Origin of the sequence: Aliiglaciecola sp. NS0011-25, from assembly GCF_040370605.1 — a bacterium.
GTDB classification, from domain to species: Bacteria; Pseudomonadota; Gammaproteobacteria; order Enterobacterales; family Alteromonadaceae; genus Aliiglaciecola; species Aliiglaciecola lipolytica_A.
In genome coordinates, this window is sequence record NZ_BAABWR010000009.1 from 1 (window position 1) to 115,343 (window position 115,343).

At 40.4% G+C, this 115,343-nt stretch carries 101 protein-coding genes and 6 tRNA genes (1 of these 107 running past the window's edge); 30 read left to right on the forward strand and 77 right to left on the reverse strand.

Translation table 11 applies throughout. The annotated features are described in order from the left end of the window. The first annotated feature begins 438 nt into the window (after window positions 1–438). On the forward strand, window positions 439–3,579 hold the full coding sequence (locus ABWV72_RS09175) for a S8 family serine peptidase (RefSeq protein ID WP_353370163.1): 3,141 nt from the start codon (window positions 439–441) through the stop codon (window positions 3,577–3,579). A 369-nt stretch (window positions 3,580–3,948) separates the two neighbouring features. Here ABWV72_RS09175 and ABWV72_RS09180 read toward each other — a convergent pair whose 3' ends face one another. From ABWV72_RS09180 to gltX, 12 genes are all read right to left on the reverse strand, one after another. Then, window positions 3,949–4,188, reverse strand: coding sequence for a hypothetical protein (locus ABWV72_RS09180; protein WP_353370165.1), 240 nt, complete (start codon window positions 4,186–4,188; stop codon window positions 3,949–3,951). A 231-nt stretch (window positions 4,189–4,419) separates the two neighbouring features. Continuing rightward, window positions 4,420–5,718 carry an amidohydrolase family protein gene (locus ABWV72_RS09185; RefSeq protein WP_342807778.1) on the reverse strand — a complete coding sequence of 433 codons (1,299 nt, stop codon included), beginning with the start codon at window positions 5,716–5,718 and terminating at the stop codon, window positions 4,420–4,422. After that, window positions 5,715–7,124, reverse strand: coding sequence for an amidohydrolase (locus ABWV72_RS09190; protein WP_216048752.1), 1,410 nt, complete (start codon window positions 7,122–7,124; stop codon window positions 5,715–5,717). The genes ABWV72_RS09185 and ABWV72_RS09190 overlap by 4 nt, the downstream gene beginning before the upstream one ends. A gap of 161 nt (window positions 7,125–7,285) precedes the next feature. Then, complete coding sequence (locus tag ABWV72_RS09195) at window positions 7,286–7,822, reverse strand: YaeQ family protein (protein WP_216048751.1); 537 nt, start codon at window positions 7,820–7,822, stop codon at window positions 7,286–7,288. 39 nt (window positions 7,823–7,861) lie between these two features. Continuing rightward, window positions 7,862–8,812 (reverse strand): tRNA dihydrouridine(16) synthase DusC, encoded by a 951-nt coding sequence (dusC, locus tag ABWV72_RS09200; protein WP_216048750.1) that lies wholly within the window; start codon window positions 8,810–8,812, stop codon window positions 7,862–7,864. 59 nt (window positions 8,813–8,871) lie between these two features. Continuing rightward, window positions 8,872–9,075 carry a DUF1289 domain-containing protein gene (locus ABWV72_RS09205; protein WP_216048749.1) on the reverse strand — a complete coding sequence of 68 codons (204 nt, stop codon included), beginning with the start codon at window positions 9,073–9,075 and terminating at the stop codon, window positions 8,872–8,874. A gap of 5 nt (window positions 9,076–9,080) precedes the next feature. Then, window positions 9,081–9,374, reverse strand: coding sequence for a DUF1272 domain-containing protein (locus tag ABWV72_RS09210; RefSeq protein WP_216048748.1), 294 nt, complete (start codon window positions 9,372–9,374; stop codon window positions 9,081–9,083). Between the two features lie 12 nt (window positions 9,375–9,386). After that, window positions 9,387–10,187, reverse strand: coding sequence for a YiiX/YebB-like N1pC/P60 family cysteine hydrolase (locus tag ABWV72_RS09215; protein WP_216048747.1), 801 nt, complete (start codon window positions 10,185–10,187; stop codon window positions 9,387–9,389). Between the two features lie 215 nt (window positions 10,188–10,402). Further along, window positions 10,403–10,478, reverse strand: a tRNA-Glu gene (locus tag ABWV72_RS09220). Between the two features lie 223 nt (window positions 10,479–10,701). Continuing rightward, window positions 10,702–10,777, reverse strand: a tRNA-Glu gene (locus ABWV72_RS09225). 176 nt (window positions 10,778–10,953) lie between these two features. Then, window positions 10,954–11,029: transfer RNA gene (locus ABWV72_RS09230), tRNA-Ala, on the reverse strand. Between the two features lie 111 nt (window positions 11,030–11,140). Next, complete coding sequence (gltX, locus tag ABWV72_RS09235) at window positions 11,141–12,550, reverse strand: glutamate--tRNA ligase (RefSeq protein WP_353370169.1); 1,410 nt, start codon at window positions 12,548–12,550, stop codon at window positions 11,141–11,143. A 250-nt stretch (window positions 12,551–12,800) separates the two neighbouring features. Here gltX and ABWV72_RS09240 point away from each other — a divergent pair. From ABWV72_RS09240 to ABWV72_RS09265, 6 genes are all read left to right on the forward strand, one after another. Next, window positions 12,801–12,876: transfer RNA gene (locus tag ABWV72_RS09240), tRNA-Val, on the forward strand. 123 nt (window positions 12,877–12,999) lie between these two features. Then, window positions 13,000–13,075, forward strand: a tRNA-Val gene (locus tag ABWV72_RS09245). A gap of 340 nt (window positions 13,076–13,415) precedes the next feature. Next, window positions 13,416–15,038 (forward strand): response regulator, encoded by a 1,623-nt coding sequence (locus tag ABWV72_RS09250; protein ID WP_342807774.1) that lies wholly within the window; start codon window positions 13,416–13,418, stop codon window positions 15,036–15,038. Window positions 15,039–15,157: 119 nt separating this feature from the next. Further along, complete coding sequence (locus ABWV72_RS09255; protein ID WP_216047421.1) at window positions 15,158–16,945, forward strand: ABCB family ABC transporter ATP-binding protein/permease; 1,788 nt, start codon at window positions 15,158–15,160, stop codon at window positions 16,943–16,945. A gap of 14 nt (window positions 16,946–16,959) precedes the next feature. Continuing rightward, window positions 16,960–17,181 (forward strand): DUF3820 family protein, encoded by a 222-nt coding sequence (locus ABWV72_RS09260; protein WP_216047420.1) that lies wholly within the window; start codon window positions 16,960–16,962, stop codon window positions 17,179–17,181. 29 nt (window positions 17,182–17,210) lie between these two features. Next, a complete protein-coding gene (locus tag ABWV72_RS09265) occupies window positions 17,211–17,555 on the forward strand; it encodes a hypothetical protein (protein WP_353370172.1) in 345 nt (114 codons plus the stop codon). A 63-nt stretch (window positions 17,556–17,618) separates the two neighbouring features. Here ABWV72_RS09265 and rpsO read toward each other — a convergent pair whose 3' ends face one another. Further along, window positions 17,619–17,888, reverse strand: coding sequence for a 30S ribosomal protein S15 (gene rpsO, locus ABWV72_RS09270; RefSeq protein WP_216047418.1), 270 nt, complete (start codon window positions 17,886–17,888; stop codon window positions 17,619–17,621). A 246-nt stretch (window positions 17,889–18,134) separates the two neighbouring features. Between rpsO and ABWV72_RS09275 the strand changes: the two genes are divergently transcribed. After that, window positions 18,135–20,471, forward strand: coding sequence for a M20/M25/M40 family metallo-hydrolase (locus ABWV72_RS09275; protein ID WP_353370174.1), 2,337 nt, complete (start codon window positions 18,135–18,137; stop codon window positions 20,469–20,471). Between the two features lie 100 nt (window positions 20,472–20,571). On the opposite strand, the gene truB is transcribed toward ABWV72_RS09275, so the two are convergent. The 6 genes from truB to ABWV72_RS09305 all read right to left on the reverse strand — a co-directional run bounded on the left by truB (window position 20,572) and on the right by ABWV72_RS09305 (window position 28,615). Further along, the gene (gene truB / locus ABWV72_RS09280) at window positions 20,572–21,522 is read right to left on the reverse strand and encodes a tRNA pseudouridine(55) synthase TruB (protein ID WP_353370176.1); all 951 of its coding nucleotides are present in this window, start codon (window positions 21,520–21,522) and stop codon (window positions 20,572–20,574) included. Beyond that, a complete protein-coding gene (gene rbfA / locus ABWV72_RS09285; protein WP_216047415.1) occupies window positions 21,522–21,950 on the reverse strand; it encodes a 30S ribosome-binding factor RbfA in 429 nt (142 codons plus the stop codon). The genes truB and rbfA overlap by 1 nt, the downstream gene beginning before the upstream one ends. Before the next feature lie 72 nt (window positions 21,951–22,022). After that, window positions 22,023–24,632, reverse strand: coding sequence for a translation initiation factor IF-2 (gene infB, locus ABWV72_RS09290; protein WP_216047414.1), 2,610 nt, complete (start codon window positions 24,630–24,632; stop codon window positions 22,023–22,025). A 28-nt stretch (window positions 24,633–24,660) separates the two neighbouring features. Beyond that, window positions 24,661–26,154 (reverse strand): transcription termination factor NusA, encoded by a 1,494-nt coding sequence (gene nusA, locus ABWV72_RS09295; RefSeq protein ID WP_216047413.1) that lies wholly within the window; start codon window positions 26,152–26,154, stop codon window positions 24,661–24,663. A gap of 49 nt (window positions 26,155–26,203) precedes the next feature. After that, the gene (gene rimP, locus ABWV72_RS09300; RefSeq protein ID WP_216047412.1) at window positions 26,204–26,659 is read right to left on the reverse strand and encodes a ribosome maturation factor RimP; all 456 of its coding nucleotides are present in this window, start codon (window positions 26,657–26,659) and stop codon (window positions 26,204–26,206) included. A gap of 489 nt (window positions 26,660–27,148) precedes the next feature. Continuing rightward, complete coding sequence (locus ABWV72_RS09305) at window positions 27,149–28,615, reverse strand: mannitol dehydrogenase family protein (RefSeq protein ID WP_353370180.1); 1,467 nt, start codon at window positions 28,613–28,615, stop codon at window positions 27,149–27,151. A gap of 551 nt (window positions 28,616–29,166) precedes the next feature. Here ABWV72_RS09305 and ABWV72_RS09310 point away from each other — a divergent pair. The 4 genes from ABWV72_RS09310 to ABWV72_RS09325 all read left to right on the forward strand — a co-directional run bounded on the left by ABWV72_RS09310 (window position 29,167) and on the right by ABWV72_RS09325 (window position 33,149). Then, window positions 29,167–29,457, forward strand: a complete 291-nt coding sequence (locus tag ABWV72_RS09310; protein ID WP_353370182.1) for a hypothetical protein — start codon at window positions 29,167–29,169, stop codon at window positions 29,455–29,457. Window positions 29,458–29,477: 20 nt separating this feature from the next. Beyond that, complete coding sequence (locus ABWV72_RS09315; protein ID WP_353370335.1) at window positions 29,478–31,514, forward strand: TonB-dependent receptor; 2,037 nt, start codon at window positions 29,478–29,480, stop codon at window positions 31,512–31,514. A gap of 17 nt (window positions 31,515–31,531) precedes the next feature. Then, window positions 31,532–32,212: a Fe2+-dependent dioxygenase gene (locus ABWV72_RS09320; RefSeq protein WP_216047409.1), complete on the forward strand. Its 681-nt coding sequence runs from the start codon at window positions 31,532–31,534 to the stop codon at window positions 32,210–32,212. 256 nt (window positions 32,213–32,468) lie between these two features. After that, entirely contained in the window at window positions 32,469–33,149 is a 681-nt protein-coding gene (locus ABWV72_RS09325; RefSeq protein ID WP_353370184.1) for a helix-turn-helix transcriptional regulator, read from the forward strand. Between the two features lie 59 nt (window positions 33,150–33,208). Here ABWV72_RS09325 and ABWV72_RS09330 read toward each other — a convergent pair whose 3' ends face one another. The 5 genes from ABWV72_RS09330 to ABWV72_RS09350 all read right to left on the reverse strand — a co-directional run bounded on the left by ABWV72_RS09330 (window position 33,209) and on the right by ABWV72_RS09350 (window position 36,936). Then, window positions 33,209–33,985: a CsgG/HfaB family protein gene (locus tag ABWV72_RS09330; RefSeq protein WP_216047407.1), complete on the reverse strand. Its 777-nt coding sequence runs from the start codon at window positions 33,983–33,985 to the stop codon at window positions 33,209–33,211. 1 nt (window position 33,986) lies between these two features. After that, entirely contained in the window at window positions 33,987–34,433 is a 447-nt protein-coding gene (locus ABWV72_RS09335) for a curli assembly protein CsgF (RefSeq protein WP_342807762.1), read from the reverse strand. A 4-nt stretch (window positions 34,434–34,437) separates the two neighbouring features. After that, window positions 34,438–34,767, reverse strand: coding sequence for a CsgE family curli-type amyloid fiber assembly protein (locus tag ABWV72_RS09340; protein ID WP_216047406.1), 330 nt, complete (start codon window positions 34,765–34,767; stop codon window positions 34,438–34,440). 183 nt (window positions 34,768–34,950) lie between these two features. Next, complete coding sequence (locus ABWV72_RS09345) at window positions 34,951–36,414, reverse strand: autotransporter outer membrane beta-barrel domain-containing protein (protein ID WP_216047405.1); 1,464 nt, start codon at window positions 36,412–36,414, stop codon at window positions 34,951–34,953. A 30-nt stretch (window positions 36,415–36,444) separates the two neighbouring features. Next, window positions 36,445–36,936 (reverse strand): curlin subunit CsgB, encoded by a 492-nt coding sequence (locus ABWV72_RS09350; RefSeq protein ID WP_342807758.1) that lies wholly within the window; start codon window positions 36,934–36,936, stop codon window positions 36,445–36,447. Between the two features lie 435 nt (window positions 36,937–37,371). Here ABWV72_RS09350 and ABWV72_RS09355 point away from each other — a divergent pair, with 435 nt between their 5' ends. Next, on the forward strand, window positions 37,372–39,873 hold the full coding sequence (locus ABWV72_RS09355) for a S8 family serine peptidase (protein ID WP_216047403.1): 2,502 nt from the start codon (window positions 37,372–37,374) through the stop codon (window positions 39,871–39,873). Window positions 39,874–39,964: 91 nt separating this feature from the next. Here ABWV72_RS09355 and ABWV72_RS09360 read toward each other — a convergent pair whose 3' ends face one another. From ABWV72_RS09360 to ABWV72_RS09410, 11 genes are all read right to left on the reverse strand, one after another. Beyond that, the gene (locus ABWV72_RS09360) at window positions 39,965–40,729 is read right to left on the reverse strand and encodes a sulfite exporter TauE/SafE family protein (protein WP_303499652.1); all 765 of its coding nucleotides are present in this window, start codon (window positions 40,727–40,729) and stop codon (window positions 39,965–39,967) included. A gap of 73 nt (window positions 40,730–40,802) precedes the next feature. Next, window positions 40,803–41,789 carry an aldo/keto reductase gene (locus ABWV72_RS09365; protein ID WP_216047401.1) on the reverse strand — a complete coding sequence of 329 codons (987 nt, stop codon included), beginning with the start codon at window positions 41,787–41,789 and terminating at the stop codon, window positions 40,803–40,805. A 209-nt stretch (window positions 41,790–41,998) separates the two neighbouring features. Then, window positions 41,999–42,634, reverse strand: coding sequence for a glutathione S-transferase family protein (locus ABWV72_RS09370; protein ID WP_303499653.1), 636 nt, complete (start codon window positions 42,632–42,634; stop codon window positions 41,999–42,001). Between the two features lie 199 nt (window positions 42,635–42,833). Further along, window positions 42,834–43,664 (reverse strand): prephenate dehydratase, encoded by an 831-nt coding sequence (locus ABWV72_RS09375; protein ID WP_216047399.1) that lies wholly within the window; start codon window positions 43,662–43,664, stop codon window positions 42,834–42,836. 141 nt (window positions 43,665–43,805) lie between these two features. Further along, window positions 43,806–45,821, reverse strand: a complete 2,016-nt coding sequence (locus tag ABWV72_RS09380) for an extracellular solute-binding protein (RefSeq protein WP_353370190.1) — start codon at window positions 45,819–45,821, stop codon at window positions 43,806–43,808. 109 nt (window positions 45,822–45,930) lie between these two features. Beyond that, the gene (locus ABWV72_RS09385; RefSeq protein WP_353370192.1) at window positions 45,931–47,103 is read right to left on the reverse strand and encodes a mechanosensitive ion channel family protein; all 1,173 of its coding nucleotides are present in this window, start codon (window positions 47,101–47,103) and stop codon (window positions 45,931–45,933) included. Window positions 47,104–47,316: 213 nt separating this feature from the next. Next, complete coding sequence (locus ABWV72_RS09390; protein WP_353370194.1) at window positions 47,317–49,275, reverse strand: response regulator; 1,959 nt, start codon at window positions 49,273–49,275, stop codon at window positions 47,317–47,319. A 22-nt stretch (window positions 49,276–49,297) separates the two neighbouring features. Beyond that, complete coding sequence (locus ABWV72_RS09395; RefSeq protein WP_353370196.1) at window positions 49,298–49,756, reverse strand: response regulator; 459 nt, start codon at window positions 49,754–49,756, stop codon at window positions 49,298–49,300. Between the two features lie 28 nt (window positions 49,757–49,784). Beyond that, window positions 49,785–51,257 carry a sensor histidine kinase gene (locus ABWV72_RS09400; protein ID WP_353370198.1) on the reverse strand — a complete coding sequence of 491 codons (1,473 nt, stop codon included), beginning with the start codon at window positions 51,255–51,257 and terminating at the stop codon, window positions 49,785–49,787. 41 nt (window positions 51,258–51,298) lie between these two features. Then, entirely contained in the window at window positions 51,299–51,526 is a 228-nt protein-coding gene (locus tag ABWV72_RS09405; RefSeq protein ID WP_216047394.1) for a histidine kinase, read from the reverse strand. Between the two features lie 17 nt (window positions 51,527–51,543). Then, window positions 51,544–52,869 (reverse strand): sigma-54-dependent transcriptional regulator, encoded by a 1,326-nt coding sequence (locus ABWV72_RS09410; protein ID WP_353370201.1) that lies wholly within the window; start codon window positions 52,867–52,869, stop codon window positions 51,544–51,546. A gap of 656 nt (window positions 52,870–53,525) precedes the next feature. Here ABWV72_RS09410 and ABWV72_RS09415 point away from each other — a divergent pair. Next, window positions 53,526–54,545 (forward strand): response regulator, encoded by a 1,020-nt coding sequence (locus ABWV72_RS09415; RefSeq protein ID WP_342807750.1) that lies wholly within the window; start codon window positions 53,526–53,528, stop codon window positions 54,543–54,545. Further along, window positions 54,535–55,509: a diguanylate cyclase gene (locus ABWV72_RS09420; protein ID WP_216047391.1), complete on the forward strand. Its 975-nt coding sequence runs from the start codon at window positions 54,535–54,537 to the stop codon at window positions 55,507–55,509. The genes ABWV72_RS09415 and ABWV72_RS09420 overlap by 11 nt, the downstream gene beginning before the upstream one ends. A 47-nt stretch (window positions 55,510–55,556) precedes the next feature. On the opposite strand, the gene ABWV72_RS09425 is transcribed toward ABWV72_RS09420, so the two are convergent. The 10 genes from ABWV72_RS09425 to ABWV72_RS09470 form a co-directional block, all read right to left on the reverse strand. Continuing rightward, window positions 55,557–56,231, reverse strand: a complete 675-nt coding sequence (locus tag ABWV72_RS09425; protein WP_353370204.1) for an RluA family pseudouridine synthase — start codon at window positions 56,229–56,231, stop codon at window positions 55,557–55,559. A 25-nt stretch (window positions 56,232–56,256) separates the two neighbouring features. Then, complete coding sequence (locus tag ABWV72_RS09430; protein WP_252728884.1) at window positions 56,257–56,661, reverse strand: YacL family protein; 405 nt, start codon at window positions 56,659–56,661, stop codon at window positions 56,257–56,259. Then, the gene (locus tag ABWV72_RS09435; RefSeq protein WP_216047389.1) at window positions 56,633–57,160 is read right to left on the reverse strand and encodes a YgjP-like metallopeptidase domain-containing protein; all 528 of its coding nucleotides are present in this window, start codon (window positions 57,158–57,160) and stop codon (window positions 56,633–56,635) included. The genes ABWV72_RS09430 and ABWV72_RS09435 overlap by 29 nt, the downstream gene beginning before the upstream one ends. A gap of 90 nt (window positions 57,161–57,250) precedes the next feature. Further along, entirely contained in the window at window positions 57,251–58,615 is a 1,365-nt protein-coding gene (locus tag ABWV72_RS09440) for a TrkH family potassium uptake protein (protein ID WP_216047388.1), read from the reverse strand. A 5-nt stretch (window positions 58,616–58,620) separates the two neighbouring features. Continuing rightward, entirely contained in the window at window positions 58,621–59,274 is a 654-nt protein-coding gene (locus ABWV72_RS09445; protein ID WP_216047387.1) for a potassium channel family protein, read from the reverse strand. A gap of 62 nt (window positions 59,275–59,336) precedes the next feature. After that, window positions 59,337–60,020: a response regulator gene (locus ABWV72_RS09450; RefSeq protein ID WP_216047386.1), complete on the reverse strand. Its 684-nt coding sequence runs from the start codon at window positions 60,018–60,020 to the stop codon at window positions 59,337–59,339. Next, window positions 60,013–61,044, reverse strand: a complete 1,032-nt coding sequence (locus tag ABWV72_RS09455; RefSeq protein ID WP_216047385.1) for a sensor histidine kinase — start codon at window positions 61,042–61,044, stop codon at window positions 60,013–60,015. The genes ABWV72_RS09450 and ABWV72_RS09455 overlap by 8 nt, the downstream gene beginning before the upstream one ends. A 524-nt stretch (window positions 61,045–61,568) precedes the next feature. Next, entirely contained in the window at window positions 61,569–62,783 is a 1,215-nt protein-coding gene (locus ABWV72_RS09460; protein ID WP_353370208.1) for a saccharopine dehydrogenase family protein, read from the reverse strand. Window positions 62,784–63,656: 873 nt separating this feature from the next. Further along, a complete protein-coding gene (locus ABWV72_RS09465) occupies window positions 63,657–64,253 on the reverse strand; it encodes a Fic/DOC family protein (protein ID WP_353370210.1) in 597 nt (198 codons plus the stop codon). Continuing rightward, a complete protein-coding gene (locus tag ABWV72_RS09470) occupies window positions 64,243–64,401 on the reverse strand; it encodes a hypothetical protein (RefSeq protein WP_353370212.1) in 159 nt (52 codons plus the stop codon). The genes ABWV72_RS09465 and ABWV72_RS09470 overlap by 11 nt, the downstream gene beginning before the upstream one ends. A gap of 401 nt (window positions 64,402–64,802) precedes the next feature. Between ABWV72_RS09470 and ABWV72_RS09475 the strand changes: the two genes are divergently transcribed. Both ABWV72_RS09475 and ABWV72_RS09480 read left to right on the forward strand, forming a co-directional pair. Next, window positions 64,803–64,955, forward strand: coding sequence for a hypothetical protein (locus tag ABWV72_RS09475; RefSeq protein ID WP_353370214.1), 153 nt, complete (start codon window positions 64,803–64,805; stop codon window positions 64,953–64,955). Then, a complete protein-coding gene (locus tag ABWV72_RS09480) occupies window positions 64,945–65,172 on the forward strand; it encodes a hypothetical protein (RefSeq protein WP_353370216.1) in 228 nt (75 codons plus the stop codon). Before ABWV72_RS09475 ends, ABWV72_RS09480 begins: the two co-directional genes overlap by 11 nt. A gap of 163 nt (window positions 65,173–65,335) precedes the next feature. On the opposite strand, the gene ABWV72_RS09485 is transcribed toward ABWV72_RS09480, so the two are convergent. Both ABWV72_RS09485 and ABWV72_RS09490 read right to left on the reverse strand, forming a co-directional pair. Further along, window positions 65,336–65,854 carry a hypothetical protein gene (locus ABWV72_RS09485; RefSeq protein ID WP_353370218.1) on the reverse strand — a complete coding sequence of 173 codons (519 nt, stop codon included), beginning with the start codon at window positions 65,852–65,854 and terminating at the stop codon, window positions 65,336–65,338. Window positions 65,855–65,859: 5 nt separating this feature from the next. Further along, a complete protein-coding gene (locus tag ABWV72_RS09490; protein WP_353370220.1) occupies window positions 65,860–67,098 on the reverse strand; it encodes an RHS repeat domain-containing protein in 1,239 nt (412 codons plus the stop codon). A gap of 64 nt (window positions 67,099–67,162) precedes the next feature. Between ABWV72_RS09490 and ABWV72_RS09495 the strand changes: the two genes are divergently transcribed. Then, window positions 67,163–68,116: a transposase gene (locus ABWV72_RS09495; RefSeq protein WP_342808261.1), complete on the forward strand. Its 954-nt coding sequence runs from the start codon at window positions 67,163–67,165 to the stop codon at window positions 68,114–68,116. A gap of 507 nt (window positions 68,117–68,623) precedes the next feature. On the opposite strand, the gene ABWV72_RS09500 is transcribed toward ABWV72_RS09495, so the two are convergent. The 6 genes from ABWV72_RS09500 to ABWV72_RS09525 form a co-directional block, all read right to left on the reverse strand. Further along, window positions 68,624–69,241: a hypothetical protein gene (locus ABWV72_RS09500; protein WP_353370222.1), complete on the reverse strand. Its 618-nt coding sequence runs from the start codon at window positions 69,239–69,241 to the stop codon at window positions 68,624–68,626. Beyond that, window positions 69,238–70,347 (reverse strand): RHS repeat domain-containing protein, encoded by a 1,110-nt coding sequence (locus ABWV72_RS21225; protein WP_502902136.1) that lies wholly within the window; start codon window positions 70,345–70,347, stop codon window positions 69,238–69,240. Before ABWV72_RS21225 ends, ABWV72_RS09500 begins: the two co-directional genes overlap by 4 nt. Window positions 70,348–70,588: 241 nt before the next feature. Further along, a tRNA-Met gene (locus tag ABWV72_RS09510) sits at window positions 70,589–70,665 on the reverse strand. A 195-nt stretch (window positions 70,666–70,860) separates the two neighbouring features. After that, on the reverse strand, window positions 70,861–71,163 hold the full coding sequence (locus ABWV72_RS09515) for a 4a-hydroxytetrahydrobiopterin dehydratase (protein ID WP_216049536.1): 303 nt from the start codon (window positions 71,161–71,163) through the stop codon (window positions 70,861–70,863). A gap of 155 nt (window positions 71,164–71,318) precedes the next feature. Continuing rightward, the gene (locus ABWV72_RS09520; RefSeq protein ID WP_342807712.1) at window positions 71,319–74,015 is read right to left on the reverse strand and encodes a TonB-dependent receptor plug domain-containing protein; all 2,697 of its coding nucleotides are present in this window, start codon (window positions 74,013–74,015) and stop codon (window positions 71,319–71,321) included. A gap of 234 nt (window positions 74,016–74,249) precedes the next feature. Further along, window positions 74,250–74,696 (reverse strand): MaoC family dehydratase, encoded by a 447-nt coding sequence (locus ABWV72_RS09525; RefSeq protein ID WP_353370225.1) that lies wholly within the window; start codon window positions 74,694–74,696, stop codon window positions 74,250–74,252. A gap of 153 nt (window positions 74,697–74,849) precedes the next feature. Between ABWV72_RS09525 and ABWV72_RS09530 the strand changes: the two genes are divergently transcribed. The 3 genes from ABWV72_RS09530 (at window position 74,850) to ABWV72_RS09540 (ending at window position 77,162) form a co-directional block, all read left to right on the forward strand. Further along, complete coding sequence (locus ABWV72_RS09530) at window positions 74,850–75,752, forward strand: LysR family transcriptional regulator (protein WP_216049533.1); 903 nt, start codon at window positions 74,850–74,852, stop codon at window positions 75,750–75,752. A 222-nt stretch (window positions 75,753–75,974) separates the two neighbouring features. Further along, window positions 75,975–76,370: a DUF3718 domain-containing protein gene (locus ABWV72_RS09535; protein WP_216049532.1), complete on the forward strand. Its 396-nt coding sequence runs from the start codon at window positions 75,975–75,977 to the stop codon at window positions 76,368–76,370. A gap of 396 nt (window positions 76,371–76,766) precedes the next feature. Continuing rightward, entirely contained in the window at window positions 76,767–77,162 is a 396-nt protein-coding gene (locus ABWV72_RS09540) for a DUF3718 domain-containing protein (protein WP_353370228.1), read from the forward strand. A gap of 167 nt (window positions 77,163–77,329) precedes the next feature. Here ABWV72_RS09540 and ABWV72_RS09545 read toward each other — a convergent pair whose 3' ends face one another. The 4 genes from ABWV72_RS09545 to ABWV72_RS09560 all read right to left on the reverse strand — a co-directional run bounded on the left by ABWV72_RS09545 (window position 77,330) and on the right by ABWV72_RS09560 (window position 83,497). Then, window positions 77,330–78,229, reverse strand: a complete 900-nt coding sequence (locus ABWV72_RS09545; protein WP_303499676.1) for an alpha/beta fold hydrolase — start codon at window positions 78,227–78,229, stop codon at window positions 77,330–77,332. 104 nt (window positions 78,230–78,333) lie between these two features. Then, on the reverse strand, window positions 78,334–80,133 hold the full coding sequence (locus ABWV72_RS09550) for an acyl-CoA dehydrogenase C-terminal domain-containing protein (protein WP_216049529.1): 1,800 nt from the start codon (window positions 80,131–80,133) through the stop codon (window positions 78,334–78,336). A gap of 24 nt (window positions 80,134–80,157) precedes the next feature. Continuing rightward, the gene (locus ABWV72_RS09555) at window positions 80,158–81,339 is read right to left on the reverse strand and encodes an acetyl-CoA C-acyltransferase (RefSeq protein WP_353370230.1); all 1,182 of its coding nucleotides are present in this window, start codon (window positions 81,337–81,339) and stop codon (window positions 80,158–80,160) included. A gap of 37 nt (window positions 81,340–81,376) precedes the next feature. Next, complete coding sequence (locus ABWV72_RS09560) at window positions 81,377–83,497, reverse strand: 3-hydroxyacyl-CoA dehydrogenase NAD-binding domain-containing protein (protein ID WP_216049527.1); 2,121 nt, start codon at window positions 83,495–83,497, stop codon at window positions 81,377–81,379. A gap of 372 nt (window positions 83,498–83,869) precedes the next feature. Between ABWV72_RS09560 and ABWV72_RS09565 the strand changes: the two genes are divergently transcribed. The 4 genes from ABWV72_RS09565 (at window position 83,870) to ABWV72_RS09580 (ending at window position 87,699) form a co-directional block, all read left to right on the forward strand. After that, a complete protein-coding gene (locus ABWV72_RS09565; protein ID WP_353370233.1) occupies window positions 83,870–84,637 on the forward strand; it encodes an SDR family NAD(P)-dependent oxidoreductase in 768 nt (255 codons plus the stop codon). Between the two features lie 274 nt (window positions 84,638–84,911). Continuing rightward, window positions 84,912–86,555 carry a long-chain-fatty-acid--CoA ligase gene (locus tag ABWV72_RS09570; protein ID WP_353370235.1) on the forward strand — a complete coding sequence of 548 codons (1,644 nt, stop codon included), beginning with the start codon at window positions 84,912–84,914 and terminating at the stop codon, window positions 86,553–86,555. Between the two features lie 165 nt (window positions 86,556–86,720). Beyond that, window positions 86,721–87,266 carry a hypothetical protein gene (locus tag ABWV72_RS09575; protein WP_216049524.1) on the forward strand — a complete coding sequence of 182 codons (546 nt, stop codon included), beginning with the start codon at window positions 86,721–86,723 and terminating at the stop codon, window positions 87,264–87,266. Window positions 87,267–87,303: 37 nt separating this feature from the next. Further along, complete coding sequence (locus ABWV72_RS09580) at window positions 87,304–87,699, forward strand: DUF3718 domain-containing protein (RefSeq protein ID WP_252729330.1); 396 nt, start codon at window positions 87,304–87,306, stop codon at window positions 87,697–87,699. On the opposite strand, the gene ABWV72_RS09585 is transcribed toward ABWV72_RS09580, so the two are convergent. The 13 genes from ABWV72_RS09585 to ABWV72_RS09645 form a co-directional block, all read right to left on the reverse strand. Then, entirely contained in the window at window positions 87,696–88,655 is a 960-nt protein-coding gene (locus ABWV72_RS09585) for a hypothetical protein (protein WP_353370238.1), read from the reverse strand. The two genes, ABWV72_RS09580 and ABWV72_RS09585, sit on opposite strands and share 4 nt — an antisense overlap. Before the next feature lie 105 nt (window positions 88,656–88,760). Next, entirely contained in the window at window positions 88,761–89,735 is a 975-nt protein-coding gene (locus ABWV72_RS09590; protein WP_216049522.1) for an NADPH:quinone oxidoreductase family protein, read from the reverse strand. Beyond that, window positions 89,732–90,775: a phosphotransferase gene (locus ABWV72_RS09595; protein ID WP_502902137.1), complete on the reverse strand. Its 1,044-nt coding sequence runs from the start codon at window positions 90,773–90,775 to the stop codon at window positions 89,732–89,734. The genes ABWV72_RS09590 and ABWV72_RS09595 overlap by 4 nt, the downstream gene beginning before the upstream one ends. Window positions 90,776–90,835: 60 nt before the next feature. Further along, window positions 90,836–92,062 carry an acyl-CoA dehydrogenase family protein gene (locus tag ABWV72_RS09600; RefSeq protein ID WP_216049521.1) on the reverse strand — a complete coding sequence of 409 codons (1,227 nt, stop codon included), beginning with the start codon at window positions 92,060–92,062 and terminating at the stop codon, window positions 90,836–90,838. Between the two features lie 430 nt (window positions 92,063–92,492). Continuing rightward, window positions 92,493–92,912 (reverse strand): arsenate reductase (glutaredoxin), encoded by a 420-nt coding sequence (gene arsC, locus ABWV72_RS09605; RefSeq protein WP_353370241.1) that lies wholly within the window; start codon window positions 92,910–92,912, stop codon window positions 92,493–92,495. Window positions 92,913–92,986: 74 nt separating this feature from the next. Then, window positions 92,987–93,223, reverse strand: coding sequence for a thioredoxin family protein (locus ABWV72_RS09610; RefSeq protein ID WP_216049519.1), 237 nt, complete (start codon window positions 93,221–93,223; stop codon window positions 92,987–92,989). Between the two features lie 8 nt (window positions 93,224–93,231). Next, on the reverse strand, window positions 93,232–94,233 hold the full coding sequence (locus ABWV72_RS09615; RefSeq protein ID WP_342807702.1) for a permease: 1,002 nt from the start codon (window positions 94,231–94,233) through the stop codon (window positions 93,232–93,234). 18 nt (window positions 94,234–94,251) lie between these two features. Further along, window positions 94,252–95,271, reverse strand: a complete 1,020-nt coding sequence (gene arsB / locus ABWV72_RS09620) for an ACR3 family arsenite efflux transporter (protein WP_353370244.1) — start codon at window positions 95,269–95,271, stop codon at window positions 94,252–94,254. 13 nt (window positions 95,272–95,284) lie between these two features. Then, complete coding sequence (gene arsH / locus ABWV72_RS09625; RefSeq protein ID WP_216049516.1) at window positions 95,285–96,001, reverse strand: arsenical resistance protein ArsH; 717 nt, start codon at window positions 95,999–96,001, stop codon at window positions 95,285–95,287. A 2-nt stretch (window positions 96,002–96,003) separates the two neighbouring features. Then, window positions 96,004–96,474: an arsenate reductase ArsC gene (locus ABWV72_RS09630; protein WP_342807695.1), complete on the reverse strand. Its 471-nt coding sequence runs from the start codon at window positions 96,472–96,474 to the stop codon at window positions 96,004–96,006. A gap of 13 nt (window positions 96,475–96,487) precedes the next feature. Next, on the reverse strand, window positions 96,488–96,823 hold the full coding sequence (locus ABWV72_RS09635) for a metalloregulator ArsR/SmtB family transcription factor (RefSeq protein WP_342807694.1): 336 nt from the start codon (window positions 96,821–96,823) through the stop codon (window positions 96,488–96,490). 163 nt (window positions 96,824–96,986) lie between these two features. Then, a complete protein-coding gene (locus tag ABWV72_RS09640) occupies window positions 96,987–97,607 on the reverse strand; it encodes a hypothetical protein (RefSeq protein ID WP_216049513.1) in 621 nt (206 codons plus the stop codon). Window positions 97,608–97,844: 237 nt separating this feature from the next. Then, a complete protein-coding gene (locus ABWV72_RS09645) occupies window positions 97,845–100,205 on the reverse strand; it encodes a zinc-dependent metalloprotease (protein ID WP_353370338.1) in 2,361 nt (786 codons plus the stop codon). A 209-nt stretch (window positions 100,206–100,414) separates the two neighbouring features. Here ABWV72_RS09645 and ABWV72_RS09650 point away from each other — a divergent pair, with 209 nt between their 5' ends. Together ABWV72_RS09650 and ABWV72_RS09655 are read left to right on the forward strand one after the other, a co-directional pair. Further along, window positions 100,415–101,068, forward strand: a complete 654-nt coding sequence (locus ABWV72_RS09650; protein WP_216049512.1) for a dUTP diphosphatase — start codon at window positions 100,415–100,417, stop codon at window positions 101,066–101,068. A 61-nt stretch (window positions 101,069–101,129) separates the two neighbouring features. Continuing rightward, window positions 101,130–101,552 carry a diacylglycerol kinase gene (locus ABWV72_RS09655; protein ID WP_216049511.1) on the forward strand — a complete coding sequence of 141 codons (423 nt, stop codon included), beginning with the start codon at window positions 101,130–101,132 and terminating at the stop codon, window positions 101,550–101,552. Here ABWV72_RS09655 and ABWV72_RS09660 read toward each other — a convergent pair. Together ABWV72_RS09660 and ABWV72_RS09665 are read right to left on the reverse strand one after the other, a co-directional pair. Further along, entirely contained in the window at window positions 101,549–102,973 is a 1,425-nt protein-coding gene (locus ABWV72_RS09660) for a tetratricopeptide repeat-containing sulfotransferase family protein (RefSeq protein WP_342807692.1), read from the reverse strand. The genes ABWV72_RS09655 and ABWV72_RS09660 overlap by 4 nt on opposite strands. Before the next feature lie 78 nt (window positions 102,974–103,051). Then, the gene (locus ABWV72_RS09665) at window positions 103,052–105,697 is read right to left on the reverse strand and encodes a TonB-dependent receptor plug domain-containing protein (RefSeq protein WP_342807690.1); all 2,646 of its coding nucleotides are present in this window, start codon (window positions 105,695–105,697) and stop codon (window positions 103,052–103,054) included. 743 nt (window positions 105,698–106,440) lie between these two features. On the opposite strand from ABWV72_RS09665, the gene ABWV72_RS09670 reads away from it, so the two are divergent. Continuing rightward, window positions 106,441–107,457, forward strand: a complete 1,017-nt coding sequence (locus ABWV72_RS09670) for a GDSL-type esterase/lipase family protein (protein ID WP_342807688.1) — start codon at window positions 106,441–106,443, stop codon at window positions 107,455–107,457. A 54-nt stretch (window positions 107,458–107,511) separates the two neighbouring features. Here the strand turns inward: ABWV72_RS09670 and gnd are convergent, their stop codons facing one another. Then, a complete protein-coding gene (gene gnd / locus ABWV72_RS09675) occupies window positions 107,512–108,978 on the reverse strand; it encodes a decarboxylating NADP(+)-dependent phosphogluconate dehydrogenase (RefSeq protein WP_353370249.1) in 1,467 nt (488 codons plus the stop codon). A 225-nt stretch (window positions 108,979–109,203) separates the two neighbouring features. On the opposite strand from gnd, the gene ABWV72_RS09680 reads away from it, so the two are divergent. Then, a complete protein-coding gene (locus ABWV72_RS09680) occupies window positions 109,204–110,514 on the forward strand; it encodes a M20/M25/M40 family metallo-hydrolase (protein ID WP_353370251.1) in 1,311 nt (436 codons plus the stop codon). 64 nt (window positions 110,515–110,578) lie between these two features. Here the strand turns inward: ABWV72_RS09680 and pncB are convergent, their stop codons facing one another. Further along, window positions 110,579–111,808: a nicotinate phosphoribosyltransferase gene (pncB, locus tag ABWV72_RS09685; protein ID WP_353370253.1), complete on the reverse strand. Its 1,230-nt coding sequence runs from the start codon at window positions 111,806–111,808 to the stop codon at window positions 110,579–110,581. Then, window positions 111,808–112,461: an isochorismatase family protein gene (locus tag ABWV72_RS09690; RefSeq protein ID WP_216049504.1), complete on the reverse strand. Its 654-nt coding sequence runs from the start codon at window positions 112,459–112,461 to the stop codon at window positions 111,808–111,810. The genes pncB and ABWV72_RS09690 overlap by 1 nt, the downstream gene beginning before the upstream one ends. Window positions 112,462–112,646: 185 nt before the next feature. On the opposite strand from ABWV72_RS09690, the gene ABWV72_RS09695 reads away from it, so the two are divergent. After that, a complete protein-coding gene (locus ABWV72_RS09695) occupies window positions 112,647–113,186 on the forward strand; it encodes a nicotinate-nicotinamide nucleotide adenylyltransferase (RefSeq protein WP_303499698.1) in 540 nt (179 codons plus the stop codon). 11 nt (window positions 113,187–113,197) lie between these two features. Here the strand turns inward: ABWV72_RS09695 and ABWV72_RS09700 are convergent, their stop codons facing one another. Together ABWV72_RS09700 and ABWV72_RS09705 are read right to left on the reverse strand one after the other, a co-directional pair. After that, window positions 113,198–114,727 (reverse strand): carboxylesterase/lipase family protein, encoded by a 1,530-nt coding sequence (locus ABWV72_RS09700; RefSeq protein WP_353370256.1) that lies wholly within the window; start codon window positions 114,725–114,727, stop codon window positions 113,198–113,200. A gap of 22 nt (window positions 114,728–114,749) precedes the next feature. Then, on the reverse strand, window positions 114,750–115,343 hold the 3' portion of the coding sequence (locus ABWV72_RS09705) for a DUF885 domain-containing protein (RefSeq protein WP_353370258.1). Its footprint extends 1,158 nt past the window's final position; the window shows 594 of its 1,752 coding nt (coding positions 1,159–1,752); its start codon lies off the right edge, out of view; its stop codon occupies window positions 114,750–114,752.

The window sequence follows — 115,343 nt, forward strand, 5'->3', positions numbered from 1 at the left end:
TACTTTTTTAATGTTTTCGTAATTTAACCTATATTTATAGTTATCACTAATTAAATAGCCTGAATATAGAGCGATAACTATAACGCAATAGCTTTTAGTGTAATTTTTGAGAGCTGTTTAAATTTATTTATAAAAATCAACCATCAATCGTACATGGAACAATCAATCCTCTGTCAGCATTTTTAACAACTTTTGATTCGTCTTTTATCTAGCGATTAAAATTATTATATATATCAGTACGCTATATAGGGGGAATGTTTCTTGCTTGAATACAAAGTCTAATTTACGACCACATCAAAAATAAAAGACGTTTTGATGGTGTAAAGATTAGATTTGGCCATCTTGGTCAAGTTACCAAACCAAAGAAGTTTGGAAAACGTTTCTAAACGTAGGCAGTAAAACGCTGCTCATAATTATAAAACAATAAAGGAAGATTCTATGTTACGCAAACAGCTAACAGTGCTCGGAACCGGGTGCTTTTTGGCGATGTCTGTGCATAGTGCTTTGGCATTATCTAATTCAGACCGCAGTTTACTCACTTTAGATGGTTCAACCTCTCATAATTTAAAAGCAACCTCTAGGTACATTATTCAGTTAAAAGACCAACCCGCAATTAGTGGAGTCAAATCAACTGGCATCCCGTTAAAAGCAGATGGTGTCTTGAACACAGCAAAATATGATGCCAACTCTGTCGCTTCAATTACGTATCGCAATAAACTAGTTAACAAACAAAGACAGGTAATGAGTAGTGTTGGTGTAACTGAAGCAATTTACACCTATGAGCATGCGTTCAATGGTTTTGCGGCAGTTTTAACAGAAACACAAATTGCTAAACTAAAAAGTAATCCAGAAGTTTTGAACATATGGCCAGATGAAGTAAGACATATGGATACATCAAACACTCCTAGTTTTTTAGGATTGACAGCGCCTGGTGGACTTCATACTTTAGGCAATAAAGGCGAAAACATGATTATTGGGGTAGTAGATTCTGGTGTATGGCCAGAAAACCCCAGTTTAGATGACGCCGGTTTTGACCCTATCCAGGAGACACGACCTGAATGGCCAGCTCCTGAGGATGCTTGTGATGTAGGTACTGATCCACTGTTTAGTTGTAATAACAAATTAATCGGTGCACGTTATTTTAATTCAGGCTTCGCACCTGAATCTATCTTACCTGGTGAATTTGATTCCCCTAGAGATGCCGACGGTCACGGTACACATACCATAACTACAGCGGGCGGGAATGAAAATGTCTCAGCAACAATTTTAGGATTAGATGTCGGTACAGTAACAGGTATGGCGCCAAGAGCTCGTGTCGCTGCCTATAAAGTTTGTTGGAATGGCAGTGCGGAAGGTAATAGCGGATGTTTCCCAACTGATTCTGTAGCGGCTATTGATGCTGCAGTTGCGGATGGTGTAGATGTTATTAACTATTCTATCAGTGGAAGTACAACGACCTTAGTCGATCCGGTTCATGTTGCGTTTTTCAATGCATCTCAAGGCGGAGTATTTAGTTCACTTTCTGCTGGTAACTCTGGCCCTGGCGCACAAACTGTTGCCCATAATGTTCCATGGGTAACGACAGTTGGCGCATCAACATACGATGGAGATGCAGAGGTTGTAGGGAAATCTCTTAATGTGAGTTATGGCGATACGAATGACGCATATTATTCATTAGGTGGTTCAATTACTTCTCCAATTCCTGACGAAGGTCTTAGTGGTCAATTGGTAGCGACATCTCCAGTATTCATGTGTGACGAAGATCCAGATATTTTTACTGGTAACAATCCAATTACAAATGCTGAAGAAATTGACGGAAATATCGCTTTAATTTCCAGAGGTTCATGTGCATTTTCAGAAAAAATTCTATATGCACAAGAAGCTGGCGCAATCGGGGTGGTTGTTTATTCAACTGCTGAAGCGATCGTCATGGGCGGTGAAAGCACTGGAATCAATATTCCTGGTGTGATGATCTCTAATTCTGATGGATTGGAATTAGTAGATTTAGTAGATGAAATGGTGGTAAGTGTTACCTTAACCAATGATGGTATTTCTGGTGGCATAATTCCACAAATTGGCAATCAGATGGCCGGCTTCTCTTCACGTGGTGAAAGTCTAGCAACAGCAGATATCATTAAACCTGATATCACAGCCCCGGGACAGCAGATTCTAGCGGGGACTTCCGGTTCTCAAATCGACAGCGGACAGATGGGTGAAAGCTATGCTTATCTAAGTGGTACTTCAATGTCATCACCGCACATTGCTGGTTTAGCTACCTTAGTTAGAGAAGCTCATCCGACATGGAGTCCTGCTGCGGTCAAATCAGCTATAATGACGACTGCAAGACAAAACCTAACTAAAGAAGATGGTTTAACTGCTGCTGATCCATTTGATTATGGAGCAGGTCATGTTGATCCTAATTCAGCGGTTGATCCTGGTCTTGTTTACGATGCTGATTTTAATGACTACTATGCGTTTTTATGTGGTCAAGGTGAACAAGCATTCGTAGAATCAGATTACTTCCCAGGTGCTTGTGCAGCATTAGAGGGTGCTGGTTTCCCAACTGATGCCAGTGATCTCAATCTTGCTTCCATTGCAATTGAACAACTAGCAGACACGCAAACCATTACACGTTATGTGACTAATGTAAGTGACTCTGATAGCTACGTTGCTACAGTTAACGCTCCAGAAGGTGTTGATGTCACTGTAAGTGTTTACGATTTTGCCACAGGAACAATTGTTGATTCAGATACTATGAGCTTCAACGATAGTGGTCTGGGTATTTATCAGTTGACCTTTACTAAAAATGACAGTGCAGTAGAGGATGAATGGGTATTTGGTGATATAACATGGAGTGATGGAAGTCACGATGTTCGCAGTCCAATCGCTATAAAACCAACAGCTCCACTTAGAGTTATCGCTCCTGAGACTGTAAACATGACTACTACAAGTTCTGTTGCACGGGTCACATTATCAGCGGAAATGGGTTATAACGGCAGATTGTATGCTGAAGGAATTGGCCTAGATACTGCTGATGTATTTGTAGATACCGTTTATCAGGATGCTGACCAAGAATTCGCTTTCAATGAAGGTAGTTTAGGTTTTTACTTTGTAGACGTGCCAGAAGGTACTCGCATAGCTAAATTCGCCCTTTATGACGAAGATCAAGCCACTGCTGATGTTGATTTGGACTTATATGTTTATGCTTGTCCAGGTTTTAGCTGTTCAGAAGTTGGCTCTAGTTTAACCGCTACATCGAATGAATCTGTTGTCTTAATTGATCCTGAGCCTTTAGCTAATCTAGGAAATAGTGACATTTATGTCGTGTTTGTGCACGGTTATTCATTGGGTGGCGAAGACAGTGTTCTCGCTCCATTACACGTCTGGACTGTCGATGAGTCTGGTACTACGAAAATGACTGTTAGAGCATCTTCACGAGCTGTTAATGGTCGTACAAGTAACGTTTATGTCGGTATGTATGGACTGCAAAGTGGTGAAAACTATGTTGGTGGTGTCATATATAAAGATGAAAACGGAGATGAAAATGCACTAACTGTTCTTGATGTTGAAGCTCAATAATTAGTTAGTTATTTCAAAAATTGAAAAAGCCCGCAATCGCGGGCTTTTTTTATGACCCTAACCCGCCCTAAATAGCGTTGACACTTTTCAAATTTAATTTGCAGAATGTAATGCAATTGATGACTAAACATTCTCAAAAAAGTCTGTTTAAGCGATTATGAATCAGCTATCCAATAACAAATAGAAAAAGGTCAGCTTACTTATAAATAGACATAGGATAAATACCGAATATAAGTACACTGCCAGATTAATTGAGTTTCGTTAGCATGCACGGTTAAACTGGTCTAAAGAAACCACTGTATTTCAATTGGCGGTTTAGTCATGTCCCAATCAAAATCACATCAAATACTGGAACAATGAATTAAGGATTTAAGACTGAAGTAACAAATAACCAGCTTCAAGCTTTGTTATCCAACCCAATAAAAAACAATTGATAACCCATAATCGTATTTTTGCTGCCAGCGACAAAGAGTGCGTATCATAAAACACCAAGTATTGAAGTTCATCAACCAAATTGAGGTGTGAAATATTGCTCAAATCAATATCAGCACTTAATTTAAAGAGTACCTTATAAAAAGTTTGGTGACCGTCTGATATGATTATTTCCAATAAATCTGCTGCAGAGCAGTTTAACGGTATCCAAAAAATGAATATTTGCTGTTAAAGATTAAAGATGTAGGAAAGGCGCAAAAAAAACTTGAAGAATAAGTGCGGGTTAGCCATAAAAAAGACCCCCAGTCTTCGGATTTTTCAACTATTGGGGGTCACATCTAAAGTTCTATTTTGTGTTTAAATTACTATATTACCAACCCATACTACGCACGAGTCAGAGATAACAATTTATGGTCTGGTGTAATGCACACTTTTTCCATTAGAAGGTTGCAAATACCTATCACGCAGTTTTGTCTGACGAGATGTCATTTCAACTAACTCACCATTAATGATAACAACTTCAGCACCCTCAGCAACTTCCATCGGATCGCCAGACCAAACCACCACATCAGCTTGTTTGCCTTTGCTCAGACTACCAACTTTGTCGTCTATACCAAATATCTTGGCTGGGTTAATTGTTAACGCGGCAAGGCCTGCATCCCAAGGTAAGCCGTGAGAAACAGCATTTCCAGCATGTTGCTTGGCTAAACGAATATTGTGGGTGTTCATACCAATAGCAATAATTACACCGGCCTTTTGCAAGCGACCAGCGTTTTCCATTGTTGCAGCTAATTGGTCGAATTCGTACGGTAAATTCGATTCAGGATTCAAAATAACAGCAATATCTGCTTGCGCTAATTGTTCAGCCACTTTCCAACCTTCAGTTGCATATAGAACTACAACATCTAGTTTAGGATGACGTTTTTTCAACGCAATCACTTGCAACAAATCCGCTTCACGATGAGCCGCGATCATTAGTGGAATATCGCCTTTTATAACAGGTATTAAGGCGATTGCATCATCAAGACTGCTTATACCGTACCACGGGGATTGAGGATTGAACGTTTTACCATCGACATAGCTTGCCTCATCTAAAGCTCGTTCCAAAGCTACCCATAACGCAGCTCGACTGCCGCCGCTGTTATTTGCAGCGCCATTGTCGACACCAGTAGAGACAAAAGCGGACTTTTTCATTAGTGCTGAACTGCCCTGACCAAGGGTAATAATTGCACCTTGTCCAGTAAACAATTGTCCAGTTCTGTTCATGCTTGTCGCTGCTGAGGTAATTCCTTCAATTCGAGATATAGCCATTAACGAAGAATTAGGGTTAAGTGCATAAGATACGTCATACGCAGCACCGGTTTTGCTAATCGCATTGTCAGAAGAACTGCTGTCTACTGTTCCTGCAGAGGAACTTACTTCTACCAATCCCAAAGACGTATAGGCACCAATCAGACCAGGTGTGACTACTTTGCCTTTACCATCAATAATCTCATAGCCGGTCAACGCAGGAGTTTCGGTTAAAATCGTCTGAATTTTACCTTCACTAATTAATACAGTAGCGTTGGTTAATGTGCCCTGCTCTGTCATGGTGTGAACTGTGGCATCAACAATCGCAATATTTTTTGCTATCGCATTATTATTAAAAATGCTAGCAACGGAAACCGCCAACACAGCTAAAGAAAGTAATTTACTTAAGTTAATCATTTGCTGTCTCCTTCACCTGGTTGTCCTAATTCAAAATCACTTACCGGCCAACTACTTGGATCGTTACGATCAAAAGCAAGGGCTCCATCAATGTATACGTTGACGGTTTTAGCATAAGTAGAAAACGGATCTGTACTCCATAGTACTAAATCGGCGTTTTTACCTACTTCCAATGAACCTGTTTGATCAAATATTCCCAATGATTTAGCAGGATTTGCAGATAACCACTGCCACGCATCAGCTTGTGAGATCTCAATTCCAACTCGCTTACCATTTCCCCAGGCCTTAGCTGCTTCTTGGTTTAAACGTTGAATGCCTTTGTCGTCATCAGAATGCACTATGGCGCAGGCCCCAGCAGCATGGACCATAGGGATATTCTCTTGAATACCATCATAAGCTTCCATCTTAAAGCCCCACCAGTCAGCCCACATTGAAGAACAAACATTGTTTTCTTTTAAACGATCCGCAATTTTGTAAGATTCAACGGCATGATGAAAAGAACCAATTTGATAGTTAAACTCTTTCATTACATCCAGCATTGTGCCCATGTCATCAGCACGATAACAATGCATATGAACGATGATTTCACCATCCAACACACCTGCTAAGGTTTCTAACTTTAAATCCCTTTTCGGAACTTTAGGATCCTTACCTTGATCGTACTCTGCATAATATCGATCCCATTTATTTTTATAGTCTTGTGCATCTGCCCAAGCTTGTCGATACCCAGCTACGTTACCCATTCGTGTGCCGGGTCCACCTTTTTTGCCATATACACGTTTTGGATTTTCTCCACAGGCCATCTTGATGCCGTAGGGAGCTCCTGGAAACTTCATATCTTGAATCACTCGATTGGGCACATTTTTAACGGTTACCGATCTGCCCCCCACTAAATTGGCAGAGCCTGGCAATATTTGTAAACTGGTGACACCTCCCATAAGCGCTCGATGAAAACCAGGATCCTGTGGCCATATTGAATGTTCCGCCCAAGCTTGGGCTGTTACTGGATTAGTCATTTCGTTGCCATCAGAATGAGAAGCTGTATCGGGTGTGGCATAAACGCCTAAATGGCTATGTACATCAATAATCCCAGGGGTAACCCATTGCCCTTTACCATCAATGGTTTTAGTTCCATCTGGCGCACTAACTGATTTTCCTATCGCCTTAATTTTACCATCGCTAATAAATACGGAACCGGATTCAATGTAACCACCAACACCGTCGAGAATATGCACATTTGTAATTAAAGTCGGTTCACTGTCCATCGCTTGATAAGTACTAGGGAATGGATTTTTATTCAGGGTAACTGGCGGTTCTTTTTCTGGTTGTTCTGCATCACAACCAGCTAATAACACGCTAGCCAAAACGCTTAGGGAGACCCCTGCGTAGGTAGATAGTATTTTCATGATTTCCTGCCAAAAAGTAAGTTCGTTTATTGTTGTTTTTATCGATAACGGATGGTCAAACCCTGCCCAGCTTTTATTGTTAATCCAAATAAAATCTAGAACATAGAAAGCAGAGCGAGTTTTCTTAGAATTAAATATACCAGTTGTTGAAGATACTGCAATTAACCTGCCTGAAGTTCATCCCAAGGAACTTCACATTCACCTAGATTTGTGGCGATGAATGCAGATTGATCTGCAATGGTAACTGTCATATCCATGGTTCTTTCAATTAATTCAGTAAGTTGACATATGTGTTGCCAATCAAATCTATAGAATTTTGCATTTAGCTGTTTAAATTTTGTGGCTGATTGCTGCCACCACACATCAGACTTAGTATTAAAACTATAAACAATCACATTAGAGGCCAAACGAGTAGCTTTTTTAATTCTTTCTGCGTCAGGCTCACCAATTTCTATCCATAAACTTATGTCATCATTTGGCTGTTTCACCCAAATGTCCGGCTCTGCGGTTTCGCTTAATCCTTTGGTTAATTCCAGTCCATCTTGAGCATGAATACAAAAAGCAACAATTCTAGCCATCATCCGCTGCGTTGTTTCAGATGGGTGTTGTGCCACTATTAAACTCAAATTATCATAATGATGCCTGTCCATGTCAGCCAACGAAATACGAAACTTATAAATTGTCGGCTTCAATGCCATTTCAAATCACCTATAATAATTGTTGTTAAAAAATATCTTTTAGCTAAAAACATCACTGTCTTGATAGTGCTGCAGAACAGACACAATATCGGCTGATTTAGTCATTGACCGAATGCGCATAAACAAGCTTTCAGCTTCTGGATATTGCACTTTTAAATAGCCTAACCATTGTTTTATACGGTTCGGATAATAACGACCTTTATCACCAAATATTTCATATCCTGAATAGCTTAACAGTAGTGCTTTAACCTGTTCCCACGTCATCTTACTAGCATCCTGTCGTATAACTTGAGCTAAATTAGGCAAAGCTAACGCACCTCGTCCCAACATAATGTCCTGGCACTCAGAACGCTGCTGACAAAGGATTGCATCTGCCTTCGACCAAATTTCACCGTTAGCAATAATAGGGATCTGCGTTTGTTGGCGTATTTTGGCAATCCACTCCCAATAAGCAGGCGGTTTATATCCTTCAGTTTTGGTTCGCGCATGAATCGCTAAACTGCTGGCCCCTGCGGCTTCAATAGCCTGAGCATTTTCAATCGCTAAAGATTTATCTTCAAAACCTAAGCGCATTTTGGCTGTCACTTGGTGTTGTTGAGGAACCGCCTCACGCACTGCCAAAACGATTTTATAAAGAGCTTCAGGCTCTTTTAAAAGTACTGCTCCGCCTTTACTTTTATTGACTGTCTTGGCGGGACAGCCAAAATTCAAATCCACACCATGAGAACCTAATTCAATCGCTCTAACCGCATTTTCCGCCAGCCAATCAGGTTCTTGCCCTAACAGTTGCACCTTTACTGGCACACCTGAAGGTGTTAATCCATGGTGATGTAATTCAGGGCATAGACGATAGAATACTTTAGTCGGTAAAAGTTGATCTACCACACGCACGAATTCAGTTACACACGAGTCAAATCCGCCGACTTGAGTCAACATATCGCGCATTAGATGATCAACCACGCCTTCCATAGGCGCTAACACAATTTTCATTTCAATTAATTAAATTTTAGGGAAACAGAAAGTGGCGGATTGTAGCAAAAATGGCGCTTTTATGATCTGTTATTTGGTACTTTATTACGTTGATTTTCACGCTTTTGAGTATTTAATAATATATTTATTTTTTGCTCATCATCAGCACTCCCCCAGATTAAAATTTCTTCTAGGCTACGGTTACATCCCAAGCAAACATCATGTTGGTCTAAACAACAATTTCGAATACAAGGAGAACTGATGTTTTTGGATTGTAATTTCATTACTCTTATTTGGTCACTACAGTTTTCCGAAATGCCTCAATTTCCTCTTTTGAATAAGGACTGTTAACGCGCTTTGTAGAGGCTGGATGACTTTGTAGGCTAACCCCTAGCCTAAAAGGCCTCGCTGGCCTTATTGGTCTTGTGCTAAAACCACCTCCACAATTTGGACAAACATTCAGCAATACAGAATCGACGCAGCTCTGACAAAAAGTACATTCGTAAGTACAGATACAGGCTTCGGTGCTCTCAGGGGGTAAATCTTTATCACACCACTCACAATTTGGCCTAAGTTCAAGCATGGTTGTCTCCTGTTAATCTTTTACAACAGTTGGCTGTTGATTTTCTTGTTTTAATTCGGATTCAGAAACCCAGTTAAACGAATAAGGATCAAAATGTAATTCGATAGTCGGCTTTATAATGGCAAAGTATGGTGATATATCAAAGTCCTTAGGTACAAAAAGTGTGTGGTGCCTAGATTGGAAAAAATGATTTATTTTAGATCTGACAAGCGTACTTTGAGGCCGTGTAATTTTTTGTGGCAAAATGGGGTAACCAATTGATTGAAATGCTTGTGCCAATAATGAAGAACAAATTGCTCTAGTCGGATCTCCGCTCCCCAGAGACAACATATTCCGCCTCCACCCCACAGGTACCGGCGGAGTTTGGATTAAATAACGAGCTAAATCGAGAATATTTTTGGTATCGTATTGATGCCCAATTCTTTGTCTCGCATAGTCTACAATTTTGTCAATATCCTGTTGATTGAGACTGACTGGCCGACAAATTCTTGTCCCTTGATCCACATATTCCTGTAAATTTACCACCCTGACACCCTCCACAACATCAGCTTCGAGTAAATGGACTTTAGCAATATCTGGATTTTCAATACCGTATTGGTCGCTTATGCATAGCGTCGCGTGTGACCAAGTAGACTGAGTTAAATATTTAATTGCGGTGCTCACCCTACTTACACCATCAATCAACAGCACATCGCCTTTTTTGAGGGTTTTTAATAAAGCATCAGGCTCGCAAGTGGTCTCACTACGATAGGTTGGGCTAGGCTTTTGTAGAAAGTGCGCTATTTTATTGCCTATCCAATTCAATGGATTCAATGCTATTTTCCAATAAATTCGAATTGCACCTAATATGCTACAGCATAGATATTTGTGCAAATTAGCAATTGGATACACATCAGATGTCCCATTGACCTTTTAGATCCTGTCATCCTGGATGCTGATAGCGTGGACAGGCATGAAAAATGTCAGCCACTTTACCTATTATTTTTCAGACATAAAAAAACCGCACTAAAAAGTGCGGTTTTTCTAATTGGCGTCCCCAAGGGGATTCGAACCCCTGTTACCGCCGTGAAAGGGCGGTGTCCTAGGCCTCTAGACGATGGGGACAAAAAATCTTGCTTCGGAAACATGTTTCCGAGATTTTTTGTAAGGTGAGTCGAGCCTGCGAGAGGAACGACATTATAGAATAGTGAACTACCCTATAACTATAACGAGCCTTACAAAAACAATTTTCTATCACTACTATTTACTTAATTCGCCCAGGAGTGTGAATTAAGCGTTCCTTGTTGCCGTTACCGACCACCGAGTACATCCTATACTCTGTTCAAAATGGCGTCCCCAAGGGGATTCGAACCCCTGTTACCGCCGTGAAAGGGCGGTGTCCTAGGCCTCTAGACGATGGGGACAGAAATTTTGCCTATCGAAGCAAGCTTCGATAAATTTCTGTAAGGCGAGTCGAGCCTACGAGAGGAGCGACATTATTGGATGGTGAACCACCCTACAACTTAAAACGCCTTACAAAACAAATTCTTGTCATATCTAATGCTTACTGGCCTAGGTGGTAGTAAACAATCCATGATATTGGTGGAGCTAGGCGGGATCGAACCGCCGACCTCTTGCATGCCATGCAAGCGCTCTCCCAGCTGAGCTATAGCCCCGTGCTTTATGTCACTAGTGGCTAAGCTGTTTTAGCTAGCTACCATTCCTTGACAGCGGGGCGCATTCTAGGCATCAGACCTTTTCATGTCAACGATTTTTTTATGATTTTTTTATGATTTCTCTCTGTTTGCTATATAAATGAGCGCTTTGTCGATTCGTTGAGCAATTTGTTCAGGTTTTAACAGATTTAGAGTGACGTCTAGTGACGGCGAATTCCCTGCCCCTGTAACGGCCACACGCAACGGCATGCCGACTTTACCCATTCCAATCTCTAATTCTTGCGCAGTGTCATTAATTGCGTTCTGAATTGATACAGGCGTCCAGTCATCAATATTAGATAATTTTTCTTTTACTAATAACAACGCTTCTTTAGCAACTGGCCGTAAATGTTTTTTCGCGGCATTGGCGTCGAACTCTTCATACTCTTCATAAAAATATCGACTAATCTGTGCCAACTCTACCAAGTTTTTTACACGATCGGCTTGCGCTTCAATAACAGCTTCAAGTTTAGGTCCATTAGACAAGTCTATGTTCTGTTGTTCAAAATGCCATCTAGCGTGTTCAGCTACTTCATTCGCAGGAAGCGTTTTAATGTAATGTTGGTTCAACCAAATAAGCTTTTCAGTATTAAATGCAGAAGCTGATTGGCCGATTGAATCTAAATCAAATAATTCAACCATTTCCTGTTTAGAGAATATTTCTTGGTCACCATGAGACCAACCTAAACGAACAAGGTAATTCAACAGGGCTTGAGGTAGATAACCATCATCTCTGTATTGCATAACACCCACGGCACCATGTCGTTTTGATAATTTTTTTCCATCATCTCCTAAAATCATCGATACGTGAGCATATTCGGGCACAGGTGCGTCCAATGCTTTTAAGATGTTAATTTGACGAGGCGTATTATTAATATGATCTTCGCCACGTACCACATGAGAAATTCCCATATCCCAATCATCTACTACTACGCAAAAATTGTAAGTGGGGGTTCCATCACTGCGCTGAATAATCAAATCATCTAATTCAGCATTGGCAATTTCGATCTTTCCTCGTATATGGTCGTTGATGACCACTTTACCTTCGAGTGGATTTTTAAAGCGAATAGCAAAAGGTTGTCCTTCAGGATGATCCGTTCTATCTCGCCATGTTCCAGGATAACGAGGCTTTTCTCCCGCGGCCATTTGCTTTTCGCGAATATCGTCTAATTCCGCTGAGCTCATAAAACACTTATAAGCTTTCCCCTCGCTGAGCAACTGTTCGATCAATTCTTTATAGCGATCAAATCGTTTAGTTTGATAATAAGGTCCGTCATCGTAATCCAAACCTAACCAATCCATTCCTTCCAAAATGGCATCGATAGCCGACTGGGTTGAACGCTCAATGTCAGTATCTTCAATCCGTAAGACAAACTTACCTCCTTTACTCTTGGCATATAACCATGAGTAAAGTGCAGTTCTGGCACCTCCTACATGTAAATAACCGGTGGGACTAGGGGCAAATCGGGTGATCACGGACATTATTGTTTCCTTTTTAATTAAGTGCGCGAAGTTTACCAGTCTACGTAGACTAAAAAAAACCAATTTTAGAAACTAATAAGTGATAAATGAGATTTTTAAGCCATTTTGTACATTAAACGCACGGCAAAACTACGTAATGGATAGAAAATCGCCATTTAAACAATATTTTTATAGTTTAGGGTTGACAGTCTAAGTCGCATATCTATAATAGCGCTCCACTTGCCAAGCACAGCAAGTAAAAAAGAAAATTGGACGCTTAGCTCAGTTGGGAGAGCATCGCCCTTACAAGGCGAGGGTCACTGGTTCAAGCCCAGTAGCGTCCACCAATTTTCTACAATGTTTCAAAGTTTAAATGGACGCTTAGCTCAGTTGAAAAAAGAGCAAGCATCACCGCCTTTTACAAAAGAATGGCGAGGATCACTGGTTCAGCACAGTAAGAAAGAAAATATGGACGCTTAGCTCAGTTGGGAGAGCATCGCCCTTACAAGGCGAGGGTCACTGGTTCAAGCCCAGTAGCGTCCACCACCCTTTCTCTATTTCTCTATTTCTCTATTTCTCTATTTCTCTATTTCTCTATTTCTCTATTTCTCTATTTCTCTATTTCTCTATTTCTCTATTTCTCTATTTACAAATTTAAATCAACAGTACCTTAGTTCAAGCTTTACATAGCCGTTCAGCTGCTGAATTACTCCTTTGGGGAATCTATTGGCATTGCCTCCCCTGCTCTGTGATTAAATCCTTTTGCAACAAATCATGTTATTTCCTTGATTCACCTCCAAAGATTTCGCTTAAGAAAACAAAAAGCCCTTATTAAATTGCCGTAAAGTACGATAACCTAAGCATCTGTTTGCAAATTTACTCGCTTATGAATCCCCAAATATCGAAAGAGACAAAAGTACTAGTCGTTGATGATCAAGTTTTAGCAAAAGGATATATGAAATATTCCTTAGAAGAACTCGGCTTTAATAACATTACTTATGTGGATAGAGCTCAACATGCATTGAATAAAATCAGGCATGAGCACTACGATCTTATAATTTGCTCATACAACTTAAAGAAAGATCACGATGGTTATCACCTTTACGATCAGCTAAAACATAATGGCGAGCTAGAACCAAGCACCGCATTTATTTTTATCAGTGCTGACACCACCTCTGATTTAGTTCACAGCATTGTCGAGTTGCAACCCGATGACTTTCTGGCCAAGCCCTTTACAGTAAATGATTTGGATAGACGCTTAACAAAAGTGTTAGTGAGAAAACGAGCGTTAAAAAAAGTCTATCGTTTTATGGGTAAAGGTCAGCTTTCCAAAGCACTGGCTGAAGTTGAATTATTTTTATCCGAGCCCAAAAACGCTGAGTTTTTTCCTCTGGCCCTTAAAACCAAAGGAGAGTTACTATTAGCCTGCGGTCACTTTGAGCAAGCAAAAGAGTTTTATCAAGCAATAATCAATGTGCAATCGTTCACGTGGGCGCAGTTAGGCTTAGTAAACGCCCATATTCGACTCAATGAAGATGATGATGCGGAAAAGTTAGTCCTGGAATTAGCCTTTAAATCCGATTCGCAATTAGCCGCATACGATTTATTATCAGCTCTGCATATCAAACAAAAAGATTTTGATGTCGCTCTCGAGTGCGTTGTGATGGCAACTGAAATCTCACCTCGAAACATCAGACGCCACAAAACCGCCTTGGATTTATCGCGCATTACCCATGACTACGAAACCCAATTTGATGCCGCCAAAAAGATTGTACGTTTTGCTAAAGATTCCATTCACGATAAGCCAGAAAACTATCTAAACGTTGCGCGAGCCGGTATTGACTTTGCCATGACAGCAGATGAAAGTGAAACCTACAACTTACTTAAACAAGCTAATGAATATGTAAAACAATTCAAGTCTGCATTCCCCAAAGCGGAACTACATGACCAAATTAAAGTGATTGATGCCCGATTACTTTATTTACAAGATGAAAAAGAAAATGCCAAAGCCCTGCTTGATCAGCTTGCAGAAGAAAACTGGGAATTAGAAAGTATGGATGCCCTGTTAGACAAAGCCAAAGCGTTTCATGAGTTAGGACTTTACGAAAAATCAAGCAACATCATGGATGTGATCGAACAACGTTGTAAGAAGGACGAAAAGCAAGGCAGTTTATTTTTACACTATGTTAGACAAGAGAAACTGGAACGATCCACTATTAAACAAACTCCCAAAGAGCTTAACAATTCAGCAGTCGCTTTTTACAGACGGGGGGATCTTGAAGATGCCTTACGAGTTTTCAGACAAGCCTTTACGGTTATGCCAAAAAATATCGCTATTGCATTAAATTTACTACAAGCCATTACCATGAATGAAAATACCAATAGAGCTGACCTTTCAATTCAAAAACTTATCGATAATTGTATTAGGGTGATAGAAAACGGCGAACTAAATGATGAACAGTTTGAGCGTTATCAAAAGGTAAGAGAGATGCTGCACGAGAGTGCCTAATCCAGCATTCTATTTACCACCAACAAGCTATAAATTCATGCCGTTTGCTAGAAAACCAGGATTAAGTTAACCAGCTTTTCTGATAAACTACCTGCACATTTTATCTGTGCAGCAGCAATATGCGTTCACGAAGAATACCAATTGATCCCGATACCCCAGTCAACTGGCTGGTCCTCAAGCAACTTTGGCCTTATTTATTAGAGTTTAAACAACGAGTTTTACTCGCGTTTCTTTGTTTAGTTGCAGCTAAAGTAGCCAGTGTTGGGCTTCCCTTCGTACTGAAACACACTGTGGATAGTCTAAACTCAAAAACCGAGCAATTAATTCTAGCGCCTATTGCACTGATCATCGCCTATGGCACATTGCGCCTTGCCAACGTTTTGTTTGGTGAAATAAGAGATACCCTTTTTGGCAGAGTTACAGAAAGAGCGATGCGCAGAGTCGGTTTACGTGTGTTTGAGCATCTGCATAGCCTCGACTTAGATTTTCACCTCAATAGGCAAACAGGCGGACTCACCAGAGACATAGAAAGAGGCACTAGCGGAATAAGTTTCCTAATGCGCTTTATGGTATTCAATATTGGGCCAACGCTGATAGAAATAGCCATGGTGGTAGGTTTGTTGTTCTATAATTACGGCTTTAACTTCGCCATAGTCATTCTATTGTCAGTAGTGTTCTACGTGATATTTTCCATGAAAGCCACTGACTGGCGCACCAAATATGTTCGTGAAGTGAACCTTGCTGATTCCAGCACCAATACACGAGCCATTGATAGCCTGCTGAATTATGAAACGGTAAAATATTTCAATAACGAAGCGTATGAAGCTGAGCGATATGATAAGGACTTAGCTGGTTGGGAAAGTGCCAGACGTAAAAATAGATTATCACTGTTTGCACTAAATGGTGGACAGGCATTGATCATTGCCATCGCAATGACAGCCATGATGGCAATGGCTGCATATGGTGTTGCAGATGGCGTTATGACAATTGGTGACTTTGTTCTAATAAACGCATTCACTATGCAGATATTTATGCCGTTAAATTTTTTGGGATTTGTGTACCGTGAAATTAGAGGCTCACTGGCAAATATCGAAAATTTATTTGCTCTGCTTGGAAAGTCCCCCGAAGTTAAAAATAATCATAAAGACAATGATTTAAAGGTATCTGGAGCACAAATAACCTTTTCCAACGTTGGGTTTTGTTATAACAATGATCGTCCTATTCTGAATAATTTATCATTCAGTATAGATGCAGGAAAAAAAATCGCCGTTGTGGGTGAAAGCGGTGCAGGAAAATCAACGATAGTTAAGCTATTGTTTCGTTTCTACGATGTAACAACGGGAAAAATACTGATTGATAATCAAGATATCAGTCAAGTGTCACAACAGTCCTTGAGAAAAGCCATTGGTATAGTGCCGCAGGATACCGTTTTATTTAACGACAGCATATTTGAAAACGTGCGATACGGTCGACCGACAGCCTCAGATGACGAAGTTCAACAAGCCATTGATTTAGCCCATTTAAGAAAATTTGTAGACAGCTTACCCAAAGGTGCTGAGACCCAAGTAGGTGAGCGTGGACTTAAACTATCTGGTGGCGAAAAACAGCGGGTAGCAATCGCTAGAACTATACTTAAAAAACCACCTATTCTAGTCTTTGACGAAGCCACTTCATCATTAGACAGTCAGTCAGAAAAAGCAATCTTAGACGCCATCAAAGAAGTCTCGCAGGGACACACAAGTGTCGTGATTGCCCATCGTCTTTCAACCATTATTGACGCAGATAAAATTGTAGTGGTTGATAATGGAGCTGTAGTAGAACAAGGTACACATTCCGAGCTTTTAAACCAAAATGGCTTATATAAGAAGCTTTGGGATACTCAGCAAAACTCAGAACACCACGATTAGAATGAAGCGCCCTAATGTTTGATCCAACAGTTATAAAACAAGCAGTAAACCAAACAATGCCATTTGGTAAATACGCAGGACGAAAACTGCTGCACTTACCTGAGCCTTATTTGGTGTGGTTTCACCAAAAAGGATTTCCAGAAGGAAAACTGGGGGAGCAATTGGCTTTGATGTATGAAATAAAACTCAACGGATTAGAGTCTATGCTTGCACCTTTATTAGATGAAAACCAGTAGTTGAAATCAATTCGATTCGAGAGTTTCCCATGAGAACAGGCAGAAGTGGTAGCAAACAACCTAGCGCCATTGATGATAATTTATTGGCTATTCACCAGCGTATTGGCGAAAAACTATTGCAGTTTCCCGAGTTGATTCAATTGGTTGAAGAAAAGCTAGAATCACGATTTAAAGCAGGATTAATTTATCGCGGAGTATATTTAGATTGGTGGTCAATACTGGAACTTAAAAGTAACATGCCCAGTTTGGTTTCGCAGCTTTGTACTGTAAATGAACAAATGAATAAATTACGACGCCACTCCCCTTTTGTTGGTATTTTGTCGGAAAGCGAGCGAGAGGAATTTTTCAGTCAATTGGAAAGCAAAAAACAATAGCTAATTTTTCAAGCTGGATCAAAAAAGGCGCTTTTAAGCGCCTTTCTGTAGTATCTAATCGAATTAACGACGTAGACCTAAACGTTTGATAAGATCTTGATAACGCTCTACGTTTTTACCTTTAAGGTAATCAAGTAACTTACGACGTTGACTAACCATACGTAACAAACCACGACGAGAGTGGTGGTCTTTCTTATGATCAGCAAAGTGACCTTGCAATTTATTGATGTTGTTTGTCAATAAAGCAACTTGTACTTCAGGTGAACCTGTATCGCCTTCTTTAACACCAAAGTCAGCAATGATTTGTGCAGTTTCTTGAGTAGTTAGTGACATATTTTTCTCCAAATTAAATAAAGACTCGCCGATCACTAATTCAGCGGAGTCGAAAGAGCGCGTATTATAGCGATGCCGGCATTTTTATCAAGGTAAATTACGTATAAATACGGATTGCAGGAATATCTTCCGGTATTTTTAATTGTTGCATGGAAGTTTGTATCTTTTTTGTTTTACATTAAGCTAAGGATTATGAGTTCTGCATAAGTCGTACAAGTTGTGCGGCAAACACTACAAAGGAATGTCATGCCAAATTACGAAAAGAACGCTTCAAGACTGATAAGTTTCCTAGTGATTATGGCAATTGTATTCACTGTAGTTCTTACATGGAATGCTCAGAAGCCTTCCGATGATGCCCAATACAAAATGGGCAGTGTGGATATATCCGCATCCAATATACGGACCCACCTATCAAAAATAGCGGAATATCCCCATTTCACAGGTTCAATTGAGCACACCAACGTACGAGAATATATTGTTAATGAGTTAGAAGAGCTTGATTTAGAGGTCGAAGTGCAAACTACGTTAGCACTGTCGTCAAAATATTTCGTTGCATCAAACGTGGCAAACATTATCGCGAAGATTCCGGCCACAACCCAGCCTGGGGGAAATAAAGGTTTAGCATTAATGTCCCATTACGATTCCGCTAATGGATATTCTCCTGGTGCAAGTGATGCTGGTAGCGGTGTGTCGACTATTCTTGAGTCAATCCGAGCTTTTTTAGAAAGTGGATTACCCCACAGTAATGATATTTATATTATTTTTACCGATGCAGAAGAACAAGGTTTACTTGGCGCACTAGGTTTTGTAACTGAACACCCAATAGCAGATAAAATTGGCTTAATCCTAAACTTTGAAGCGCGAGGCTCCGGTGGCGCAAGCTTTACGTTACTAGAAACCAATCAGGGAAATAAAAAATTAGTTAAAGAATTAGCTGCTGCAAAGCTTTTTTATCCAACGGCCAACTCTTTAATGTATAGCATCTATAAAATGCTGCCAAATGACACAGATCTCACTGTATTTAGACAACGAGCAGACATAAACGGCGTAAATTTTGCGTTTATTGATGATCACTTCGATTACCATTCAGCCCAAGATACCCCCAACCGATTAGATGCGTCTAGTTTAAATCACCAAATTAGTTATCTATCTGCTCTACTGCCTTACTTTTCCAACGCGGATTTAGAAAAACTCAAGTCAGAAAAAGATGTGGTGTACTTTAATTTTGCCAACATTGCACTTTATGATTATCCATTTTCGTGGGTACTCCCCATGAGTATTCTAGTAGCTTTGGTGTTTTTGATGATGACCATAACTGCAATTAAGAAAAAACAACTTAAAGCTAAATCTATATTGATTGCTACTATTCCACTCATTTTAAGTCTTCTAATTGCCGTTTGCATTGGAGTAGCCGGTTGGCATGGTTTGTTATGGATTTATCCGCAATTCAATGACATCCCACAGGGTTTTCCTTACGGCGGCCACTACATTTTAGCTACCGCAATCTTGCTTACAATGGCTTTAAATATTTGGACATACCAAATATTGACCAAGAAGTTTCCTAGCATAAAGGTAGTTGAGTGGTATATACCGATTATTGCAATGTGGATTGGCATCAATATTTTGATAGCCATTTTTCTAACCGGTGCAGGTTTTTTTATAATTTTAGCGGTTACTCCTCTTGCAATCTTTGGCAACATTCTGCGCTACAGAACCACTGCAAATAGAAAAGCAATAACCTACACACTTTTCAGTTTACCTGGATTAGTCATAATATCGCCTTTGATACCCGTTTTTGTAGTGGGTTTAGGGCTTTCGAATTTAGCTATTGCGACAGTTATGAGTACTCTATTACTGATGACGTTATTGCCAATATTATTTGTCGTAAAAGGTATTCGAAGCGTTCAGTTGTTTTGCTTGGCTGGGGCATTCATTAGTTTTGTAGGTATATATTTGAACGCAGACTATTCAGTTGAACGAAAAAAACCAAGTAGTGTCAATTACGTTTATGATACCGAATCAAAACACGCCATGTTATATTCCTATAACCTGCATTTAGACAGTTTTGTGCAACAATTCTTCGCCGAAAACGACACCAACACAAGCCTTTTAAAAGATTTAATCTCCTTTAGAGCGAGTCGTTCTGCTCATTATGTAACTGCCACAACAGCACTTGATATTCCTCCCTCGAATGTAACCGTAAGTAGCTCAGTAGATGAAAATGATGTAATCCACTTAGTATTGACAGTCGAACCGAATCGTCCGATTGACTCAATTGAAATAATAAGCGATGAACCTATAGATATTTTTGGTTTAGCAATTAACCATAAAGCATTCGAAATAAAGAACAGCAGAAAACGAGACAATTTTGTGATGTATTACGTTGTGACGGATCAGCAACCGATTGAAATAACGATCGATTATCGCCCACAAACGCTTCCAGCAACATTACGATTAGTGGAAACCAGTCGAGATTTACCAAAACAATTGGCGCAATTTACACCGAGAGCCGAAAATATAATGCCTTCGCCTTTTAGAATTACCGATGCGGTTATGATTAGCCAGCCCATCAAGCAAAAATAATTGTCCACTGAAAACAAAAAGCTCAGGTTAAACTGCGGTAAATTTGCAGTCTCTCCTGAGTCTTAATTTATATAAACGTTTAATTCTAACGAAGAGGAAACTATCTTACGACTAAGCGTTTAGGTGCAATCTGTTGATTATCATCAATGAAACCAACCCCTAGAAACAAATCATTTGAATAAACTCTAACTTGAGAGTCAAGTGGAAAAGATACAGCTTGTTTAGCGTTAACTGGATTGCCATTACAAAAGTAACTTGCTCGTTCGGCTTCTAATTCAACTTCTGGCAACGCCTTAACCGGCGAATCCATTGCCAATAACAATGCATCTAACGCTACAAAACTGCTGTCATCCATTATATCTAATTCATTATCATCAATGCTCTGACGCATCGCTAACAGCTCATCTAAAGTAATAACTTTATCTGCCGGGTAATCGGCCACATTAGAGCGGTGTAAACGGCTTACAAATGCGCCACAACCTAATAGTTGCCCAATATCGTCCACCAAAGATCGAATATAAGTGCCTTTACTACAGTGCACTATCATATCGACTTTATTGTCTTCAATCTTTTCGATTTGCAAAGAATAGATAGTGATTTTGCGTGCTTCTCTGGGTACTTCAATACCCTGTCTTGCATAAGAGTAAAGGGGTTTACCTTGATACTTTAAAGCAGAAAACATCGAAGGTACTTGATCAGATGTACCAACAAAGCTCAAACAGGCCTCTTCAATTTGCCCATTAGTGACCTCTACAGGTTTACTTTCAACAACCTCACCATCTGCATCAGAAGTTGTAGTACGTACTCCTAATGTTGCCGTTACTGAATAGGTTTTATCGGCATCAAGTAGAAACTGAGAAAACTTAGTAGCCTCCCCCAAACAAATAGGCAACATGCCTGTTGCCAAGGGATCTAACGCGCCGGTATGCCCAGCTTTTGCAGCATTGAAACACCGTTTAACCTTCTGAAGAGCATCATTGGAAGATAATCCCAAGGGTTTATCGAGCAATAACATGCCGTCAATCCCACGACCTTTACGCTTTCTAGCCATTAATTATTTTCGTCCGTTTCCTGATCTTCTTTATCTAAGTCACGACCTGCTTTCAACGCGCGCTCTTTATCGTCATTTAATGTTTGTGACACTAAAGTCGAAATACGAATACCTTCGGTAATTGAAGTATCTTGATAAAACTTCAATGCAGGTACCGCACGCATACGCATACGCTTGGCTAACAAAGTGCGAATAAAGCCTTTGTTATCTTCCATTATTTGATTGAATAACTTCAGTTTTTCTTCATCAGTCTCAAAAAATGTCACATAGACTTTTGCATGGGCTAAATCTCGAGAGACATCAACGCCAGACACAGTCACCATGCCTAAACGTGGGTCACGATTTTTAAATTCGTTTTGGAAAATGCTGGCCACTTCTTTGTGGATTTGCTGTCCAACTCGTTCAGTGCGGGAAAATTCTCTAGCCATACTGACACTCCTAAATTCCAGTCAAAAACGGAGGCTTAAGCCCCCGTTTTAAATTAAATTGAAACGCGAGGGTTAAATTTCGCGTTTTACTTCTACGGTTTCGAATACTTCGATTTGGTCACCGACCTTAACATCGTTGTAGTTCTTCACGCCGATACCACATTCCATACCGTTACGCACTTCTTGTACGTCGTCTTTGAAGCGGCGAAGTGATTCAAGTTCACCTTCATAAATAACCACATTTTCACGAAGAACACGGATAGGTGCACTACGTTTAATGTTACCTTCGGTTACCATACAACCGGCGATTGCACCAATTTTCGGTGATTTAAATACATCACGTACTTCAGCCAAACCAATAATTTGTTGTTTGAACTCAGGCGCAAGCATACCGCTCATTGCTTGTTTAACTTCATCTATCAGGTCATAAATAACACTGTAGTAGCGTAAGTCGATTTCTTCAGCTTCAATAATACGTCTTGCAGTAGCATCGGCACGAACGTTAAAGCCAACCACAATGGCGCTTGAGGCTGCAGCTAAACTAGCATCAGTTTCAGTAATACCACCAACACCGCTACCTACAATAATGACTTTTACTTCATCAGTAGATAGTTTAGTTAACGATTCTGAAATTGCTTCTACAGAACCCTGAACGTCAGCTTTTAATACAACATTAAGTTCGCTAACATCACCAGCTTCCATATTAGCAAACATGTTTTCAAGTTTAGCTTTTTGTTGTTTAGCTAATTTCAAATCACGTTGCTTAGTGTGACGCTTACTTGCAACTTCACGAGCTTTACGCTCATCTTGCACAACTAAGGCATCTTCACCTGCAATAGGAACACCAGACAAACCTAGCACTTCTACTGGAGTTGAAGGACCGGCAACCGTTACTTCATGACCATTTTCGTCGCGCATCGCACGAACTCGACCGTATTCAATACCACAAAGCAAGATATCACCCGCTTTTAACTCACCTTCTTGTACAAGCACAGAAGCAACTGGTCCACGACCTTTATCAAGGCGAGATTCAATCACGATACCCTTTGCTGGGCCTGTTGGTACGGCTTGTAAATCTAGTAGTTCAGCTTGCAACGAAATCGCTTCTAGAAGCTCATCGATGCCCATACCTGTTTTCGCAGATACGTTTACGAATTGGTGTTCACCACCCCATTCTTCTGAAATAACTTCAAGTTGCGATAATTCAGTCTTAACACGATCTGGGTCGGCTGCTTCTTTATCCATTTTGTTAACCGCAACAATCAAAGGTACGCCAGCAGCTTTTGCATGCTGAACCGCTTCTTTTGTTTGTGGCATTACGCCATCGTCTGCGGCAACAACCAAGATAACGATATCTGTTGCGACTGCTCCACGAGCACGCATTGCAGTAAACGCGGCGTGTCCAGGGGTATCTAAAAATGCAATACGACCATTATCTGTTTCAACACTGTAGGCACCAATGTGCTGGGTAATTCCACCCGCTTCACCATCGGCTACTTTCGCTCTGCGGATATAATCCAACAAAGACGTTTTACCGTGATCAACGTGGCCCATAATAGTCACCACTGGCGCTCTGTTTTCTTTATCGCCAGAAGCCTTACCAGCTAACAATTCATCTTCTAATGCGTTGTCATTCACCAACTCGTATTTATGACCCATTTCTTCAACTACTAGTACAGCAGTGTCTTGGTCTAATACTTGGTTGATGGTAACCATCTCACCCATTTTCATCATCGCTTTGATAACTTCTGTGGCTTTAACGGCCATCTTGCTGGCAAGTTCGCCAACATTGATAGTTTCACCAATACGAACAATACGTTCTACAGGTTGCGCTGGTTTATTAAAGCCGTGCTTAAGATCGGCGCCAGCATTCTTTTTCGATTTTTTACGACGACGAGAACCGCGCTCGACTTGCGCATCTTCTTCATCTTCAGCTTCTTGAGCGTAACGGTTAGAGTGCAAATGCACTTCTTCAGCTTCCTGCTTTTTACGACGCTCTTCTTCTTCTTTCCAACGACGCTCATTTTCTTCTGCTAAGCGTTTTGCTTCTTCAGCCGCTTTTTTCGCATCTTCTTCAAGTTTGCGCTGAGCTTCGTCTTCCTGAAGTTTACGAATGCGTTCAGCTTCAAGTCTTGCTTCTTCTTGCGCTGCTTTTTCTTCCGGTGATAACTGCACTTCTTCTTTTTGACGAGCAGCAGCATCCTTTTTCGCTTGTTCTATTCTTGCCGCTTTCTCAGCTTCCGCTTTAGCTTTAGCTTCTGCGGCTTTGATTGCTTTTTCTTCAGCGGCTTTTTTCGCTTCTTCTGCTGCTTTACGCTCTGCTTCAAGTTTTTCCTGCGCTTCTTGCGCTTTACGCTTAGCTTCTTCTTCGGCTAAACGCGCTTCTTCGACATCAGTACGTTTAACGTATGTGCGCTTTTTACGCACTTCAACTTTAACAGCTTTCGACTTACCCACACTTAACGTACTGGTAGTCTTGCGTTGCAAGGTCATGCGCTTTGGTCCTTCAGAACCATTGCCACCGTGAGATTTGCTCAAATGATCAAGCAATTGACGCTTTTCATCTTCAGTGATCATATCACCTACTTTTTTAGTCAAACCTGCGTCTGCAAACTGCTGAACTAAGCGATCAACTTGAGTTCCTATGTCGGTGGCTAGTTTTTCGATGGAGACTTCTGCCATATAGCTGTATTCCTCTTGTTGATCTTACTTATTCTTCACTAAACCAAACGATGTTACGTGCAGCCATTATTAGCTGTCCGGCTTTTTCTTCGTCTAGTTCTTCTATATCACTTATTTCATCAGTACCTTGTTCGGCTAGGCCTTCAAGGTCTGTAATTCCTCGACTTGCTAGTACGTAGGCCACATGGCGCTCCATACCTTCGAGGTTTAGCAATTCTTCTTTTGGCTCAGAAGCTTCTAATGACTCTTCATTTGCCAATGCTTGGGTAGTCAGTGCAGCTCTCGCTCTACCACGAAGTTCCTCAACCATATCTTCATCGAAACCTTCGATGGCTAGTAATTCATTAGCAGGAACATACGCAATTTCTTCTACAGTTGTGAAGCCTTCATCCACTAAAACAGCGGCGAAATCTTCATCAATATCAAGGCTATTAATAAATACCCCTAATACTTTTGAGTTCTCTTCTTCGTGCTTAGAGTTCAGGTCTTCAACGGTCATGACATTTAATGTCCATCCCGTTAACTGACTGGCTAAACGTACGTTTTGACCGCTACGACCAATTGCCTGCGCTAGGTTGTCGGCTTCAACAGCCACATCCATCGAGCCCGCATCTTCGTCAACAACGATTGAAGCCACTTCAGCAGGTGCCATTGCGTTGATTACGAATTGAGCTGGATTTTCATCCCATAATACGATGTCAACACGTTCACCACCAAGTTCACCAGAAACCGCTTGAACCCGAGATCCACGCATTCCTACGCAAGCACCAACAGGGTCTAAACGTTTGTCGTTAGTTTTCACCGCAATTTTAGCCCGTGAACCTGGATCACGAGCAGCAGCTTTAATTTCTAAAGTCTCTTCTGCAATCTCAGGTACTTCTATACGGAACAACTCAACCAACATATCTGGGTGAGTTCGGCTAATAAACAACTGTGCTCCACGAGCTTCAGGACGAATTACGTATAACAATCCACGTACTCGGTCACCCGGACGGAAAGTTTCACGAGGTAGCATATCGTCACGATAAATAACGCCTTCAGCGTTATTACCTAAATCGACAATTACATTGTCGCGATTGACTTTTTTCACTGTACCAGTAACCAAATCACCCACACGGTCTTCGTATTCAGCGATCATTTGTGCACGTTCGGCTTCCCGTACTTTTTGCACGATTACCTGTTTGGCGGTTTGAGTAGTGATACGGTCAAATTTAATAGACTCAATTTGGTCTTCTATAAACTCACCCAATTGAATTTCAGGTTCATCTACTTGGGCTGCAGAGAACGTAATTTCTGCATACGGGTTTTCTTGTACCTGATCATCAGGAATAACTAACCAGCGACGAAAAGTATCAAAATCACCAGTTTCACGGTCGATGTTAACTCGTACTTCAATTTCGCCTTCATTTTTCTTTTTAGTAGCGCTGGCAATAGCATATTCTAATGCCTCAAAGATCTTCTCTTTGGGAACCTGCTTTTCATTTGAAACGGCTTCCGCCACTAACAAAATTTCTTTATTCATCGTTGCCTCACTGATTGCTTCCCTAAGAAAGCGCTAATATGAATCTTTCTTAAAATGTTGGAACCAAATTACCTTTTTCGATATTTGCCACGGCTAAAACGTATTCTTGACCATCAACTTCTACCGTTAAATTTCCATTGTCGACACTCAACAATGTACCTTTAAAGTTTCTTCTATCGTTCATTGGCATACGTAAGCGTACTGTCACAACCTCTCCAATACACTGCTGATAATGTGCTTCTTTAAAAAGCGGTCTATCCATGCCAGGAGACGACACTTCCAAATTGTATTCAGTAGTGATGGGATCTTCCACATCTAACACTGCGCTAACTTGTAAACTTACGTCAGCACAATTATCTACTGTAATACCATCTGGATGGTCGATATAAACACGCAATGTTGAGTGTTTTCCTGCACGAACAAATTCAATTCCCACGAGCTCAAAGCCAATGGCTTCCACTGGTGCAACTAACATGTCCGTCAGTTTTTGTTCAAGTTGTGACAAAAATAAAGCTCCAAATACGAAAAAAGGGCGAAAAGCCCAGATAAAGTAAACCAATAATAACAACAAAAAGCCCCGTACAAGCGGGGCTTTTTGTTTCTGGACCCTAACCCACTATCCAACTTTAATGGACTGCTTAACAAACTGAGCGCGAGACGCTAAACAGAAGTTGTGCGGACCGTCGAATAAGTGGTCGCAAGAATCGACTCACCAATAAGGTAATCTTAGAAAAATCAGTGTCTTTTCTTGCAGTTTCTTAGCTAGTTAAACCAACTAATCGAGACGTTACTATCCAATTCAGAGGGAGCCCGTCTCAAAAGATGGGCATAGTATACGGACGTACGCCTTGACATGCAAGGTAAAGAATATAATGGGTTACTTAAACATCATTCTAATCGGCGATAAAAATTAGATATCTGCAACCCTAGGCTATTTAAATTTTGCACGGTTATTATTCAATAACCATTATCTCACTACATAAACCTAATCTCATCATGCCAAGTCACTTAAACAAACATTTAAGTTATGTTGATTAATTGAGGACAGCGACAAAACGTGACGTTTGACTATGCTTCTAAACTCCTCATTAGTTGTAAGATCATCAAATACCGAGGTCAAATCCATAATTGCATCGGCTAGTTGTAGCGGAAAGTCAGCGTGCTTCTGTGCTAATGCAAGTAAAGTCTCAGCGATTGGATCAACTAACTCTTGTTGCTCTTTGTAACGTTTTCCAACAAATAAACACCAAGCTGCGATAGGAACACATAGTAATGATATGCTTCTTTCTTCTTTGATGTTGTCTCGAATTGCATTGAGAATTCGAAAAGGTAGTTTTTGCGAACCATCCCACGCTATCTGTGCCAGCAGATGACGAATATGTTTATTATGATAACGATTGATAATATCGTCTGCATACTGATCTAAATCCATAGCATCAGAGTTACCTATTGAAGGTAATATCTCTTGGGAAAGTAATTTTCTAATAAACTGTTCTATTGGCGCTATACAAATCGCCGAATAAACGGTTTCCAGTCCGCACAGAGTTCCAAGGTAAGCTAGAGTCGAATGCGTACCGTTTAATACCCGTAGCTTTGCTCTTTCGTACTTGTGAACATCGTCAGTAAATGTCACACCCACCTTGTCCCAAGCTGGTCGAGGTCCACTGAACTTATCTTCAACTACCCATTGGCTAAAGGACTCACGCTGTATTGGCCATGCGTCCTCAACGCCGATTTTACCTTTGGTTGTTGCTCTTAGTTCGTCATTTGTGGCAGGTGTAATACTGTCTACCATAGTGTTGGGAAAACAAATATTTTGCGCTATCCAGTTAGCTAATGGTGTTGAAACCTCTGCAGCAAAAGTCATCACCGCTTTGGCCAGCTTATCACCATTATCAGATACATTGTCGCAACTTATAATGGTCAGTTGTGCATTTTGTTGGGCAAAACGTACCTTTAATGCTGCGACTAACAAACCGATCGCTGAAATAGGCGCTTCGGGGTTAGCCAAATCATGTTTGATATCGGTATTCTGCCAATCAAGTTCGCCCTTATTGCTCAGGCAATAGCCTTTTTCTGTAACGGTTAACGAAATAATATGCGTATTGGGATCGGTCATAGCATCCATCACTTGCTTACGCTGCTCACCCAAAACAAAAATTTGATTAAAGGCCCCTATAATCTGGACATAAGGTGAGTCGTCCAACACCATCAGTGAATATAGGTTATCTTGATCTTTCAACTTATCTCGTAGATCTTTACTACGTAACGATACCCCATCAATTTTCCAGTTTCCGCCTTGCGCAGACATAGCTAAATCAGTGTAAACAGCTTGATGAGCTCGATGAAATGCTCCTGGGCCTAAATGCACAATACCGCGCGCAGTTGTTTCCAGGTCATATTCTGGTTGACGAATCTCTTTGGGTAAAGAACGTAATACTTGTCGATCTAATTCTGACATCAAATTAGCCTTATAATGTGTAAGCTTTGTAGCTAGGTTGTATGTTAAATCTACTGCCAATTACGCAGCATCATCTTTACTTAAATGGTGTTATGAAACCAAGGTTGTTAGATAACGGCAATCGATTCTTCGCGGGACATCATGTCTCGCAGTTTCCGATGGAAAGGCCCGTGCATCGTCATTAAACTCCAGGGGATTGAAGAAAAAAGCAGATTTAATCACTTGGTATGTGAATCCTAACATAACTTCTACGATATGTTGAAACCATCAAGCAGGACCAACCACTTGGAAATACAGGTATTCCAACCGTAAAATAAACCAGCGAATTGTTGCCTAAATTAATTATAAACTATTGGCCGTTGACATCTCTGTTCGATTGATAAAAGCCCTACTTTATTGTGATTACTACAACACTAATTTCAGCTGATGGATTATCATTCCTCCCCAACCCATACAAATCTAAACGATAATAGATATCATTTGCATTAGCGTGTTTATTTGTTTTAGAATAAAAAAACACATCATTTTCTCAAAACAACTAAGGAATATTAATGCGCGACACATCCCAACTTAAACCGAAGATAAAACCATTAGCTGCAATAGACAAAAGACGCTTGGGATCAAGTGCTCTAATGGCCGCGTTAACATTCGGTTCAACTCTCGTTTATGCTGAAGACACTGACACTTGTAAAATTGAAGGGAAAAGTGAAGTTGAATGTGCAAAAGAAGCTGAATCTTTAGAAAAAATTAAAGTACACGGTGTTCGTCACTCTATTTATAATGTGAAAAAGTCAGGTGACGTACGAAGAGTCATTGATCTCGCCGATACCCCCAAACCATAACGGTATTAACAAAAGACCAAATTTTAGAGTCCGGTCGCACTGATCTAGAGCAAATACTGTCAACCCAATCAGGAGTTACCTTAGGTACAGGCGAAAATGGTAATGCCTTTGGGGATAGGTATGTAATTCGTGGACATGAAGCTCGCAGTGATGTATTCGTTGACGGATTACGCGATCCTGGAATGACCACCCGTGAAAGTTTTGCAACCGACCAAATTGAAATCACTAAAGGCCCCAGCGCTACGTTTGCTGGACGCGGTTCTTCAGGTGGTGCGGTTAATAGTATTACTAAAAAAGCAGATCCTTCGTATAATTTTGGCCGTGTAGATGCTGCAATAGGAACGGATGAATATCATCGAATTACTATCGATACTAATATGGCTGTTTCTGAGAATTTAGCGTTTCGGATTAACGGTTTAGATGCTTATGAAGATGCACCTGGCCGCGAAGGTATCGTGAGAAATCGCGAAGGTTTATTACTTTCAACGACTTACTTGCCTACTGACAAATTGTCTTTCAGTGCAGACGCCTATTATATGCAGGCGGAAGACGTACCTGATCTCGGCAGTTATTTTGATAGAGTGGCTAGAGAGCCAGTTTCCGATATTCCAGTTTACGCTCAATCAGAAGACTTTTTAGATAGTGAAGTATACGCGCTAACATTATTCACAAACTACGAAATTAATGACCAATGGCGTATTTATAATGCCACTCGTGTAGGTAAAACCGAGAATGGCTACCTAACGACTGGCGCTAGCGGCAGCACACGAGACGAAACAGATCCTGAAGCGCCTAATGCAGACACTATTACCTTAAGTACGCACCAAGGTAATCAAGAAGTCGATTATGTTGCCAGTCAATTTAATCTATTTTGGAACACTAAATTATTAGGCGTAAATCACAAAGTCGTGTTCGGATTTGAGTATTCAGATGAGTCAGTGGACAACGGTGTTTATAATATTACCTACGGTAACGAAGGTAATTGCTTAGTGAATGGTCGAAATGGCGTCAGCAGCGGATATTGCGCGCTGGACGGAAATGGAAACGTGGTCAGCGATGCAAGTAACTTAATGAATCGTAGCTATGTTGAAGGTGACTCAGATGCAGTATTCGACATACAAACCACAGCGTTTTACGTAATGGATAACATTGAACTTAATAAGCAATGGGAACTGTTTATAGGTCTACGCCAAGATAGCTTTGACTATAGTAACGATACAAACAGCCGCAGCGGAGAACAACTATTTGCCTATTCGGATGATCTAACTAACGGACATATCGGTTTGGTTTATCAACTGGATGAAGACATTAATTTTTATTCTACATACAGCACTGCTACCAATATTAACGGTGGTGAATCCGATTTAGGTGCCAACTGCGGATATGGTGGCCTTTGCGGCACACCAGATCAAGCGCAACAATCCGACCCTGAACGAATTGAAAATATTGAAGTGGGTACAAAATGGCAATTTATGGATGATGAATTGTTAGCTACAGCCGCCATTTTTCAGATAACCAAAAGTGACGTAATGGAAAGTGTAGGCGATGCTTATTCCAGTCTAGGTTCGTTAAATACAGGGAAAAACCGAGTAAAAGGGATAGAGTTTGGCTTAACGGGTGAGATTACTGAGCAACTTAGCGTTCAATTTAGTGCGGCATTTATGGATTCAGAAGTCTTGGAATCATTTAATGACGAGAATATTGGTCGCGCTTTGAGTAACTTTGCGGATAACAGTTATTACGTGCAATTGCGTTATCAGCCTACAGAGAGTTTCGTAGTAGGTGGAGATTACACCTACAAAAGTGAAATGTATGGTGGACAACCAGACACGGCAGCTGGCTACGATGATGACATAGGAGCTTACTCAATAGTAGTGCCATCCTACAGTGTGGTTAATTTGTTTGCTAACTACTACGTTTCTGAAGATCTGACGTTACGTTTAAATGTGGGTAATCTACTGGATGAAGAGTACTGGACAGCAGCATATCGCTCAGGTTCTTTCATGTATATTGGTGACGGCAGAAGCGTTCGTGCTGGTTTAACCTACGAATTTTAATTAAGAAGGAAATAACAATGGTTGTGATTGAACAACTTCTATCTCAAGGTGAGGTGAATGTTTACCGTCAAGTGCTAAATGAATTGCAATGGCAAGACGGCGGAACTACAGCTAAAGGAATGGCAAGTTCAGTAAAACACAACACCCAAGCAGATCCCGAAGATGCAAATGTGCGCCAATTGGTTAATAGCCTCTTAGCGCGCATGGGCGAAACCCCAGAATTGGTTTCTGCTGCCCTTCCCCAACATATTTTCCCGCCTTGTTTTAATCGTTATGAGAGGCAACAACAATACGGTTTTCATGTTGATGCTGCCATTATGCGGATCCCAAACAGTCAAACAGTGATGCGCAGTGATTTGTCGATGACGTTATTCTTAAGTGACCCCAAAGAATATGAAGGTGGCGAATTAATCATTACAACCGAGTTCGGTGAACAAGCAGTGAAATTACAAGCTGGTGATGCGGTGTTATATCCCTCAAGCAGTTTACATAAAGTGACGCAGGTAACGAAAGGTGTAAGGCTAGCAGCAATCACTTGGATACAAAGTATGGTAGCTGACGTGAGCTTACGCCAGTCTCTTTATCAGCTAGATAGGACCATCCAAGTATTAATGCAAAATGACACTATCAATCGTGCAGAATTAGATAGTTTACACAACGTTTACCACAATCTTATTCGACAAAATGCGCAAATTTAAGGGCTTGTAAATAGCCCTTGGATTAGTCTAATTTTTTACTAATGAAAACGAATAGAAAGCGAACGAGTAGCTAAGTAACTAATTTAATTTACTTTATTTTAACAATTCTGTTTTGTACAAAATTCAAACAAACGCAGGTATATATTTTTTACCGAGAATTCTTGCGCTTCTGAGCCCTTGTATGTATTCTAATCGTTACACTACCGTAAAGTGTCATAATAAAAAGAGAGTAAACTCTCAAAAAGGACTCTGGGTTATGCAAGGAAATAGAGCGTTTGTAATTTCTCCACAAAAAGACGATATTAGCAAAAAACGGCATTGTAAATTAAACCATTTTTTAGACCTCGTTGATGCATGTGGTTTTGACTTGCAGGTTGGTAGCTTTTGCCCCAAATCTGATTATATTGCGTCCTTCGACGTTATATTTGTTGATTGTAAGTCAATTAACAAAAGTTCAATTCAGCAAGTTCCGGTTCTAAAATATAAAAACCTAATCAAAATTATTTTCTTTAATTCAACGAATAATTTGGACTTCGAAATTGCTGCCATCAAGCAAGGGGTCACCGGTATATTTTACGCTGACGACAAATTAGAAAATGTCATAAAAGGCATTAACACCATTAAACAAGACAGGAAATGGTTTCGCAGAAATGCGCTAGAGTTGTTAATTAACGAAATGTTAAATGATGCCAATTTTTCCAATGAAATAGTCGATAGAAGTCAAACAGGATTCTGGCAGCAGTCATTAACCAAACGCGAACAAACTATTGTCAAATACATAAGCCAAGGTGCTCAAAACCAAGAAATAGCTGACCAACTTCACATAAGCGTCAATACAGTGAAAACTCACATTTATAGTATTTTTAGAAAAACTAATTGCAGAAACAGAGTGGAGCTAATTACTTGGTCTAGGCAAACAAATGAAACAGCCTGCTAGGCTGTTTCATTTGTTCATTTAACTTTAACGGGCGGCCCGCAAATTTAAGATATGAATAACTAGGCTCGCGCTTTCCAAACCCCTTTATCAATGCCTTTTAACACCAACTCAGAAATTGCCTTTTCAATGCTTTGTTGAACACAGGTAAACATAGGTTCATTGGTAGTATAACCTGCTTCAATTTCCGCTAAACGTTTATAACTGATATAACGGAATAGACCAGCTCGAATCTCTTTGCTGAGTACTTTTTTACTTGTTGATACTGACACTAAGACTTGTCCTGTGCGAACATCAATCGCCCTCATGTAAACGGAGATTTGATCCTCTCTAAATAATTCAGACGCATTAATCCCAAAATACTCCGCGCCAAACCCACCTGTCTTAATGTTAGAGTCATAACTAATTATTCCTCCCTCAATGATAATTTTAGCCGTGGTTAATGGTGGTAATTCGGTACTTTCATTTGTGTTGTTATCCCCTTGTATCGCCGCCCTTACGATTTTCCTTTCGGTTAAAATATTCTGCAAGCCTTCCCGCTCCACCGGTAAAAACCAATCCGTTTCACTTAGTGCCTGCATTAAAATAGAGGTTGCACCTTGAGTAACAGCGGTACTAAATGAGCTGGCGCCAGTGCTTGGTTTATATTGCCCTGTTTGGTCTCTGAACGCGTAAACGGAAACGGGTATAGAACCAAAAGGTTTAGGTAAGCCTTTAAGCTCTTTCAAGGTGGCTGAATCTTCGATTACTATTGCCTGTTCAGTGCCAGGCGGAATGATATTTTTGAAGGAGCTACAACCAGTTAATAATAGTGCGATTAATACAACATAATACTTCATATTATCCGAACCTTGGAATTTCGACGATTGTTATCTCATCAGTTATTATATTGGTAATTTCTACAACAATACTGTCAGGATTGCTGGTTATTAATTCAACTTGAAATTCACCGCTCATAAAAATGGAGTCTTCAGAAAAAATACTTTCGATGGGATCGCCATTCTCGTCATAACTCACTTCACCGAATGCCAAATCGGTAACTTCCCGCACGATCCTATTGATATATGCGCGTTCTAACGAATCTTGCAAACTTTCAGCGTATGTCCGTTCACTACTTGATGCGGTATGGGTATTTTGTGCATTTGCTTTACTTAGCAGGTAACTGCCATTTAATGGACTGCCGCCGAAACTTGGATTAATCGGTTCGTAAACTAATTCGGTCGCTAATATTGGTGAGGAGAATACCCCCACGAGAAAAGTAATATTAAGTATTTTATTTTTTTTCATATTTTCACCATTCATCATCAGCAAGGTCAGGGTTATCTTGAGTCGTGCCTGCTCGAGATAAAGCATCGACTAATAAAACAACCGCAACTTCAACTCGTTGCTTGATTGGGGTTTGTCTGCGCCCCATATAAGTTTGATAAATTGTTTTGTTATCAAACTGCACTGTTAATTTTGTCCCTGCCTGTGGAACAATAATTTCTTTAATTTGAACATTTTGGCCAAATGTATTGGGGATATCACGCCAATATTTACCAAACTCATTAGCAAACTCATGACCTTGGCGACTGATTGTATTGTCTAGTAATAGACCACTTAGGGCGAAGTCATCGGCCATGACGTAATCAGATTTGAAAATTGTTAGACTAACAATTAACAAGGTTCGGCTTATTAAGGTGACTATTTTTTTTGACAGTAGTGTTACCACGTTTTTATTTATCAACTGTATTTGTATAGAAAAACCAGCGTAATTTAGCGCATAACAGTAGGGGGAATTATCCCCCTATTGTTAGTCTAACTATTACAGCTGAGTAATTGAGGCAACATTATAATCACCTACTTGACTGACGGAAATACTACCTCCCGTACCACTCATACTGCCAGTTACCAGGTTATCATTACCGACTTGAGAAATAGACAGACTCATACCGTCACCAGTAATTGTCATAGCCAATGCTTCCTCACCAACGATCCAGTTGTCATTACCCTCTTGTAATATATCAATAGAATTGTCAGAACCATCAATCAGTAAATCCAACACGTTTAGATCACCAGATTGGGCAACATCTAATGTATTTAAATGACTATCATTGCTGCCACCGAGACGAATTACCGCATCATTTTGATTACCCATTTGTTCAGCATTGATTGTGTTTGCGTCTGCGTAATAACCACTCACTCCATCTTCGCCAACACCAGCTTCGGCTAACAGCGTATTTTCATCACCTTGCTGCGAAATAGAAACTTCATTGTCGAAACCGTCGAAGTTAACTGTGCTGGCAAGGTTAAGATCACCATTTTGGAACACCGAAAAGTCATTAGATCCGCCTATAGAACCTGTGTAACCAATATTTCCATAACCAATTTGAGTAATCTCGTAATCGCTGCTGTCTCCAAGATTATCTATATTCGCTTCATTAAGGGTACCCATTTGAGTGATTTCTGCACTTGAACCATCACCTTCAAATATACCCAATTCAGCATAGTTATCATCACCTGATTGTTCAAAATCTATAGTATTGTCGTCACCATAAACATAGCCGTAGATACGGTTATAATCACCATCAGATTCTAGTCTAACGTCATTGTCATTACCTGTGATTTCAGCGATATCGGCAACGTTATAATAACCGCCTTGATATACCTCAACTTCGTTTCCGTCCCCTACAAGGGTTCTAATATATGATTCTTGCCAATCTTCAGTTTGAGTAATTTCAACTTCGTTATCAAAACCTGTTATAGAGTTATTCGCCCAGTTACCACCATCGCCTTGGTCAACAACTAAAAGGTTACCATCACCTGTAATATCATTAATTGAACGATTGAAAATAAAACCAAAGGGACCACCATCGCCCATTTGCGAAATTTCTACTTCATTGAAACTTCCTTCGATAACGATTTCAGCGTCATTCTCAATGCCATTTTGATATAGTTCTACGGCATTTTCATCTCCGGTGATTACACCGTAAATGATATTACCGTCACCAAATTGTTCAGCGTCGACCATGTTTGCATCACCCACTATGGTGACATCAAGGCCATTAAAGTCGCCTTCTTGCATTAACAAAGCTTCATTACCCACTGCATTACCAACAGGGGCTGATTGGGTTAAATTAATGACATTACCGACGGCCGCAATCATGAAATCAGATTGCACGGAAGGGTTATCATCTTTAATTGCGGTTTGTGCATTAGCAATGCTAACTTGCCCAGCTAGTACTGCTAAAATAATAGAACTGGCTACTGTCGTTTTTCTAAACTTCATTTTATTCTCCATGAGTAATTGCAAACACCTTTACTTCTTATATTGGGTAATGTTTACAACCATATCGTTACCAATTTGATGAACAATGAAACTTTGCTCACCTAATTGGTTTATATTTGCCAAATTAAAATCACCTTGTTGCACAACTTCTAGCAAGTTTTCATCACCGCTTTGCACTAAATCAACGTAGTTTCCAACGCCTATTTGTGTGATGTCAGCATAGTTGCCATTACCATGCTGTGTAACATTTATGAGATTTGAAGAATTGGCAGCCTGAATTATATGTGTTGTGTTGTGTACGCCGTATTGGTCAATCACTAACATGCTTTGCGATGCGTTGGAATTGACGGTACGAGCAAGACTTAAAGTCAGAGGAGAGTCTATTAGGTCTAGAGAGTCTTGTTGTGAAAAGCACGCAAAGGATGAAATGAATAAAGCGCTTCCTAAAAACACAGATCCCAAATTTTTGAGGGAGTGAACACTCCATTGTCTGTGATTCTTATTGATAGGGCTTCCAATCATCTATTACTACTCCTTTAACACTACAATTTCGGCTCTGAAACCTGCGATTGACTTTAAACCCAACTCACTACTCAGTGCTATAGCCCTAAAGTTGTATTTATATTTACTTTAAAATTCAAATAGTTAGATGCATTCCAAACTTGACCAAATCAGCCTGTTAGCACTTTAGTGCTAGTAAAATGCATAAGCTTTAAATTGGCAGGTGACAGTTACCTTTTTGAAACTAACCCTTTAGTACTAGTATTATAAAATCGCCCAATATTCTTACCAAAAAAGTTGTATTTTTACCGTTTTTGATGGAAAAGCCATATTGAATAGCGTTAATGTGACTGAGTTGTGTAAATGTAAGACTCATTGTTTTGTTGTTTGGAGAATCTGTAACCGTCGCTTAGCCAATAGCTAAGTTTGTTTGTGTTTATTTAGGATTCTTTAATTATGAAAGCCAAACTTTCTGCGATCACACTGGCGCTGCTACCAGCGCTGGCTGCTACAAATGTGCATGCTGCAAATAGCCATGCATATAAATCAGATTCAGTAATTGTTGTCTATAAAGACGGCGTTTCTGCGAGCCAAAAGAAATCGGCAAGAGCCGGAGTTGCTGCACGTATAACAGATTTAAACAGAGATGAAATTGACGACCGTTTTTCTCATCTAATGAATGGTCGAATAGCGAAATTAAAACTAGCCGGTAAATCAGTTAAATCCGCACTCGAAACACTTAGGGCTAACCCAGCCGTTTTATACGCTGAACCAAACTACATTATAAGTAAAGCCGCACTTATTCCAGACGATCCCGACTTTGGTTCATTGTGGGGATTAAATAATACCGGACAAAGCGGCGGCATAGAAGATGCTGATATCGATGCCCCTGAGGCTTGGGATATTACCACCGGAGATAGTAGTATCGTAATCGGTGTTATTGATACTGGTGTTGATTATTTACATGAAGATCTAACCGATAATATGTGGATGAATCCGGGCGAAATCGCCGATGATGGTATCGATAACGACGGCAATGGCTATGTCGACGATATATATGGTATTGATACGGTTAATGGCGATTCTGATCCTATGGATGATCAAGGACATGGTTCACACGTATCAGGAACCATTGGTGCAACCGGTAATAATGGTGTTGGTGTAGTTGGTGTTAACCACGAAGTGTCAATTGCTGGATGTAAATTCCTTGCTGCAGACGGATTTGGTGAAACCGCAGGTGCGATCGAGTGTATCGATTATTTTGTTTCTCTTAAAGATGCAGGTGTAAACGTACGTGCACTTAACAATAGTTGGGGCGGCGGTCCTTTCAGCCAAGCATTAAAAGATTCAATTACAGCCGCAGGTGATGCCGACATTTTATTTGTGGCCGCGGCGGGTAACGATGGTACAGACAATGATATCACCCCACACTACCCTTCGAATTATGATAACGATAATATTCTAGCAGTGGCAAGTGTTAACCGTACAGATGGCGATTCTGGCTATTCTTATGGTTTAACTTCCGTTGATATGGCCGCGCCAGGCAGTGCAATTTTATCCACTACACCAGGTAATGGATATTCCAGTTATTCAGGCACATCAATGGCCACGCCACATGTTGCCGGAGCTGCTGCATTAGTGTGGTCTTTAAATCCTGATTTAACGGCCCTTGAAATGAAAGAGTTGTTAATGACCACTGGTGACGATAATGCAGTCATGCAAGGACGAACCGTAACAGGCAAGCGCCTCAATGTTCACCAAGCACTATTAGATGCAGATCCTACTCCAGGCTTTAAATTTAGTGTCAGCCCAGTGAATCTAGAAATCACCGCAGGCGAAAGTGCAATATATACTTTCGAAGTCGGTAGTATTTCTGATTGGGAAGGCGAAGTTAGCCTATCTCTTACTGATACTTCCGGTTTAGGTGTGTTATCGGCTACCACTGTTGAACCAGGTGACACCTTCACCCTCACAGTTGACACCTTAGACGATACTCCTTATGGCGATTATGAATTTACGGTAACTGGTACCAGTGGCGACATTGTTAAAGAGAAAACCTTAGGTTTATTTGTATTCCCTCAAGGCCTAAACGATTTCGTATACAGTAATAACACTTCCATACCAACTCTTCCTAACGAAGAAGATCCAGATGATATTGGTATTGATTCTGTTATAACTATTGCAGATCCATTGACAGTGTTTGGCACCAGTACGTTTGTGAATATCAGCCACACCTATAGAGGAGATTTAGTCCTAACACTCACCTCGCCTGCAGGAACATCTACTGTATTGACTGCCAATACCGGCGGCAGTGAAGATGACATTGTAGAGAGCTTCGAATCTAGTGCATTTGATGGTGAAGTAGCTACTGGTGACTGGACCTTGAATGTCTTAGACATTTATAACGGCGACAACGGCACACTTAACAGTTGGGAATTAACCATTACTGGTGTCGGAGAAGTTGCAATAGCGCCACCAGTTGCAGCCTTCAGTTATGAATCCGATGGTTTACAAGCGACCTTTACAAATGAAAGTACTGATGTAAATAATGACATCGTAAGCTACCTTTGGGACTTTGGTGATGGCAGCACATCGGTAGATGTAAATCCTGTCCACATATTCCCAGCAACGGGCAGTTATGAGGTTTCGTTGACGACTACTGACTCAGAAGGTCAATCCGATACGGTAGTGCAATCTGTAGCTGTTTCCAGTGTTGATATCGAGTTAGAAGTAGATAGATCTTATATGTCACGCTTCGGGAATTTGCGTATCGACCTGTCTTACACTGGTTCTAGCGCAGATATGGTAGATGTCTATCGAAATGGTGTGCTATTAGAAACGGTAGAGAATACCGGTGTGTATCGTGACAGAGAACGTAGAGTCTCAGGCACTACCTTTGTTTACATGATCTGTGATGAAACCACGGCATGTTCTGAAGAGGTCACGGTTTCGTTTTAACCATTAATTGAGTCAACTATAAGCCCCGTTTTTGGGGCTTTTTTACATATGTAGATTAATAAAGCAGGGTAATTTACCCACCTTAACAAACCTAAAGGTCCTGAAGTATACTCATCCCAGCTTGCCAAATTAGCTGGACAGACATAAGCGTGAGGACTATTTTAAAAATGAACTTGAAGCGTTCTGCTGGGAGCCTTTTAAGCAGTTTGATACCAAGCCAAGTCCCAATTGTTCCACTCAAGACCATGGCAATAATTAATGGAAGCCAATCCCAAAAAGCGAACCCTATCGCTCCAAACACCAACGCTTTAAGACAGTGTTGAAATGTCATACAGGTTGAAAATGTTGCTGTAAAACGCAGTTTGTCATAATTATTCATGTACATGTAACTGCCGACTAGTGGACCACTTGCGCCAACAAACATCGACAAAAACGTTGTTACAATCCCGGCAATTATTCTTCCTAATGTTGAAGTCTCTTTGATCGTCGGAGTGGTTGCCCACAATAAATATATGACAAATACCCCTAACAATAACTTCATTAATGTTAGCGGTAATTGGGTGACCACAAATGAAGCTGAAAAAGCGCCTATAACTGCACCTAACGAAAAATAAAGCAGCATTTTTCGGTCAAGATGTCGGTAGGTTAATATTGCTCTATTAGCATTTGAGCCGAGTTGCACTAAACCATGAACCGGTATGACGGCAGACATCGGCATAATAGCCGCCATCACTACTAACAAAAAAAGCCCCCCACCCGCACCAAAACCGGCGGTGACAAACGAAGTAAAACCCGCGACTATTATTAGTAGTACGCAAAGTGTGGGCGTTAAAAAATCGTTAGCAATAAAATCCATATGTTATTTCACCACAATGAATACCATGAAGATGGATTACTAAACTAATTAATCTGCGCTGCATGAATTAATGTTAAAACTCTTCAGTATCAATTTCTAATTGCGTCGCAACCGGATAACGGCCACCAGCAATCTTACTTGGTTCAAAAATCTTCTCTAGTTTAATTAGCTCTTCTGGTGTTAGGACGATTTTAGAGGCTCGCATATTTTCCTTTAAATGAGCTATTTGTGTAGTGCCTGGAATGGGCAACACATGTGGTCCTTGGTGCAATAACCAGGCGAGACTTAATTGCGATAGAGTGCATTCATGTTCTTCAGCGATAGTCCGTAATTGCTCAAGTAGATTCAAATTTTTCGATAAGTTTTCTGATTGAAAACGAGGCATGTTTTTTCGAATATCATTGTCTAAAAAACCACTCGAATCGGTAATATCACCACTTAAAAATCCTCGCGCTAAAGGTGAAAATGCCACAAAGGCCGTTCCTAATTCTAAACAGGTTTCTAAACAGGCTATTTCAGGGTTGCGGGTCCACAATGAGTATTCGGCTTGTAGCGCTGAAATAGGATGTTCTGCATGGGCTTTTCTTAGGGTGACGGCTGATACTTCAGACAAACCAATCCCTTTTATTTTACCTTCGGTAACTAAACGAGAAAGTTCTCCAACACTTTCTTCAATGGGAATACTTTTATCCCAGCGGTGCAAATAGTATAAATCCAACACATCAGTTTGCAGACTTAAAAGAGACTGCTCAATAGTTTCCCTTATTGCTTTAGGGCTACCATCAATTATTCGCTTGCCATTGATTCCCCGCATACCACATTTACTGGCCAAGAAAATTCGTTCACGATGAGGTTTAAGCACCTTACCTACCAGCTTTTCATTATTGCCAAAACCGTAGAGAGCTGCGGTATCAAAATGAGTAACTCCTAGCTCTAGGGCTTTTTCTAATAATCCTATAGCTTCAGTTTCCGCTGGCGGAGTCCCATATGCATGACTTAAATTCATGCACCCTAAACCAATTTCAGATACCCAAGTCCCTACTATACTTCGTTGTTTCATATACCCGTTTTAACTCCATATAATTTCTGTATTTAGTCGATTTCCTCAATTAAACAACAGATAATTTCGACTCACCACCAAACCAAGAATACCTTGATGCAGCAAACTTCATACGATATCAACAGATAGACGAAATGATGTTGAATTTGAGCAACTCTTAAACGTTTGCCAGTAGTGATTAAATGTAAAATATCCCAGTCTAGTTTGCTTTAAAAATTAGCAAGCTTCTCTTTGTTTAAGGCATTTATAACAGAGTCGCGTTTAAGCATTTTTTCGGTGTGATGGGCTAAATTGGGTAAAGTTGCTAAGCTAAACTCGCAGCGCTGCAACCTTGAAATAATCCAAAAGATATAGGCATCCACCGCACTCCATTGTTCTCCATACCACCAATTTCCTGCCGCTAATCTTTGCTCTACCCAAGCCAATGAATCCATTAGCGCCTCAAGCGCTTTTGCTTTCACGCTCGGCATGCCGTTTTCATCTGCAAAAAATGCGGGGATACAAAATCGAGTGACCAACGGATGTATAGTGGATGAACAAAAACATAGATCGGATATTTGTTGATATTCTGCTAAGCCAGAATCCACCTTAGGCAACAGATTAGCTTCAGGGAATCGTTCGCTAATATATTTTATAATCATTGGATTTTCAGTCAAAACCTGACTTTCAACGGCCAGAGCTGGGACTTTTGATTTTGGATTGATTTGCTTAAATTCCGCTGATTTGTGCTCTGCTTTCATTAAGTTCACCCAATGAATATCGTATTTTGCCTTCGCCTCTTCTAACAAAATCAAAGACACTCTCGAGCAACTTCCTGGCATCGCAAATAACGTTATCTCAGACATATATTACCTATGTTAATCAGACTTAGAATTGCAATTATCAGATGATGATAATTACACGCATTTAATTGCCCCGCAGTTATTGTGAAATGGCTGTGTATGTAATAGATATTTACCAGCCTCTTGGCAATAAAACATGACCAAACATACCTATAATCTAAACTGCTTGGTAACCCCTCAAAACCAGGTCTATAACAAAGCGTCAACTCAGACTTTTCGCCTTTTTGTAAGAACCAAGCAATTTGAGATTGTTGGTTTTACCGATTTCAGATAGTGCCTCGGCAACAATCGGATCATCAATATTACCGTCGAAATCAATAAAAAAATGGTACTTACCAAATGTTTTCCGTGTGGGACGAGAAATTATTGAGGTTAGATTGATATTTCGTTTAGAAAACGAAAGTAAAACTTCCCCCAAATATCCGGGATGATCATGGTCATCAAGGACGATCAGGCTGGTTTTATCGGCTTCTTCTGGTGTAGGTTGTACCGTTTTTGACATGACTAGAAATCGGGTTTGATTATTTTTATAGTCGTTAACTTCCTCAACCACCAATGGAAAATCACTTTTGCGGTAAGAGGTTGATGGAACAATAGCCGCACTCGGTATTTCTGAGTCTTTAAATCGATTTAACGATTCAATATTACTATCTGTGGTGACAATTTTTGCATTGCTAAGCCCATCTAAAAACTCAAAACATTGTCCACGAGCAACAAACTGCACGTACAATTGTTGAATGTCAGATAACGCATTAGCATTACTGATCATAGAAAACTTGATGGGCAGTATAATCTCGCTGACCACATGTAAGTCAGCAGCAATGAGTTCATCAAGAACAAGTGCGATAAAGCCTTCCGAAAAGTTTTCGATGGGAATAATACCAATATCACAGCTATTACCGATTTCTGCGAGCGTACCCACAATCGTTGGAAAATACTCCACTTGATAGATATCAGATTGATTGGCGGTATAAATACCTGTGGCCATGTCACAGAATGTGCCTGGAGGGCCTAAAGTCGCTATTTTTTTCATAACATCTTGTTCTTAATACAAGAAACCGATTGTACACGTTCCGGATACGTCGCAACAGTAGCTGATAAACTTTTAGCTGCCGAATAGGCGATTTAAGCAGGAAATTTTAGTGAAGGAATCTCATCTAAGTTGTATTTAGGATTAATAGTAACCCGATATCCGCATTTGTTTATCAACCAAGTCTTGACTTTGTTTTAACGCAGACTCTACTGTAAGTTCTTTTTTCAACGCTTTTTCTAGCAACATACCAACTTGATCTCCCATTGATGTAAATTCAGCAATAGGTACAAATTGTACTCCCAAATAAGGACTGGGCTGGAACGTAGAATGATACAAATCGATGTTATTGATGGTGTCAATTACGACAGGCGCAAAGGGTGCAGCTTGCAAATATTCAGGTTTTTTATATATTGACTTGCGAGTCCCTTGGGGGATGGATTGCCAACCATATTTTGCAGCGACTAACTGAATGTATTCGGCCGAAGTGGCCCACTGTGCAAACTTAAGGGCCGCATCCTTATTTGACGAAGAACTTGGTATTGCTAACGACCACGTCCATAACCAATTAGAACCATTCTTATATTTAGCTATGGGAGCATTGGCCATTTGGATATTTTGGCTAAACGTCGACTGAGTCGAATTAACCAAAGAACTCGCGGCAATTGAGGCATCAACCCAAATAGCACATTTTCCTTTTAGGAATAAATCTAGGTTTTCAATATAATTATTTTCCACAGCATTGGGGGGACCAAATTTGGCAAGCAAATCCACATACATAGAAACTGCGTTGTGCCACTCTTTCGATTCAATTTGAGGACGCCAATTTAAGTCAAACCAACTACCTCCATAGCTATTTACCATAGTAGTGATCAATGCCAGATTTGAACCCCAACCACCTTTACCTCGCAGACAAATACCGTAAATACCTTTTTCAGGTGCATTTAGTTTATTGGCAAATTCATATATTTGATTAAACGTAGGCTGTTTTGGCATAACAATATCAGCTTGTTTAAATAAGTCTGAACGGTAATAGGTTACCGAGGACTCAGCATAAAAAGGCAGGGCAAAAAGTTGTTTGTCTACAGAGACATCGTTTTTCACACTATCAACTATGTCGTCTAAACCATATTCTTCAGGCAATGAATCGATCGGCGCAATCCAGCCATTTTTTGCCCAGATGGGTATTTCATAAGAACCAATGGTCATAACATCAAACTGCCCTGCAGAAATAGCTAGATCAGTTAACAACCTCTTGCGTAACACACCTTCATCTAACACTTTCCATTCAAGTTGCACATCAGGATTATCCAACTCGAAATGAGAAGAAAGGTCTTTTAAAATCAGCATGTCAGCATTATTCACCGTACCTATCACTAATTTTTGATTTTGAAGCTCCTTATCTATCTCTTTAGGCGAAGACGAAAAACCATGCTTGGCCAAAATATTGGCAAATCGACCATCAGCAATCATCGATGCTAAACCTTGATTAAATAAATTCACCCACCTCTGTGCATTCGAATTACTTTTTGTAAAGGCTATATGAAACTCTTTGTCTACAAGTGGAGGGTAAACAAATTCTAATTTTCCAATCATATGAGGACGGTGCGACACGATTAGATGACCAGCGCTGTATTTATCGATTAGCGCAAAATCAATGCGTCGGGCGAACAACTTATCAATATTGATTAAATTATTTGAGACGTATTGCTTACTTAGAAAATGAGTTTGGTCAACCAAGTGTTCAGAAGCGCTTCCGCGAACCAAACCAAAATAGTATTTACTCAAGCCTTGCAATGTTTCATTGACACTATTATTTTTATCAATCACAACAGAAGTTGCAGTATCTTTGCGTTTTAAAAGGCCAATGACATCCCCTGGGAAAGGAGCAGAATATAAAAAAGTCTGAGAAAGAGTATCACTGAAATAAACCGGCAAAATTCCATCGACCTTGCCTTCAGCAGCAAGTTTCTGAGCCCTCGCTGCAGGATAATAAACAAACTCAACATGAACGTCTTTTCTTGCGAATGCTTCAGTAACAATTTGATGCACGTAGCCTTGATTGGGTAAGTTTATTCCAAGGTAAGGTTCGTGTTCTTGTGCAGCTAGCAATAATAGTTCTTTAGCTCCTGCCACGCTCATAAAGAATAGACACAACACACAGCTGACCTTAAAAATCTTAAGATACAAAAAGGAAAGATATGTACGTTGCATGCTCTTCAATTAGGATGACTCCTTTTATCCATCAGCACAAAATTTAATATTCAATTTAAAGTATATTTTGTCCCTGTTCCGGGTCCCTTGCCGAATTAGCCTGTTCACGAATAGTATCTGCATCACTACTCAAATCATCTATATGTTCTGTCCCTTGCTCTTCGCTTTCTATTCTAGTTGATAGAGATTGATTATCCAATTTACTTTCCTGTTTTTTCAAACGCTTATTGGTTTTTTGGCCACTCTGCTGGCTTTCTTGAGATTCGCAAATCACCTGCTCTGCGCCGATTAATTTAACACCTTCAGGAAAAATAACTTCTCGTGCATCATCGGGCATACTAATACCCGCTTTTTCAAACTCACTTAATATGGTTCTCATCAATAACGACGATACTTTTAACAAACTGTGTTGATGCGTATTAATCCAAAAATACACTTTAAGGTTAATTGTTGAAGAGGCTAGATTATCCACTAAAACTTGGGGTTCGGGATCATCTAACACTGCTTCGGTGATTTGCAACACTGTCATTGCTAACTTTTGCGCATCTACAACACTTGAATCATAACCAACACCAATAACAAAGTTGCCTCGTGAATTAGGGTTAGCACTCACATTTCTTATGACATTTTTATAAACTGTCGAATTGGGTATTTGAATATGATCTCCGTCAAAATCTAATAGTGTGGTTGCTCTAGCGGTTACCTGTTTTACCACTCCAATTCGGTTATCAACTTCAATAATATCGCCTATTTTAAATGGCTTTTGAATACTCAATAACAAACTAGAAATAAAGTTTTCAGCGATATCTTTAAATGCAAAACCGATGATTAAACCAACCACCCCTGTGCCACTTAAAATTGCCACAGCGAATTCACTCAAACCTGCGAAACGCAGAAAGATATAAGTTCCCAACAGAATAATAAGTAATTGAAAAATTCGACGAATGACTACTCTGATAAGTAAACTAGAACTCATGTATGAAAGAGGCTTGAGCATTAACTCTGAGATATAACGAGACGAGAGATAGAAAACGATAAAAATTGCCAAACCAAAAATCACCGAGGGCAATCCTTGCAGGAATTCTAGCCAATAGGACTGAATTTCATCCCAGATAACATTTGATTCTTCTACGATTGTTGGAGGTGGACCAAGATCGCTTTGCGCGTGGAGCTGTGGACACACTACAGCGAATAAGAATAAAGCCCTGTAAGCCCATATTTTTAGCATAAAAAATTCACACCCCATTAAAAAATGAACTCAAATAGGACTCTACACTACGTCCTTCTCGTGTGTATGAACAACATATTCAATACCGATAAGCCATGGTTTTAAAAAGCACTAATTGTTGTTGTCAGTAAAAGCACGAGCTAAATAGCGATAAGTTTTCCTAAATATATCAATTCTACTCACTTATTGAGCAAATCAATCAGTTACAAAAAGCTAAGAAAATACACTTTGCAGCTGTTGTAGACTAATTGGCTTGAGCAATGAATTGCTTATACCGTGACTCCTTAACTCTTCAGCACTGACTTCTTCGCCACTGATAATAATGAGATCACAATTAGGCTGAATTCGACTAATTTCTGTCGCTAAATTTAGGCCATTGCCATCAGGCAGATTTTTATCCAGTAGAATATGACTGTATAACTCATTCTGCGCGATCAGTTTTAAACAGGTTTCACAGGAACTGGCACTCTGCGCATTGATGCCAAGACTATCAAGCAAAAGCACGATTAATTCAGCAGAATCTGCATCATCTTCTACCACTAATACTGTTGATAACGTCTGCTTTGAACTTGATGTTAGATTAGCGATTTCAGTTTTTAATTTAGTCCCTTGCGCATTGTGCTTCAAATATTTAGCAATCGATTGATACAGTAAACTTTGATCGATCGGCTTACCAATAATGTTGTCAAAGCCCAACGCGGTAAGTTCGATGTCTACGCCTTTCATATTGGCCGCAGTTAATGCTAATACAGGCTTGGAAAAACCGTAATTTCGTATTTCAACAATCGCTTTACGTCCATCAATGACTGGCATATGAATGTCCATTACCACTAAATCAAACGCGCTGTCAGGCTGTTTAATAGCCTCTAAAGCCTGACTTCCATCTGCTGCGAAAAACACTTCTAAGCCAAATGAGCGACACATTTCACCGACTAACTGTCTTATATCAAGCAAATCATCGACAATGAGTATTTTCCCGCGCAGTGGTGCATATTGTTCAGTGGCCACTAAATCAGAGACTTTCACGTTTAAAGGCTTAAGGTTTTCCCTAAACTGTTTAGGAAGCTTTAGACTAACGGTAAATTCACTGCCCTTACCCAATTCTGAAGTAACATTTATCTCGCCTTCCATCCGTCTAATTAATTCGGTGGCAATCGCGAGACCCAGCCCAGCTCCCTGCTCTCTTTTTAGCGTTACATCTTCGAGTTGCTGAAAAGGAATAAAAATAACGTCGATTTCACTCTCAGCAATACCAATACCGGTATCACACACTATGAATCGAATTTGTTCAGGATGCTCAGGATCAAAATCAACGGTAAGGGATACCTCTCCAGAATCAGTAAATTTAATCCCATTGAACAATAAATTGATGATGACTTGGCGAAGACGAGTCGGATCAGCATTTATGAATTCAGGCACTTGAGGTGACGAATAAAATTTAAGACTCAACCCTTTTTCATTGGCTGGCATTTGCATTAGCGTCAATATGTCACCAACAAAACTGCTTAGCATCACATCTGAAGGTTTTAGTTGCAGTTTTCCTGCCGCGATTTTCGATAAATCAAGAATGTCATTAAGTAGACTAAGTAAGTGCTGCCCATTATTTAGAATTGTTGATAATTCTTTTTGTGCATCTTTGGCTTTGTCACCGTTTAATAACAGTTCGGTATAGCCCAAAATAGAAGTCAGTGGGGTTCGCAATTCATGGCTCAAATGGGCTATAAACCTGTCTTTAGAACGACTTTCAATCTCAGCGTCTAAACTTTGCTGCCGTGCTTTTTCAATCTCACCTCGAGAAATCGCATAGCGGATCGCTCGAGTAAATCTAGCGTTGGTTATATCTCCCTTAACTAAAAAATCAGCGGCCCCCGCTTTCAATGCTAATCTGTCGAGATCGTCATCCGACTGTCCAGTTAGCATGATAATCGGAACATGAGATCCTAGTGCTTGGGCCTTATCTAAAACGTCGATACCTGTATAGGCACCAAGATGATAGTCGAGTAAACAAATCTCATGATCATTACGTTTTAATTGCTCTAATGCATCTTCTAAGTTTGTCACCCAATCGATCTCGAATCGATGACGGTCGAGTTTTTCCAATTGATCGTGCGTTAGAATATAATCATCTTCGTCATCTTCCACGATCAAAATTCGCGCTGATTTCACATCCATATTAATCAATCACCTTGGTCAATTACTCTTTGTTCTCGGGTAATTCTACAATTTCGACCCAATATTTTCCGAGTGCCTTCATTACTTCCACTAGACCTTCAAAATTAACCGGTTTAGTGATGTAAGAAGCAGCCCCTAAACCATATCCTTTGATTTTGTCTTCTTCTTCTTTAGAAGTCGTTAAAATAACCACAGGAATACTTCTTAAATCTGGATCAGCTTTGATTTCTGCCAGCGCCTCGCGACCATCTTTGCGAGGCATGTTCAAGTCGAGCAGAATTAAACCGGGTCGAGGGTAGATCTCCTTATCAGCATATTTCCCCACGCGCTTTAAGTAGTGCATTAACTCTACGCCGTCTTCCACACACTTAAGACTATTCAACACTCGACTTTCGTTCAAAGCATCTTGTGCTAACAATCGGTCATCATCATCGTCATCTGCCATTAAGATTATTAATGACTTTTTATTTGAATAAGGCATTTACTTCCTTTCTTATTTATTTCTTAAATTAAATTTTGTTAAGTACAGCATCGGTAGGTAATTTAATCACAAAAGTCGACCCTTTACCCAATTCACTGGTCGCAGAGATAGTCCCGCCATGTCGCTCAACAATGCGTCGACATACCGCTAGACCTATCCCTGTTCCTTTATATTCATTTCGCCCATGTAATCGCTGAAATGGAACAAATATTTTTTCTGCAAATTCGTTTTCAAAACCCACACCGTTGTCGCTTAAAATAAAGACATGCATATCGCCACTGGATTTACCATCAACGCCTGCACTCTGTTCAAGTTGGTATTGCAACTCAATCACCGGCGCAACATCTGGTTTTCTAAACTTAATCGCATTTGACAATAAATTTAAAAACAACTGGTTCATTTGACTGGAATCACCTTTTATAACAGGTAATTCAGAGACGATAAGCTGGGTTTTACTCTCTTCAATGGCGATTTCCAAATCACTTTCAATCGCCGAAATTACAGTCGACATTTCGACATCAGTAAAATCTTTACCTCGGGTGGATACCCGAGAAAACTCGAGTAAATCGCTAATTAAATTAGACATACGCTCAGCCGCATTCTTCATGCGATTTAGATAGTCCGCCCCTTTTTCTCCGAGTTGCTCAGAATAATCGGAATGCAGCCTATCGCCAAAGGCACGAATTTTACGTAATGGCTCTTGTAAATCATGAGAAGCGACAAAAGCGAAATCTTCCAGCTCCCTATTGCTGCGAGCAAGCTCTTCTGAATAAACCGTTAACTTTTCAGTTCGCTCATCCACTTTCAGCGCGAGGTTTTGATTTTGTTTTTCCAATGAATTTCTGAATTTTTCTTCACTTACCAAATTTAATCTAGCTAACACAATTAAACCGAGTAGCAATAATGCGCTGGTAATAGCGGAAGTAAAGAAAGTAAACACAGATTCTTTTTCAGAGCGGTTTAATTTACTGTACAAAAAATTTCGATAAGTCAGTTCATTGTCAATTACTTGCGAAAATAATTGATCTAGATCTTTGGTCAATTCGTTACCCTCACCTCCCTTGACCAGCCGAATTGCCGAACGCTCTTTATCCGCTTGGGCAAGCAAAACGGTCTTCTCCATTTCTTCCATTTTCATTTCAGTAAGCCTAATTATTTCGTCGATCAAGGCTCTTTGACCCACAATTTCAACTTCAACTACACGAACTTTTTCAATCTGATCAGACAGTTGTTTTACTGAATTAATATAAGGTGCAAGGTATTCTTCAATTTCGGTTAATAGATATCCCCGTTGACTGCTTTCAGCGGCAAGTATCATCAGATGTAACTCATCAAGCACTAAAATAACATTACCTGTATTAGTCAAACTTTCTTGGACTTTAGCCAGGTCTTTGGTAGTTTTCACCGCTAAATAAGCGTTAACACTGATTACCCCCAATACAATGATAGTGACGGTAAACCAGGTAAAAACAGTATTGCCAAATAAACGTCGTTGTTTCATATATTCTCACTCTATGACTAAACTAAGGTGAAACAACGACGTTATTCGCCAATGTTTTTATGGGAATTACTTATTGCTTGGAGCTTGTCGCTACAGTCTTGACAAGCAGTAATAATTTTATTCAATGCATCAAGTGCTTTATCACGCGGTAAATCATTCTCTAGTACTAATTTGACTAACTCGGCATTCATTGAAATCCGGTTTAAAGGACCTCTCGCGTCATGAATCATGGTTCGGATATCGAGATTTTCATTACTTGTTATCGTCATTGAAATTCCTATTACTATTACTCTTCAAAATCACCGTAGGCGTGAAGACGGTTATAAAGCGTTTTTGTGCTGATTCCGAGCATTTCGGCAGCAAGGGTTTTACTACCATTAACCTTTTCAAGGGTCGCCCGTATCAATTCTTTTTCAACATTTTCGATAGTTTGCCCTGCTGAAATTTGATTCGACGCTTTTTTATTAGAAGCGAACGGTGAAGCAAAGCTGCTCGGTATATCAATATTTGATGACTCAGGATCACTCATAATGAAAGCCCGATGCACGGCGTGGCGAAGTTCTCTTACATTACCTGGCCAATCATATTCTGATAATCGTTTTAATTGAGCTTCATTCCAAGCAAAAGATGTTCCATTTTCCGCATTAAGCTCTTCAAGAAACGCTTGCGCTAACAAAGGGATGTCTTCTTTTCGCTCTCGTAGGGTGGGAATATCAATTGGGAACACAGCTAAGCGGAAATAGATGTCTTCCCGTAATACTTTGCTTTCAGCCAATTCACTAATATTTCTATTGGTCGCGGAAACCACTCGACAATTGACGTCGATTTCTTTAGTGCCTCCCAATCGCGTTACTCGTTTAGATTCTAAAACCCGCAATAAGTTGGGCTGCATATCAATAGGCATTTCAGTGACTTCATCTAGAAAAAGCGTGCCATTTTCCGCTCGCTCAAACACCCCCTCTTTACGTCCAACGGCGCCGGTAAACGCACCTTTTTCGTGACCAAATAATTCACTACCGATCAGTTCTTTAGATAAAGCCCCACAGTTGGTAGCCACTAAGGGCCCCTCGCAATCACTAGCTGAATGGATGGCTTGAGCGACTACTTCTTTACCTACACCACTTTCTCCCATCAACATAACGTTGGCATTAGTTTTAGCCACTCTCTCAATCATTAAATACAGCTCTTTCATTATTGCTGATTCACCGATCAAGCAACCGAAGTGCAAAGAATTGTTTTGTTTTTTAGCTGTTTTTTTAGTTTTGCGATTCAACACTTGTTCGATGTCTTCACGCTGTAATGGCTTAACTAGATAATTAACATTAGGGCCGCATAAGCCTGCCAACATACCTTTTACCGAAGGGTGTCCAGTAATTAAAGTGATAAAGGTTTGCTTTGTGCTGTTTAAGTTCAATTCGTCAATTAAGTGTAGTCCGCTGCCGTCAGGCAACATAAAGTCTAGTAAAATATGATCAAAATGTTGATGCTCAAGCCATTGTCTGGCTTCTTTTAAAGAGCCAGCTACAGATACTTCATGGCCCAGAAATTCAATAATTTGATAGGCAACATCTGTAAACTCGCTATCATCATCAACCAATAATACTTTTAACACGTCATCGTCCTTTAAAAATCAGTATGTTGAAACAACATAAATTTGTTACGAAGTTGAGAAACATCACTTAACTATTTGCAATTCTTATTCTTATTGTTCCTGAACTCGTTTTTTCAATCTTCAGAATATGCTTCCATTTTTAGTTCATAATAGCCGGATTGACCATTAACCTTGCATTTTTTAGTACCAACCTATCATCAAAAAATTAAACGACATCATTGTTTTAGTAACGTTTTATCGACGAATAAGTGTCCACTCAAAGCTCACTAAGCCAAATAATTCGTGCAAATTTTTCACACTATTGAAAATTTTACTCATGACAGATTCACTTTGAATAAGTAATCTCAGTCAAATTAACACGCCCCTAGGATATTAGACTTTAGACACCACCGAACTATTAACACTAACTGGCTTAGCCTATCCGTCTTGGTGCGCAAGTTGCAATGCTCAATTTGTAAAGCGCATAAAAATGATGGTTTCGATTTCTAGCATTCCACAGCCAAATTAAACCCATTGCGAAAATAATCCGAAGTTTCAGTCTATCACGTTGATTAGGTCAATCACATGTAGATTGCAGTCGACAGGCTCACTAGCCACTTACGATTAAAATTTCGTACAACCGTCTCTTGACACATAAAGATAAGGTGTATTTATAGGTGAAAAGATTAGCTGGAATATCCATTCTGATAGCAGACGATAATGCGCTGACGTTGGAAGCTTTAAAACGTCTACTCGAGCTGTCAGGTGCAACCGTATTGGCGGTTGAAAATGGAGAACAAGTGCTAACACAACTGCACATCAGTCCCAATAGGTTTGACGTGCTTTTAATTGATATCAATATGCCTGTGATGGACGGTTTAACCGCCACCAAAAAAATTCGACAAGACCGTCGATTCGATGAGCTACCGATTATTGCCGCGACCGCCGATCACTTACCTGAAGATCAATTGAATTATTACCAAATAGGTATGAACGGGCACCTAGCTAAGCCCATTAGTTTGCACAAGTTATGTGAGGCTATTCTGGCGGTTTTGGATAAGCAACCTACTGATCTGGATAAAGCTGTGACTTGCCCTGGTTCTTTGTCTGACATTGAACTAAAACAGCAAGTGCTCGAGCGCTTTGGTCATAATCAAGAGTTAGTGGTAAATTTAATACCACTGTACGCGCAAGAATTTATTCAACAATTCGATGTGCTAAAAAGCACTAAAGATATTAACCAAATAGGTACAGCTCTGCATGCCTTAAAAGGAATATCTGGCACAATAGGAGCAAATGATGTTTACAATTACGTGAATACATTTCATGAGTCAGTGAAAAAGAATCAACTGCACGATGCTCAACTAGCGAAGATGTTAGAAACGCTTCCTAAACTCCATGCTTCCAATCTACAGCGCTTGCAGAATTTGTTCGTACCCACTGAAAACAATCTGCCTTCACAAGAAACTCGCGAGTCCAAATTGCAACCTCAGCAACGTAAAAAGATCATTCAGTTTTTACAGCAAAATGATCTCACTATCATTCAATATGTTGATAAATTGCAACAGCAGTACCCCAACGAAAATGAGTTAATAACAGTCAAGAAATATATAGACCAGTTAAAATTTGAACCCGCATTAAACTTCTTACTAAATCAATCAGGCCATGGTCAACAGGGTAAAACTAATGACAAATAAACAGGTAGGTTTTGGCAACATTTCAAATCGAACACCGATAATGCTGATAGCCGATGATCAGCCTCTTGTGGTCAGACAGATTTACGAAGTATTTCAAAATGACTTCCATATTTTTATGGCAAGTGATGGGGTTAAGTGCGTTGAAATGGCAAATGAATTGCTCCCAGATATAATTTTGCTTGATATCAATATGCCGCACTTGGATGGCTTTCAGGCCTGTGAAAAAATTAAGGAAAATGTGCTAACTTCACACATTCCGGTCATTTTTATCACCTCTAATATTGATGAAGCCGACGAAGTTAGAGGTTTTGAGGTAGGCGGAGTAGACTTTATCCGCAAACCCATAAATACCACCATTACTTGGGCCAGAGTACAGAGTCACGCGCAGCTAAAACGTCAATCGGATCTGTTACGCAGACTGGCTTTAATAGACGGTTTAACTGGGGTAAGCAATCGTTATCAATTCGATGAGCAGTTAACAACTGACTGGTTATCTTGTGCTCGGGAGCAAACGCCACTAGCACTGCTGATGATAGATGCAGATAACTTCAAACATTTGAATGACAGCTATGGTCACCAGGCCGGAGACAAATTTTTGAAAATATTGGCGCAAAAAATAACCTCCTGTGCACATCGCCCCGATGACTTAGTCGCGCGATATGGCGGAGAGGAGTTCGCTTGTATTCTTCCCAATACAGATCATGCTGGTGCATTAAAAGTGGCCGAAGATATTCGCAAGCTTGTTGAAAAAACGGCCATGTCGTTACGCAAAGATGAAGATAAAAAAATAGCCGTAAAAACCACAGTCAGTATCGGTATGCACTGCTTAATACCGAATAGAAACGATAAACCAACAATTTTAATTAAAAGTGCTGACCAGGCTCTTTATCGAGCAAAGGCACTAGGCAAAAACCAAGTCTGCGTATTCGATAATAGGGTAGCGGAATTCGCTTCAACGAAATAAGTAAAGGACAGCCCCTGACTACGAAAAATTAGAAAACATGGTTGGATTTAAAATGGTGCTGGGCATATCCCCTGTACTTTTTTACCTGTTGTCGGATGTTCAAACTCTATGCTTTCAGCATGTAACATTAGTCTGTTAGCAGCTTTGTAACTGTCACAAGTACCGTATAAATCACAACCTAAAATGGGGTGCGCAAGATATTCACTGTGAATCCGTAGTTGATGGGTTCTGCCCGTTTGAGGACGATAACGAACACGAGTTGCGTAAGGACTGTTTAGTCGTTCCAGAACACTGTAATTAGTCACCGCTTCTTTACCGTGAATAGAACAGATTTTGACTTTAGGAAACAGGTTTGGATCCTTGGCTATAGGTTGACTAATTTGGCCAGTATTCTGATTAAGGTGGCCTTGGAGTAAACTAATATAGGATTTTTGCACAGTACGCATTTGAAATTGCTTAGCCAGATGGGAATTAGCTTGTTTATTCAAAGCAACTACCATAATACCGGATGTACCTAGATCCAAGCGGTGAACCATAGTGGCCGAACTAAACTCTTGAACTGAACGAAAATGGACCGAATCGTAATTCAGCGGGTTTTTACCCGATAACGAAAGCAAACCACTGGGTTTATTAATCAACAAAATAGACGCATCTTGATAAAGTATGTTTATCTTTTCTAGGCATTTTGGTGCCACAAAAGTATCGACGATGATATTATTCACAGCCTATACCTTGACTAAAGATGATTTACTTTTCATCAACAAAGTCACGCCACGAACGCAATACTTGGGTGAAATCTTCTAATCCACAACCAGATATGGATTCTTGATCATATAACTCAGTTCCCTCCGGCAGCTCATCAGGTCCATCCATATCCAAATCTTTTGATCTAACTTCTACTTCGTAATAATCGATTCGCAGATTGATCTCTTTACCGGCTAGCACATACTCCTTAATCTGACGCTTTTCTAATCTGTCGATTGCAACAAAAATGTCCTCTATTTTATGCTGGCTTGTTCCCAGTTCTTCAGAAAACCACCGGGAAAAGGCTTCATGTCCCATTTCAAATTGGGCCACTGGAATACCTTGCAGATTACGTATAAATTGATAGTTCATGGATACCTTATGGAAGGTTTTGCGGCGGGTTAACATAAACCTCACCTTTTTGTTCAAGATGCGTCAAATAAACTCGCACATCAAATTCGATTTGGTGGTAATTGGGCAACATATGGCAACAAAGTTGATAAAAAGCTTTGTTATGTTCTTTTTGCTTCAAATGCGCTAATTCATGTACCACTATCATGTTGAGAAATTCAGTCGGGGTATGCTTAAATAACGTACTGATTCGAATTTCATTTTTACTTTTAAGCTTTCCCCCTTGTACACGGGAAACAAAACTGTGCAAACCTAGGGCGTTATCAACCACATGAATCTTCTTATCAAACACTACCTTACTCAGAGGTTGTGATTTCTTAAGATATTGATTTTTTAATGCGATGACATATTCACGCAAAGCATTATCGTTAGGTATGCTATGCACTAGCGGATATTTTTTCAGCAGATAGTCAGTTAAACGATTTGAGTCTAACAATTCGGTAATTTGCTGTTGTAAGTCAAGAGAATAAGCCGATAAATATTTAAGAGACGACACAGCACCACATTCGTAAAGCAAAGATTGACAAGTTTACCCCGCCTGAAATCGATAGTCATCTAACAACCACGACTTTGTTGACATAAAATATTAACCGATCGCAAGCTGTGTTTCTGGAAACCTGAGACGCTTTGTTCTTGGACTAGCGAGAAAATACGCTAATGTTAATGGTCCTAACCGTCCCATAAACATCAATAAAATAATGATTAGCTCGCCTACGCCTGATAACGAACCCGTTAACCCTCTGGATAACCCTACCGTGCCAAGTGCAGATACCGCTTCGAACACCACATCTAAAAATGGGGCATCTTCACTGAGTGTTAAAATAAAGATAGCGATCCATGTTGTACCAACGGAAATCATGGTTAAGGCAAGCGCCTTATAGACGGTTTCTTTCGCGACTTCTCGATTATATAAAGTGATCCCTTTGTCTCTTCGAAGATAACTATATGTAGCCATAATTAGTACAATAAAAGTGACAACTTTAATACCACTTGCGGTACTTAAAGAGCCTCCGCCAATAAACATAAGAAGCAGCATTAAAGCGCTTGTACTTTCTTCCAAATTCTCTATCGAAAGTGTATTAAAGCCTGCAGTTCTAGGTGACACAGCTTGAAACCAGGCTGCTAACCACTTACCGCCATCGCTCAATGGCTGTAATGTTTGTGGGTTATTATATTCAATGACATATATAGCAAACAGTGCGAAGCCATTAATAATGACTGTCCCCAAAATCATTGTTTTACTGTAAGGGGTCATCGCGCTCCACGACTTTGACTTGAGTGCATCCATCCAAACGGTAAAACCTAGACCACCAGCGATAAATAGACCAGTAATGGTTAAGTTAATAGTTGGATCTTCCACGTAATGCATCAAACTATTGGATGCCAGAGCAAAACCCGCATTATTAAAAGCACTAATGGTATAAAAAAAGCCGTGAAATAAGCTTGCCTGCAACCCTAAGTCTTCATACCAATACACAGATAAAATGACAAAACCTATGAGTTCAACAAGCAGTGAAAAAAACAACACTGATTTAGCCACACTGAACAAAGTTGAAGTATTGGTTTGATTGAATGCTTCTTTAGCGACCACCCGCTGCATAAAACCAATTTTTCCTCCAAGGGCAATAAGCGTGACAACAGCGAATGTCATCAATCCGATGCCTCCGCATTGAATTAATAAAGCAATAACGGTTTGACCAAATAATGTAAAAACACTGCCAGTATCCACTACGACTAAGCCGGTTACGGTTACTGCTGAAGTCGCAGTAAACAAACTCTGCTCCCAACTAATAGAAGAGACGGTGGCTATGGGTAACTTTAATAATAACGAACCAAGAACAATCAATAAAGCAAAACTACCGGCTAACACAAAAGGTGGTGCTGCATTAATTTGTTTTGCGGATTTAGTTTTTCGCTCAATTGGAGCCTGCGAGGGATGCCAAAGTAGCATGCAAGTTACCCCAACTTTGGTGCTATATGTTTAAGGGCAGCACGTTTACCACAAAGCAGTAGAGTATCTTCCGCTTTAACCGTAAAGTCACAAGCAATACGTGTAAAAGTTTTACCTTGTCTTTTTATTAATAATGTATCTATTGCGCCTTTAGTATCTACTAATAATTTACTCAGTGGAGAACCATGTAATTGTGGTTTGATATTAATTTCAACCACATAGAGACCATCACCTAACGCAATATAGTCGTTGACCATTGGATAGTTCAAGGCTTGTGCGACCCGCACTCCCATTTCCTCCTCGGGATGTACGATTCTAGATACCCCTAATTTAGATATGATAGTGTGATGGGCTTTTGTGCCAGCTTTAACCCAAAGGTTTTTAACCCCTATATTCTTTAAGCTTAAGGTACACAAAACACTCGATTGCATATCTTCACCAATGGCAACTAATACTGTATCACTGTTTTTTAGATCTAGCTCTGATAAGGCATTTTCATCTGTACAATCACAGATAACAACTTGGGTTAGATAATCTGAATACATTTCAGCAACTTTAACGTCACTATCTACGCCTGTGACAGTGTGTCCTAAATGGATCAGTTCCTGACAAGCCGAAATACCAAAACGGCCTAAGCCTATAACAGTAAAATGCGCCATGTTGCTTACTCCAAAAATCTAGCAAAGTACAAGAATTAAACCTATTGACCTGCCAAAAGAATTTAATCACCAATAAAGCGGTAACCTAGTCCAGGCTCGGTTTTTATAAAGTAGGGATCTTCAGCATCATCGCCCAGTTTTTTTCGTAACTGGGTGATGAGCACTCTTAAGTAATGGACATCGTCTGCATGTGACGCTCCCCAAATGTCGACTAATAATTTCTTTTGATTGACGAGTACATTGGGATGGATGGCCAACTTAACTAACAATTGGTGCTCTTTTTTGGTAAGTTGTACCGCTTTCTGGCCTTTAAGAACAAGAGGCTCCCCAGTTTTTATGATCAATTTATCGAATCGCAGTTCTGATGGCATGGCTTCATACTTAATATCACGTAACAATACTTTAATGCGTGAAATTAACTCTCTAATGCCGAAAGGTTTACTTAAATAATCATTGGCACCTGCGTCTAATAACCTTACTTTTTCGGCTTCCTGATCTCTGGCTGTTAACACCAATACAGGGATATCACTGGTTTCTCGGACTTTTTTCAAAACGGCTCGCCCATCCAGATCTGGTAAACCTAAATCTAAAATAATAAGACTAGGTTTTTCTTGATTAAATAGACTCAAGCCCGAGGTTGCGGTATATGAACCAATATATTCAAGATTCTCAGCAGCCAATGAAATCGAGATGAAATCATGGATTTTATCCTCATCATCTATTAATAAAATCTTAGGCTTAAGCATTATCGTCTCCATTTGGCAGCAGTAATTCGATGGTACAACCCTGTTCACAGTCGACAACAGCAATATGACCACCATGTGCTTCCATTATGCCTTTAGACACACTCAAGCCAATACCACTGCCTCCTTTACCTGCATCACCAATGCGACTTGAGTAAAATGCATCAAATATCTTAAAACGCTGTTCAGGCTCTATCCCTTGGCCTTTATCCTTTACTAGAATACGAGTAAATTGTTGGACACTATTTACTTCGATTTCAACATTTTGCGCTTTGGGTGAGTATTTTAGAGCGTTATCTACGACGTTATAAACGGCTTGTTCGATAAGGGCATCCTGAATGTCCACCATTTTCAATTCGTTTTTTTTGCTGATCAACAAACGCTTATCGGAGAACCGCTGTTCAAGGCGTTTAATCACAGGCCAAATTGACTGGCGAACGAATACCCAATTAAAGGCGTTGTTTTTTAAACGTGTTAACTGCAATAAGTTTTCAACGTAATTGTGTAAACGATGACTCTCATCAATGGCACTGTTGATAAGGGTGTTTTGCTCTTGTTGACTAATCTTGTGTTGATATTCTTGAAAGGTACTGAGTGAGCCAATAATACTGGCAAGTGGCGTCCTTAAGTCGTGCGACACTGACAACAAAATATTGGAGCGGATTTCGGCCTGCTTAAGAGCTTCACTTTTTTTACGATAACGAATCGAAAATTCACTAGTCAATACGGCGACAGAAATGAAGATGATGGAGTTCATAATATCCTCCAATTCAAACATATGCAGTGAATACAAAGGAGAGGTAAAAAAGTAGTTATAAATCAGCGCACATAATATGCCCGCGATAGCGGTAGCGCTTCGACTAGATGTAACCGAAACTAAAACCACCGCCAATTGCAAAAGAAGTAATACACCACTTTTCGGTAAAATGGCAGCAGGCAATAATAAAGCGAGGATGGAAAAAATACACACTATGCCTAGAGAAAAAGCATAGGCAAACATTTTATTTTTAATTAATTTTTCGAACATTCGCTACGTGCCAATTTTAAATAATGATTGCATTGTAACGATGCGGATGAAAAAGACGCGTTAAATTTACATAAAATTTAATCTTCCAAACTGTATCAGTTTTTTATTTTATCAAGTACCTGATATGTATGCGTAATTTCACTAAAAAAGATCTCAAATAATTGAGTCCTTGAATGTTGAGGCGAGAACGCTATTCTAAATTTTGTGAGAAATGATTTTTGTCTGCTTTTCCCCTACTTGTTAAACGAACTGTTCACAAATTAATAGTAAAAAACACTTTTCATCCTTTGATTTTGTCCAAAGCGACTCTGCTACCCCGCTCCCCCAACAACATCAACACTCAAGTAACCGCTTCAGGCACATCTGTAAGACGATTACTTTCACTCAGTGAAGTTTGCCAAACACCGTTGTCATTCTTTCCAGCTTTCAAGCAAACTTCCCAACCAATCGAGGAGGTTGATGCTATTCTCGCCCTCATAAAACTTAACGCTTTATCAACTACGACATGCAATTAAACTACGCGGCTAATCCAACAGTGTGAAAGTTAATCCTGCCCGCTCAGTTAATCGCTTTATCAAGGGTTCTCCCATAACCGTTGCAGTGGTCCAAAATCCACCCGCCTTTTCTGCTTTGCTGATGTCTTGAGCCAAGCATAAACCGGCTTGCACCAACATCTTGGCAGTTGATCCATAACCGGGATCTTTATCCCCCGTCACTTTCACTGTTAGCCTCTGGCCAGCATCAGTTTTTCCTATAAAGCGCAGATCGAAAAAGCCACTGTTTTGCTGTTTCACACTTGGACCTTCACCTGGTTTTGTCAATATTTTTTCAATTAGGTACCCGCTAGGTGGCAAAGTAATGGCTAAAGGAAAAATGCGCATGCCTAGGCCAATTGCCGATGCTGTTATGTGCGACCCAAAGCCCTTACCTATGCGTATGACTTCGTCATATTTAAAGTTCTCACCAAAGGCTTTGCCGTTGAGTTCATTTGAGCGGTGAACAATTTTGGTATTAATCACAGCCATTACAAACGGGGCAACCCAAGCATCAAAATCTTCATCGTATACCGCCGTTTGCACGTCACGCTGTACAGCACTGAAGCCATGCTCTTTTGAACATAAAAAATACGGATCTTTCAATCCTTTGGTTAACTCAGCGTCCGTTGATGCTTCTTTAAACATATTGATACCACTTGCAAAAGTGCCACCGGAGCCTGCCCCCTTCATTTGATACACCGCCATTTTTACGGTGGTACAAGGTGCGCAATAAACTTTTTGAGCTTGCTGTTGAAGGTAAAAGTTACCCAGATCTAAAGGAATAGAGTCAAAACCGCAGCAATGAACAATCCGTGCTCCACTGGCTTTGGCAGTAGCTTCGTGTAGATTAATCATTTTGCGGATCCATTGTGGCTCACCTGTTAAATCTACGTAGTCGGTGCCAGATTCTGCGCACACTTTTACCAAGCTTGAGCCATACAGTGCGTAAGGTCCAACAGTAGAAATAATGACTTTGCTTTGTTCCGCCATATATCGCAGTAACATTTCATCGTCAGAGTCGGCAATAATCGTCGGAATATTTTGCTTAAGAGATTTAACAACTGAATTAAGCTTTGATTGAGAACGCCCTGCAGCAGCCCAGACGATTTCGCCTTCTGGGTATTGAGCGACCATATATTGGCAGAGAATTTGGCCAACAAAACTTGTCGCACCAAAAATAACAATATCGTATTGAGTAGACACTATAAACCCCTTTGAAATTAGACAATTTACTTGAGTAAACATGCTTCCTTGCACAAGCGGTTATTTCCCCCAACGGAAACTGCCATAGCAATATTGTTGATTCGATTATCCGAATACACAGGCACTAAAGTGCGCTGAACTCCAATCCATTGTATTGATTGCCAACGACAACGTCTAATCAATGTGAAAATTTATTTCCAAAGGTTTTATTTCTAGCGCAGTGTTGGATAAAGTCGTAAGTTAATGGGCACAACATTGCTGCAAGTTAGGAAAGTGGATTAAATCACAACGCTTAAATTGAAGTACCAGTGGTGTTGGTTTGAAGTTATTTGTTTAAAACGAATTAGTGGCAGGCATATATTTTGATATTCAAATAACACAAACAAAAAAGGCCTCGAATAATCGAGGCCTTGAATGTGGTTGCGGGAGCGTGCAACACTAGGAATATACCGTTCATTATTGAGAACATTATCGAACGACAGCAAAAAACATGATTCAAAATTAGTTTAGAACTATTGGTCAAGACTGTAACTATTTTTAGCGTAATTGCTGAACAAATAGACATCTTAAAACGATACCAGCGATTGCGTAGGCAAAAGAATTCATTAGGCTAACGTTTCCTCTAAAGTCACTTTTTAATTTCAATTGTTTCTTTGCACATGAGGCATGCCTCACCCTGCACTAAACTCACCTCAATAACTCTCACTTCCCAGAAACTGATGATTGTATAGGTATTTAGTTAAACTACGAGCACATTAAAATATTTTGTTGACCTTTAATCATGATTTTTTACCCAATCGCAACTACTGAAAAGATGCCTGCCCATGTATTTATGTATTTCTTCACAACATGATTGCCAGTTTTTTAAACTCTTCATTCCAGCTCTGAAATGGCTTGAGTGAATATCACCTTGAGCAGTTCTAGGTTCAGATGCACACCAGCAATGTTAGCGTCAATCCAATCTTTCTGAGAAATCTTTGGCCACGTTACATGGAAGCCGAGAGTAAACAACAGCTCCTCGAAAAAGAAGCGCAGAACTCTGCCATTCCCTTCACGAAATGGGTGAAGTAAATTTAACTCACAAAACAAATCTGCGACCTTTTCAACGAGGTCTTCATTGTCCTGATAATCAGCTAACGCAGGAATCGTTTTAAATAATTTAATAGCTTCAGGCTCAATGCGTGTCCAAGTACAAAAACGCGTGCCACCTTTGGAAATATCAACATCTCTTGGCTTACCCGCCCACGCATATAAATCTTGGAACATGTGGTGATGAAGGTACTTTAAATGTTCGAATGAAAAATCAGCAAGTGATTGTTTGGTGGGTTCGTAGGTTCGATACCGTTCAGCGGTAAATTCAGCTTCAGCTTCTTCAAGCTTTTCTGAATCCCTAATATCAAGAAGGTTAATTAAAACGTCAGAGCCGGGGTAGCAATATTTATCATAGGCTACCCCGAATTTATCTCGCATATTTGCGTTTTAACTCTGAAATGCTTTTGCCTTCACTGCTCTTTTTCAGTGACAAACCCTCATAGCTTAAACTGACCTTAAAGTTATCCATATTAGGCGTAAACTTGGTCTTGCGGTCATTGCTAGTTTTAGAAACTGTGGTAACCATAAAGCCTCCTATATTTCCGTTAATTTTACCTTAACAAGCGCTAAATTGCCATTCAGCTTAATTACGTGAGCAATGTGGCTACTCCGCTAGAAACTCATGAATGCATGGGTATTTATCTAGATTAAGAACGCATTAATATTTTTTATCAGCCTAGAGTAAAAATTATAGGCCTCAATTTTCACTACCTTAAAATATGCCTGTCTGCATATTATCTTCAAAATGAACCACATCAACTACCAACTAGGAGCGCGGTACTCGATAAGGTGAACCACCCAATGCAAACAAACGAACCACTGTTGTAATAATTGGGCGTACTACCTCATTTTTATATTTTCTCTACAGCCATGACGATTTGGTGATGCTGCGCTATACTTTTTGTATTACGACTTTAGGTGATTCCCATGCCATATTGTAAATCTGCGATAAAAATTGAAGCAACAGCAATGGCTAGTGACGTACTTTTTGTTTTTCCCAAAGCCCATACTTTTGAGTGCAAATTGGTTGATATTGAGGACGTGAGGAAGCTAAGGCACGAGGTGAGCCATGATGCATAAATCGTTAGATGTGATGGCGCTTTCCGAAGAAGTCGAGCGAGATAGTGAGTCTGGGAAGTTAAGCAAGCAGTTGCTGGCCGAGGGGCAAACGCTCTACGGCAAAAACCCCGACTATCCTGAATATCTTGAGCGAATAACCCCAGATGGCCGAAGAACATTAGGCCAATGGCGAGATGGGGAGTTCGATGCTGGATTTAGCTTGCTGTATAAGTATTGAAAGCAAAAGCCCAGACTATCCTGAATATCTTGAGCGAATAACCCCAGATGGCCGAAGAACATTAGGCCAATGGCGGGATGGGGAGTTCGATGCTGGATTTAGCTTGCTGTATAAGTCTTGAAAGCAAAAGCCCCCGCTAATGCGAGGCTTCGAGGCTTCATGGCTAATTCGTTCCGACCCCTTTATTGATTAATTCGTTCCGACCCCTTGATTCTTGATTCTTGATTCTTGATTCTTGATTCTTGATTCTTGATTCTTGATTCTTGATTCTAAGCAATTTATTCATAAAACGCTTGTCATTGACTAGTTTTGTTGCCCAATAAAAGAAATCTTTAGTTTCCAAATCTAGGTTATCAAAAGTCGGATCACTTGCCCTGTCTAATGAATTATATTCAATAGAAAACAATATAGAATTATCTTCAAATAAACAGAATTTGCGAATATTTTTTATTCGAATATTTTGGGCATAAATCTTTTCCGAAATATTCCAATATCTGGAACCAGCTCGAAAAACTGCTGAATTGTTGTAACAATACAATGAATACCATGTCCCACGATACTTATATGCCCAGCCGCACAATGACAGATATTTTGATGGAAGCCAATTTAAACAGCACTTCCCATTTGTTGGGTCAAGAGATACTCTTTGCCACCTTCTTAACCAATAATCGAGTTTTAGCATATTGATCAATTTCCCGATAATTTATTATAAGTTTCACTTGTCCGAGACATTGCTTCTAACACTTCATCCCAACTCCCATATTGTCTAAATAATTTATCTGCGGAATTACCACCTCTGTTGCCATAAATCACCAAATTCCTTGCATCTGCATAACGTGCCAATATCCAAGGGCCTTGGGATCTAACTTCTATTTTTAAACTATTTCTGAGAGGAATGAGCGTTCTTACAATATATTCGACATCAGCTCCTGCGGCTCTCATGCTTAATCCAGCCCCTACAAGTTCATCAACTTGCCGTAAGTATGAACGACGTAATATATCAGCAGTAGTCGAGCTTAACCCTTGATTAGCTGAAAACGCAACTAACACTCCCTCCAAGGTAGCAGCTCCCGTAGCTGCATAATAACTGCTGACCGGGTCCATTACTTGAACTGGTTCTAATGTATCTACGCCCGAAAGAAGAGCGGAATCACTAGCTCCACCTATTTTTAAGAAATTATATGTACCCACTCCGAAATTCACGACTGAATTAACTGCTCCAGCAAGTTTAGACTGCCATATGTCCGAAGAGGTCAAATTTACAACATTATAGTTCTTCCCAATCTTATACGTTTCTGTAACAGAACCATCTAAATTTGTTTGTCCTGATGTAAGTTTTGCTCCTTGCTCTGTTAAAACTGAAGATGCCGTTTCAACAGATTGTGCGTCCCCAGTTAATTTTATTTGATATTCACCACTATCTTTTTGATCTTTTTCTTTCTTAAGGCTATCAATACTTGCACCACACCCACCATCAAAAATATGAGAAATATTACAAAACCCGCTGCCCGATGCCTTATACCCTGTAGGATCCGTCCCTGCCATCGGATTATTCATAATATACGAATACGGGTTGATACTCTGGCTGCTTTCAGGCATCTGGATGAAGGGGTCTACCGACATAAAGCGGCCAAGGTTGTAATCGTACACCCGCCCGTTCATATGCACGAGCTCTTGTTCAACTAGCTGTTCATGACCAGTGTATCCGCGATATTGGCCATCCCATGAACTCAATGAATCCAAGATAGAGCCGGTTCCGGCATCGATAGGTTTGCCAAATATACCGTGGGCACGATAACGCAGCACTACAGGTGAACTGGTCCTGCCTTTTATTAAGGTGCTGGGGCTACCCAGACGGTCAAGTAAACTATGCACTACACCAGCAGGATAGTCCGGTGCGCCTGAAGCAATAAATAGGACAGCCACAAACTAGACTACCAGGAAAACCAAATAAACTATGCTTTAGTATGCTAAATTCAAGGAGTGAATGATGCCACTGGCTAGGAAACGACAAATTTGCCTTGCAGATACCCCTTATTATCACTGTGTATCTCGCTGTGTTCGGCGTGCCTTTTTGTGTGGTGAAGATAAACTAACGGGGAAAAGCTATGAGCATCGCCGTCAGTGGGTAGAAGACAGGTTGTTGTTTTTAACAACCGTATTTGCCATCGAAGTCTGTGCCTATGCGGTGATGAGCAATCACACCCATGTGGTGTTACATGTGAATTCAGCCAAAGTAAAAAACTGGTCGGGTAAAGAAATTGCGCAGCGCTGGCACAAGCTTCACAAAGGCACCTTGCTTTCACAAAAGCTAACCTCAAAAGAAGCTCCGGTGTTCACCGAAGCTGAGCTCATCACACTGCAATCCACCTTGGCAGTCTATCGAAGTAGATTAACCGATATTAGCTGGTTCATGCGCGAATTAAATGAGCCTATTGCTAGACAAGCCAACCAAGAAGATAACTGTACAGGTCACTTTTGGGAAGGACGATTCAAATCACAGGCACTGTTAGATGAGCATGCATTAGCAGCTTGTATGGTTTACGTGGATTTAAACCCGATACGAGCAAAAATGGCAACAACCCCAGAGTCTTCTAATCACACCAGTATTCAACGTCGTATTCACGATTTCAAAAAAGGGTATCAGCCATCTACTTTAATGCCCTTTGTTGGTAATCCACGCCATCCACAACCGCAAGGATTAACATTCGATTTAATCGAATACCTGAAATTGGTTGACCTATCCGGTCGCATCATTGTTCCTAACAAACGAGGGGCAATTGATATGAGTGAATCGCCCATATTGCAGCGCTTAGGATTGGATGAACACATGTGGCAGGATATGTTTCTAACGTTTGAAACTAATTTTAGTGTGGCTGCTGGACAAACAGACACTTTAAAGCGCTACAAGCGAAAACGGCGGCAAAAGAGTTCTATCGGCTAACGCCGCAAACCAATAATTTATCACTCCACCTGTTTATTAAACCAATGGCAGTCGCCCTTGCGCTAAATTCACTTAAATGGCGATAAATCGCCACAAATAAATAATTTCCAGATGTATTTACCAATAACTGAAGACCACTTACACCCCTGCATTATCTTCAACAAAAATTATAGGCCACTATCACCACAGCCTTAAAAGATGCCTGTCTATATATTTTATATATATTTATTTACCCGCCCGTTCATATGAATAAGCTGCTGTTCGACTAACTGTTCGTGTCCGGTATATCCGCGATATTGACCATCCCATGCATTCAACGAATCCAGCACTGAACCGGTCCCTGCATCGATTGGTTTCCCAAATATACCGTGGGCGCGATAGCGGATAACTACCGGTGAACTGGTTCTGCCTTTTAATAAAGTGCTTGGGCTGCCAAGACGATCGACTAGACTATGAGCAATCCATTCAGACTAATTCGTTCCGACCCCTTTATTTTATTTTTTACTACTAATTTAAGCTAAAGGTTCTACATTCATACTTTCGCTTACTTTCTAGCGAATACCATTGGATTTTTTCGGACTCGTATCTGTATATTACTAAGCTAATTTTATCGCTAACCTCATTTAGGAAATACATCTTCTCAACTTTGAAATTTGAAGAAAACCTATCATCTCCTGAAATTATCACAATACCTTCTGGCTTGCATGTAGAGTACTTAATATCTTCATGTTGAGCGAACCCCATAATTAAAGAGCTATGACCGTCATCTAACTTTTCTTTTGATAACGTCATTTCTTTCTCAACAACATCCTTAAGGCTTACTAATATATTTGGATTATCAATTTCTATTTCCGTTACGTTCAAGCTTTTTTTACCACCATCCCAAATTATCGTAAAACCACCACCTTCATTGAATGAAAGAGAGCTAATTTCACCTTGAAAAAATGGAATTTCCAATTTAGTTGAATATTCCAAATATACTGTAGTCAGGTTGTATTTTTTCCCTTTCTCAAAAGAATCACCGTAATTTTCTACGTCACTTAAAAATGCATCGCATGCAAAAGAAATTAAACTTAACACCGCAATCGAACACAAAGTAAAACTAGTTAATTTTACACTATTCATTTCAAAGCCCCTTCTAATTTTTTAAAATCATCATATCTATCAAGAACCTTTTGAATATTTTTAGGAAGACCAGATTTAAATCTATTGAAAGCGGGACTCACATAAATCATTTGAGTTGCATTGCTTCCTATTGAGATAACAAATGGCAAGACTTCATCCATCTTTTTTCTAGTTAAAATGTGCATAATTTTTGATTTAGCTGCATTTAAACCATACTCGCCACCTAGATTAACTTCAACATTTACTGAAATACCTATTAATGAGCCAAAAAGCTTCATCTGTTGTCCATTCGTAATACCTTCGAGGCTGTCCCAAATCTGATATTTGCCTGCTATCACGTGGCCTACGCTTCGAATATCTCTCACCAAGTTAATAATTGAACCAAAATCTTTTTTAGACAAACTGTGCTTTTCCATAAACAACTCTTGTGTTTGCGTTAGCTCGTCACTCATAGCGCCACTAACTCCTGCTCCGTTACTAGCAGACATCTCATTTACATTTATGGGGTTACCAGACCTATCCCTGTACTTGGAAGTTTCTTGCATCCCAATATTCTTAGTTACCTCACCTGAATCAGAATTTAATCCTTTAACTGTGCCATTTTCTGCCCCACTAGCTACACCAGCTTTGACAATACTTTTTACCTTATACTCAACTCCTTCGGCAGTGATAAATACGTTACCATTAGAATCGACTTCTAGTTTTTCAAAGGTTTTATCTGAAATATCTTCCGCTTTTTGAACATCCGTATTTGTGTACTGCGCAGAATTATCAACATCCTGCTCCAAATACCCTGTCGGATCCGTCCCAGACATCGGATTATTCATGATATACGAATACGGGTTGATACTCTGGCTGCTTTCCGGCATCTGGATGAAGGGGTCTACCGACATAAAGCGGCCGAGGTTATAATCGTACACTCGACCGTTCATATGAATAAGCTGCTGTTCGACTAACTGTTCGTGTCCGGTATATCCGCGATATTGGCCGTCCCATGAGCTTAAAGAATCCAAGATAGAGCCGGTTCCGGCATCGATGGGTTTTCCAAATATTCCATGGGCGCGATAGCGCAGAACGACCGGTGAACTGGTTCTGCCTTTTAACAAGGTGCTGGGGCTGCCCAATCTGTCAACTAAGCTGTGTACCACACCTGCTGGATAAAGTCGTAAGTTAATGGGCACAACATTGCTGCAAGTTAGGAAAGTGGATTAAATCACAACGCTTAAATTGAAGTACCAGTGGTGTTGGTTTGAAGTTATTTGTTTAAAACGAATTAGTGGCAGGCATATATTTTGATATTCAAATAACACAAACAAAAAAGGCCTCGAATAATCGAGGCCTTGAATGTGGTTGCGGGAGCAGGATTTGAACCTACGACCTTCGGGTTATGAGCCCGACGAGCTACCAGACTGCTCCATCCCGCGCTTGAAACTGGTTTGATTGGGTAGTTGTTTTGTTTCTCTTCCCTCTCAAGTGGTGCGTATTATACATAGCCATTTACGCTGTGCAAGCAAGATATGCAAAAAATGCAATAAAACTTTAATATTTCAGACCGTTCGGTCAAAAATAACACAAAAGGCTTGATTTACGTACGATTTGACCACTATTGCTGATAAAAATTAATTAAATAAATCCATTTTTTCTGCAAGTTTAAAATCTAATTCACTGATCCCACCCACATCATGGGTGGTTAATTCAACATCTACCTTGTTATAGACATTGAACCATTCAGGGTGATGATTTAATTTTTCAGCCCAAATCGCAACTTGAGACATCCAACCAAACGCACGAATAAAACTTTTAAACTTAAAAGTCTTGATTAGTTTAGTACCATTTACTTGCCACTTTTGTTCTTCACTTTTACCTTCATTGATATCTAAAAGTGCATCTATGATTTGTTGTTGTGTATATTTTTCAGCCATGACCAAGTGTCCTTATTAAAAACGAGCTACCAGTGTTGAAAAAAACCGCAAAGATTAAAAGGGTCTAGTGAAAAAAGTATCGAGATTTTTTGGAAGGGGTTATTTACAAAAAATCCCCGAACTAGGTCGGGGATTTTAAATAAACATATTTAAGCTTAGAACTCGATTGCTAATCTAGCGTAAATTTGTCGACCACGTGGATCATGTACTTTGGAGTCAAAACCACTGTTTGTGAACAATTGAGGAGGCTCTTCGTCCATCAAGTTAATACCACCAATAGATAGTACATAACTCATGTCAGACTCTAACATTGTTCCCAAATCAAGATTGTATTGAGCATCAACCGTTACGTGACTGTCTACTTCGTAAAAACTATTAGTCGCACATACACCGCCAGTTGCTAAGGTGCCATCGCTACAGTTTTGATCATCATCATAGCCGCTGATGTAACGAACAAATACGTTAGCTGCGTGAACGCCTGTATTCCAATGTAATCCTAGATTCATACGTAATTCAGGTGAAGATACGCCAATATTATTAAAGTTCCGTCTGCCTGCACCATCAATTTCACCAGCCTGGGGATCATTCAAGTCATACTTGGTAATAAAGGTTGCATTAATTGAAGGCGTAAAGGTACCCGCGTTTTCTGTTTCTATCTTGTAGCTACTGACAAAATCTAATCCAGAGGTCTTTAACGAGCTAGCGTTAACATAAGTATTATTAACTTGTAAAACAGGACCAGTTAAAGGGTCTCCGGCGCGAACAACGCGGTCAGGATTCGTAGGCTCAGCATTTAGTACCGCCTGAGCGTTCTCTTGAATAATTAGATTATCAAACTCGAAACTCCAATAATCTACCTCGATTGATAAGTCATCAATAGGTTCAAAAGAAACACCTAAGTTATAAGCAGTCGATTCTTCAGGCGTGAGATCTTCATTACCCGAAGTACGGACAGCTGCGAATGCCTGTGCTTCTTGCACCGGGTCGATCAACTGTTGTAAAGACGTCGCACCACCATTTCTTAAAAATACAGTTGGCGCTCTGAACGATGTTGATACAGATGCGCGTAACGACAAGGTCTCACTAGCCCGATAAGAAAAAGCTAGTTTTGGATCTAAAGTATCACCTATAGAACCGCCGTAATCTTCGTAACGCAAGGCTATTTGAATATCAAGATTTTCGCTAACGGGTAAAGCTAATTCGCCAAACACAGCCCACACATCTAAAGAGCCTTCAAAGTCAGGGTTACCAATTACAAACGTAAAACTGTCTTGGTTAGCCAAAGAATCATAATCTTGAGATAGTTTTTCTTCTCTATATTGCATTCCTAGCGCAACTCCAGCTGCACCACCTTCTAAATCAAATGCTTCGAATGAAGCAAAGCCTTCAAACACTTCTAAATCAGCTTTTGAATCAATCGATTCTTCACCGGTAAATGAATCAACCACATACTGAGAGTTAGGTGCTGTAGTGAAAGAATTAGCGAATGGATTAAAGTATTCACAGTCCCCTTCCCCTGGCGTTCCAGTAAGTGGATTACACTGACTTCCGCCTAACCCATTTAACGCTAAGTTAAACTCTGTATTTAACACATCAGGTACTTTAAATAGGAAGTCATTGACGGCGCGGGTATAACTCACTTCCCAGAAACCATTTTCTAACTCACCTTGCAAAGCAGTATTAAATCTAAAGGTATCTGATTCAGTTTGCGCGGGATCTCCATCGAAACCATTACCTTCGGCACGTCCAAAGAAAGCAACTGGCGCACCGAATGGGTTTTGCGGATGGTCAGCAGGTACGATAGGTGAAGTTAATATAGGGAAGCTTGGCGCTCCACCACGCTCGGCACGGTTTCTTGCGTAACCAAATTCGGTGGTCCACATAATTTCGTCCGTTAGCTGATAAGTACTTTGTGCATAAATATTAGTACGAGACTCATCTGCAACATATGAATAATAAGGACCAAAGTCGAATCCACATAAACCAATTTCAAGCCCAGGAATAGTTCCACTAGGAGCACGTAAATCAGGGTAGCCACCAAACTCTTCGCAACCATAGGGGTCAATAATAGGTAAGGTTCCTACCCCTGGAATGGTTAAAAAATACGAACCAGGGTTACCTAAAGCACTGGTATCATCTTGAGGACGACTAAGACGACGGTCGCTAATAAATAAAGGGGAACGATTGGTATAACTGACCGCAGCCATGATATTCCCTTTATCACCGTTAGCTCCCCACAAGCCTTGCATCACGTATTCTTTATTATCGCCATGAGCACCATCTTGGTAATCAAAGCTCATCATCGCGCCTTCATAATTGCGTTTAGTAATGAAGTTAACAACACCGGCTACAGCATCAGATCCATAAAGCGCTGAGGCACCGTCCTTAACTACTTCCATTCGATTTATTGCTATCATCGGCACCAATGAACTGGTATCAACAAAGTTCAACCCTTCATTAGTTGGTTGAGAATTTACAACCTGACGACGATTATTCAGCAGTACCAATGTTGAAGCGACCCCAAGACCACGTAAATTGATATTAGAGGTACCTGCTGTTGCATTTTGGGTAAAAGCATCGGGATTATTTTCAGAGCCCGAGTTAATGGTGAGGGTTTGCGTAATATCTGCGATATTTTTAGCACCGATGGCGTCTATTGCTACGCTATCGATTACCGCTAAAGGTGATGGTGATTCAAAATTTTCGGAACGTCTTACAAAGCTTCCGGTGACCATTATTAGTTCTACTTCTTCATTAGCTTGTTGCTCCTGTGCAACAGCCACTTGAGGCATCGCTAAAAATTGCGTAGAGACTATTGCCGCTATCGCGCTAATACGAGTCTTGATTTTCATTGAGTGTCCCCTAAATCAATGTGAGCAGCAGCGGTCTAAGCAACATCTAATAGCAATGTGATAAAACCAACACTCTCACTTGATAGTTTTTAATTTTTGTTTTGGGCTAGCGATTTCCCGCAGCCTCCCACAAATAGTAGGGGGATAATCGCTCCATGTAAATTTACTGTTACTTATATGTTAACATTTGCTAAATATATGGCCCTACCAGTCGATAGACAGGTAGACCAGATACTACTGAACTAGAAGCATCAGAAACTTTCCAATCATGGCCGGTTTTTCTCTGTTTTCAATTTCTACTTGGGTGTTAAACCTATATAGAACGCCTGTGGGTTTAACCGTCTTAGATTCCAATGAGACGTGATACCGAATCCGATCATTCACTCTGACTGGCTCTAAAAAACGTAGCGTATCGATACCATAATTCAGTAAAGTTTGCGTTGCAGAGTTCAATTCAATTAATTGATAAAATGCATTTGGCATTAACGCCGTTGACAATAATCCGTGGGCAATAGGCATCCCAAACGGACTCTCTTTTTCACACCGGGTTTTATCCACATGTATCCATTGATGATCATTTGTTGAGTCGGCAAATTTATTAATTGTTTCTTGATCAATAGTAATCCAATTAGTCTCGCCTAAATTATCGCCTTCTACTAAATCTATTAAAGCTTTTGACATGTATCACCTTCATTTATTTACATTAATTAACAAATATTTTAAATCTTACCAACCTAACCACTATTAATGAAATGAATGTTATGTATAATGTTCTATCATGATTTTTAATAAATTATCCATCTTGGTTATGTGAAATTTAAATATAGGATCCATATGAATTTAAATCGAATTGACTTGAATTTGTTTGCTGTTTTTGATGCGATTTATACCGCTGGCAGTCTTACCAAAGCAGCAGATGTTTTATGTATTACCCAACCAGCCGTTAGTAACTCCCTTGCTCGATTGCGGGATATGTTGAATGACCCATTGTTCGTGCGTACGGGTCATAGTATGACCCCTACTCCAGTCGCTCAAAATATTATTGGACCTGCTAGGGATGCACTCTCATTGTTAAGAAAAAGTGTGCAAGACAGCCATACTTTTAATCCTGAAACAGCTGAAAAAACCTTTCACTTTGCCACCCGAGATCTTTTTGAAGCGAGTTTAATGCCCAGGCTACTTGCCAATTTGCAAACCAGAGCCCCTAAAATAGCAATAACGAATTTTGAACTGTCTCGAAATGCGGTCGTGTCCGCGATGGCAAGTGGTAGTTTAGATTTCTTTGCTGACTCATCAACCTTCACTGATCCACACTTGTGCAAACATCAATTTGCCCAAGATAGATTTGTGGTGATGGCACGGAAAAATCACCCAGATTTGCGTAATGGTATTGATTTAGAAACATTTTTGCGACTCGGCCAAGTCAATGTATCCCATCGACGCAGCGATCCCGGCCCAATTGAATTAGCATTAGACAAAATTGGTAAACGACGCAAAATAGTATTGCGTGGCCAACATTTTTTGACTATTCCCAGTATCATAGTAAAAACAGATTTGATTGCGTGTATTCCCTATCACCTCGCAAAACACTATGACCTGTCATTTTATGAAATGCCCTTTGAAGTTCCATTGGTAGAACACTATCTGTATTGGCACGTAAGCGCAGATCATGACCATGCGCACATTTGGATGCGGGAACAGATTTTAGAAGTGGCCCGCCAATTTAACCACCACTAATACACACTTGACTAGATTCCAACTCCCTAAAAACTACGGGAGTTGGATTGTTAAATTTGGGATTTCCCCGCATATTCTCGTGACATCCCTTATCATTGGCAATGTATAAGGCTCTATACCTTAGTATCAACAGTTAGATTTTAACTGGTGTAAAACCCGCGTTTAATCAACCCCGTCAAACGCAGACACAACAATTAATTTTATTTACTGAGGAATTTAGCCATGTTGAAAATTGTTAAAACTTCTATCGCCATCGCAGCCACGTCTTTAATATTAACGGGAACCGCCCAAGCAGATATTAACGATGCTTTGCAGAACATTTGCACTATTGTAAAAACCGATGATAAGGGTGAGCTTCGTAAGAAGATGAAAAAAGTGCAGTCAGATTACAGACTAAAATTAAAAGATTATTACGCCGGTGTGTCCTGTGGCGGGAACAGTCTAATACGCACAGCCATGTTAAGTGATGCTGTTGAAACGGGCACATTAATGGTTAAAAAAATGCCAAAATCTGATTTAACTACTCCTGAAAAGGACGGTAAAACATTACAAGCTTGGATAGCAGAAAATGGCTTAGATGCCTCACCTATTTCTGCCGTGATCAAAGATCGCATCTAAAGACTTTTTATAAAGAACTAAACCAGTTCAACATGGTAAGTAGACGTGCGCTGTCTACATCCTCGGAAAACAGCCTCATTTGAGGCTGTTTTTCGTTATTAGTAACGGATTTATTAAGCTCAAATTTTTAATCCAAAACTCAAGTTATTGCCGTCTGAAGATCGAAATAATTTTCGCTAGATATACACACCTCAAAAAAGTAAAAATGCGTTTTCACAGACTTTTAAAATTAAATATTAATCATATATATCAGTATTTTAGGCAATCTCACCTACTTTATGGTATAGCTTCAAATACCTAAGTATCAAGGCGCAGATTTTAATGTGCCGTGAAATCGTTTTTAATTAATCCCGTCAAAACGTGAACCAAAAATTTTAACTACTGAGGAATTTAACCATGTTGAAAATTGTTAAAACTTCTATCGCCATCGCAGCCACTTCTTTGTTACTTACGGGTACAGCCCAAGCAGATATTAATGATGCTTTGAAAAATATTTGCACCATCGTGAAAACTGATGACAAAGGTGAGCTTCGCAAGAAGATGAAAAAAGTACAATCTGACTACAGATTAAAATTAAAAGACTATTACACAGGTGTATCCTGCGACGGAAACAGCCTAATCCGCACAGCAATGTTAAGTGACGCCATTGAAACGGGTACGCTTATGGTGAAAAAAATGCCAAAGTCAGACCTAACCTCTCCAGAGAGTGATGGAAAAACATTGCAAGCATGGATAGCAGAGAATGGCTTAGATGCTTCTCCTATCTCAGCGGTGATTAAAGATCGCATCTAAGGACTTTACTTAGAACTGAACCAGTTCAACATGGTAAGTAGGCAGGGCGCTGCCTACGTCCTCGGGAAACAGCCTCTTTTGAGGCTGTTTTTCGTTTAATCAAACAAAATATGAATATTGATAAACAACGTTACATACTAGTAATAGCGTCTATAGCCCAAGGCTGACTAACCTAAAAAACGTTCAATTTGCTCATTTACCTGTTGAGGATATTGGTGATGCAACCAGTGATTTGCATTCTCAAACCTAACCACTTTTAGATTGGGCACATAATCATCTAAACCATTTAATATCTCAGGAACAAACGCTAAATCACGAATCCCCCACAGCACTAATGTTGGTACATTGATTCTTATATTAGGGATCTTCATCTTTTGTGTATCTTTAACAGGCCCAGAAGCATGCCCATTAGTATTAACTGGTGCTAACTGAGGCATGACTCGATAGTAATTTAACATTGCATCTAAAACCCCAGAGATTTGCCAACTTTGTTGGTATTCCAATATTTCTGCAGGGGTCAAAGCAGAATTACCATTTTCATCCAAGAACATATCTTTTAAAAAGCGAAAATCATCTTCTGATACTTTTTCAATCGCATCAGATGCAATAAGTTGATGTATGTAGCCGCTTTTTTCTCGTTGCACTTGATTGCTTATCATTTCACGGGTAAAAGTGCTCGGGTGAGCTGCGTTTAAAATCACTAAACTGGAAAACAAATCTGCATGAAAAGCCACAAGTGGCCAGGCGATTGCCCCACCCCAATCGTGGGCAATAAGTGAAACAGGCTGTCCTGCAGCAACAAAAGTTACAAACCTACTCAACACTTCGACTAAATTAGTAACTTGATAAAATTCTATATCGTTTGGCTTAGATGATTGATTATAACCCGGAAGATCAGGGGCAATCACTCGGTAGTGTTTACAGAAGTGGGTTATTTGATTTCGCCAGGTTCGCCAATTTTCTGGAAAACCGTGTAAAAATATCAGAGTTCCCTTGGGAGCGTCACAATCACACATTTCTACATAATGAATGTAGCAGTCATCAATTTGGGCGAGTTTACTTTGCATAGACGTATCCAAAATTTTGCTTAGTTCAGAGTAAATAAAAAAGCGGATGAAATATCATCCGCTTTTATCAAACATAAACCTGTGTAGTCTAACCAAGTTTACTATTAGTCAATCATGAAATAATCAACTGGCATGCTCATTAAGTTTTCAGAGCCGGTTTCTATTGCCGAAGCATGAGAACGCGTGCGTGAAAGTAATCGAGCAAAGTAGAAACCAGCAGTTTTCAGTTTTGCTTCGTAGAACGCAACTTCTGAAGTTCCTTCATCTAACTTTTGCTGGGCAACGACAGCCATTTTAAGCCATAGGTAGCCAACAATAATGTAGCCAGAATACATTAAGTAGTCCACAGACGCTGCGCCCACTTCATCAGGATTTCCGGCTGCACGTTTGGCTATTTCCTGAGTCATTTGAGACCACTCATCAATGTGTGATTCAATTGCATTAGACCAAGCATTAAATTGTGATTTATCTCTTACACTCAAGCAATATTCTTGAACTTCCTTAATAAAGGTTTTCAGCAATTCGCCATTGGAACCAAGAATTTTACGCCCCAACAAATCGATAGCTTGAATACCGGTCGTTCCTTCATACATAGTACAGATTCGAGTATCACGGGCTAGTTGCTCCATTCCCCACTCTTTGATGAATCCGTGTCCGCCATATACTTGCATACCATAACTGGTTGTCTCTTGAGCGGTTTCCGTTAAGAAAGCCTTAACAATCGGTGTTAATAAAGCAAGCTTGGCTTCAGCTACTTGTTTTTCTTCTTCATTTTCACTGTATAGAGTGATATCCACCATTTGCATACAGTAAATTGCCAGGGCGCGATTGCCCTCAGCAAAGGCTTTTTGGGTCAACAACATACGACGAACATCTGGATGAACGATAATTGGATCTGCAGGACCTTCTGGATTAACCGGACCTTTTGTAGAACGGAACTGTAATCTATCTTTGGCGTAGGCTAATGCACCTTGGAACGCAGCTTCGGTGCCAGCTAGACCTTCCAAACCAGTACCGATTCTAGCGGTGTTCATAAAGGTGAACATGCAGTTCAAACCGCGGTTTGGAGGACCAATTAGATATCCCTTAGCGTTGTCAAAGTTGATAACACAAGTGGCACTGGCTTTGATCCCCATTTTGTGTTCAATAGAACCACATGCAACGTTATTACGGTCAAGAACTTCACTTTGCTCATTTACGTTGAACTTAGGCACAACGAAAAGAGAAATACCTTTCGTTCCTGCAGGCGCATCTGGTAAACGGGCTAGAACGATATGCACAATGTTTTCAGAAAAATCATGCTCACCGGCAGAAATAAATATTTTAGTTCCAGTCAGGCTATAAGTACCATCATCATTTGGTACAGCTTTGGTTTTCAACATCCCCAAATCTGAACCACAATGGGACTCAGTCAAACACATAGTCCCTGTCCAACGACCTTCAATAAGAGGTGGCAAGAAAGTTTGTTTCTGTTCGTCGGTACCGTGACTAGTAATTGTAGCGATACACCCCTGACTCAAGCCAGGATACATAGCCCACGAATGGTTTGCACCAGATGTCCACTCAGCAATAGCTGAGGCCAATGAGTACGGTAATGCTTGACCACCGTATTCCACTGGGTGGGTCATCGAAGGCCAACCACCCTCGCAATAGGTTTTGTATGCTTCTTTGAAACCAGGAGGGGTTGTGACATTACCGTCTTCCCACTTACACCCAACTTCATCACCAATTGCATTAATTGGTGCTAAAACATTTTCTGTAAACTTTGCCGCTTCGGCGGTAATAGCTTCGACCATTTCAGGGTTTGCATCTTCAAAACCTAATTTTTCATAATGCTTTTCGAAACCAAGCAGTTCGTTCATAACGAACAAGGTATCACGTACCGGAGATTTATAATTTTGCATATTTTTTACTACCTTTATTATTCTTTAATACACTTCAAATAAGCCGGCCGCGCCCATTCCGCCGCCTATACACATGGTGCAAACTACGTATTTCGCACCTCTACGCTTACCTTCAATCAACGCATGTCCAACCATACGTGCGCCACTCATTCCGTAAGGGTGACCAATCGACACAGCGCCGCCATTTACATTCAGTAATTCAGCAGGAATGCCAAGGGTTTTCTGGCAATAAAGCACTTGCACGGCAAATGCTTCATTCAATTCCCAAAGGCCAATATTTTCTATTTTCAAACCATGTTGCTTCAGCAGTTTGGGGATAGCGAAAACGGGACCAATACCCATTTCATCTGGTTCACAACCAGCCACAGCAATTCCTCTATACGCGCCAAGGGGGGTAAGGTTTAATTGCTCAGCTAATTTACTGTCCATCATAACGCTGGCTGATGCACCGTCAGATAGTTGGCTAGCATTACCCGCAGTAATACAACCACCTTCAATGACCGGTTTAAGGCTATTTAGTCCCTCTAGGGTAGTCTCAGCTCGGTTTCCCTCATCCTTAGTCAGAGTCACCTCTTCTAGGCTCTGCTCTTTTGTTTCTTTGTTGACGACAACTTTTGTTGCTGTAACTGGCACTATTTCATCATCAAACTTACCGGCTTGTTGTGCCGCTGCAGTGCGCATTTGACTTTGATAGGCATATTCATCTTGTTCATCACGGCCAATACCATAACGATTAGCAACCACTTCTGCGGTTTGTAACATTGGCATATAGATATCTTTGTGTTTGGCAACTAAGGCTTTGTCTACCGCACGATACATATTCATTTTGTCGTTCTGAACTAAACTGATTGAGTCCAATCCACCGGCAACCATAACGGGCACATTATCGGTGATAATGTGTTTTGCCGCAGTTGCAATAGCGTACATACCTGAACTACATTGGCGATCTAACGTCATGCCACCAACAGTAACGGGTAAGCCACCAGCAAGGGCACCTAAACGACCAATATTCATTCCACCAGAACCCTGAGTAAGGGCACTACCTAAAATAACGTCATCGACACTTGCTGGATCAATACCCGCTTTTTTAACCGCTGCGCTAATTGCGTGACCAGCCAAACTCGGCGCTTCTAGATTATTAAAGGCACCGCGATAAGCTCTGCCAATTGGTGTACGTGCTGTTGAAACAATAACTGCTTCTTTCATAATCAATCCTTAAATTCTTTACAATGTTTATAGTTCTTTACTTACGGAAGTCAGAAAATCGCTTGCCTTGTTCAGCCAATTTTTTCAGCAAAGGCGCTGGTTCAAACCACGCTTTCCCGTATTCACCCAACTCATCACGATATTTACACATCGCGGCATACACTTTATCTAAACCAATTTCATCAGCGTATTGCATTGGGCCACCACGATGGACAGGGAATCCGTATCCATATACATAAATAACGTCGATATCACTGGATTTGGCAGCAATGCCCTCTTCCAAAATATGTGCACCTTCGTTAATTAATGTGAAAATACATCTCTCAAGTATTTCTTGATCACTATGCTGACGTTGCTCCACGCCTAAACGCTCAGCTTCTTGTTTAGCAATTTCTGCTACGTCGGGATCCAAAATGGGCTTTCTGTTACCCTGCTCATAAAGATAAACACCTTTACCCACTTTTAACCCTACACGACCGTCTTCAACCAAACGATCGGCTACTACGGCATAACTAGGATCATGAGCAATATGTTCTTGTCGAGATTGACGAACAAAATAACCTATGTCTAAACCTGCCATGTCGCCCATAGTGAATGGCCCCATAGGCAATCCAAAATCATAAATGACTTTATCTACATGCTCTGGGGAAGCGCCCTCTAACATCATTCGGTTAGATTCACGTCCGTAAGGTTCAATCATGCGGTTGCCGACAAAACCAAAACAAACGCCAACCAATACCGCAACTTTGCGAATTTTCTTAGCTAATTGCATACTCGTTTTGATTACATCAGCCGAGGTTTTTTCACCCTTAACCACTTCTAGCAGTTTCATCACGTTTGCCGGACTGAAAAAGTGCAAACCAATCACGTCTTCAGGTCTCGATGTACAAGCGGCTATTTCATTCACATCCAAAGTAGAGGTATTGGATGCCAAAATAGCACCTGGTTTACACACGGCATCAAGTTGAGTGAAAACTTGCTTTTTCACGTCCATCTTTTCAAATACAGCTTCGATTACTAGATCAACATCCGCTAGACCAGCATATTCAGTGGTGCCTTGTAGCAAGGCCATACGAGCTTCAACGTCTTGTTGACTGAGCTTGCCTTTTTTCGCAGAGTTTTCGTAGTTACGACGAATAACGCCTAGCCCTTTATCAAGAGCCTCTTGCTTAAGTTCAAGCATAACCACAGGGATACCAGCATTGGCAAAATTCATTGCGATCCCGCCACCCATGGTGCCAGCACCAATAATACCGACCTTTTTAATTTCTCGAACTGGGGTGTTTTTGTCGAAATCAGAAACGTGTCCTGCAGCTCTTTCCGCAAAGAAAAAATGCTGTTGAGCTCTTGCTTGTGGAGATTTCATGCACTCCATAAACAATTCGCCTTCTTTTTCGAGGCCTTTTTCTAAAGGCAAACTAACGGCGGCCTCGACGGCTTGAATACATCTTTCTGGAGAGAAAAATCCGCGGGCTTGTTTGGCAATACCTTGACGATATTGAGCAAACAACTCTGCCGGAGCAGTCGCTGGGTCGATTTCAATATCTTTCACTCGTTTAATTGAACAACCGTCTTTAATCAGAGCAGTGATAAATGCGAGACTTTCGTTTAGTAAGTTGGCTGGCTGCTCAACAATTAAGTCAAAAACTCCAGTCACTGCGGATGCTTTAACCGGTTTACCAGAAACTATCATGTCCAATGCTTTTGCCACGCCGGCTAAACGAGGTAAACGCTGAGTACCACCTGCACCAGGCAGAATTCCTAGGTTAACTTCTGGCAAGCCAATTTTATTATCTGCAAAAGTAATTCTGTAATGACAGGCCAAAGCGACTTCCAGTCCACCACCAAAAGCTGGACCATTTAACACTGCAATGATTGGCTTGTTAGCATTCTCAATCAAATCCAGTACTACCGGTAACAACGGCTCCATGTCTCCTGAGGAAAATTCACTGATATCTGCCCCGCCAGAAAATAATCCTAACTGAGAGGAAATGGCAATTGCTTTGATACTTGAATCGTCCAAGGCCCTTTTTATTTCATCAATTAGTCCTACACGTACCGACTTCGATAATGCATTAACAGGCGGGTTTTGCATCATAACTAAGGCAATCTCACCTTGATTTTGACTTACTACAGCAGCAGATTGTTCAGTGCTCATAAAATCCTCAATTTAAAGATTAATAATTCATTAGAACGCTGATACTAGGCCAGCCCACTCAATCATCCAAATTTATTGATTTTATAATTGCAAATAAATGAAATTGATATAGCTGATAGCGGTTGATTTTGTTGATTATAAGGCTAACTGCCCGTAAACAGGGAATTCTTAGATATTGACTTTCGGTTTTGCATCTGATTTTCTAGATACATAGCTTTACATACCGTTAACACAAAAACGTTATTTATCCCTTAGAAAATTAGTTGGTTACAACTCACTTTTGCAGTTAAACACCAACGATACTTCATCCAAGAAGTAAGGTTTGATGGGCTGTAAATATTATTTAAACCATTTTAAAAGAAGGTACATTTTTTGGACTCACTTCTCGATTTTAGCGGCCAAGTGGCCATGATAACAGGAGCTGCCAGTGGATTTGGTCGTTTACTTTCACAGGGCTTGGCAGCTAGGGGTTGTAACTTAGTCATTAGTGACATCAACAGTGAAGAACTTGCGAATACGGTTTCATCCCTTAAATTGGGAGAAAACAAAGTAATATCAATGTTTTGTGATGTAAGCAAAGAAGATCAAGTTAAGGCGATGGTTGATGCTGCAATTGAAAATTTCGGCAGACTCGACATCGGCGTCAACAACGCAGGAATCGCCCATCACTTAACGCCTCTGCATAAAATAGATCAAGCGACAATGGACAGCCAAATGGCGGTAAATGTAAATGGTGTCCTGTTTGGCATGAAGTATCAAATTGAAGCCATGTTAAAACAAGGTTCTGGTCATATTTTGAACCTAAGTTCAATGGCCGGAATCGGTGGTGCTCCAAAAGGAGCAGCTTATGCAGCTGCCAAACATGCGGTGGTAGGTCTAACTCGCACTGCTGCGGTGGAATATGCCAAAAAGGGCATACGCGCAAACGCTATCTGCCCTTTTTATAGTCCGACCAATATCTTAGCGTTAGACGGTTTTGATTCACCAGAAAATCAACAACGCTTAGCACAAGGATCACCGATGCGACGATTGGGCCAACCTCAGGAAATAGTCAACACTATGATACTGATTTTATCTCCTGGAAACTCATATATGAGCGGTCAAACCATCGCGATTGATGGTGCCGTCAGCGCTTGGTAAAAGTAGCGTCAGCGCTTGGTAAGAGTAGCGTCAGCGCTTGGTAAAAGTAGCGTCAGCGCTTGGTAAAAGTAGCGTCAGCGCTTGGTAATAAATAGCCTAAGCACTTAATAAACATAGCGTCAACGTTTGATGAAAATAGCGTTGACGCCCGGTAAATCAGCGTCATAGCTTGGGGCATTGATTCAATTTTTTAGTAAAAAACAAACGCTGAACTTTCCGAAAAATAATTTCTCGATTTTAATCACAATCTAGTTAGCTTAATAGGAGCTGATACATGAAAGGACTAATGATGAATACGCAATTGATGATATCGTCAATATTGCGTCATGCTGAAAAAAACTTCCCCACTCGTGAAATAGTATCTGTTACCGCAGACAATCCACGACATCGATATACCTACGCAGATTTTGCCAAACGCACCCGCCAATTAGCCAATGCTTTGGAATCAATGGGAGTTAAATTTGGAGATCGCGTAGGCACATTAGCGTGGAATGATTATCGACACCTAGAACTTTACTATGCTATTTCTGGCACTGGCATGGTTTGCCATATGATTAATCCAAAACTTTTCCCTGAGCAAGTCAATTACATTATCAACCACGCAGAAGATAAAGTGTTGTTTGTTGATGTATTAGTAATGCCATTAGTTGAAGCCTTGCAGAATCATCTCAAAAGTGTTGAAAAAATTGTGGTGTTGACCGACCGACAACATATGCCAGAAACGACTATTAAAAACGTTATCTGTTACGAGGAGCTCATAGCGCAATTTGATGACAACTATCAATGGCCAGAGTTTGATGAAAATACCGCTGCGGGTATGTGTTACACCTCAGGTACCACAGGTAACCCTAAAGGCGTAGTGTACAGCCACCGTTCAACGGTACTGCACGCCTATGCAGGCTCCTTACCTGATGCAACAAATGCGTCTAGTAACAGCGTTACCCTCCCCATAGTGCCGATGTTCCATGTAAATGCTTGGGGTATTCCCTATGCTGGTGTGATGGTTGGAAGTAAGCTAGTGATGCCGGGGCCTAAAATGGCTGACGGAGAAACATTACAATCCCTAATTGAAAACGAAGGCGTTACCCTCAGCTCTGGTGTCCCCACAATATGGATGGCGTTGTTAGAGTACTTAGATAAAACCGGCAAAAAGATACCCACTTTGAAGTGTGTCACTGCTGGCGGTGCGGCTTGTCCTAGAGGTATCATTGAACGCTTCAAACATGATTATCAAACAGAAGTAAAACAAGGTTGGGGCATGACGGAAATGAGCCCACTAGGTACCTTATTTACCTTAATGCCGGGCATGGAAAACCTCTCCGATGAAGAAGATACTGAACTTCGACTCAAACAAGGTAAAACCGTATTTGGCGTTGAAATGAAAATAGTCGATGACGAAAACAATGAGTTACCTTGGGACGGAGTAGCATTTGGGGCCCTAAAAGTGAAAGGACCGTGGATTGCAACCGGCTACTACGGCATGTCACAAACCCCTGGAGACGATGACTGCCCAGTTGATGAAGATGGTTGGATGAATACCGGTGACGTTGCGACTATAGATCCACAAGGATATTTGCAAATAACCGATAGAACCAAAGATGTGATTAAGTCTGGAGGTGAGTGGATAAGTTCTATCGACATTGAAAATGCCGCTGCAAGTCACCCACAGATAGCCGAAGCGGCGGCAATAGGACGTTATCATCCTAAATGGACAGAACGACCTCTTCTAGTGGTGGTTCAAAATGAAAACGCCAACTTAAGCCGCGATGATGTGATTGATTATTTGAAAGACAAAATCCACAAATGGTCGCTTCCTGAAGATGTTGTATTTGCCAACGAACTTCCGCATACAGCCACCGGAAAACTCAATAAATTGGCATTAAGAGACAACTACAAAGACTACGAATTTCCTCATTAAGCCACTATAAAACGGTATATCATGAAGCAAAATCTGCTTTGTGATATGCCGCCATCAGGTATAAGTACTCATACCGATGTATCAAGCAATGACTTCCTTTCACCTTCTAAATCACTTTAAATTGAGCTATTAACCGTTTTTTATTCGTTAAAGGCCTTTCCCAGAATGAAAGTATTTACAGTCTCCTTCCTGCTCGTGATTTTTTCATGGTCAGCGAATGCTTCGATCATAGGCACACAAGTCGCTTGTGACATAGAACCTTCAATTTTGTGGGAATGTGATAACAGAATTTCAGTTGCTCAAGAGAACAATAGCGAATTTAATATCCTGTTGATGGGTAACGCGTACTTCAGTGTTAATTTTGAAAGCGACTCATTACTGATCAGTAATCTTCAGAGCAATTTACAGTTGAGAGCAAACGAATTACTGAGCTTTTCTTTGCTGCCTAACCTGTTCTCTGCAAGTGATTTTGATCTCATTACCGCGGTGGTGGGATTTGATGCGTCAGACATTGATTTTGACGGTGAACTCCTAGCGTTTAATTTACATAATACTCGTTGGTCATCGCAAGATTACATATTATTGAACTTCACTAACAATGCAGCAGCAGTGTCAAACGCACCGACTGTTTTACTGTTTTTAATTGGTGTGATAGCGCTTAGAAGTCGCTTACGCACAAGGCAAAAGAGTCTGCTACGTAAAACCACCTAAAACAGCATTCTAAAATTGAAAAAGGGAGAATTCAAATTTGCCAAAAATACTATTTTTTTTGATGTCTATTTTTCTGGCAAATATCGTTTTTGCCACCAAGGCAAAGGCTGATATCAATTCAACTTTGATGAATATATGCACTATCGTGGTTTCCGATGATTCATCAGACTTACGAAATAAAATCGAGGAAGTTAACAAACATTACCGACTAAAGCTGCGACATTATTATAATAGTATTAGTTGTGATGGGCAGAGTTTAATTAGAGCAGCCATAATCAATGATGCCTACCAAACGGCTGAGCTATTAATCAAAAAATTACCAAAATTGAATTTACGTTTGCCAGAATCCGATGGTAAAACATTACAACAATGGATCGATGACAAAAATTTGAGTGACTCCCCCATTGCGATCACTTTATCAAACAAAATCTAAGCGCTATCTTGCAAGTTTTTTAACGTTTCTAAAACCATTTGAGTCGCTTGGGCTTTTTTAAGATCATGCACCCTCGGATATTCTTCTTCTAGCATAGCCAACACCGACATCATGCCCCAATGATAGCCAGAAGATAACACTAAATAGGCAAAATCATTGTGTTTATTTTGCGCTTTTATATCGCTAATTTGAGGTGATAACTTGGATACTTCGTTGCCATAAAGTTCTACGTTTTCAAACTTATTTACTTCAAAAAATAACGATTGATAAGCATCGGTCTGCTGATAGGCGTGACTGTAAACTAATGCATCAAATTGTACATATTGTTGATTAAGCAAAATTTGGAATGCTTTATCACCATTTCGAGCATGCGCTTGTAACCCATTCAGGCTTTTCAATAAAGGCGTATTAAACGAGCGCCAAGCTACTGAGTTACGATATCCTAGGTAAGGGCTATTCAGCCCCCCTACTTTGCCATCACACAACTCTTCACGTATGCCTGGCGATAGGTCGTCGGCGAGTTCAATCTGGCGGGCGTAGCCTTTCGCGTAACTAATACTAAATAGACGATAAGCAAGTTGTGAAACGTCGGCCAAAACATCTTGTTGTTGTTCGGCCGTAAATAAGTTTTCCTGTTCGGCTAGCGTCTTCATCGCCTCGGTAAAAATCGGTTGATTGCGATTATAGGAGTTATCGAGGGTACTGTGGTCTATATCTGCAGAGCACGAATAAGCGATTAAGAGCGCATTCCAATCGGCTAGATTGGTTGCTCTCACATGCACCATAGCTGTAAAAAGATTAGCATGTACAAACTGCTCAGCATCATTGAATAACTGATTGTGCTCATCGAGCTCTTGTAATTCGGCTAGGGTAAAGACTCTTTTAGCCGAGCAACCAGTGAGTAATATAATCACTGATAACAATAAAACCAGAAATTGACGCACAGATGTATACATGAATAAATGAGGCCTCAAAGAAATGAGGCCGCAGTGTATTATTTCACTTGCAGGGATTCAAGTATGATGTTTAATCACTTTCCCTGGCTGGCATAGTTAAAGCTTCTAAGGGCGTAGCGCCATTTTACCTTTAACTTCGCGCCCTAGTACTTTATTCAGTGCTTCGTGCGCTCGTTCCAATGGCAAAGTCTCATCAACAATAACTTTGACCTTTCCTTGTAAGTACCAGCTAAGTAGCTCTTTCATGTTGTCTTGGAAATCCTTGGGTTGGTGCTGGGTAAACGATCCCCAAAATACGCCAACCACTGAATATCCTTTCACCAAGGCTAGATTCACCGGAAATTCAGGGATAGTGCCACCAGCAAAACCAACTACCAGCAAACGACCATTCCAACCCATGCTTCTTGAACATGCGTGGAAGGTATCCCCACCAACACATTCATAAACCACGTCAGCACCTTTTCCGCCAGTTGCTTCTTTGAGTGCGGTTTTAAGGTCTTTTTCGGTGTAGTTAATCAGAATGTCTGCACCATTTTGTTTAGCGATATCCAGCTTTTCTTGCGTTGAACAAACGGCAATGACTTTAGCTCCCATCGCTTTGCCTATTTGCACAGCAGCCAAGCCCGTACCTCCAGCGGCACCAGTAACAACTAAGGTTTCACCAGGCTGAATATTGGCTCGCTGTTTCAAAGCATGATGAGCAGTAGCGTGAGCTGTTACTAAAGCGGCACCTTCTTCGTCAGGAATTTCGTCAGGTAAAGGTAAAACATGAGTAGCAGGAACAGCCACTTTTTCAGCATAACCACCTAAGGTGCACAGCGCGATAACGCGGCTCCCCACTTTTAGATGTGAGACTCCCTCACCGATTTCACTGATCACCCCTGCAACTTCGCCACCGGGAATAAATGGAAAGTCAGGTTTGCTCTGATACAGCCCCTGAACTAATAATCCATCTGGAAAGTTCACCCCAGATGCCTTGATATCAACAATAACCTGTCCCTTTCCAGCTTTTGGATCAGGTACATCTTGATAACTTAATTTTTCTACGCTGGCGAATTCCTTACATACTATTGCTTTCATTGATGTTCCTCGATTAATTCTACTGCCATTTTGGCCAACGGCGGCACCATAGCCCCTACTTTGCTGGCTTGTTCATTTGACGCGTTACCTTCTAATGCCCGCTTGGCGACACCTTGTGCTATCGCAGCTAACCGGAAAAAGCTAAAGGCGAGATAGAAAGGCCAATTATCAATTTTTGCTAAGCCTGCACGTTGACAATACCAACTGACAAATTCTTCCTCGCTAGGAATCCCCAAAGCTTGCCTATCAACGCCTCCCAAACCACTGGAATGGCCGATGTGTGCAGGTAAACGTAATTGCATACATTGATAAGCTAAATCAGCCAAGGGGTGTCCTAGGGTGGATAATTCCCAGTCCAAGACGGCAATGATCTGCGCCGATGTTTTCGAAAACATTAAGTTATCTAGACGATAGTCGCCATGCACTAAAGACACCTTTCCATCATCGGCTGGGATATTTTGCTGCAACCAACTAATCAGCTTATCCATATCGGGTATGCTATCTATTTCGGATAATTTGTATTGCTTAGACCAGCGACTGAGTTGCCTATCAAAGTAATTTCCAGGTTTACCGTAATCACTAAGGCCAACACTGTCCACGTCTACGGCATGCAAATCAGCCAACACTTGGCTCATTTGCTGATACATAGCATTACGTTTTTCGTTACTGTCAATCTCAGGCAGGGCACTATTCCAGTACACTGCCCCGTCAACATACTCCATCACATAAAACATACTGCCAATGATGCTAGTGTCTTCGCACAGGTGATAAACCTTGGCAACAGGCACCTTAGTATCTTGCAGTGCGTAAATTACTCTAAACTCGCGATCTACAGCGTGCGCTGATTTGAGTAATTTCCCCGGCGGTTGCCGTCTTAAGACATAATTAGCATCCCCAGCCGTAATCTTGAATGTGGGATTAGATTGCCCGCCGCTAAATTTCTCAGCACTAAACGCACCCGTAAAGTCTGTTACGTGAGTGCGGAAGTAAGCCTCTAACGCTTTCATATCAAGTTGCTTCACTGGATCTGGTTTTGTCACTTTAACCTCGATAAATAATCTAAATTACAAACTATTAGGTAAATAAAAACGACCTAAACGCTATTTTTTTGATGTACCAACGTGATCTTTAATTAAGTTACGTCCCAATTGCATCATATGCACCTGATCAGGCCCGTCAGCAAGTTTGATTGTTCGCGCATAGGCGTAAATAGCTGAGAGTACAAAGTCTTGACTGGTACCTGCTGCGCCATGCATTTGAATCGATTGATCGATAACGCGACAAGCCATGTTAGGCGCAACGATTTTGATCGCAGCAATGATATCTCGTGATACTTTGTTACCGTAACGATCCATTTTGTCAGCCGCTTTTAAAGTAAGCAATCTGGCCTGCTCGATGTCACAGTGCATTTGTGCAATAGATTCTCTAACGGATTGTTGCTTGCTCAGAGGCTGACCAAAGGCAATGCGCTCTTCTACTCTTTCACAGGCTAAATCTAGTGCCCGTTGAGCGCAGCCAATTAAACGCATACAGTGGTGGATTCTGCCTGGCCCTAAGCGCCCTTGTGCAATGGCAAAGCCTTCACCTTCACCAACTAATAAGTTGCTTGCTGGCACTCGTACATTTTCAAACAGCACTTCGGCATGTCCAATAGGCTCATCATAAAAACCCATGGCTTTCATCGGACGCACAACGGTTACACCGGCAGTGTCCATCGGCACCAATATTTGCGATTGCTGTCTGTGACGTTCCGCTGTGGTATCAGTTTTACCCATAACCACCATGATTTTACAGTTAGTGTTCATAGCGCCACTGGTATACCACTTACGACCGTTAATCACATACTCATCACCATCGCGGACTATCGATGTTTCAATATTCGTAGCATCACTAGATGCAACAGCAGGTTCAGTCATTGCAAATGCGCTGCGAATTTCGCCATTAAGCAAAGGCTCTAACCACTGTTTTTTATGAGCCTCACTACCATACTTAGACAATACTTCCATATTGCCGGTATCAGGAGCACTACAGTTAAAAACTTCAGGACTCCACAACACGCGTCCCATAGCTTCGCATAAAGGGGCATACTCTAAATTGGTTAAACCCGCACCGTAAGGTAAATATTCTTCAGGTAAAAACAAATTCCACAAATTCGCAGCCTTAGCTTTTTCTTTTAACTCGTGCATTAATGCAGGAGTCGTCCAACGCTGTGGATTATTTTCAACAAGCTCTATGTATTCTTGCTCTATGGGATAGATATTTTCGTCCATAAACTGGTTAAGACGGTCAAGTAAAGCTTGGGTTTTTGGAGAGTAATCAAAGTGCATGAAATGTATCCTCTGTTTTAGAATACAAAAATAGTAGAGTGATTAGTTGTATAAGTTTAATTAATTATTCGAATACTTTTGTATTAGTAATAGATATAAGCTGAATCTAATTTTAAACACCCTATCCTTAAGCACTGATTTTATTGGGTTGTAGAGCATGACAAAATATTCATTAAAGGTAAAATCAATAACAAATAATTTACATTTTATCTAAAATTAGCTTTTCGGCTTACGGCAGATTGACACATCTGCCTACTTTATGACCACATTCAAATATGGCGCGCTTAAAATAGAAGGGAATATATGAGGGGAAGTAAAAAGCAGATTACTATTTTTACAGATTAATCTCCCCCGCTTAATAACAGTCATTGCTTAAGTATTTCAGCCATTATTACAATGCTAAATTAAGTACACCTTAAGTACTTTAAAATTAACATAGCCGTTTATTATTTTCATCGAGGATCTGTTGACCATCTTCTTTATAGTAAGGTCCTGCAGGCCAATTTTCTAGTAGCGCTAGGACTGCTTCACTCGGGCGACATAACTTAACACCTTTTGGACTGCACACTATTGGACGATTTACTAATACTGGGAACTTCAGCATGGCCGCTAAAATTGTCTCATCAGCTACACTTTCATCGAGTAAGCCAAGTTCTTTAGCTGGCGATTTACTCATTCTTAAGGCTTCACGGGGAGTTAAATTGGCCGCAGCGAACAACCCCAACAATTGACTGTTTGTCCACCCTTGGGTTAGATAATCAATAATGATAGGTTGATATCCTGCATCCTCAATGATCTTAAGCACATTCCTAGAGGTTCCGCATTCTGGGTTGTGATATATAACTATCATATTAATCCTTAGAATTGAAAACTCAAAACCTGAGTGAATTGAGTTTACGTAAAACATTCGTTTATGCGAAAACGCTACTCGGCGAGCCACTCTTTAACTTGAGCACTGTTGGGAATTGAACCAGAGTGAACTAACTCCTCTTCCATCACGACCGCTGGCGTACTCATTACACCGTAAGCCATAATCACCCGAGGATCGGTTTCTTTTGTGACATCAATCGCCACATTTAACTCTTTTGCATACTTTTCAAATAACTCTGCAGTTTTAATACATTTAGAACAACCCGTACCTAATACTTTTATATGTTTCATAAATCACCTCACAATAAAAAAGAAAATGCGTTAAATATCCAACCCACAATAGAAAATGATACTAACAACATGATAAAAACAATCGCCAATAAGCGCCATTGCATCACTTGTTTAAGCAAAATAAATTCAGGAAAGCTCGCAGCAACCGTACTCATACAAAAGGCCAGTGTTGTGCCTATCGGTAAGCCATTAACAATCAAACTCTCCATAATGGGTATAACGCCAGTCGCATTTGAATACAGCGGAATCCCTAATAATACTGCCGCTGGAACAGACCACCACTGGCCATTTCCAAGATGTTGTTCAATCCAACCATCTGGCACAAAACCATGCAGTGCAGCACCTAGACCAACACCTATTATTACCCATTTCCACACTCGACCAAATATTTCGAGGGCTTCATCTTTAGCGAATTGATGCCTTTGTGAGAAGGGGATTTTAGTGGGTGCTGACGTTACTGTTGAATTCACAGAAGTGGGTTTATTTTGCCCCTTGTGGAGAGCTTCAGCGGCAAAGGATTGTAACCAGCGCTCGGCTTTAATACTGTCTAAAAAGAATCCTCCAACAATCCCAACGGTTATGCCAGTCACAACGTAAATTAAGGTAAACTTCCAACCAAGCAAACTCATCAACAACAATACCGCAACTTCATTCACCAATGGCGAGGTCAGCAGAAAAGCCATCGTAATCCCGACTGGAATGCCGGCAGAGGTAAAACCAAGAAATACCGGGATACTTGAACAAGAACAAAACGGTGTTATCGCACCAAAAGCTGAACCAAGCATGTAACCCACGCCTTTATTCTTACCAGCAAGGTAATCCCTCACACGCTCAACTTTCATTGAAGCGCGTAACAACGCAATGACGTAAATCATGACAATCAATAAAACGAATATCTTACTAACGTCTTCAACAAAAAAATGAACTGCGTCACCCAACTTTGACTCGGGGGTCAACTTCAATAAAGAATAGGCTATCCAATCAGCTAGTTGAGTGAACACGGCGAACATTTTTCATCCTCCAAACGGTTATTCTGTAAACCAATGACGAGTTCGATTTGCAAACCAAACTAATGACAACATAACGGGCACCTCTACCAGCACACCAACGACAGTTGCTAAAGCTGCCCCTGAATGTAAACCAAACAACGAAATTGCAACCGCAACAGCCAGTTCAAAAAAGTTTGAGGTACCTATCATACAAGCTGGTGCCGCGACGTTATGGGGCAGCTTCATTTTCTTTGCAATAAAATAAGCAATCGCAAAAATACCGTAAGTTTGAATCAACAGCGGAATCGCAATTAATACGATAGCTTCGGGTTTCGCCAAAATCGTTTCCGACTGAAAAGCAAATAACAAAGTCACTGTGGCTAACAAGCCAATGATCGACCAAGGTTTCATCGTTGCAAGAAACTGTTCTAATTTAGAATGGTCATCTGATTTATCTAATTTTTTACGAGTAATCGCGCCAGCAACTAGAGGAATTAATACATACAAAACAACCGATAGAAACAGGGTATCCCAAGGTACTGTAATATCCGTTACACCCAACAATAATCCGGCAATAGGCGCAAATGCGAATATCATAATAATGTCGTTTAAAGAGACCTGCACCAAAGTATAATTAGCGTCACCTTTGATCAGTTGACTCCAAACAAACACCATCGCGGTACAAGGAGCCACACCGAGTAAGATCATGCCTGCGATATATTCCGTTGCGGTTTGAGGATCGACCCAATCGGCGAATATTCCTTTAAAGAACAACCAGCCTAAAAATGCCATAGTAAAAGGCTTAATTAACCAATTGACCACAAGCGTAAGTACTAATCCTTTTGGTTTTTTCCCTACATCTTTAATTGATGAAAAGTCAATTTGTACCATCATTGGATAAATCATTAGCCAAATTAAAACGGCAATAACAATATTGACATGGGCATACTCAAAACTTGCAATCACCGCAAATGCATCCGGTGCGATACTGCCAGCGAAAATACCCACGATTATAGCCAGACCAACCCAAACAGATAAGAAACGCTCAAACAATCCCATGTGGTTTCTCCTTTTATATTGAACGTTGATTTACTCGCTGGCTTAATTGCTCAGCAGATTCAACACGTTCAGAATAGCGATCAACAAAATAATCTTTATTGTTACGTAGCAATAAGGTGAACTTCATTAGCTCTTCCATCACATCGACAATTCGATTGTAATAGGCGGAAGGCTTCATTCGATCGTTTTCATCAAACTCCAAATACGCTTTAGCCACGCTTGATTGATTAGGAATCGTCACCATGCGCATCCAGCGGCCTAAAACCCGTAGCTGATTAACCACATTGAACGATTGCGAGCCTCCACATACTTGCATCACCGCGAGGGTCTTACCTTGGGTAGGACGGACACCGCCAATATTCAATGGCACCCAATCAATTTGGCTTTTAAAGATGCTAGTCATAGAGCCATGACGCTCTGGAGAACACCATACCTGCCCCTCTGACCACATCATAAGTTCACGCAATTCTTTAACCTTGGGATGATGTTCATCTTCAGTATCTGTTTGCGGTAAACCCTCAGGATTAAATATTTTCACATCGGCACCGAAATGAATCAGTAAACGTGCACATTCTTCTACAACCAATCGACTAAATGCTCGCTTACGCATCGATCCATGTAAAAGTAAAATACGCGGTGCGTGTTCTAACGGTTCGGCAATGCATTTTTCAAATGTAGGTTTATCTAAACTCTGCTCTTCAATATTCGCTAATGACATGTCCCGTAGCATATTTAGTGTGCTCCTAATTCAGCTAAGGCAACTTTCAATTGGTCTGGATTAAGATCCTTTTTGGCCAATATTTGCAATTGCTTAACCCGAGCGGTGATTTCTTCAATGCAATGTTTAAAAGAGGTGGCTATCTCTTGTTCCGTGCCTTGCACCTTTGACGGGTCAGTCAGTCCCCAATGCACTTTCAGAGAATTCCCAAACCACAAGGGGCAAGCTTCACCGGCGGCTGAATCACAGACAGTGACCACCACATCGGCATCAAATTGTTCAAAATCATCCCAAGATTGACTCTTGAGTCCCTGCACCGAAATTCCAGCTTCTTGCAGATATTTGATAGATAAAGGGTGTACCTGCCCTGCTGGTTGACTGCCAGCACTTTGAGCCACAATCACATCACCTGCTAACTGATTAGTGATTGCTTCTGAGAGAATACTTCTACATCGATTATGAGTACAAATATATAAAATTTTCATCGTTGAACCTCGGTTAACAACAGTTATATTGAGCATTAGGAGAAGCTTTAAGTCGTTTAAAAGCCGTTTCGAAATAGGATTGGTTATGAAAAGTAGATTCTGTAATCACTTTGTTTACCCAGTCGGGTAATTCTGGATGAAGACGGTAATACACCCACTTCCCTCTTCTTTCATCCTGCAAAATGCAACATTTACGCAGCTCAGCTAAGTGACGGGAAATTTTAGGTTGGTCGAGGCAAAGTGCCTCCATGAGATCACATACGCACAACTCGCCAGACTCAGCTATCAACATTAAGGATTTAAGTCGAGTATCGTCAGAAAGACATTTAAAAACTTGTAAAGGACTCATAAACACATTCGATTATTCATATATGTGATTAATCATATATGTGAAATTTCATATGTCAAATATTATATAGGTGAGTGATGTAATAAATGTCGCAGGAGTCGCCACTGTTATTAAAATTAATTTTTAAACGGCATAAATTAGGTCGCAATTTTAGCGGTTTAATTTATCCCCTATTAATCTTGATGTTACCTTTGCTTGATAGGTATATTTTGATGCCTAAAATGGTTAATAGAAGTAATAAAATGAGACCCGAAAATCCCAAAATTTGATTGAATTCTTTAAACGGAGTCCATTGTAAATAGTGAATTTTATACAGGGTGTTTATTAACTTGGTGTCACCACCACTTTGACTTAAGGTTAAGCGATTCCAATTAAGATTCACTTCAACCCCAGTGTTTGTTTTTGCTTTATAACCGTCACTCGACACTACATTTCCATAACGTTGTGGATTATGCAAAACAGCATCATTTACCAGCGTATGAAATTCAGATTGTTCGGAAAGCGTTTTAGGGAGATAGGAAACTGGATCTAGATGCTCAAATCCCTGTGCTGTTTTGACCAGTAAATGATGTCCTAGTATCGTCTTAACAACTCTTGCTTCTATCCAATTAGTTGAATTTGGGATGACAAATGATTGCTCCAATGGGTAAGTTTTAATCGCTAACTGTTCATATGCATCTTGATAACCTGGCTTTATAAAAAATATGAGCCCCGTAATTACCCAACCAATCATAGGTAAAACTAATAGCAACCCTAGGACTTTATGCACTCTTCTACTTTTCATTTAAAACACAACCCAAGCACACACCACATGTGACAAAATTTAAATTAAAGGGATTAATCAATGCTCGTTTAGCAAAGATAGTAAAAGTCATTTTACCATCACTTTGACAATTATGACGGCTAAGTACATGAAAAATAAAAATTACTGAGTATCAATTTGTGTAACGTCAAAAAATTCAGGATAACCATAAAAAAAGCCGGCAATAGCCGGCTTATACAGTAAATATAAAATAAGTATTTAGATTGGCGAACCTGGAGGAAGCGGTTTCACTTCAAAGTTACCTTTCCAGTCACCTGTTGCCATAAACCAGTCTAACTGTTTAGCCATTACTTTATTTTGGCCATAACGAGAGTTCTTTTTCAACCAACTATGTAAGTCCATCAAGCCAGCTAATAAAGCCCCTTTAGCTTCTGGTGCGATATCTTCAGCTTGCATAGCTTGAATGACACTATTGAGCACTACATAATCTACCCGTTGTTTAACATCAGCAGCAAATTTACTCGGCTTTTGTTGTAAAGTAGCCGCGAATAATTTTTCTAATAAAACAGGGATTGTTAGTTGATCACGACTATTAATAGGACGCGCAGCGAGACGGTTTAATCTCTCAGCTGTTAGCATTAAGCTCAAGGTATAACCCGCTCCTGATTCTGCGGCACTGATAGGATCAAAACTCAAACCATTACGACCATTGAAGCTTTCACGGGTATTAGACTCGCCAAGGCTTTTAGGTGTAATCAAAGAACTAATGTTCTCAGGTATATGTAAAAACTTCGGCGAAAGCGTTTCGATCATGGCATCTAACGCGGCCATCTGCTTGCTTTGTTCAACAAACGACACGCCCTTGGGCTGACTATAATCGCCTTTACTTTCGTAGGCATAGTTTAAACCACCAATAAGTTTAGCCACTGCATCCAATTGATAACGATGCAAGTAATAAACAGGTACTAAGGTTTCTTGCAATGAAGCTAAAGTTGTACCTTCTGGAATAGAATTAATCCCAAATTGTGATAATGCAACTTTACGCACCTCGATCAGATTGTGCAGCTCTTCTACCGGATCTTTACCGTTATCCCATAAGTGACCAATTGGGCTAATGGCGTGACTAGGTCTGGCATCACGATCGCTGATATAGAGCAAACCTGAAGTGAGCGCGGTTTGAATCGTATTTTGTAAATAATCGGCTTCATCAGCATTATCTGGCAAATCTTGATAACCGTAAGCGATCACATGGTCATCCCATTTTCCCATACCTACTGCGTACGCATCGGAAATATCAACTTTGCCATCTTTTACCGTCACAGTAGGATGAGGATAATCCATTACCGACTCGCGACCATAGGCACTGGCTGCGAAGTTATGAGCAATACCTAGCGTATGGCCAACTTCATGGGCAGATAATTGTCTGATTCTGGCTAACGCCATTTCTTTTTGCGCCTCAATGCTGCTATCGCTTTGTTTAAACGGACTGGTTAAACCTAAGGCGATAAGATAATCCTGACGGACGCGCAAAGAACCAAGGGTAACCTGCCCCTTTATAATCTCACCCGTACGTGGATCACGCACTGACATTCCGTAAGACCATCCGCGTGTTGCTCTGTGCACCCAGTTAATGACGTTGTATCTTACGTCCATTGGATCCGCGTCTTCAGGTAACATTTTCACTTGAAACGCGTTTTTATAACCTATTTTAGTAAAGGCTTGATCCCACCACATAGCACCTTCATACAAGGCACTTCTGACCGGCTCTGGCACACCTGGATCTAAATAATAGATAATAGGCTCAACTGCTTCACTTACTGCTGCTTTTGGATCTTTCTTAAACAAACGGTGGCGAGTTATTAAGCTTTGTTCCATCGATGCTTCGATAGGAACTGAATAATCCTGATAGGTCATCTTGTTAAAACCGGAATTAGGGCTGAATGCCCGCGGTTTATAATTATCATCAGGTAATCTGATCAAAGAATGATGTAAATGCACAGTAACACTATCTGGAGAAGGGGTTACTTGCTGCAAGTATTTGCCTGGATTGGTGCCACCAAAAGTGACTAATGATTCCATTTCGGTATTATCAACAAAGGATTTTGTGCGCGGCATATACACTGCACTGCGCTTCGAGTCGACTTTGAAGCTGCCCTGCTTAGCACGAGTTAGGCGCTGGGAAATACCATGGATATCAGACAAAAGGAAATCAGTATAATCGACTAAAACGGCGCCATCTTGCTGTGCAACAACCGTAAAACCAGCAATGACAGAGTCAGCAAAAGCCTCATCGATACTAGCAGCCTCGGCAGCATTATCGGTTGTAGAACGAAACATGGTATTTAACTGTTTTAGCAAAACTTTATCGCCAAAGCGCTCAAAAACCACTAAACGAGTTTTACCAAGCTGGAGTCTGTCTAGGCCGATATCATTCGAGCCTATGCCTTGTGGCAAACTACTTTGGAACAATACTTGTTGCCCAAAGTTTTCAATTTGTAAATACAACTTCCCACTATCTTGTTCATAATAGACGGTGTAAAACCCCTCCTTTGATTGCATTCCACTGGTAAAGTCATTTATCGACTTACTCTGGGAAAACGCAACTGATGAAAATAACATCAAGCAAATAACTACGTATTTTTTCACACCTGTCTCCTAAATTTTTAGTTTATTACCTGATAGAAATAAGCCCAATCCATGCTTAATACATGAGGATATTCATACTATCTTAAGGTTAATATTATAATTATGATTAGTCTGTTTCAGGCTATGCCGATTATCACAAAACAAGTACACTATGCACTCGCTAATTCTACATAAGGACTATTATGCTTTCCTCTACTCAACTTAACACCATGCTTAACCTTCAAGCCAAAATGAATCAAAAGGTTAATGCTCAGTGGTTAACTGCCGGATATCAATACCTTAGAGCTGCAATGATAGAGGCGGTCGAGGGGATTGAACATCATGGTTGGAAATGGTGGAAAGCGCAGCAAAAAGACCTACCCCAGTTGCAAATGGAATTAGTGGACATTTGGCACTTTGCTCTTTCCGCAATCATTATCGACTTTGATGGCAACATAGAGTCCTCTGCCGAAACCATTGCAAGTGAATTGAATAGTGGTGTCCAGTCAGTTACGTTCGACGGCAAAGAATATGCGTTTAATGACCAAGATATTTTAGAAAATTTGGAACTAATGGCGGGTTTATGTGCAGCAAAACGATTTTCTGTGCCTCTATTCATCAAAATTGTCGAACAAGCGGAAATGGATTCGGATGAACTTTACCGTCAGTACGTTGGTAAAAACGTGCTTAACTTCTTTCGACAAGATAATGGGTATAAAGACGGTAGTTATTTGAAAGTTTGGCTAGGTCGTGAAGACAATGAACACTTAGTGGAAGTGTTAAACGAACTCGATATTACCCTTCACAATTACAGTGATTGTGTATATCAAGGACTGCAAAAACGTTACCCAAACTAAAACGCATTTAGTGATAAGTTACAGTGTTGCGAGTTGACGAGTAAAGCAGAAGTACAAAGATATGAAAAACAAAGTTACTCAAGCATCGGTGGTTGAAGATGAATCGGTGCTGGTGAATAAACCGAATGGCACTGGATTTTCACGGATATTCAAGGCTACTCAGTGTTCTTTTCGTGGATTTAGCGCAGCATGGCAACATGAGTCAGCATTTCGCCAAGAACTAATTTTGGTAATGGTCATGCTGCCCTTTGCTTTTGTTTTATCCTCTTCAACAGTCCATCTAATGGCGCTTATTGGTACATTACTATTTGTGTTGTTTGCAGAAATTATTAACTCAGCCATTGAAGCGCTCGCGGATGCCGTTACGCTAGAAAATAACATTTTGATTGGACGTGCTAAAGATATGGGATCCTCCGCAGTTTTTATCGCATTGACCATATTAACCTTAGTATGGCTGGAAGCCATTTGGCGTTTTTTTAGCTAATTGAAAAGCGCTTTATAGTTTTGCCACTGGCCAATTGATTTGTGGTGAATAGGTTTACGTACTTGTGCCGCACTTAAAGTATTGATAGTTCCTTTGCCATCAATGGCAGTCACACAAGACGCCTGCCATTCAAGTCCCATATGGTTGAGTACGTTTTTAATGACTTGTTTTGGCTCAGCGGCTAAATTTTCGTAAGTAATGGTGAGGATTCTGTTGGGTATCAACGCCTCCCAGAACTGCATTTGTTGCTGATAGAAACTGACATATTTATCAAACTCCTCAATATCACAAAAATATGGTTCGTTTTCGTAGAAATAGTTTTTATAAATCGATAGCGAAACATCTTTAATCTGCCGAGTAATATGAATCACTTTTGCGTTCGGGAAAAGTTGATAAATTAGACCGATATTTTGAAAATTTGCCGGTAACTTATTAATGATAAAAGCTTCATTTAAACCAATTTTTATCAATTTTAAATAATGTTCTGATACCTTTGAGGTATCAAACTCGCTTAGCTTGCTAGCTAATTCAGGATAACTCAACTGCGTCATTTTCTCTAAAAAAGGCACACTATATTGACTTAGATATGCCTGTTCACCGCAGCTATTTATGTCACTGTGCTGACATAGCATTTGCTCCAACAATGTAGAGCCTGTGCGGGGCAATCCTAGGATAAAAACCGGGGTAACCGCATATGTATTGTCATTTGATTTCTTTTGCGCAAATGCAACCTGTTGATAGCTGTCAGAAAGTGTCGAAAAAAATGCTGACATCTGCTCCGTTCTATAAGGACACAATGTTAACTGATATGCATTGGCCATTTGCAGGTGTTCTATGGCTTTGGGGTAATTTTTCAGTTTGTCATATGCCTGACCTAGTGCGTAATCAAGTAGCATTCGTTGCTGTGATGCAGGTGTGGAACTGGCGTAGCTAGACATCAATAATGCCCATTCATCTGGATTTAAGGGTGTCACTTGTGTGCGAATTAAATCGAGCCATCCATAGGCTGAAAATTCTGGATCTGCAGAACGAATTTGTGACCAAAGCAGTGGCAGCGCTTGCGTATTTTGTGCAGTGGCAATGTAGTGTTGTATCAATGCTGCCAGCACAGCTTTGTTTTGCGAACAATTTTCATAAGCGTAACGTAATACAGTCTGAGCATCCTCAGTGGCATGTACAATACCGAAAGCATCTGCTAGCTCTAACAGTGGCTCAGGTTGTTTATCTAATAAATGACAGGCTTTTTGCAGTAAATTGATAGCCTGATCATATTGCAACGCCGCTTTAGCGACTTTGCCTAAGCCGAGATACCCTGCCCCGTTATTTGGATCATTTTTCAGTGACTGAACAAATATCTTCTGCGCATTGAGCAAATCACCTTTGGCTAAATAGTCATTTCCTATTCGAATTTGATTATTCAATATTTCTCTCGCATTTCTATCGCACTTCTCAAAAAAAAAGCCTTGTCTACTGACAAGGCTTTCATACTTCCGCTTAGATTAGAAGTTGTAGGTTGCTTTTAAGTAATAAAAACCACCATTGAATCCCATAGGAGAAGTTTCGTAATAAACGCCACCCCATGTGTTATTCGCAATGCCTTGGTCAGCAGGAATATTGATTTTTTCAGCATCCTGATCAAACAAGTTTTGCGCACCAGCAGATAGAGTAATTGCATCATTCACGAAATAACTCGCTTCAAAATCAACCGTAACGGCTGAATCAGCAGTAATTGCCGTTGCATCATAATCTACATGCACACCTTGATATTCACCATAGTAATTCAAACGTGTAAACATGCTGAAGCTATCCCACCCTTGAGACCAGGTAAGAGTTGCTCTGTGGTTTGGTAAGTCTTCTTCAATACGCTTAACTTTAAACTCACCAGTAATGTCAGAATATCTATCAACTTCAGTGTCATTCCAGTTATAGGCTAAAGCAAACGTGGTATTTCCATCAAAAAGACTGGTAGTGTAATTCGCTACAACATCAATACCTTGAGTGGTTGTATCAAAGTCATTGGTAAAGAAGCTAACTTGCGCCAAACCATCGACATTTTGTACACCAGCATCTTTGAGTACGGCTTTATCTTCATCAGAAAGATTGATTTTATCTGATTGGCTAATACGATCCTCAACTTGAATATTGTAGTAGTCAACAGTCAAGAAAACGCTACCAACCTGATAAATCATACCAAAGGTGAAACTTTGTGATTCTTCTGGCTCTAGCTCAGTACCACCAAGTTGCACAGAAATTGGATTCGTTGGTGGCAACAAAGCTGAATCAACTAGTACACCACTGTCGAGGTTGGTTTGAACGTTACTAACGTTCGCCTGACCCACTGTAGGAGCACGGAAACCTGTGCTTACAGAACCACGGAATGAAAGGTCATCGGTTGCATGCAGTTGCGCTGAGATCTTATAATTGGTAGTCGAACCAAAGGTATCATAATCTTCGTAGCGTAACGCATAGCCCATCAAGAACGCTTCTGTGAAAGGTACTTCAGCATCTACGTATAAAGCTGCACTGCGTCGAGTTGAAACCCCTTGATCAGAAGGTTTAAATCCAGGGAAACCATTGGAGCCAACACTGAAGCCTTGAGAGAAAAGATCACCAGCAACAAAAGACGCTTCGTCACCCGCAACCACTTCAAATGACTCTTCTCGCCATTCAAGACCACCGGCAAGGTTAATCTCGCTATATAAGTCTGCATCAATCAATTTGACCAAATCCAAATTGAATGTTTTTTCTAGCTGAATATATTTACCTGGAGAGAAGTCACGGGGAGTATCAGGACCAAGAGAGGCGTTTAAGGTGTTATAAATGAAAAACTGCGATTCATTTCGACCAACCGCACCACTCACATCATATAAAACACCTTCAGCGAAACCTTCTTTAAATTCGCCTTTAGTACCAATAGTTAATGAAGTATCGGTAATATTTCCACCGAAGTTTGGCGTAAATCCTGCCGGAAACATTTGATTAAACGAGAAACAATTCGCTGCAGTAAGAGAATCTAACGCACCTTGATCAGGTAAACCGTTATCACCTAATTCAACCACTGGGCAATTTAATTGTTGTTCTAGACCATCTAAAGAACCGACTAAAACAGTCGCTGGTGCAGCATCCCAAGCAGCTTGACCGGTAGGGTCATCATCGCCAGGGCGATAAGAAGGCGTGCCATCTAAGTTACGTACTATGCCGCCATAAACGCCAGGACGAGTTGTGGGGTTACGATAGTAAAAACCCCCTCTCACGTCTCGTTCGGAATAGTTACCAAACATGTAAAATTCTTTGTCATTACCTAAATCTAAGCCAACATTACCAAAGATAGTAATATCATCATTTATTTCAGGCGAACCCCATATTTGTGCAGGATCTTCAACGGTCAAACCAGCATCAGCAAACGCTGCGGCATCTGGGCGTTGTACACTGCGACTCGTAGCATCAGAGTTTTTGTATTGAAAGCTCAAATTTGCAAAGCCATCATCAGTAAATGGCATACCTACGTTACCAGAAATTTCTGTTGTAGTGCCATCACCTTCATAATATTCACCGTGGCGAACAACCAATGAACCACCTTCTGAATCATCTTTGAGCACAAAGTTCATTACACCGGCAATTGCATCAGAACCATATTGTGCCGCAGCACCATCTCTTAACACTTCGACCTGTTTTAACGCAATACTTGGAATAACCGAAATATCTGGACCTTGAGCCCCATCGTTAATCCCACCACCTAAGAAAGCAATTACCGAAGAACGGTGACGACGCTTACCATTTAACAAAACTAAGGTGCTATCTGCAGACAAGCCTCTTAAATTCGCAGGACGTACTAAAGATGCCGCATCGCTGATAGGGTTAGTATGCACGTTAAGTGAAGGCACTGTACCTTTAAGTATTTCTAACATATCGGTATTACCCGCTTTTGTTAGCTCATCAGAACCAATAATATCAATTGGTACTGGAGAATCACCAACAGAACGTGGTGCCGCGCGGCTACCAACTACCGCTATTTTTTCAACGTTTGCATTTTTGTCTGTGGACTCTTGAGCCATCAGCGGTGCGGTCATTGTCAAAGACAATGCAGCTGTTGCTGACAATCCCATTTTGATCCCCATAGAGAGTTTAGAAAAGTTATTCTTCATGTGTTGTTCCCATAATTAAATGTTTGGTTTTTCCGTCCATTGTTCGACGTAATCATGCGATTCAGTTAAGTCCTTATTGGCGCACCGATACTGAAATCGTCATGTTGGATAAGCTATTTTTTGATGTATAAGAATTTTTATAGCCTAATCACAGTTTTATTTATAGTTGGGTATGCCTAATTTATCAACCTATTTTGCTAAAAAAACGTTACAAAATAGTAAGTTACTCATTACAAACCAACACTTAATCGGGGCAATTTATATACCCAAACATCAATAACAATCGTTTGCATAGATTTAACTAGTTGTTTTATATTGCTTTTTCACATTTGAAATCTTAATTTTCAAGATAAATTTGAAATTTATAATCGAAATTTTGTTTTGTAAAAATCGAAAAAAAATTACCGAAAAATTTAAAACGAAAAATTCAGCTCGCCGAAAATTGATTAAAATATCAGCAAGTGTCAGATTGATAAGCCAGAAATAAAAAAAGCCCCGCAAAAAGCGGGGCATAAAATGTCCAGATTTTCTGGAAAATTGGGGAGAAGCGTTTCACAAGTCACAATCGGGAAAGTAACCCAGTTCTGGATGGAATCTATTGAATTCCAACTAGAGAGTGTTACTGATTGTGTAACCCAACAAAACAATTCAGTGATAGTTTACTCTTTACTGTGTAATTCGTCATACCATCTACCTTATAATTAGTGTCAAATATCGCATAACTAACTGAATTTAGTCTGCAAATGAAAAATATCATCGATTGTAATAACGCAAAAATAACAGTTATGGGTAGAATCCTGAGGTTAGATGAAGGAATCGCGTTTAGTTATCCAGGTGTAAGCATTTCATTCAATGTGCAGGCTAAAAATGTCGAATTAGTCGCTAAATGTAGCGTTGGTAAAGGCAGAATAGATGTGATCATCAATAACACCCTTAGCAAACAGCTTGTTATTGCGAAAACACCTAAAACGTTCCGCATATTTTCGGCAAAACATAAACAAAATGTCAAAATTGAATTACTTAATCGGGGGGAGTCTTGGCACGGTGTTATTAATTTAATCTCATTACTCATACAAGATGGTGAACTTATTGAACCGCCCCAACTTCCTGATAGAAAGTTGATATTCATAGGTGATTCTATTGTGACAGGCGCATTAATGGAGCGACATCCTAATGCGAAAAAAGGACCTCAATTGGCCAATGCTTATCAATCTTTTGGTATGCAATTAGGACGTTTACTCAAAGCTCAAGTGCATCTTATTGGGTTTGGTGGCCGAGGACTAATCCAAGGTTCAAACATGCTAGCGAGTGAAGCCCAATTACCAGAGATTTTTCCACTGACAATACCCGTGCCTCCCTATACCCAAAAGTGGCCAGTTGATGCCTACATACCAGACGGCATTTTCATTTGTTTGGGGACAAATGATTTTTATACCAATACGCCTGACCTGAGTATTTTTAAACGAACTTATGCCCTTGGTGTAAAACACTTATTGAATTTATATCCTGATGTTCAAATCATGATTTCAGAAGGACCCATGTTATGCGACACCTCTGAAAATGAAGTCAAAAAACGAATCTTAATCCAATCTTTAAAAGATCTTGTGGATGAGCTAAAGGAGCCACAACTGGATTATTTAGCCTGTATTAATTGTAAAGGAGACAATTTTGATCCTCACCCAACCCTAGCCCAACACACTCAGTTAGCGAGGCATTTTGTGCCGTTAATACAGCAATCGTTAAGATGGCCGGAAAATTAATATACGCCTGCAAAAAAGGCTGCAATATGCAGCCTTTTGTCGCGATATTACCAATTATACATCGTAAGTAGTGGAAGCAGTATCACCGCCTCTACCAGTCCAATTTGTATGGAAAAATTCTCCGCGAGGTTTATCTTTACGCTCATAAGTGTGCGCACCGAAATAGTCGCGTTGGGCCTGCAACAGATTAGCAGGTAAGTTTTCCGTACGATATCCGTCAAAATAGCTCAGTGCAGACGACAAACAAGGCACTGCCACACCTTGCATTGCTGAAGTTGCAACCACTTCACGCCAGCCTTGTTGAGCCTTGGCAACCACTTGATTGAAATAATCATCTAGCAATAAATTATCCAAATTAGGGTTATTATCGTAAGCGGCTTTAATGTTATCCAAAAATACTGAACGAATAATACATCCTTCACGCCACATCATCGCAATACTGCCATAATCGAGATTCCATTTATATTCTTTGGCTGCCTCTTGCAGTACCGCAAACCCTTGTGCATAAGAGACTATTTTTGAAGCAAGCAATGCTTGGCGTAAGCTTTCAAGGAAAGCCACCTTATCGCCGGTAAATTCTGCTTTTGGTCCAGATATGGTCTTAGCAGCCTGTACTCGTTGATCTTTTATTGCAGAGAGACAACGAGCAAAAACAGCTTCACCTATTAGGGTTAGAGGAACACCTAAGTGCAAGGCCGTAATACCGGTCCATTTACCCGTTCCCTTTTGCCCTGCGGTATCCAAAATACTATTAACCAGCGCTTCACCATTTTCTTTGTAACCTAAAATATCAGCGGTGATTTCTGTCAGGTAACTTGATAATTCAGTTTCATTCCACTGTTTAAAGACAGCTTGCATTTCGTCGGTACTCATTCCCAACAAATCTTGCATTAAAATGAAGCCCTCGCAAATGATTTGCATATCACCATATTCAATGCCGTTATGTACCATTTTTACAAAGTGACCCGCTCCACCTTCACCAACCCAATCACAACATGGAATTGATAGCTCGCCATTTTCGTCTTTAACTTTCGCTGAAATAGCTTGAAAAATAGGTTTCACATGAGGCCATGCTTCAGGATTTCCACCGGGCATAATTGAAGGACCAAGCAACGCGCCTTCTTCTCCACCTGACACGCCCGTCCCTACATACAACAAACCTTTGTCCGATAACATAGCGGTACGACGATTAGAATCTTCAAACTGGCTGTTTCCACCATCAATGATAATGTCACCTTTATCCAAATGTGGAATGAGCTGTTGTATAAAATCATCTACTGGCTGACCAGATTTAACCATTAGCATAATCTTGCGAGGCGAACTCAATGATGCAACTAGTGACTCAATAGAGTCGGCACCACGAATCGTTTTATCTTTCGCTCGGGTCGCGAGAAAATTTTCCACTTTGCTATACGAGCGGTTATAAGCCGTGACCGTAAACCCTTTACTGGCCATATTTAAAATTAGGTTTTCGCCCATTACGGCTAAGCCTACTACGGCTATGTCAGAAAGTGTTTTCATATGATTCCTCGTTGAATTTGGTGGTCAATCCACAGCGGATGATAAGTGGCATTGACGTTACATGATGACAAAAAGTGCGCGTAATTTACAGGAATATGGGGAATATTTATAGCTCGATACTTAATCAGATAGTAAAAATAAACGGATTTACTCTTTTTTCTTATAACTAGACTTTATAAGACGCAAATTTTATCCTGTTAAATAAATCAAACCCTATGGATTATTATGAAGTTTCGAATCTCTTTTATCTGTTCTTTAATGCTAATTTCATTGGCGATAAACGCGGCCCAGACTCAGCCACAAATCGAATCTAAAATCGTTGACACATTAAATCAACAACTTCCACAAGCGCAAGCCCTGTTAATTGAGTCGGTTAACATCAATAGCGGCACCATGAACTTTAGCGGTGTTAAAAAAGTTGGAATGTTATTTAAAAATGAATTAGAACAACTCGGATTTGAAACCCAGTGGCAAGACGGTGCTGAATTTGGACGAGCTGGACATTTGATTGCACGCTATGGAACAAAAGGTCCGAAAATTCTAATGATCGGTCACCTAGATACGGTATTTGCTAAGACAGATGCATTTCAAACCTACCAAGCTTTAGCTGACAATAAAGCTTCAGGCCCTGGTGTCACAGATATGAAAGGCGGAGACGTTATTATTATTGAAGTGATGCGCGCCCTTAAACACCTAGGACTGCTTGATGATGTAAGCATTCAGATTGTCATGACTGGCGATGAAGAACGCAGCGGTAAACCCTTATCCGCCTCAAAAGCGGCAATTATCAACGCTGCCAAATGGGCAGATATCGCTCTTGGGTTCGAAGATGGTGATGGCAATATAGAAACCGCAGTGGTTGCCCGTAGAGGTTCGGTTGATTGGCAACTAGATGTAACCGGACGGCCAGCCCATTCCTCGCAAATATTTAGCGAAAAGGTGGGCTTTGGCGCTATTTTTGAAGGTGCTCGTATCCTAGATACATTTCGTCAGGAGTTAGCCAACCTTGGTGATTTAACCTTCAATCCAGGGGTTATCTTAGGCGGTACCGAAGTAAACTTCGAAGATGAAACTGCCAGTGGCACAACATTTGGTAAAAATAACGTAGTAGCTCAGCATCTAATAGTAAAAGGTGGAATAAGAGCATTGACTCAAGATGAGTTGAATACCGCAAAAACCACTATGCATAAGATTGTAAAACAAAACTTACTGCATACCAGCGCCACGCTAGTGATTGGTGAAGGCTATCCACCTATGGCTCCAACTCAGCAGAATTATCAATTGTTGCAATGGTATAGTGATATCAGTGAATCCCTCGGTTACGGTAAAGTGGCAGCCGTCAACCCGCGTAACGCAGGGGCCGCTGATATTTCATTCGCCGCAGAGCACGTAGACATGGCCCTTGATGGTTTAGGTTTAATGGGAACCGGCGGTCATACAAAAGGCGAGATTGCTGATATGACGAGCTTCGCGAAGAATATGCACAAGGCGGCGCTGTTGATTTATCGGATTAGCCAACAATATCCTACAGATTAACCACAATAACAAAAAAAGCCTGAATACAGTGAGTTCAGGTTTTTTCACTTCATAAGTGCTCTTTTTAAGCCCAAGTAACGTTATAAACGTCCTTTAGATAGCGCACAAAATTCTCATCATCACACAAGTTTTTGCCTGCGGTGTCAGATATTTTTGCGACAGGTTTACCATTTACTTTAACCAGCTTCATCACCATATTTAGAGGTTCAACCCCGTCCACATCATTTGATAAAAAGGTCCCTATACCAAAAGATGTGCGAATGCGTCCGCGAAAATGCAGAAATAACTCGACCATTTTTTCAAAGTTCAGGGCATCACTGAAAATTACCGTTTTTGTTTTCGGATCGAGTTTCAGATCTGAATACATTTTTATCGCTTTTTCACCGAATTCAAAAGGACAGCCTGAGTCTTGTCGCAATCCCTCGAACAACTTTGCAAAATACAAATCAAAATCTCGGACAAATGCGTCCATACCAATAATATCAGTTAGGGCGTAACCTAGTTGTCCGCGAAACTCTTTCACCCAGCATTCTAACGTATGCTTTTGGGAGTGTGCTAATTGCACGCCTACCTGTTGCGATAGCATAAATATTTCATGTGCCATAGTACCTATGGGATTAACCCCTAACTCTTTAGCAATGTGCATGTTAGAAGTGCCAATAAAAAATTCAGGCAATTGCTTGTTTAGCATATCAACTACGGTTAATTGAGTTTCATAGCTAAATCTACGGCGAGTCCCAAAATCAGCTAAGGTTAAGCCGCTGAGGTCATGTTTCTGGTGTTGCTCTTTTAACCAATCAATTTTTTTAAATAAAGGTTTTCGCACATCTTGATATGACTTATTCGGATAATTACGGCGGTTATACACTTCAGCGACCGTCGATAAAACTGGCATTTCAAAATTATGAATATGCATTAGTGGGCCACGGGCACTTATCGACAATTGCTCATTTTCTTCGGTTATGTACAAAAATCGACTCTGAAAGGACCACATTCGCGCCCATTCTATGAAATCTTTGGTATACCAAGGTGTCTTTTCCAACCAGCGAATTTGATCATCTGTAAATTTAAGGCCGTCCAGTTTTTGCAACTCTTGCTGGATTTCAGCTTTGTAAGGTCTCAAGTCCACATCACTGCGCATAAAAAAACGATATTCGGCTTCTTCAATATAGGGATATTGATGCATAAAGCACTGCCACATATTCATTTTATAATAGTCATTATCTAAGGTGGAAAAATTGAGGTTTTTCCGAAATAAAGAATTGCGCTTAACTGACGCTTTCGAAAAGTTCACTAACCAGCACTCCGATTAGCTAACCATTTTTTTAGCTCATGACTATTTTGCAAAATAGTGATCCCTTGGCTTTGCATTAACTCTATTTTCTCAGTGACCCCTTGCGGAGTAATACCACGACACGCAGCTAAATTGAGGACAACATCAAAACGCTGGGAAGCTTGCAATTGTAAGGCCGTGGTGGCGACACAATAATCAGTCGCTAAGCCACCAACAATCACAGTATCGACATTATTAAACACTAAATATTCAATGATCCCCGTTGATAATTTTTCCGCGAGGTCATGATAACAAGCGCCATACGGATGTAAGTCTGGTGCCACACCTTTCCAAACAAAAAAATCGTATTCAGTGGCCGTTGGTAAGCCATCCAAAAGCTCAAATCCTTTGGTTCCAGGACGACAATGCATTTTGAAAGTGCAATCAGTATTGGCGTGATCAAGCGGTTTAAATTGCTCTTCATCTTTGTCGACTCGGAACAAAGCCTGTTCACAATGTGCATCACTGGAGCCAATTATTAAATCTGCTAATGCATTTTGAGCAAGGAGTTCAGGAACAATTTGATCGCCCTCATTGACTGGCAGTTCATCTGGGCAAAGAGGTGTAAAACCTTTTTGTGGATCCACATTAATTGACGCTATTTTAGATTTCATTAACACCTTTTTCCTGAAATTTAATACCGCATTTACGCTGTATACATTTACACAACATTTTGAGTTTTATGATTATAATTTTTAATGGTTTTTACTACACTTTTCGCCAAAGTTATGGCTCAATAGTAAGGCGTTAACCCTTACTCTAATTCGTCATAACAATTGTTTTTACTGGAACCCTACATATGAACATAGCGATTTTTGGTGCGGCATTTAACCCTCCCACTTTAGGGCATCAAGACGCAGTAGAATACATCGCTTCACAACAACCGACATTCGACAGCATATTATTAATTCCCTCATATGCTCATGCTTTCTCAAAAAAAATGCTCTCTTATGAACACAGAGTGGCAATGTTACACCTATTCGCACAACAACTTAATGAACCTAAGATTGAAGTATTCCCGGTTGAAGATCAACTAAGTGATGGTACCAACCCAATTTACACCTTTGATTTATTAACCTACTTGCAAGCAGAATACTTTCCTGATGCAAAACTCACATTCGTCATGGGACCTGATAATCAAATAAATTGGCACAAGTTTTATAAATCCCAAGAAGTTTCAGATAAGTGGGAAATATTGGTAGTACCTGAACGTGTAGCTATACGCTCAACTGCGGTGCGTAACAATCTCATAAACCACCAAGACATTGATAAGCAAGTCCCCAAAGAGGTCGCTCAATATATCAATGAACACGGGTTGTATTTAACCGAACAAGTTTAATAGTGCTTTGTTTATTGCTTAATCACCCCGCGAGTGCGCTGCAGAAATACTTTTTCAAGAACCTTGAGTTTACCTTCTCGCACCTGTGATGTGGCGGAAATCTTATCGGAGATTTTTAACCATTGTGAGTTTTTATCCGTTAAATTAGGCCATGCAGGCAGATCATCTCCGTTCGGGTTGTGAGATTTTATAAAGTTGTACCAGTATTGACGCATTTTGTTTAATACAGGCACATTGTCTGGCCTAAATAAGAAGTATGTCTCAGCAGCGTGATTCGCACCATTGGGGTATTGCTGCGCATCACTCACATAATCAAAAAAATATCTATAACCAGCTTGCCCTATTCGATTCATGCTTTGTGAGGTGATTTTCGCGGCTATCACATACCTCAAATCACCAAACAAATGCTGATAAGGCAGCGCTTGAATAGAAGGCGTTGTTAATTCATAAACTTTTTCTGCCTGTGCCTTTTGATTCCCCATCAATGACAATAAGTGCTCTGCTGGGACGCCAGAATAAGGAAACACGCTACCATCAAAACTATTCCCGCCACTGATATAAGGAACATCATGTTGTTTGCCTTGCATAAACATTATCGCAGGCTCTTCTGGCAACGTTTTTCCATCGACAATGGGGACATGAAAGCCATCAATTGCAGAAACCAATTTATCAGCCGGCAGTGCATAGAGTGACACTGAATTTATACTATCTTGCGCTGCATTTAACGCACGCATTGCAATTTTATCGGAAATTGTTTGTGCATCAGGACTGCCAGCTAGTGCAATAACAGATGACACTCTAGGAAGTGGCCAAGCGCCGTATCCACTTTGCGCTATAGCCCCTTGGAATAATCCGCGACTTTCCTGATTGACCATAAGCATTTGAATCGCCATGCCGCCAGCGGAGCCGCCCGCTATAGTAACTCGATTGGGATCGCCACCAAATGCACCAATATTGGTTTTAATCCACTTCAGCGCAGCGACCATATCCATCACGCTGAAGTTATTTCCATCAGGCAAGTCCAAGGCACTTGGAGCAAATATTCCCAGCGCCCCTAACCTATAATTAAAGGTGACCAATATAATCCCATTATCGGTCCAGTTTTTATGACTATCAGGCTTAATATTCCCCGAACCAGCAACATAACCTCCGCCGTGAATCCATACTAGAACAGGTAAAGATGTTTCACTCAAATTGGTTGGGGTTTCTGGGGTGAAAATATTCAGGGTTAGACAGTTTTCGCTTTGGGTTAAATTGCCATTTCGTTGCGGACAAGCTGGCCCAAATTGATCAGCAACAAGGGGGCCCGCAAAACTTTCAGGCGCTACAGGAGGTCGCCAACGCAGCGCATCAACCGGCGCCTTTGCATAAGGAATGCCTTTGAATTGGATACTCTGATCTTGCTTAATCCCAGTAACAAAACCCTGTGGTATTTGTTTTACCAAAGTATCCTGTGCGTACCCATTAAAGGTGCATACGAGCAACATTAATATGCTTACTGCCTTTAAATAAGCTATTTTAAAGCGTTCCAAATTATTCAATTTAACATCCTAATTTAAACCATTAAATTTTCTGTTGGGCAACCCAGTCTTTCGTCAACTCTTCTAGTAAATCGAGGGGTAAACTGCCGTTTTTAAGAATTTGATCATGAAATTTACGCACATCGAATTGTTCGCCCAATTCGGTCTGAGCATATTGCCGTAACTGCATAATTTTTAGCTCACCAATTTTGTAAGATAACGCCTGTCCTGGCCAACTAATATAGCGGTCAATTTGGCCAATCACTTCGTTCATACTCAGCGCTGTATTTCTTGCCAAATAATCGATAGCTTGCTGGCGAGTCCAGCCTTTGGCATGGATGCCGGTATCGACCACTAAGCGACATGCGCGCCACGCTTCGAACGTCAAGCGACCAAAGTCACTGATTGGGTCTTGATAAAAGCCCATTTCCTTGCCCAAACGCTCAGAATACAGTCCCCAACCTTCACCATATGCGGAGTGATAAAGTTTTTTTCTAAAATTGGCCATATCAATTTCTTGTGCAATGGAGCTTTGGAAATGATGACCGGGTTCTGCTTCGTGGAATGTCAGCGCCTCTAAAGTGTAAAGAGGTTGGCTTTTTAAATCTTTGGTATCTAAAAAGTATGTACCAGATGT

Coding starts and splice junctions, on each gene's coding strand:
- ABWV72_RS09630 (WP_342807695.1), bottom strand. CDS start 96,474: ATGAAAATTTTATATATTTGTACTCATAATCGATGTAGAAGTATTCTC.
- ABWV72_RS09355 (WP_216047403.1), top strand. CDS start 37,372: ATGAAAGCCAAACTTTCTGCGATCACACTGGCGCTGCTACCAGCGCTG.
- ABWV72_RS09670 (WP_342807688.1), top strand. CDS start 106,441: ATGAAAAATATCATCGATTGTAATAACGCAAAAATAACAGTTATGGGT.
- ABWV72_RS09680 (WP_353370251.1), top strand. CDS start 109,204: ATGAAGTTTCGAATCTCTTTTATCTGTTCTTTAATGCTAATTTCATTG.
- nusA (WP_216047413.1), bottom strand. CDS start 26,154: ATGAATAAAGAAATTTTGTTAGTGGCGGAAGCCGTTTCAAATGAAAAG.
- ABWV72_RS09175 (WP_353370163.1), top strand. CDS start 439: ATGTTACGCAAACAGCTAACAGTGCTCGGAACCGGGTGCTTTTTGGCG.
- ABWV72_RS09345 (WP_216047405.1), bottom strand. CDS start 36,414: ATGAAGTTTAGAAAAACGACAGTAGCCAGTTCTATTATTTTAGCAGTA.
- ABWV72_RS09370 (WP_303499653.1), bottom strand. CDS start 42,634: ATGTCTGAGATAACGTTATTTGCGATGCCAGGAAGTTGCTCGAGAGTG.
- ABWV72_RS09610 (WP_216049519.1), bottom strand. CDS start 93,223: ATGAAACATATAAAAGTATTAGGTACGGGTTGTTCTAAATGTATTAAA.
- ABWV72_RS09350 (WP_342807758.1), bottom strand. CDS start 36,936: ATGATTGGAAGCCCTATCAATAAGAATCACAGACAATGGAGTGTTCAC.
- ABWV72_RS09635 (WP_342807694.1), bottom strand. CDS start 96,823: ATGAGTCCTTTACAAGTTTTTAAATGTCTTTCTGACGATACTCGACTT.
- ABWV72_RS09690 (WP_216049504.1), bottom strand. CDS start 112,461: ATGAAATCTAAAATAGCGTCAATTAATGTGGATCCACAAAAAGGTTTT.
- ABWV72_RS09250 (WP_342807774.1), top strand. CDS start 13,416: ATGAATCCCCAAATATCGAAAGAGACAAAAGTACTAGTCGTTGATGAT.
- ABWV72_RS09645 (WP_353370338.1), bottom strand. CDS start 100,205: ATGTTATTTTCATCAGTTGCGTTTTCCCAGAGTAAGTCGATAAATGAC.
- ABWV72_RS09495 (WP_342808261.1), top strand. CDS start 67,163: ATGCCACTGGCTAGGAAACGACAAATTTGCCTTGCAGATACCCCTTAT.
- ABWV72_RS09400 (WP_353370198.1), bottom strand. CDS start 51,257: ATGAAACAACGACGTTTATTTGGCAATACTGTTTTTACCTGGTTTACC.
- ABWV72_RS09430 (WP_252728884.1), bottom strand. CDS start 56,661: ATGTTAACCCGCCGCAAAACCTTCCATAAGGTATCCATGAACTATCAA.
- ABWV72_RS09570 (WP_353370235.1), top strand. CDS start 84,912: ATGAAAGGACTAATGATGAATACGCAATTGATGATATCGTCAATATTG.
- ABWV72_RS09405 (WP_216047394.1), bottom strand. CDS start 51,526: ATGACGATAACAAGTAATGAAAATCTCGATATCCGAACCATGATTCAT.
- ABWV72_RS09255 (WP_216047421.1), top strand. CDS start 15,158: ATGCGTTCACGAAGAATACCAATTGATCCCGATACCCCAGTCAACTGG.
- ABWV72_RS09480 (WP_353370216.1), top strand. CDS start 64,945: ATGATGCATAAATCGTTAGATGTGATGGCGCTTTCCGAAGAAGTCGAG.
- ABWV72_RS09550 (WP_216049529.1), bottom strand. CDS start 80,133: ATGCAAAATTATAAATCTCCGGTACGTGATACCTTGTTCGTTATGAAC.
- ABWV72_RS09265 (WP_353370172.1), top strand. CDS start 17,211: ATGAGAACAGGCAGAAGTGGTAGCAAACAACCTAGCGCCATTGATGAT.
- rbfA (WP_216047415.1), bottom strand. CDS start 21,950: ATGGCTAGAGAATTTTCCCGCACTGAACGAGTTGGACAGCAAATCCAC.
- ABWV72_RS09445 (WP_216047387.1), bottom strand. CDS start 59,274: ATGGCGCATTTTACTGTTATAGGCTTAGGCCGTTTTGGTATTTCGGCT.
- ABWV72_RS09205 (WP_216048749.1), bottom strand. CDS start 9,075: ATGAAATTACAATCCAAAAACATCAGTTCTCCTTGTATTCGAAATTGT.
- ABWV72_RS09385 (WP_353370192.1), bottom strand. CDS start 47,103: ATGCTAAAAATATGGGCTTACAGGGCTTTATTCTTATTCGCTGTAGTG.
- arsC (WP_353370241.1), bottom strand. CDS start 92,912: ATGATAGTTATATATCACAACCCAGAATGCGGAACCTCTAGGAATGTG.
- arsB (WP_353370244.1), bottom strand. CDS start 95,271: ATGGGATTGTTTGAGCGTTTCTTATCTGTTTGGGTTGGTCTGGCTATA.
- ABWV72_RS09515 (WP_216049536.1), bottom strand. CDS start 71,163: ATGGCTGAAAAATATACACAACAACAAATCATAGATGCACTTTTAGAT.
- ABWV72_RS09275 (WP_353370174.1), top strand. CDS start 18,135: ATGCCAAATTACGAAAAGAACGCTTCAAGACTGATAAGTTTCCTAGTG.
- ABWV72_RS09695 (WP_303499698.1), top strand. CDS start 112,647: ATGAACATAGCGATTTTTGGTGCGGCATTTAACCCTCCCACTTTAGGG.
- ABWV72_RS09545 (WP_303499676.1), bottom strand. CDS start 78,229: ATGCAAAGTAAACTCGCCCAAATTGATGACTGCTACATTCATTATGTA.
- ABWV72_RS09365 (WP_216047401.1), bottom strand. CDS start 41,789: ATGAAACAACGAAGTATAGTAGGGACTTGGGTATCTGAAATTGGTTTA.
- dusC (WP_216048750.1), bottom strand. CDS start 8,812: ATGAAAATTGTGTTAGCGCCTATGGAAGGCGTGGTTGATCATCTAATG.
- ABWV72_RS09260 (WP_216047420.1), top strand. CDS start 16,960: ATGTTTGATCCAACAGTTATAAAACAAGCAGTAAACCAAACAATGCCA.
- ABWV72_RS09335 (WP_342807762.1), bottom strand. CDS start 34,433: ATGAAAAAAAATAAAATACTTAATATTACTTTTCTCGTGGGGGTATTC.
- ABWV72_RS09195 (WP_216048751.1), bottom strand. CDS start 7,822: ATGGCATTGAAGCCGACAATTTATAAGTTTCGTATTTCGTTGGCTGAC.
- ABWV72_RS09190 (WP_216048752.1), bottom strand. CDS start 7,124: ATGAAAATACTATCTACCTACGCAGGGGTCTCCCTAAGCGTTTTGGCT.
- ABWV72_RS09615 (WP_342807702.1), bottom strand. CDS start 94,233: ATGTTCGCCGTGTTCACTCAACTAGCTGATTGGATAGCCTATTCTTTA.
- ABWV72_RS09185 (WP_342807778.1), bottom strand. CDS start 5,718: ATGATTAACTTAAGTAAATTACTTTCTTTAGCTGTGTTGGCGGTTTCC.
- ABWV72_RS09520 (WP_342807712.1), bottom strand. CDS start 74,015: ATGAAAATCAAGACTCGTATTAGCGCGATAGCGGCAATAGTCTCTACG.
- ABWV72_RS09305 (WP_353370180.1), bottom strand. CDS start 28,615: ATGTCAGAATTAGATCGACAAGTATTACGTTCTTTACCCAAAGAGATT.
- ABWV72_RS09475 (WP_353370214.1), top strand. CDS start 64,803: ATGCCATATTGTAAATCTGCGATAAAAATTGAAGCAACAGCAATGGCT.
- ABWV72_RS09540 (WP_353370228.1), top strand. CDS start 76,767: ATGTTGAAAATTGTTAAAACTTCTATCGCCATCGCAGCCACTTCTTTG.
- ABWV72_RS09575 (WP_216049524.1), top strand. CDS start 86,721: ATGAAAGTATTTACAGTCTCCTTCCTGCTCGTGATTTTTTCATGGTCA.
- ABWV72_RS09470 (WP_353370212.1), bottom strand. CDS start 64,401: ATGGTTACCACAGTTTCTAAAACTAGCAATGACCGCAAGACCAAGTTT.
- ABWV72_RS09535 (WP_216049532.1), top strand. CDS start 75,975: ATGTTGAAAATTGTTAAAACTTCTATCGCCATCGCAGCCACGTCTTTA.
- ABWV72_RS09310 (WP_353370182.1), top strand. CDS start 29,167: ATGCGCGACACATCCCAACTTAAACCGAAGATAAAACCATTAGCTGCA.
- gnd (WP_353370249.1), bottom strand. CDS start 108,978: ATGAAAACACTTTCTGACATAGCCGTAGTAGGCTTAGCCGTAATGGGC.
- ABWV72_RS09555 (WP_353370230.1), bottom strand. CDS start 81,339: ATGAAAGAAGCAGTTATTGTTTCAACAGCACGTACACCAATTGGCAGA.
- ABWV72_RS09650 (WP_216049512.1), top strand. CDS start 100,415: ATGCTTTCCTCTACTCAACTTAACACCATGCTTAACCTTCAAGCCAAA.
- ABWV72_RS09455 (WP_216047385.1), bottom strand. CDS start 61,044: ATGTTCGAAAAATTAATTAAAAATAAAATGTTTGCCTATGCTTTTTCT.
- gltX (WP_353370169.1), bottom strand. CDS start 12,550: ATGTCCGTGATCACCCGATTTGCCCCTAGTCCCACCGGTTATTTACAT.
- ABWV72_RS09485 (WP_353370218.1), bottom strand. CDS start 65,854: ATGCTAAAACTCGATTATTGGTTAAGAAGGTGGCAAAGAGTATCTCTT.
- ABWV72_RS09340 (WP_216047406.1), bottom strand. CDS start 34,767: ATGGCCGATGACTTCGCCCTAAGTGGTCTATTACTAGACAATACAATC.
- ABWV72_RS09390 (WP_353370194.1), bottom strand. CDS start 49,275: ATGGATGTGAAATCAGCGCGAATTTTGATCGTGGAAGATGACGAAGAT.
- ABWV72_RS09320 (WP_216047409.1), top strand. CDS start 31,532: ATGGTTGTGATTGAACAACTTCTATCTCAAGGTGAGGTGAATGTTTAC.
- ABWV72_RS09440 (WP_216047388.1), bottom strand. CDS start 58,615: ATGCTACTTTGGCATCCCTCGCAGGCTCCAATTGAGCGAAAAACTAAA.
- truB (WP_353370176.1), bottom strand. CDS start 21,522: ATGGCTAGAAAGCGTAAAGGTCGTGGGATTGACGGCATGTTATTGCTC.
- arsH (WP_216049516.1), bottom strand. CDS start 96,001: ATGCTACGGGACATGTCATTAGCGAATATTGAAGAGCAGAGTTTAGAT.
- ABWV72_RS09665 (WP_342807690.1), bottom strand. CDS start 105,697: ATGAAGAATAACTTTTCTAAACTCTCTATGGGGATCAAAATGGGATTG.
- ABWV72_RS09325 (WP_353370184.1), top strand. CDS start 32,469: ATGCAAGGAAATAGAGCGTTTGTAATTTCTCCACAAAAAGACGATATT.
- ABWV72_RS09500 (WP_353370222.1), bottom strand. CDS start 69,241: ATGAATAGTGTAAAATTAACTAGTTTTACTTTGTGTTCGATTGCGGTG.
- ABWV72_RS09655 (WP_216049511.1), top strand. CDS start 101,130: ATGAAAAACAAAGTTACTCAAGCATCGGTGGTTGAAGATGAATCGGTG.
- ABWV72_RS09395 (WP_353370196.1), bottom strand. CDS start 49,756: ATGCCTTATTCAAATAAAAAGTCATTAATAATCTTAATGGCAGATGAC.
- ABWV72_RS09465 (WP_353370210.1), bottom strand. CDS start 64,253: ATGCGAGATAAATTCGGGGTAGCCTATGATAAATATTGCTACCCCGGC.
- ABWV72_RS09525 (WP_353370225.1), bottom strand. CDS start 74,696: ATGTCAAAAGCTTTAATAGATTTAGTAGAAGGCGATAATTTAGGCGAG.
- ABWV72_RS09590 (WP_216049522.1), bottom strand. CDS start 89,735: ATGAAAGCAATAGTATGTAAGGAATTCGCCAGCGTAGAAAAATTAAGT.
- ABWV72_RS09420 (WP_216047391.1), top strand. CDS start 54,535: ATGACAAATAAACAGGTAGGTTTTGGCAACATTTCAAATCGAACACCG.
- ABWV72_RS09640 (WP_216049513.1), bottom strand. CDS start 97,607: ATGAAAAGTAGAAGAGTGCATAAAGTCCTAGGGTTGCTATTAGTTTTA.
- ABWV72_RS09530 (WP_216049533.1), top strand. CDS start 74,850: ATGAATTTAAATCGAATTGACTTGAATTTGTTTGCTGTTTTTGATGCG.
- rpsO (WP_216047418.1), bottom strand. CDS start 17,888: ATGTCACTAACTACTCAAGAAACTGCACAAATCATTGCTGACTTTGGT.
- ABWV72_RS09600 (WP_216049521.1), bottom strand. CDS start 92,062: ATGCACTTTGATTACTCTCCAAAAACCCAAGCTTTACTTGACCGTCTT.
- ABWV72_RS09560 (WP_216049527.1), bottom strand. CDS start 83,497: ATGAGCACTGAACAATCTGCTGCTGTAGTAAGTCAAAATCAAGGTGAG.
- infB (WP_216047414.1), bottom strand. CDS start 24,632: ATGGCAGAAGTCTCCATCGAAAAACTAGCCACCGACATAGGAACTCAA.
- ABWV72_RS09360 (WP_303499652.1), bottom strand. CDS start 40,729: ATGGATTTTATTGCTAACGATTTTTTAACGCCCACACTTTGCGTACTA.
- ABWV72_RS09450 (WP_216047386.1), bottom strand. CDS start 60,020: ATGCTTAAGCCTAAGATTTTATTAATAGATGATGAGGATAAAATCCAT.
- ABWV72_RS09210 (WP_216048748.1), bottom strand. CDS start 9,374: ATGCTTGAACTTAGGCCAAATTGTGAGTGGTGTGATAAAGATTTACCC.
- ABWV72_RS09585 (WP_353370238.1), bottom strand. CDS start 88,655: ATGTATACATCTGTGCGTCAATTTCTGGTTTTATTGTTATCAGTGATT.
- ABWV72_RS09375 (WP_216047399.1), bottom strand. CDS start 43,664: ATGAAAAAAATAGCGACTTTAGGCCCTCCAGGCACATTCTGTGACATG.
- ABWV72_RS09330 (WP_216047407.1), bottom strand. CDS start 33,985: ATGAAGTATTATGTTGTATTAATCGCACTATTATTAACTGGTTGTAGC.